Below are 113,062 nucleotides of genomic sequence, written 5' to 3' on the forward strand. Positions count from 1 at the left end.
ATATCAGCCAAAAGTTGGTTGAGGGTTGCCCCTCAACCATAGAATCTCCCACACTTGACCGCGTTGTCATTAACAACACCGATCCCTGTGGGAGCCGGGCTTGCCCGCGATAGGGCCAGTCCAGGCGCTAGAGATCTATCAGAAGAGCACCTTCGCCACATCCGCAAACCGTTTGGCAAAGTGCACCGTCATGCCTTCCTTCAAATAATCCGGCAACTCTTCAAAGCTGCCACGGTTGGGCTCCGGCAAGATCAACTCGTGAATCTTCTGGCGCCGCGCCGCGATCACCTTCTCGCGCACCCCGCCAATCGGCAGTACATGCCCGGTCAAGGTCAGTTCGCCGGTCATCGCCACGCCTTTTTTCGGCGGTTGGTTGCGGGCCAGGGACAGCAACGCACTGGCCATGGTCACGCCGGCGCTCGGGCCGTCTTTCGGCGTGGCGCCTTCCGGCACGTGCAAGTGCACGAAGGCCTCGTCGAAGAATTTCGCATCGCCGCCAAACGACTTCAGGTTGGAACTGATGTAGCTGTAGGCGATTTCGGCGGACTCTTTCATCACTTCACCCAACTGCCCGGTGAGCTTGAAGCCGCGATTGAGCGTGTGGATGCGCGTCGCTTCGATCGGCAAGGTGGCGCCGCCCATGCTGGTCCAGGCCAGGCCGGTAATCACGCCGGTGCCGGACAGCACTTGCTCATTACGGAACACGGGCATGCCCAGGGAGCTTTCCAGGTCCTTGTTGCCGATCTTGATCACCGACTCCGGTTCATCCAGCAGCTTGACCACCGCCTTGCGCACCAGCTTGCCCAGTTGCTTCTCCAGTTGGCGCACGCCGGCTTCCCGAGCATAACCATCGATCAATGCGCGCAGGGCGCCGTCGGTGATGGTCAGGCTGTTTTTGGCCACGCCGGCTTTTTCCAACTGCTTGGGCCACAGGTGGCGCTTGGCGATGGCGACTTTTTCTTCGGTGATATAGCCCGACAGGCGAATTACTTCCATGCGGTCCAGCAACGGGCCCGGGATCGAGTCCAGGGTGTTGGCGGTGCACACAAACAGCACTTTGGACAGGTCCAGGCGCAGGTCCAGGTAATGGTCGAGGAATTCGACGTTCTGTTCCGGGTCCAGGGTTTCCAGCAACGCCGACGCCGGGTCGCCCTGGAAGCTCTGGCCCATCTTGTCGATTTCGTCGAGCATGATCACCGGGTTCATCACTTCCACGTCTTTCAACGCCTGCACCAGCTTGCCGGGCAGGGCGCCGATGTAGGTGCGCCGGTGGCCCTTGATCTCGGCCTCGTCGCGCATGCCGCCAACACTGAAGCGATAGAACGGCCGCCCCAGGGATTCGGCGATGGACTTGCCCACACTCGTCTTGCCCACGCCGGGCGGGCCCACCAGCAACACGATGGAACCGGCGACTTCGCCTTTGTAGGCGCCCACGGCGAGGAATTCGAGGATGCGGCTCTTGATGTCATCCAGGCCCGCATGGTGCTTGTCGAGCACTTTGCGCGCGTGCTTGAGGTCGAGTTTGTCTTCACCGTATACGCCCCACGGCACCGAGGTGGCCCAGTCCAGGTAGTTGCGCGTGACGGCGTATTCCGGCGAACCGGTTTCCAGGATCGACAGTTTGTTCAGTTCTTCATCAATGCGTTTTTTCGCTTGCGCCGGCAGCACCTTGCCTTGCAGGCGCTGTTCGAACTGTTCGACATCGGCGCTGCGATCGTCCTTGGTCAGGCCCAGTTCCTGCTGGATGACCTTGAGTTGTTCCTTGAGGAAGAACTCACGCTGGTGCTCGCCGATCTTGCGGTTTACCTCGGCGGAGAGCTCTTTTTGCAGACGCGCGACTTCTACCTCTTTGCGCAGCATCGGCAGCACTTTTTCCATGCGTTTGAGCATGGGCACGCAGTCCAGCACTTCCTGCAGTTCATTACCTGTCGCCGAGGTGAGGGCGGCGGCAAAGTCGGTGAGCGGCGACGGGTCGTTGGGGCTGAAGCGGTTGAGGTAGTTCTTCAACTCTTCGCTGTACAGCGGGTTGAGGGGCAGCAGTTCCTTGATCGCATTGATCAGCGCCATGCCGTAGGCCTTGACCTCATCGGTCGGCTCGCTGGGCTGGTGCGGGTATTCGACTTCCACCAGGTACGGTGGGCGGTGGTGCTTGAGCCAGGTCTTGATGCGCACGCGGGTCAGGCCCTGGGCGACGAATTGCAGCTTGCCGTTCTCGCGGCTGGCGTGGTGCACCTTCACCAGGGTGCCGTACAGCGGCAGGGCGGAGGTGTCGAAGTGCCGTGGGTCTTCGGGCGGCGTGTCCATGAAAAACAGCGCAAGGGAGTGGTGGTCGGATTTGCTCACCAACTCCAGGGTTTCGGCCCAGGGCTCTTCATTGACGATCACCGGCAACACTTGGGCCGGGAAAAACGGCCGGTTGTGGATCGGGATGATGTAAACCTTGTCCGGCAGGTTTTGCCCAGGCAGGGCCAGGCCAGTATTGGACGAGGAGGCTTCAGCGTTTTCGGGGTCGGCGTAATCGTTGAGGTCGTAATCTGGAAATTCTTGCTGGTCGCTCATGGGGCACCTGCATCAGTAAGTATGCAGGTTAGATGGGGCGGGGTTGCGGTGGTTTCAATGGGGCGGCGTCGTTAGCAACAATTTGCATGAAATAACGGGAGAGGTGGGGTCAACGTACTTTACCCCTCCGCTTCTCGAATTGATCGTCAATAATATGACAGTCAGGCCCAGCTTTTATTGGGTTTACTTATCCTCAGTCCCAGCTAACCTGCCTAAATAAAATAATCCATTAAAAAGGATGTTTTTTTGACGCCGGTTAGCAGTCGGCAGGGACGCGTATGACACAAGGAAAGCACGGCCAAGAGCGACGAGCACGGCCCGAGGGCGCGGCCATGCATTGGCGCCACACGTTTCAGACCCGCATAGCCGGGGTGCTGGCGCTGTTGTTACTGGTGGTCGTGGCCGCCACCTATTTTGCCGTGAACGCTGCCACCACTCGGGCGGTGGAGAACCAGGCCGACGTACAGCTGAACACGGGGCGGCAGGTGTTCGAGCGCCTGCTGGACCTGCGCGGGCGGCGCTTGCAGTACGGGTTGGACTGGCTCACCGCCGATGGGCCGTTCAAGCAGGCGGTGGCCGGCGGCCGGACGCTGCCGATCCTGGAGGCCCTGGGCACCCATGGCACCGGGGTCAGTTCCAGCGAAGTGATGGTGCTGGGCCTGGATGACAGGGTCATGGTCAGTACCCTGCTGATGCAGACGCGCGGCCAGCTGTTCCCGTATGCCGATGCCTTGCGCAAGGCGCGGCGCAGCGGCCAGCAAATGTTGATCGTCGCCATGGCCGGGCGCCCCTATTTGCTGGTGCAAAAAGATGTGCTCGGGCCTGTGCCGATCGCACGCGTGGTCATGGGCTTTCCCATGGACACGCAATTCGCCCATGAACTGCGCTCCATGAGCAACCTGGAGGTGTCGTTCCTCAGTGTGCAGGACGGCCATCTCGGTCAGTTGTTCACCACCCACCCTGGCAATTGGCGCCCAAGCATCATCAGCCTCTTGCATGGCACGCAGGTCGATCCTGAGGCGAAGATCCAGCTGTTCCATGGCCAGCGTGTGCTCAGCCAAGTGTTGCCCTTGGCCAACAGCGGCGAAGGCGATGAAGTGCGCGTGTTGCTGCAAAGCCCGCTGGACCATGCGCTGGAATCCTTCGCGCCGCTGGACCGGCAGTTCATGGGGATTGCCCTGGCGGTGCTGCTGGTCTCGCTGGCGGTGGCATTATTCCTGGCGCGGCGAGTGTCACGCCCGCTCAATGCGCTGGTGCAAGCCGCTGAACGGATCGGGGCCGGTGACTACCGCACCCCGGTGCGGGTGCGCAGCCACGACGAGTTCGGCCTGCTGGCGCGTGCGTTCAATGCCATGCAAAGCGGCATCGCCCTGCGCGAGCGGCAACTGGCCCACAATGCCTTGCATGACCCGCTCACCGGCCTGCCCAACCGCGCCCTGGCCATGGAGCGCCTGGGCAGCGCGATCAGCGCACGGCGGCCGGTGGTGTTGCTGTACGTGGGGATTGAAAACTACCGGGTCATCAACGAAGGGTTTGGCCCCGAAGGTGTCGAGCACATGTTGTGCGAGGCCAGCCGCTGCTTGTCCAGCAGCCTGTTGGCCAGCGACACCGCAGCACGCATCGCCGGCAGTGAGTTTCTGTTGTTGCTGGAAAACACCGAGATCGACTCAGCCGTGGCCCGCGCCGACCAGTTGCATGGGGCGTTGACCGAACCCCTGCGCATCGGCAATGACGAAGTGCGCCATGAAGTGAGCATCGGCATCGCCGCGTACCCTGCTGATGGGCAGCAGGTGGAAGAGTTGATCAACCGCGCGGCCATCGCCCGGCACGACGCGGCCAACCTGCCGGGGCATTTGCAGATCTACCAACCGGACCGCGACCTCGCCCACCAACGCCAGATCACCCTGATTCGCGACTTGCGCCGCGCCGTGATCGAAGGCGAGTTGTACCTGTGCTACCAGCCCAAGCTCGATCTGCGGCACGGCCATGTGAGCCAGGCTGAAGCCTTGCTGCGTTGGCAACACCCGACGCTGGGGCAAGTGTCCCCCGGGGAGTTCATTCCCCTGGCCGAACGCACCGGTAGCATGAGCGCGCTAACGCTATGGGTGATCGAGGAAGCCATCCGCCAGATTGCCGAATGGGCGCAGCGTGGGCTGGTTATCCAGCTGTCGGTGAATATCTCCGTGAACGACTTGGCGGATGATGACTTGGCCATTCGCGTCACTGCGCTATTGGCCCAATACCACGTGGACGCCGAGCATTTGATTTTTGAAATCACCGAGAGCGCCATCATGCACAACCCGCAGCAGGCCCTCAGCGTGCTGGAGCAGCTGCGCAATTGCGGAATCAGCCTGTCGGTGGATGATTTCGGCACCGGCTACTCGTCCCTCGCCCAATTGCAGCGCCTACCGGTGCAAGAGCTGAAGATCGACCAGTCCTTTGTGCGCAACCTCGACAGCACCAGCGGCGACGGCGTGATCGTGCGCTCCACCATCGAGATGAGTCATAGCCTGGGGCTCAAGGTGGTGGCCGAGGGCGTGGAGTTCGAGCACAGCCTCACCTTGCTCAAACGCTGGAACTGCGACACGGCCCAAGGCTACCTGATCAGCCGGCCGCTCAATGCCTTGGCGTTCGAGCGGTGGATGCGGCGTGAGCAGGTGCCAACCTAGACAGTTTGACTGTGGCGAGGGAGCTTGCTCCCGCTGGAGTGCGAAGCGCTCCCACGATTTTGGGGCCGCTGCGCAGCCCAGCGGGAGCAAGCTCCCTCGCCACAGGGGGGCTACTTTGGCAGCGTTCAAGCGACCAGGGTTTGCAATCGCACCCACAACCTCTGGACATGCTGATGCTCGGTGCCCAGCGCGCCGATGGACACCCTCACCATCCAGCGCTCATCGAGGAGGGCGGGGGTGACGTAGGCATCGCCTGACTGGTTGAGTTTTTCTGCCCAGGCTCGGGTGTGATGGTCCAGTGCCTGGCCTTGCAAACCCGGCGGCTCATGGCGAATGCACAAGGTTTGCAAGGCGGGCGTGGCCACCAGCGTCCAGTGTTCGCTGGCTTCGATCTGCTCTGCCAGCCAGCGCGCATTGGCCAGGTCTCGCCGCAACCGCGCTTGCAGGCCGCTGACGCCTTGCTCGCGTATCAGGAACCACAACTTCAAAGCGCGGAAACGGCTGCCCAGGGAGATCCGCCAGTCACGGTAGTTTCGCACTTGGCCGTCTGCGCTGGACTGCAGGTAACTCGGGTTGGTGGTCATGATGCGAATCAAATGCTCGGGGTCGCGCACGAAATACACCGAGCAATCGAAGGCCGCGCCCAGCCATTTGTGCGGGTTGAGCACTAGGGAGTCAGCCTTTTCGATGCCATCCCACAAGGCCCGGCATTCTGGCAGGATCATCGCGGCGCCAGCCATGGCCGAGTCTACATGCAGCCACAGGCCGTGGCGTTGGGTCAGGTCGCCAATGGCCGCCAGAGGGTCGATCGCCATGGCGGCCGTGGTGCCGGTGGTGGCAATCACCACGCAGGGCGTGTTGCCGGCGGCCAGGTCCTGTGCGATGGCGTGCGCCAGTGCCTGGGGCGACATTGCATTGTGTGCATCGGTGGCGATGGTGCGGATATGGTTCTGGCCGAATCCGGCCAGGATCGCCGCCTTGTTGACCGAGCTGTGGGCATGGGCTGAGGTGTAGACGATCAGGGGCGCGCCGCTGTTTTGCAGGCCGTTGTGCATCAGCGCGTAATCGGAGCTGCGTTCCCGGGCGCTGATAAGCGCCACCAGCGTGGACGTGGACGCAGAGTCCTGGATCACACCGCTCCACGTGCTGCCCAGGCCGAGCATGTCGCGCAGCCAATCGGTGGTGACTTCTTCGATTTCGGTGAGGGCCGGGCTGGATTGCCAGGACAACCCAATCACACCCAGGCCGGTGCTCAGGCAATCGCCCAGCACTGAGGACAGTTCCACATTGGAAGGGAAGAACCCGAAGAAACTGGGATGCTGCCAATGCAGCAAGCCGGGCATGATCAGTTTTTCGACATCGCCCATGATCTGTTCGAACGGTTCGGCGGTTTCAGGCGGGCTGACCGGCAGGGCGGCTTTGATCTCGCCAGGTTGGGTGGTGGGCTGCACGCCGCGTTGTTCGATGTTCTGTCGGTAGTCTGCAATCAGGTCGATCATGGCATAGCCATGTTGGCGGAATTCTTCGGGGGTCATAGATAAACGTCCATGTGCACGAGCAATAAAAGTATTAGCACCAGAAGTAAAACGGTTCGCCGGCGTTATAGCCAATAAACGACTGCATGCTGACGCGTTTTCCCGAATCGAACCCACAGATGGCGTGGGGGCGGCGGGTATTGATGAGCACCAGTTCGTTCTGGCGTGGGCGGATGCGCAGCGGTTTTTGTAAACACTGTTCGGGCAGTTGGGCACCCTCGAAGCGCTTGACCTCCTCATAGCCAAAGGCTTGGGTATCCCAGATGACCAACTCGCCCCCCAAAGGCGGTGTTTGCAGGTAGATATTGGCGCTGAATTGATGCTGCAGTTCAGCGACTGTGCGGGGCAGGCAATCCACATGGGGCACCGTTTCCGAGAGGTGCGCCGTCTCCGGGAACATGACGCGGATGATCCCGCAAAACATTGGGCGGCCCTGGAACGCAGCGGCTGTCGCACCTTGCGGCCAGAGCGCCTGGAACTGTTCCATCAGCTGTTGAATGGGCGGCGTTTGCGGCGCACAGAGGCTGTCGATATGGCCGCGCATACGGGCCGCGTCTGCATAATATTTTTCTTGGGCGTCACCGCCGGCGGCCTTGCCGTACGTGGAGTTGAACGGCGTGCCCCAGCGATGCACACCGTAGAAGTGCTGAACGACGCGCCCCTCTTCGTAGGTTTCATGGCCGTAGTGTTCCAGGGTGGCGGTATCGTCGATGGCCTGAATCAACCGTGCGCTGGTGGTTGCGTTGGCAAACTCAGGTACCCGAATGGCAAGCACTTCGCCACTGATGAGTTTTTTCAAACTGGCAGTATTGAGGTGTTCAAGCTCCAGGATTTTTGTGGGGGTGGAAAGCATCGGTTTTGTAGCGACATGGTCCGTCATGCAGTGAAGCTCCCTTTAAAGTTTTATCCGTACGCCTTTTGTATTACGCAGGGCGTGCGCACTAAATTAGTTTTAAAGGGCTGAGGGGAAACGCCGGGGCATTTTCGGCAGGCAAAAAAAAGCGGCTGCCCATTCGGGCCGCCGCTTTTTTGTACCGCCAGCGTTGCTTAATCCGGCAGTTTGAACGCCATTACATAGTCACCCTGCTTGGTCCCCAGGGAACCGTGACCGCCCGCCATGACCAGCACGTATTGCTTGCCGTCCTTGCCGGTGTAGGTCATCGGGGTGGTTTGCGCGCCTGCAGGCAGGCGGCCTTCCCACAGTTGCTTGCCGTTCTTCACGTCATAGGCACGCAGGTACTGGTCCAGGGTACCGCTGAGGAACGCGACGCCACCGGCGGTGGTGAACGTACCGCCCAGGCTAGGCACGCCCATGGTCAGTGGGATTGGAACCGGCGAGCTATCACGCACGGTGCCGTTCTTGTGCATCCAGATGGTCTGGTGGGTGGTCAGGTCGACCGCCGCCACGTAGCCCCAGGCCGGTGCCTGGCACGGCAGGCCCATCGGCGACAGCAGCGCTTCAAGGATCACACCATACGGGGCGCCTTTGTTCGGCTGCACGCCTTCGGTTTCGCTGACGCGTGGGCCTTGCTTGGCAATGTCGGCAGCCGGGATCAGCTTCGATTTGAACGCCATGTAGCTTGGGTTCACGAAGGCGATCTGGCGCACCGGGTCAACCGAGATGCCGCCCCAGTCGAACACGCCGAAGTTGCCTGGGTACACGATCGAACCTTGCAGGGACGGCGGTGTGAACGGGCCGTCGTAGCGCATGGATTTGAAGTCGATCCGGCACAGCATCTGGTCGAACGGTGTCACGCCCCACATGTCGCGTTCTTTCAACGGCGGCGGCATGAAGTTCAGGTCGGACTTGGGTTGGGTAGGGGAGGTGCGGTCGCCCGCCACTGCTCCCTGTGGCACCGGGATTTCATTGACGGGCACCACTGGCTGGCCAGTGGCGCGGTCCAGCACGTAGATGCTGCCTTGCTTGGTCGACGCCATCACTGCCTGCTTCACGCCCGCAGCGGTCTTGATGTCGATCAGCGAAGGCTGGCCGCCCACGTCCATGTCCCACAGGTCGTGGTGGGTGAACTGGAAGGTCCACTTCACGTGGCCGGTGTCGATGTCCAGGGCGGTCAAGCCAGCGGCGTACTTCTCGGACTCATCGGTACGGTCGCCGCCGTACTGGTCGGGCATCTGGTTGCCCATCGGCAGGTAGAGCATGCCGAGTTTTTCATCCACGGCGAACATGGACCACATGTTCGGCGAGTTGCGGGTGTAGGTCTTGCCCTCGGCCAACGGGGTGGTGTCGTCCGGGTTGCCGCTGTCCCAGTTCCACACCAGCTTGCCGGTGTGCACGTCGAACGCGCGGATCACGCCGCTTGGCTCGTCGATGGAAACGTTGTCGGTCACGTGACCGCCGATCACGACCAGGTTCTTGGTCACGGCCGGTGGCGACGTGGAGTAGTAACCGCCTGGGGCGAAGCTGCCGATGTTGGCACGCAGGTCGACCTGACCTTTGTCACCGAAGTCTTCGCACATCTTGCCGGTGTCGGCGTTCAGGGCGATCAGACGGGTATCGGCGGTCGGCACGAAGATGCGTTTCGGGCAGGCATTCGGAGCGGCGGCCGGGCTGGCAGTGCCAGTCGGGCTCTGCTCGGAAGCGTAGGCGGCGTCATCGTGGTACGACACGCCACGGCAGGTCATGTGCGCCCAACCTTTGAAGCTCTCAGCACCCTGGGTGGTGATCTTCGGGTCGAAACGCCAGATTTCCTTGCCGGTATCCGGGTCCAGGGCAATCACTTGGCTGTGCGGTGTGCACACGTAGAGCATGCCATTGACTTTCAGCGGGGTATTTTCCGCGGTGGTTTCACCGGGATCGCCTGGGCCAGGGATGTCGCCCGTGCGATAAGTCCACGCCGGCACCAGCTTATGGGCGTTTTCCGGGGTGATCTGTGCCAGTGGCGAGTAACGGTCACCGAAGGCCGAGCGGCCATAGGAGTTCCAGTCGCCATCGGCCTGGGTTGGCGCAGCGCTGGCCATACCCGGCACCGCGTCGCGGTCCAGTTGGCCGGTCTTGACCATTTCACCTGGGTTGGTGAATTGGCTGGCCAGGGCGGTCGCGCCCGCCAGCACCACGGCAACGCTCAGCGCGCCGGTACCCAGCGGGGCCGCTTGGCCACGCAGCAACGGACGACGAAACCACGGCAACAGCATGACGATGCCCAAGGCGAACAGCAGGGCCAGGCGCGGCACCAACTGCCACCAGTCCAGGCCGACTTCCCACAAGGCCCACACGGTGCTGGCGAACAACACCAGTGCGTACAAGCCCAGCGCGGCGCGGCGGGTGGCCAGCAGCAACACGCCGGTCAGGGTGATGCCGATACCGGCGAGCAGGTAGTACAGCGACCCGCCGAGCATGCTCAGCTTGACGCCGCCAGCCAGCAAGGCCAGCCCCATGATCAGCAGCAAGACGCCTAGCAGCCTGGGCAACAGGCGGCTTGGGCTTGAGGCACCATCAGTGCTCATAGTGTGTTTCTCCGTTACGTTGGAATTATGTAACCCCGTGCTTCACTCACTGTAGATGACGATTCGGCTCGGGCTTGGTTCATCGTTATTTTTGGTTTTTTCTGTGGGTAACCGGGTTATCCACAGGCAGGCAATAAACTCCCGAGCGCAGGTCGGATTAAGACAGCGCTGTCTTTGAGCAAAAAGAGATTCGGCAAAAGGAGTCGACCGGGAGCTGAAGCGTTTCAGATTGTTGCGAAGGATAATGCGGCGGGGCGTTTTGAGAAAGGGTGAATCGCAAGATGCATCATTTCAGTTTTGGTAACAGTGACAGATAGTCGCCCCAATACCGATCAGTCAAGCGAACGCAATGCTCAACGCAACGACGTTCAAATGTGGGAGCTGGCTTGCCTGCGAAGACGTCGGCCCAGCAAACATTGATGTTGACTGACCCAACGCTTTCGCGAGCAAGCCCGCTCCCACAGGGGATTTTCGGTGATGATTAGAAGGTAGTGCGAACGCCGAACTGCACGCTTCTACCTGGCGCCGGCGCGATATCGCGCAGGATCGAGCTGGCATAGCGCACGGTCTGGTTGGTCAGGTTTTCTCCGTTGACGAAGGCCAGCCACTGGCTGCCACCCACATTGAAGCGATACCCCGCGCTGGCGCCGAGGGTGGTGTAGCCATCGGTGCCGCTTTCGTTATCCGGCACACGCCCTTGGCCCGCGGCATGTTCCACGTCGATACGCGCTTGCCAGCGATCCAGTTCCCACAGCAAGCCGCTGTTCAAACGCAATGGCGCAATGCGCGGCAAGGCTTCGCCGGTGTCCAGGTTGGTGGCGCGGGTGTAGTCGCCCGACAGTTCCAGCGCAAACTTGCCGTAGGCGCCTTCGCCGAGCTTCCAGTGATCCTGGGCTTCGAAGCCGGCGAAGCGTGCTCGTACGCCAGAATATTCGTACTCGGGAATACCGCCCGCGTCCTCTTCACCTTCGTCGTTTAGCGTACGGCCAGTGCCGAGCAAACCGATGTAATTGGAGAAGCGGCTATAGAACACGCCAAAGCTGCCCTTGTGGGTGCCGTTGTCAAAGCGCAGCGCCAGGTCGCTGGACACGGCTTTTTCTTTCTTCAGGTTGGCATCGCCCAACTCGTAGGTGCCGGTGGCGACGTGGGCGCCGTTGGCATACAGCTCGTAGAAGGTCGGTGCGCGTTCGGTGTAGCCCAGGGTGGCGGCCAGGGACCAGACCGGCGTAAGGGTGTAGACAGCGCCAGACGACAAGCTGCCGGCGGTGAAGTTATTGCTCTTGTCGGCATTGGCAAAACGCTCGTTGCCTTTGGCGTTCGGGTCGACGCTGGTGTGTTCCACGCGTGCGCCGAGGCTGAGTTTCAGGCGTTCAGTGGCTTGCATTTCTTCGAGGATAAACAGCGCGCCGGCGTTGGTGTCGCTCTGTGGCACGAAAGCTTCTTCGCCCAGGGCCGAGAATTCGTTGCGCGTCACTTGGGCGCCGACCACGCCATCGAACGGGCCAATCGGCTGGTGTCGGGCTTCAACGCGGGCTTCATAGCCTTTGTTCTTGAAGGTGGTGCCGGTTTCGCCGCCTTCGATTTCCCGGTGTTCGTAGTCAGTGTAACCGGCGTCTATTTTCACCGAGGTAAACGGCCCTTGCAGGTTGCGGATCTCGGACGCAAAGGCGTAGTGGTCCTGTTTCATGCGGATGCGCACATCCTGCTCGGCGGGTGAGCCGTAGTTACTGTCGTAATTGCTGTATGACAGCCCGGCATAACCATCGTCCCAGGTGTAGGAACCGCCCACCGCACCGCCGTCCTGGCGCCCATTGCTGTTGCCCAGGCGCCCGTTTTTGCCGGGGCCGTCCTCGCTCTCCGGTGCATGCCGGCTGCGGGCATAGCCTGGGATTTTAAGGTCGTTGAATTCGCGCCCATTGGCATCCAGGTGCAGGGCGAAGGTACCGTTGCCGGCCTCCAACTTGCCCGCGCTGCTGCGGGTGGTGTCGGCACCGCCGTAGCGCAACTCGCCAGCGCCATGGATGCCCTCGATGGCCTCGGTGGGGATGCGATTGTCGAAGGTGTTGACCACCCCACCGATGGCGCTGCCGCCGTACAGCAGGGCGGCCGGGCCCCGCACGATTTCGATGCGGTCAACGTTGATCGGGTCCAGCGGTACCGCGTGGTCGTAGGACAGCGACGAGGCATCCAGCGCCCCCACACCGTTGCGCAGAATACGAATGCGGTCGCCGTCCTGGCCGCGAATGATCGGGCGGCTGGCCCCCGGGCCAAAGTACGAAGACGACACACCCGGCTGCTTGTTCAGGGTTTCACCGAGGCTGCCTTTTTGTTGCAGGGTCAGGTCATCGCCTGTCAGCACAGTGGTGGGCGAGGCCAGCTGTTCGCTGCCCAGCGGGTTGCCGGTGACCACTTGGGGTGGCAGTTCCAGGGCATGGGCCTGGGAGCCAATCAACAGGGCGGCGGCGAGGGGCGACAAGCGCCAGAGAGAAGGCAGCGACATCGGAGATTCCTAGGCAAAATGACTGATAATTTAAGTTACAATATAACATCTCTTTTTTGTGTAGAAGGGGAACTTTTCCTGGCGGGCTATATTCAATGCGATGCTTCCACCTGCACGCCCCGTCGGCTAAGGTGCGCGGCTGTGTTTCCTCTTTTTGCAAAAGGCCTGGCATGACCGCGACAAGCAACGACCCGCTCCACGGTGTGACCCTGCAACACGTGCTCACCACCCTGGTGGAGCATTACGAGTGGAGCGGCTTGGCCGAGCGCATTGATATCCGCTGCTTCAAGAGTGACCCGAGCATCAAGTCGAGCCTGACTTTCCTGCGCAAAACCCCGTGGGCGCGGGAAAAGGTCGAAGGTTTGTACGTCAAGCTGATGCGTACCAAGCGCCCCCTGGATTGAAAGCATGAAGCGCTTTGTCGCGACGGCAGCCTTGGCCGGTTGGGTGGGGTTGGCGATCCAGCAATACCTGATTCTCTATTCGCGCTGGACCAGTGGCGCGAGCTTGCTGGGCGGCCTGATCAGTTTCTTCAGCTTCTTCACCGTGCTGACCAATACCCTGGTGGTCGTGGTGCTCAGCTACGCGCTGGTCAAGCGCGACTCTGGCGCCAAGCGGTTTTTCCTCGCGCCTCGCATCAGTAGCGCGATTGCCGCGAGCATCGTGGTGGTAAGCCTGGCCTACAACCTGCTGCTGCGGCATCTGTGGAGCCCGCAAGGCTTTCAATTTATCGCCGATGAGTTGCTGCACGACGTCATGCCGCTGTTGTTTGTGGTGTATTGGTGGCGGTGTGTGCCCAAGGGTACGTTGCGGCTCAAACACATTGCCGGCTGGGTGATCTACCCATTGGTGTACTTCGGTTATGTGCTGCTGCGGGGGCATATGCTCGGGCAGTATCAGTACCCGTTCATGGATGTGGACAGCCTCGGTTATCCACAGGTGTTTGTGAATGCCGCAGGGATTTTGGCAGGGTTCATCGTCATCGCGTTGGCGATCATTGGCCTGGACAAGCGCCTCAAATCCCCCTCGATTTAAAGTGAGCACCATTAATGTGGGAGCTGGCTTGCCTGCGATAGCATCACCTCGGTGTACCTGATAAACCGAGGTGCTTGCATCGCAGGCAAGCCCGCTCCCACCTTAATCATTCTTCTTCGCTGCCCTCAGCACGCCAGTAACCCACGGCCTTGAGGTATTCCTCGTTGACCTTGTGCGTATCCAGCAGCACCCGCCGTACCTGGCGCGACAGCTTGGTTTCGGTGGCGACGAAGCTGTACAACGCCCCGCTGGGCAGCGTCAGGTTGCGCACTACATCGAGCAGGTCATCGTGGCCGCGCAGAACCCAGATCACCTCGACTTCGGCTGCGCTGCCGAGCACCTGTTGTTCCGCCGCATCGGCGATTTCAATCACCGCCAGCACCTTGCGCCCGGCCGGTAATTCTTCCAGGCGTCGACCGATGGCGGGCAGGGCGGTTTCATCACCGATCAGCAGGTAGCTGTCGAAGATGTCCGGCACGATCATCGAACCCCTTGGCCCACCGATATAAAGATGCTGGCCGACCTGTACCTGCTCGGCCCAGGTGGAGGCAGGGCCATCGCCGTGCAGCACGAAGTCGATGTCCAGCTCGCCGATGTCCAGGTCGTAACGCCGTGGCGTGTAGTCGCGCATGGCGGGTTGCGGGCCGTCGCCCTTGATGGCGAACGTCGGGCTTTCCAGCGCCGCTTGTTCGGCGGCGTTCTGCGGGAACAGCAGTTTGATGTGATCGTCGCTGCCCAGGCTGATGAAACCTGCCAGTTCCGGCCCACCCAAGGTGATACGGCGCATACGCGGGGTGATATCCACCACCCGCAGTACTTGCAGGCGGCGGCGTTTGATGTCGTGGGTCACGCGATGGATGGCTTGTGTGTTCATTGATCTCTCCCGTCGGCAATAGCTTGGGCGGTGCCGTTGAGCAGCGCCGCGACACGAACGATTTCTTCCGGGCTCCAGTGCCCGTGGTGTGAGTGCAAGGCATGGCGCAGGTTGTGCACCGCCTCGTGGATCTCGGGTGGGCGGTCGTGCCCGCGCAGCGAGCGCTTGCTGACATCGATACGCATGCGCACGCCGTCCAGGGCAACGGCTTGCTCGCTTAAGAAGAGACGACCGGCGTCGGTGATTGTGTAGCGCTTTTTTCCGCCATCGGCGTCGCCGCTGATCAACTCGCTCTCTTCAAGAAAGGTCAGGGTGGGGTAGATCACGCCGGGGCTGGGGCTGTAGGCGCCGTCGAACAAGCCTTCGATGCGGCGGATCAGGTCGTAGCCGTGGCAGGGCTGTTCAGCGATGAGGGCTAATAGCAGCAGCTTGAGGTCGCCTGGGGCGAACACCCGGGGGCCACGGCCACCCCGTTTTTCAAATTCGCCGCGATGATCATGCTTCATGTAGGGCTTCTCTGCTCAGGTTTAGATATAACGTAAGATATATCTTATGTCGTTGGTAGCCTATGGCGACCAACGGTCGTGGCAGCGTGAGACGCAGCCGGAAATCGGAATATGTGAATAGACGAATAGCGTCTTTAGAGTTATAACTTTAATTAGAGTTGGCGCTCCAATTCGAGCTAAGTGTCGTGAGTTTTTAATCGAGTGTATGTATGGTGTAGTCCAGTTCTTACAGTAGTTTTCAGGTTATGCTTTTACTGCCGTGTAGCCTGTTTCTTACAGCGGATTTTAAAGTTTGGTCAAAGTGCCATGTTTTTCCCGCGCGCCCTGATTACAAGGGCTACGAGCGTGTGAGAAGAAGACTGCATACCTGCTTTTAATTTTATTGAATGATTGTTTGGCGTTGTGTGGTTCAACTAACCAGCGGCGTAATTCGTTGTTGAGGTGGTACTTGGCAACGAACCAATCAATGTTAATAAATGCAGGTACTGATCATGTTCAAGAAGTTTGCTGTTGCTGTTCCCCTGGCTGTTTTGGCTTTGTCTTCCTCGGTAACAGCTATCGCTGCAGGTGAAGCCAGTCACACCGTCAACCTCAAGGCAAACATCCCGACCACCGTGTTCCACGCACAACCGCGTGACCCGAACTGGGGCCGTGACGAAACCATGAGCTACAACCTGGTCAGCGGCGAGTTGGCTCCGTTGAGCGCCATCTACGATCTCAAGAACACCAACGGTTCGGTACACGCTTACATCGAAGGTGGCCCGGCTGTGTTGTTCAATGGTGACGTGTCGCAGAACATCCCGCTCACCACCAGCCTCAATGGCGTCACGCTGACCGGCACCCCCCAGGAAGTAGTCAATGAAGCCGACTCCACCCCTGGCGTGGGGGCTGAAATGCGCATCGTCGCGGCCAAACCGTCGGCCACCCAGCGTGGTTCCTACACCGCGGTGATGCCGGTGGTGTTCGACGCGGTATTGCCAACGCCTTGAAACCCATAAGTGCCCGCGACGTACGGGCACCCCTTGTATGACTTGCAGGTCGGCTGATTTTTCCTCCTCGGTCTGCCGACCTGATTTTCATTTTTGGCCCTGGCATTCCGAGTATTCCGTTCATGTTTCCGATGACGCCTATCGCGGCAGCGCTTGCGCTGTTGGTGTGTACGAGTGCCCTGGCAGCGCCCGCCACTTCTGGCGCTGCCACCCCCGGCAGCCTGATTTCTCAGGCCCAAGGCTTGCCCGCAGGGTTTGCCGACCATTTTTTTGATGTGCCGCTGGCGGTGCGTGTGGACCTGGACCAACAACTGCTCGGCGAAGCCTTGATCGTGTTGTCTCAAGACGACCGCGTGACCCTTCTGGAATTTACCGATACCGGTGACAGTAAAGTCCCGGCGGCCACCCGCGACACCTGGCAGGCCGTGCTGGAACAAGGCGTGGCGCTGGGCGCCTGCACCCAGTCCTGCCCGCAAAAAATGATCTCGGCGTACTACAACCTCGAAAGCTCGCAGTTGTCGATCCTGACGCAAAACGTCGAATTGGCAGACGACACCCCGCGTTTCTATGACCAACCGGAAGGCGGCAGCCTGGGGTTGATCATCAATAACCAGCTCAATCTCAATGGCAGCCAGCAAGACAGCCTGGGTGGCCGCTATGGCCTGCAAGCCAGCTCCAGCGTGGGTAACTGGAGCCAGGTGTTCAACCTGCAGTTGGCCCGCCAGAGTGGCGATGAGGCGCAAATGCGTCATGCGATCCACGAGCTGTACACCCAGCGCGAACTGCAAGGGCAGTTTTTCCGCCTGGGCCACTTCACGCCGAATTCCGATGGCCTCACCCGTCAACTGCGCAGCTTCGGCGCCAGCCCCGATACGGCGCTGGGTGTGATGTATGGCAGTTCCGACACGTTGGCGATCAATGACGCCAAGCCCAGCGTGTATCCGATCTACGTCACCGCCAGTCGGCAGGCGGCGGTAGAGATTTATCGCAATGGCTTGTTGATCAACACCCAGTCGGTGACGGCCGGCCTGCAAACCCTGGACACCCGGCCACTGCCGGGCGGCATCTATGAGGTCGAAGTGCGCCTGGTGGAAGATGGTCTCACCACCAGCACCAGCCAGGAACTGGTGTACAAGCCCAGCAACTGGCGCAACGCCGACGACCCGTGGCGCTACAACCTGTTTGCCGGGCGCGAGACCAAGCTGTTCAGCAACTGGGATGAGCAGGCCTCCGGCGCGATCACCGCCGGTGCGTCACTCAACTACCTGGTGCATCCGCGCGTGATCCTCGGCCTGTCCGCTCGCCAGGTGCGCGAGCAACTGCAGTACGGCGGCTCGGTGGATTGGACCGTGGCCGGCAATACCAGCCTCTACGCCAACCTGTATCAAACCCAGGAACATGGCACTGGCATGGACCTGCAAGGGCTTTACAGTTTCGGTGCGACCAACCTGGTGTTCAGCCATAACCGCAGTTGGCTCGACACTCGCGACACTTACGAAACCCTGCCCGACGGTACACGCCTGCGGCGCAACACCTTCGTCGGCCAGGCGAGCAATTCTGCCCTGTCGGTCAACCACCGCCTCGACGCACAGAACACCTTGAACCTGCGGGTTTCCCACAGCCAGGGCAATGTGGAAGGGGCAGGCGTGGACTTGGGCTGGAGCCGCCACGACAAACTGTTCGGCAGTGATGCCAACTGGCGTTTCTCGGTATTCGACCGACCCGGCAGCAGCGGCACCAACGACCAACGCAACCGTGGCGTCGACGTGACCCTGAGCATGAACCTGGGCACAGACGGCCGGCAGATTTCCGGCAGCGTCGGCACCCGCACCGCCCGCGATGGTGGGCGTGACAACAACGCCTCGCTGACGATTCGCCAGGACCTCACCGACCACGTGCTGCAAAGCGTTTCGGCCACAGCCATAACCGACACCTACGGCGTCGGCTTGTCGAGTATGGCCAGCTTCAGTACCGATGCGCTCAGTGGTGACGGCTTTGTGCAGCGCAGCTCCTTCAACGGTGATTTCAGCGGTGGCTTGAACCTCAACAGCACGTTCGTCGCGGGCGCCGGCAAGATGTTGCTGAGCAGCCAGTACCAGGGCAATGGGGCAGGCATGATCATCGATGTGGAAACCGACCTCGACGAAATTGCCCTGCGCGCCGACGACCTGGGCGGCGGCAGCGCCGTGTTGCGGCCAGGACGCAACTATGTGCCGGTCTCGGCCTACAAGAGCAGCAGCGTGAGCTTCGACTTCGAAGGCAATCACCCGCCGGCGGCCAATATCCAGCCCACCCGTTCCAGTTACCACTTGAACAAGGGCGGTGTGGACTACCGCAAGGTCACCGTGATGAAAACCGTCACCGTACTCGGTCGCCTGCTGGACGGGCGAGGCGCGCCGCTCAAGGGGCATCACGTGATCAACCACGCCAGCCGTGGCGTCAGCGAAGTGGACGGGTTTTTCTCCATGGAGATGAGTTCCAGTTCACCGACCCTGCAAGTGCGCTACCAGAACCAGTTGCTCTGCCAGTTCCGCCTCGACCCGAGGCATACGACCAATGAAAACGATGTGTTGATGATCGGTGATCTGCGTTGCACGCCGGACACGCTGGCTGAAGCTAACCACAAGGCCGACACCGCCGGTTGACGGCGGCTTGGATGGAATTCGATGACTTTTATCACTGCAATAAAAACACTGTTGAGGCCGATGCCCCTGGCACTCGCACTCGGCTGTACGAGCTTGACGGCGCAGGCGTTCGTTGAGGACATCACGGCGGTGTTTCGGCCTGATCCGACGAACCCGATGAGTAACAAGTTCAAGAACACCACGGCTCACAGTGGCGTATGCGCCTGGCACATACCGACGCGATGTGAGGCCCTTAATATCTTCAGTATTCGCAACATGGAGTTCCGGGCTGAATCTGCCACACCGATTGCGGCCGGGCATACCGACCCGCGGCAAGGCGCCTATTTCAAAGTGCCTTCAGCGTGGCGCGACGTGCAGGTGACTCACACGGGCACAGGCGAAAGCGCCACCGTGCAGATGCGTATTGCCGGGGTGGGGACCCGCTGGGATATTGCCTACCCGCCCGGTGTCAGTGCTTGGCAGTATGAGGGCAAACCGTGGGATTTTTATTGGAAGGCCGGCGCCCCGCCGTGTGTGGGGCTGGGCTATCACGCGGCGTGGATCAATTTCGGGCTGTTTTTCTGGAGTGTTCCAGAAAATGCCGGGGCGTGCAGCCTCACGCCGGGGTACGACATTCCATGGCTCAAATACAGCTATATGGAATACGGTTACGAGCTCAGAACGCCCAACCCATTGACCATGACGGCCGGCGAGTATCGCGGGTCGTTGACTTACAGCATGGGGCCTGGCGGTGACTTTGACTTCGGTGACGTGATGATTCCCAGCGACAACATCGCCACCTTCAATTTCACCCTGCAAGTCGAGCACATCCTCAAAGTCACCCTGCCTCCGGGCGGCAACCGTGTCGAACTGCTCCCCGAAGGCGGCTGGCAAGCCTGGCTCAACCGCGGGCGGCAACCCTCGCGATTGTCCCGTGATCAGACCTTCAGCATTTTCTCCAGCGGGCGTTTCAAGATGACTCTTGAATGCGGCCTGGCGATCGGCAACACCTGCGGCCTGCGCAACGGCGCGGGGGATGAGGTGCCGTTGCAGGTCGCGGTCAGCTTGCCGTTTGGCCTGCACAACCAGCGCGACGAGCCCGTAAACCGGCAGCCGTTACGCCGGGATGGGGTAGGCACCGAGTTGATCCAGTCCGTGCACTACGTCAACAACCGTCCCGGCACGCTGCACTTTCAAGTCGACAAAGAAGACGTGGGCGACATGCTCAAGCATCCCGGGAGTACCTATTCAGGCGTAGTCACCGTGATCTGGGATTCGGAAGTCTAGGCGGGTTTTGCCCGCACATCGGCCCGCTGTCGTGGCGGGCCGCGTTCAATCAACAAGGCGTAATCAACTATGAAACATGCAGTGCTATGGGCCGGGCTTTTCCTGATGTCGTTGACGGCGCAGGCGGGGCCGGCAATCAACGTCGGCGTCGTGTACGACTACCTGGAAGGCGACCGCAGCTCCTACCTCAAGCGGGTATTCAACGGCGGCACCAGTACCGCGTTCATCAAGGTCAATGTGCTGGAGATTATCTATAACGCCGACGGTACCTCCCGGGAAGTGCCGGTCGCCTCGATGACCGACGCCAAGGGCAGCACCACCAATCGTGACGGCCTGATGGCCAGCCCGGCGCGCCTGATCGTGCCGGCCGGCGGACGCCAGGGCACTCGTCTGTTGTACATGGGCCAGCGTGACAAGGAGCGTTACTTTCGTGTGCGCTTTATCCCCGTCGTGCCGGAAAAGGAAGATGACTTTGCGGTCACCGACGCAGAGCGCAGCGAATACAAAAAAGACCTGGCAGCCGGGGTCAACGTCATGGCGGGCTATGGCACGGTGTTCTTCGTGCGCCCCAAGGATACCCGCTTCGATACGCAGATCAGCGAGACCGCCAGCCAGTACACCCTGCGCAATGCCGGCAACAGTACGGTCGTGCTCGATGAGTTCCGGGACTGTTCAGTGGCAAAGAAAACCGACTGTGAACCCACCACCAAGCACCACATCCTGCCTGGCCGCCAGCTGGTATTCGAGAAGAAAGTCGAACGCCAATTCAGCTTCCAGTTGGTTGAAGGCCGGGACAAAAAACCGATGAAGGTCACCCGATGATATTTAGACAATTGACGCGACTAGCGGCGCTGATGGTGCCGTTGACCCTGGGCGGGCAAGCGATGGCGTTTCAGGAACGCCAGAGCTTTGATGTGTCGGTGACCATCCCGATCCACGAAGCCTATGTCTTGCCTTCCGAACCCGACTGGATGGGGCAGGATCAGTTGCTGGCCTGGGACTTGACGACCTCCCGGCTTGGCCGCCTGCGCAAGCATTTCGACGTCAAGAATCTCAATGGCGGCGTTGCGGCACGCCTGGGAGACATGCCCTATCTGTTGAGCGGCAATGACCGTATCGATTTGCGCGTGCTGTTCAACCGGGTGCCCCTGACCCTGGACTCGACCCAGGTACTCAGCGCTGACGAAGCGGGCATGGGCCGGCGCGTCGAGCTGGATATTTCGGCGATCGAGCCGCAGGGGGGTTACCAGGGCGGGGCCTACTACGGCACGGTGCATCTGATGTTTGATTTTCTTGCGCCTTGAACGCCAGGGCCGCATCAAGCCCGGTTTTTACGTGCTCCGGCCCGGTTCAGCGCAACACGCGTCAGATCTCGCAGCCACTGATTGTGCCGGTACCCCAGCTCATTGAGTGCTGTGTCGTACTGTGTTGAACTCATAGGGTTGCCGGATAACACGCTGTCTTCGTCCAATCCCAGGGCTTGCGCCAGGCCGCGCAGTTTTACCCGCTGGGCTTGCCGATCAATCTCCGGCAGCGTCTGTGACTGGGCGTATTGCGCTTGCAGTGCCTGTAATTCATCGAGTTGGAGGTACTTCAAGTCGAAGGCTGTGTCATTGTTCCATTTGGCGGTGGGGTTGTGCTGCTCAAGGTAACGCTCCCAACCTTTGTCCAACAGCATCTGGTTCACCAGCCCGTCACCTTCTTCCAACCTGGCTACTGCGGCGGCCACCTTTTCGATCTGCGCGGGGGTTACATCGGCGAGTGTGCGGTAAGTCATATGGGTCGATAGCCACGGCAGGTCCAGCCGGTCTGCCAGGGTGCTGCGATAGGCTAAGTGAATGCCGGCCTCGTCGACCTCGCCATGCTCGCCGTCGATGACCTGCGACCATAGCCGTTGCCCCAGCCCGCCCTGATCTTTGGGTTTGAGGCGGTGGGCGATGTCTTCACCAATGGCTTTGCCCATGTAGGCATCGCGCGCGGCTCCGCGGGCCAGCACCACCAGCCTGGCCTCGAGTTCTGCCGGTGTGGTGCTGGTTCGATAGGCTTCGCTGGCGAGTACTTCGACGCCCAGTTTTTGGAATATCAGCGCGCCGGCGTCGGGGCACAAGCCGGGGTAGCGAGTATCCTTGAACACGCGCTCGCGCAGGTCGCTGTCGGCTTCGACCGCCCTCAGCAGGCGCCATACCCTCTGGCTCAGCTCAGGCCGGTTGTTCTGATAGGCCAGGCGGTCTTCCTCGGCCTGGAACTCGTCCGGCTCTTCGAGCGATTTGATCACCTCAAACAGACCTTGAGAGCCGGGTTCCTTTTCAATCGCGTCCCACAGCTGCCGGTGCTGCTCATGCTCCTCAGGCTTGATGTCACTCAGCCAGGGTGCGCTTTCACCTCTAGGCGCGTAGAAGCGCAGCGGGTCCAGCCCCACAGACTCGCGGTATTCAGCGAGCAAGTCCTGAAAGTCCGAGGTGAGCCTGCTCTGGTCCAGGCGGGTACGGGCAATGATGTCGGCATCATCCGAACCTGGGGCGACATGGGGTAACTGGGTGATCGGGTTCTCGCTCAGGTCCAGTTGGAACCCGCGCGCGCGTGAGCGACCGACGAGCCCGACGGGCCAGTCCTTTATTTGCGTATTGCGCAGGTTCAGCAAGGTCAAGGCCGGCATATGGCTGATATCCGGTGTTTGCCCCAGTGGGTTGCCGGCCATCTCTAGCTGTTTGAGACGCTTGAGCCGTCCAAGTGTTGCAACGGCGGCATCGTCCAGAACCAGGGCATTTGCTTCCAGATGCAAGCGTCGAAGACGTTTGAGCTTGCCCAGGGTCGCAGGTAACTGGGTGAGCTGGTTGTGACTCAGATCGAGGTCGCGCAGATGCGGGAAATTGTCTAGAAAGGCGGCGTGGTGATCGGAAAAATCACAACCACGCAGGTCCAGGTCGCTGATGTGGTTCAGTGGCACGTTAAGGGTGGGCAGTTCGTCGGGCATGGGCGTATTGAACAAGTCCAGAGCGATACCGCCGCGGTGTTCGAAGCTTTCGTCCAGATGCACCGTCAGGCCATTGCTCCAGCCATCATAGAGGCGGGTCGCGACTTGCGCCCGGCGTTTGCGGACTTCCGGCTCCAACAGCGTGCCCGCCCTGGGCGTCGGACCCTTTATGTAGGCGTCGAGCTGATTGAACAACTGCTGTTTTTGCGACTCCATCTGCATCAGCGTTTGCTCGCCTTCGGCTGTGCTCATCGTGATTGATAAGCGTCGAACGCTGTCGTTGCTCATCGCGGGCAGTAACTGTTTGATGCGTTCTTCAATGGTTTTGGGTTGCATGTCATAGCTGTCGACCCGGGACATTTTGCAGGATGCGCCTCCGCCCAGCAGCACCTCGGTTTCGGGAGCGGGCCGCATGCGCAAGGGCGGCTCAGCCAATGCCAGGCGTCGCTCGGCCGGTGCCTGGTTATGTTCGATCACCCACTGCCTGAGCTGTTCACCTTCGCCGACGGTGTAGGGCGGGGAGCGCTGCGGATCCTGCGCCAGGGTCCAGAGCAGGGACTCGTACAGCGTGGTGGCTGGGTTGAGTGGGTTGGCATCGGCGTCGAACACGGTGTAGGTCCCGTCTGCACTGCGTACCAGTGTGCGGGCCTGCGGCGCGTCGGTTTCACCGACGCTGCAGCGCAACGGGCCGGTGGGGCTGTTGTCCCGGATGTCGATGTTCAGATGGCTGAACACGTCGCTGTGCAGGCGCAGGGTATTGAGCACCAACCGTTCGCTGTGCGCCGAGGGTTGCCGGGGAGGGTAAAGCCCTTCGACAGCGCGGCTGGCCTGATGGTCGAAGTCCAACTCCCGTGCCAGGCTTTTGAGGCGCAGGGGCAGGCGCTGTGTGTCGTTCATCACCGTTGTTTCTTCAGGCCAGGCGTGCTTGAGCAACGCGTTCGCACTGCTCAGCGCCAGCTCTGGAAAGTCCTGGCGCAACAGGGCCACGTGTGGGTCGCTGCTGGCTTGGCCCAACTGGTAATGACTTTTGGCGACATGCCCGCCATAACCCTCTACGTAGTTCGCCAGTTTATTGCGCAGTGCCTGGGCCTGTTGAGCCTGGGGCAAGGTTTCACCCAACAACGTATTGACCTGAGGTTCGTCCAGAAAACCCAGCACGCGCTCGGGCAGCCTGGCAGCCATCACGTCAGCCAGGCTGATGCGCAGGGTATCGGCGGGCGCGGCGTGGGTATCGCCGTATTTGCGCGACTCGCCGCTCAGATCGCTGTTGTGAAACACCTCCAGGGCTTTGCTCGGCGGCCAGCCGGGGAGGTCGGTAACGGCTTGTTCGAACCAGTAGGAATAGGGGGCGAGTGTCTGGCCCGTACGTATTTTCTGGACAGACGCCTGGGCGAAACGGTCTGCGCTAAAGCGTTCGATGCTGTCGGCCAGCAGCGGCGGGGACGGCTGGTTGCGCACATACATGTGGCGCAAATGGTCTGGCTCGCTGCCGCTGATGATACGGATCTGTTCAAGCTGCTCGTTGGTGAGCGCCTGGGTGGCGGGGCTGATGCGGCGCATCAGCGTGTGATCGTCCCAGCTGCGCGGTTGTTCGCCTTCATGTACCCAGGCGCCGTGACCATTGAAGCGCACTTTCGGTTGATAGGCGTGTGGCCGGCGGGGGTGCACGATTCGGTGATGAGGCAACTGCGGGTCCGGTTCTACCTGGTAGTGATGGTCGGCATGGGCCAGCCAGTGTTTCTGGGCATGCTGATACAAACCCTGTGTATCAGCGGCGATGCCTTGGGGCAGGCTGATGTTCTGCTGGTAAGGCGAAAGATCGGGGTTCCACAAGCGCTTTTCACCGCCATCCAGCGTCACCGGGTGCAGGCCCTCGACGAAGGGCGACAGCTTGAGGGTGACAGCCTGGCCGACGGTGCCGGCCCCCGCCCAAATGCCTAGTTGCACCACCGTTTCCACCACGTCCATGACATGCCCGATGGCTTCCAGTCCGTTGCCTTGCGCCCAGTCAACAATACCTTCGAACACATCGCTGGCCACCTGGTAGGCGGTGTAGGCGAGCATCAACTCCCCCAGGAACGGCACGAAGGGGGTGACCACCAGGAGCGCCGCATTGAAAATATCCGAGAGGATCTTGCCCAGGTTATCCCACCAGGCCCAGCGCGCCATCAAGTCGGCGTAAGCGGTGCTGATCGCCACGTCCCGGGTATCGTTGACAATTTTATTGACGTTGACCCGGTACAGGTAGTGCCACAGCGTGTCAGGCTCCGAATGCCCGGAAGGCGCTCGGTTCTCGTGGTCGTCAAAAATGTTTTGTGCGCTGAAGTGCAACCGCGGCGTGTCCACTGCGATGGTTTGCCAACTGGGGCCACTATCGGTGCGCTTCTTTTCGTGCCACTGCACCTTGAACAGGCGGCTTTGCAGCTCGGCAAAAAAATGCCCGCGTTGTTTATGGTCGACAAATCGACTGAAAAACTGCCGGTAGGTGGTCTTTGCAGGCGCTTGGCCGTGGGCATCCAGGGTGGCGGTGCTGTCGCGCAGTTGGCGCGTCAACTCATTCATGAATTCAATCGGCGAGGGGTACTCCTTCAACGGGTGCTCCGGGTCTTCAGGAACATAGGCAATCAGGCGTTCGATGTGTTTGTCGCTGCCCTGTGGCGCGGCAATCAGCACGATACCGCTGAGCCGGGCATCCAGCAGGCTGAGGTTGTAGTACTCCACCGGTATGCCGTCCAACGCTGGGTCGGGCTTGTCCTCGACAATATCGAACAGCAGACGTCGGGCGTCCTCCTGGATATGCTGCTGCGACCAGGCGATGCAGGCGGCGTTTTTCAGCGTGGCCTTGTCGCAGGCAATCACTTTGCGCCGTAGCGTATCGGCCTGGACTTGATTGCCGAAGCCAAGGGTGCGCAATAACCGTGTCTGGTATTGGCGGCCTATATCCAGGGTGCGGCACAGATTTTTGAATACTTGCGCGGTCAGGGGCTGGCCGCTGGTATTGGAGGTGAACGTCAGGAGGGGCTGCTGGCCACGGGCGTCGGGCTTGGACAAGAACCCATAGTCGGCAAACTGCTCGCTGGCGGAAAAGTTATGCAGAGCGGCGTCCAGTAACGTTACGGTCCGGCTGGTTACGCCTTTGCGAACGCCAATGACCCACCAGCTTTTTTCGGCGGGGGCATACAGGCGAATGAACGTGTTTTTTACATCAATGTCGCCGTATTCACGCAAGGCCTTTTTGAGCAGAGGCTCTGCGAATGAGTACACGTCCTTGATGTATTTGAAGTGTTCATCCAAGGCATTCCTGGCGGTCCACTGCTCGGCCATGGCCTCTGTGGAAACCGTATCTGCGCGCGTGTCGAGCGAGTTGAGTCGGGTGTAGACAAAAGGGCTTGCGGCTTTCAGTGCGCGAGCGCGTGTCAGCGTGGTCGCGCTGAGCCAATCTGGAATGGAGCGCTGGATAACATCAAAGTGCATACCCTTCTGGGCATGGCTCGCAGCGTGTGGGGAGGGGCGTTCGAAGAACATGGTTGTGTTGCCTTGAGATGAGTAGTGGGGGGGTCAACCCGATCTACACTAATCACCCTCATGAAACGTTCAGGCATACATAAACACTACTTGGCCCCTCCCTGGAAAAATCAAACGCAGGGCTCGAGAAATGGGCGTTTTGGATCAATAAGCCAGGAGCAAGCAACAACGGATTATCACTCTGGCGCGGCGCTCATCGAGGCAGGCATGTGCTCTGACTCTCACCTTGCAGATAAGGCATCAATATCGGGGCCATGCCTTTAAGCACTTGTACCGGCAACGCCGAGGTGAACTTGAAGCCCTGCGCCGAGCTGCCCGGTACGAACGCAGTGAGTGTGCCGAAGTGGCGCTCGCCGATGTAGAACACGAAAGTGGCGGTGCGGTTGATCGCCTTGGAACTGATGATACGTCCGCCCGAACCGATCGCTTCGATGCGGTTATCGCCGGTGCCGGTCTTGCCGCCCATGGCCAGTGGTGTGCCGTCGGCCTGTTTGAAACTGCCGGCGACGCGTTTTGCAGTGCCGGCGTCCACCACTTGGGATAACGCGCCGCGCAAGGCCGTGGCAACTTCGGAGGGCATGACACGATGCGCCCGGTCGGGGTCGTTGATCACGCGGGTGTCGTACGGTGTACCGGCGGCAAAGTGCAGGCTGTCGATGCGCAGTACCGGGATGCGCACGCCGTCGTTGAGAATGATGCCCATCAACTCGGCCAGTGCGGCAGGGCGGTCGCCGGAGCTGCCGATGGCGGTCGCCAGGGACGGCACCAGATGGTCGAAGGGGTAGCCTACGTCCTTCCAGCGTTGATGAATCTCCAGGAACGCTTCGATCTCCAGCATGGTGCGGATACGGCTGTCGCGTGCGCTCTGGTGGCGGCTCTTGAACAGCCAGCTGTAGACCTCCTGGCGCTCGAACTGGCTGGCCTTGACGACTTCGCTGAACGTCGCCTCCGGGTGGTTGATCAGGTAGCCCAGCAACCACAGGTCCAGGGGATGCACCTTGGCAATATAGCCCTGGTCGGGCAGGTCGTAGGCGCCGGGGCCGTAGCTGTCATAGAGTGCATCGAGGCGCTTGTCGGTCAGCGTCTGCTCGCCCTTGGTGCCGGCCAGGCGCGCGCGCACGAAGCTGTTGAAGCTGTCGCGGCTGGCCTCCGGCAGCAGATAACGGTGGACCGCGGCCAGGCGGATCGCCGTGGGATGCAGGCTGTCGAGGAAGGTTTCCAGGCGCGCCTGGGTGTCTTTCTTCTGGTATTTCTTCCAGAACTTGAGCAGGAACGTGGTGCCTTCGCGGTCGGCGAATTGCGCCAGGTATTCCTGACGGCGCGGCTCGTTGTCGTCCTTGAGCAATTGCGCGCTGTTGTTGGCACTGGTGTAGGTGGTGTAGCGCACCAGATCGCGCATCAGGCGGATAAAGGGCAGGTTGATCGATTCACGCAGGGCGTCGCGCAGGGTCGGGTTGCGGCCATTGTCTTCGTTGCGAAAGTTATGGAAGCGGTGCAGGCCACCACCGGTGAAAAAGCTCTCGCCCGGGCTTGCCGAATAGGTGCGGTCAAGCGCAGCGTCGAGCATGTCGGCCAGGGATTTGCCGGGGTTTTGTAGCAGGTAATCGACGGCCCAACGGCTGATGCGGTCCTGCTCCGCAACCTCGATTTTTTTCAGTGCCGCAGGTGTTGCGGCGCCGTAGCGCTCATGCAGTTCGGCGACGATTTGCAGGTAAGTGGTGAGCACCCGCAGCTTGGCGGTGGAGCCCAGTTCCAGTTTGCTGCCGTTGTTGATGTCGAAGGGTTGGTCCGTGTTGTCGGTCTGTACCCGTACCCGTGCGCCATCATCGGTGCGCTCGAACAAGGTGAAGCTGTAGCGTACCTGCGGGGTACTCGCCGGGGTGAGCAAGCGCTCGCCGAGTAACCCGACTTCGGCGGCATAGTCAGGGGCGGCAAGGCGTTTGAGGTAGGCGGTGACTTGCTCTTGCAACTGGCCCTGCAAAGTACTGGTGGCCGACAGGTCCAGGCGGTCCAGGTCGTACAGTGGGCGGTCGAGCAGGGCGGCCAGGCGGCTGCGCGCGACGCTGATACCTTTGTTGGTCTCGACTTTTTGCAGGGTTGGCTGCTGCTGCCAATCACGGTAGCTGACCTTGCTTGCCAGCGCCGCCGTCACCCATTCGGCCGGCACCACACCATTTTGCGCCAGCAACCGCAAGTGGCTGTCGGTCAGTTGCACCAGGTCGTCACGGCCCTTGGTCAAGTAATAGGAGGGGCGGCGCTGGGCGATGATCAGCGAGAGCACTTGGCGCAACGCCAGGCCGCGCGCTGCGAGGCTGGCCGGGGTTTGTGCGGTGTCGTTCAAGGCCCGGTTGACCTGGGCAAAGTCGGCGCCGTACCACACCCGCAACCCCTCGGCGATGCCATGCACTTCGCCGTGCCCAGGGACCGCCGACAGGGGCACGCTGTTGAGGTAGTCGCGCACTACGTTTTGCCGTGCGGTGAGGGTGTCGGGCCCGTGCTGGTAGGCGCGTACGCTGGCGGACAGCATCTGGCGGATCTTTTCGCTGCCCGACAGGGTCAAGCCGTCCGGGGAGTGGCGGTACTTCTCCAGTTGCGTCGCCAGGGTACTGCCGCCCGCCGATTGCCCTGGCAGGTGCAACTGACGGGCGACTTGCGACCAGGCAGCCTTGGCAAAGCGCGGCCAGTCCACGGCGGGGTTCGCCTGGGGCGGGTCAGGGTCGAGCAATTGGCGGTTTTCAATGAACAGCAGGCTGTGGACCATCAGCGCTGGCACCTCGTTGAAGTGCTTATACAGCTGAGGCGGATAGTTGAATTGATAAAGCGGCGCGGCGCGGCAGTCGGTGATGGTCAATCCGGCTTGCAGCTTTTCGGCATAGGGAATGAACAGGCCATGGCGGCTGTAGCCCATCAGCGCGTCGGAAAAGCGCGCCTGGGATTCGATCAGATAGTTGCGCTTGAGCAGGCGCGGCAGGAACTCACCCAAGGCGCTGTAGCCCAGGCGCCGATCGAACGGGCCGTCGCCGGGGTACACCATGGCATCGCTGGCGCCGGGGGCCACCGTGTAGGTCAGTTGGGCCGCCCACTGGCTGAATGTGCGGGCTTGCCAGTGGGCCGTGTGCATTTCACGGGTGGCGGCAAACCCCAGGGCGATCAGGGCCATTAACAGAATCATCCAGTAGAGCCGGCGCCACGACTGGGCGGGTTTGAGTTTTTTTGCCAGCGGCGTGGCTGACGGGCTGTCAGCTTGCGCCTGGTGTGAGTCGGTTTGCCACAGTGCGCCCATAGTCGATTGACCATTCTTATAGATTGATCGGACTTGTCTGAAGCGTAGACGCTGATTGACTGCACTACGAAGTTTGTAGGGCGCTAAAGATCGAGTCGTCAGACGGGAGGGTAGATAACTACCGCGTCGCCAGGATGGCAGCGGGTAGCGTTCGTGATTTAAACCATCATAGAGCTCTGCCATGACCCTTTCCGACACCGCTTCAGGCTCGCCGCGCCAAGCCACCATTGAGCAAATCCAAACCTTGTTCGGCGAGCCGCCGAACCTGCTCACAGTCGCGAACGACAGTGTCCAGGCTTATCTGGACGAGCATTTGGGCGCGGGAAAATGGCAGGTTGGCTTGATTTACATCGCCACCCCGACCGATGACGACGACGCGCTGGCCTACCGGTCTTTGCCCGAGTGGGTGCTGCAACGCTTGGCCAGCAGCAAGCCCTTGCTGTTGGTGGCGGACTATCACGTCGTGGTGCAGCGCGTGCGGGAAGTGTTTGTGGTCGGTGGCCCGACCCTCAGCGAGCTGGAGCCGCTGCTCAATCGCTGCGGCGCGGGGTTGTTGGGGGCGTATGCACAGCGCTTGCAAGCCTGGTGGCGTGAGGCGTTGCCGGTGGAGATGACGCGTTGGGGCTACCTGTCGGATGATCTGCTGACGTTGCTGTACGATGCCGGCAAACCACCTGGTTTCAATGACGAGGGGTTTGCCCGGCTGTTCCCCAAGACCCTGTTGCACCCGACGCGGCCCGACCGCGAGTGGAGCGCCCACGGTGAGGCGTTGCGTGTACAGGCGGTGTTCCTGGCCGGCGCGACGCCGCTGATGTTGCCGTTGCTGATCCTCAGCCACGGGCAACAGACGTTGCTGTTCAGCCCGGCCAGCGGTGTTCATCCATTGGGTAGCATTGACGATGTGGCGGCGCTGTTACCGGCCTATGTGCCCGAAGACGCCGACACTGAGCAGTGGTTTGCCCAGGACGTGGAAAGCGATCCCTTCGATGCGTTGGCCGCCAGTTACCTGGCGCTGCAGCTGCGGGAAATCGATCGCATCGACCGCAACCTGCCCCTGGCGCCGGGCCAGCACCAAGCGTTGCTTGCGTACATCACCAACCCCCACCGCTGGTTTGTTGCGCACCTGAGTGCAGGCCAGCGCAAGCTGCGTGAGGCCCTGCCGTTGTGGCTGGTCCATGCCAACCGTGACGACAGCATCACCTACGCACGTCTGGTCCAGGCGCTGGTGCTGGCCCATGAGCACAGTGGCGGGCAACATTTTCTGGACGGTATTGATTCAATTCAGGTGTTTGCCGACCGGGCCTTGCGCACTTGCCTGCAAGCCGAACCCGCCACCAAAACAGTACGGCCCGCCGACGTTCAGTTGACCTTCAACCGCGTGATCGCTGCGGCGATTCCAGTCCCAGGGGGCTTTGTCGCCGGTGAAGTCGACCCGGTCACGGTGAGCCTGACCGAGCTGGCCCTGGAAAACCTGGCCGGCTTCCCGCACACCGTCACCGAGATCACCCTCAAGGGTGCCCAAGCCCCCGAGTGGTTGACCTATGGCCTGCTTCAAGGTTGTGTGGAAAAAGCCGATGTGGGCCAGGCCTACCCGGATATATTGAAGAAAAAACTGCTGGATGACCCGTTGGAACGCAGTCGTCGCTCAGGGTTGTTCACCCGCCAGTTACGGGTGCAACTGCCGATGCTGGCGCTGGAACTGAAACTCAAAGGTGAGCACGGCCTGACTCAGGAAGGTGTCGACCGCCTACAGGCCGCGTTGCAAGCCAGCCTTGCCGAGCGCAAGGTGCAAGGCCAGGCGATGACGTTGTGGCCGCTGGCATTCAAGGCTTCGCCTGAGGCTGCGCAGGATGTGGTCACTAATCACTTCATCATTGGGCCTGCTACCGGGAACGCTGGCGTTCATCTGCTGTACCGGCCCTTGCTCAAGCCGATGTTGCAAGGGTTCGAGTCGATCAAGGCTTTGTTTGACGCCATCAAGGCTAACGGCCCGCTGCAGGATGACGTGCTGACGTGGCTCGCCCCGGCACGCCAGGCGGTATATGCCAACGGCGGCTTCCTTGAACCGCATATCCGCCGCTTTTTACCCGGTGATGAATTTACGCTGTACGAGAAACCTGCCCCGGTCCAGCTCAGCAAACAATTGAACGACGAGGACGCTTGCAGCCTGGTCTTTGAGGGCACGGCCCAGGCCCTGGTGGCTCTGGCTGATCGGCAATCGGTATCGAATGCCGAGCAGCGCTGGGCCAGGCTTAAAGAGGTGGGGTGGCTGCTGTTTGGCAGCGTGCTGCCGTTTGCCAGCGGGCCCTTGCAACTGGGGGGGTGGCTGGTGCAACTGATCGACAGCCTGCAGCAAGACATTCAGGACTTGGCCAGCCAGGATGAACAGGTCAGGAACAAAGCGGTCATGGACGTGTTAAGCAATCTGATGGTTGTCCTTGCCCATCAAGCCACGCCCCATGATCCTTTACCGCCATTGCAGCTGGAGCATCCGGTGTTCGCCCCCCTGGCCCGAGCCACTGCCACCACCAGGGTGCCCACACGTGGCGCACCGCCCGCGACGTTCAGCTCGCCGACCCGTTGGAGTAACGCCCGCGATACCCTGACCGCCGCGCAACATGCACGGGCCCGTACCTTGAGCCTGGGCGCGTTCTCAGGCGGCTGGGACCACGCCGAGTCAAGCGGCCCGCGCCGTGGCTTGTTGCGTGACACCGCTTATTCGCCGCCGCAATGGCGAGCCTTGGTGCGTGGGCATCTTTATCGGGTGGTGGACGAGTCGGGCGCGTGGCGGGTGATCAGCGCCGATGGTGCCCAGAAAGGGCCGTGGCTCAAGCCGTTGGGGGACGGGCATTGGGATTTCGATGGGCGCTTGCGCTTGGTCGGCGGCAATGCCGATGCGGCGATGGAGGCTCAGTTGCAGGCGCTGGAGCTTTCACTGCCACGCCTTGAAGAACAGTACCGTGAGGCTGGACGTTCGCGTGCCAAAGCGGCTGCCGCCATGCAGGTGGCGCGCAAGCTGGTGGTTGAGTCCAAAGATAAAATCGACGCCCAACAGCTTGCCAGGCTTGAGCAGCGTTACCAGCAGGAACTGCGCAACAAGGTCGAGTTTTCCGAGAAGGAACTGCAACTGCTCATGCGTCTGCGGGCAATCAAGCCCCGTCCCCGTTACGAGGAAAATCTGTGTGAAATACTCGAGTCGCTGATTCTCACCTTGCGATTGATGGACGCTGACACCCGTGAGCGCATGATCCAGATCAATCGGCGGATCAAACCTTTGTTGGATCTGCTGCAAGACGAAACCGATGACGAAGCCGGCTCCGACCTTAACCGTCAGGCCCATGCCAACCTGAAAAAAAACATGCGCGAACAGGTGACGGCCGAGGACGCAGCTATCAGCAATCGCAAGTTGGAAAGCGCCTATATGGAGCAGTTGAACAGCGTACCGCGCCTGGGCCGTGACAAAGCCCGGGCGCTGGACGCACAGCTGCCTTCGCGCCCCTCCATTCTGGATTTGCAGGCGTTGCAGGTCACCACGCTGTGGGGCATCACCATCGACATTGAAGGGCCGCCCCTGGAAGTAGAGTTTTTCGACAGCTTGAACCGGGTGATCAATCGTGCCCGTTGGGCCAGCCGCTCCCTGGCCGAATTGGAGAACCTGACCACCACTGTTGAGGAGCGTATCGAACTGCTTAAAAGCCTCAGTCATGTCTACGCGGTGACCGACGACCATATTCAGTTCTGGCGAGCCATGGCACCGGACACCTTTGACTTGCCCAACCTGGAAAAACTGCAGGCGCTGTTGGCCGACCTGCACCAGCAAGCCAATGGGCAACTGGCTGATCTGCTGGCACCGTTGCCTGGCGGCAGACAACCCAGACAACCCAGGCCGCCCAGCGCAGCAGGGACGCGGGTCAAAAAGATCATCCGCACCCGTAACCGGGATGTTTATGTGGCACGCATCAAGACGCCAGCGGGCACTGCAGAGCTGGTGGATGACACAGGCAGTGTGCTTGCCACCTTCACCGAGGCTGAAGACGGCATATGGGAGCCGGTTGAGCCTGCGCCCCAGCGCACGGCCAACCCACAATTGGGCGCGCTGCTGAACAAGGGCCAGCGATTGTTGGAAGATGTCGATATCGCCATCCTCAAGGTGCAGGCCTTGGCCAGCCAATGCGAGCCTTCATCTCTGCAAGCCTTACTGGCGGCTCAGGCCAACAGCCGGCGGATGGTCGCTGCGGATATCGACAAGAAACTGCTGACCTTGAACCCGTCACGGCTGAAGCCTACCCAGCAAAACACGGCGAGAGTGCGTGCCACCCAGTTGCGTGCCGCCGCGCTGCGGTTGGACGCAGCGGGTGTGGAGGCGCGGGTGCGCGCGAGCAAGCTGAAGTTGAGTCGCGCCGAAGACGTGGACTTTCTGCACGGGCTCAATGAAGTTCGCATCGTTCGCCAAGACGCGCGCGTGCCCATCAAGGACAAAGCCCGGGATTTTATCCAAGTGTATGTCGTGCTGGATACGGACACTGGGCTGCCCCTGTGTTACGCGCATTTTCACTATGAAAACCGCCAGGGGCCGGACGACCACTACACCGCTGCCCACCTCAAGAGCCCTGAACAGGAACGCCTCGGGCGCCAGGCCCAGGCCCAGGCCGAAGCCCAGGCGTTCGCGCGGATTCGCACCGGCCAGACCGGCCGTGTACAGCAGACCCTGGAGATCGAACGGGCGAGCATTTCCAGGCTGTTGGCGCGGCGTTTGTTCTTCAGTGTTGACTGACTGCCAAGGTGGGCTCGCTCGCGCCTGCGGCGGATGAGCGAGCCCAACCGGTAACAGGTTATGCAATACTCTGCGCCGTTTTACCCTGGGAAGGCCGGTCTAGAGGCCTGGTACTTCCCCCGCCCAAGGACTTTTTTACGGGGCATATCGCCAAATTTGTGTGTTTATAGAGTGAAATATCCTACCGCTTGCTTTTTATACTGACGCCCCGCTGACCTGGCCGCCTACGCCCGCCAGGCGGGTTTGCCCACGAGGCAGACCCGGTCAAGCCGGTGTATCGGCCTACACGCTGCTGCACCACAGGCTCGGTGGCTTAATCCAATAACAAAATGAGGTTGTATCCCTATGCCTGTCGGCAAACCACTGCCCCCTGGCGAGACCGCTCAAGGCGGACCGCTCAAACGCGAACTCGGTGAACGGCATATTCGCCTGATGGCGCTTGGCGCCTGCATCGGTGTGGGCCTGTTCCTGGGTTCGGCCAAGGCGATTGAAATGGCCGGCCCGGCGATCATGCTCTCGTACATCATCGGTGGCCTGGCCATTCTGGTGATCATGCGCGCCCTCGGTGAAATGGCGGTACACAACCCCGTGGCCGGTTCGTTCAGCCGCTATGCCCAGGATTACCTCGGGCCGTTGGCGGGTTTTCTCACCGGCTGGAACTACTGGTTCCTGTGGCTGGTGACCTGCGTCGCGGAAATCACCGCCGTAGCGGTGTACATGGGCGTCTGGTTCCCCGACACGCCGCGTTGGATCTGGGCCCTGGCGGCACTGATCAGCATGGGCACCATCAACCTGATCGCGGTAAAGGCTTTCGGTGAGTTCGAATTCTGGTTTGCACTGATCAAGATCGTCACCATCATTGCCATGGTAATCGGCGGCGTCGGCATCATTGCCTTCGGCTTCGGCAATGACGGCGTTGCACTGGGCATTTCCAACCTGTGGGCCCATGGCGGCTTCATGCCCAATGGCGTGCAGGGCGTGCTGATGTCATTGCAGATGGTGATGTTCGCCTACCTGGGCGTCGAGATGATCGGCCTCACCGCCGGTGAGGCGCGCAACCCGCAGAAGACCATCCCCAGCGCCATTGGCTCGGTGTTCTGGCGCATCCTGTTGTTCTACGTCGGCGCGTTGTTCGTGATCCTGTCGATCTACCCGTGGAATGAAATCGGCACCCAGGGCAGTCCGTTCGTGATGACCTTCGAGCGCCTTGGCATCAAGACCGCTGCCGGCATCATCAACTTCGTGGTGATCACCGCCGCGCTGTCCTCCTGCAACGGCGGTATCTTCAGCACCGGGCGCATGCTCTATAGCCTGGCGCAGAACGGCCAGGCGCCAGCTACCTTTGGCCAGACCTCCAGCAATGGCGTGCCGCGCAAGGCGCTGCTGTTGTCAATCTTTGCCTTGCTGCTCGGCGTATTGCTCAACTATCTGGTACCGGACCAGGTGTTCGTCTGGGTGACCTCCATCGCCACCTTCGGCGCGATCTGGACCTGGCTGATGATCCTGCTGGCGCAGCTCAAGTTCCGCAAAGGTTTGAGCCCTGCCGAGCAGGCAGGCCTGAAGTACCGCATGTGGCTGTACCCGGTCAGCTCCTACCTGGCGCTGGCGTTCCTGGTACTGGTGGTGGGCCTGATGGCGTACTTCCCGGACACCCGCGTGGCCTTGTATGTGGGGCCTGCGTTCCTGGTATTGCTGACTGTGCTTTACCATGTGTTCAAATTGCAGCCAACGGCTACCCATAGCACTGCAACGCGCTCGGTTTAACCTGTTGCAACGGCCTGCCGCAGCAGGCGGGCCGTTTTCTTTCAGGGCCGGGTGATTGACGCCCGTATGGCTTGCGTCAGTTGTCGCAGCAGCGAGGCCAACTCCTCCTTTTCATCGTCGATGATTGCCTGGCGCCGGTCCAGGTAGGCGTCCGAGCGTCTGTCCAATTCCTCCCGATTAAGCCTTTCGATTTTTTGGCGCGTGGTGTCCCGAATGGCCGTGAATGGCTCCGGCAGGTGGCGCGTCATGAACTCGATCCAGAAGGGTTCGGTCATCAGCGCTTCGTACGCGGCGTCGGTGTTCTTGAGCGCTTGCAGCCGCTGGCGAGCGCGGGTGACGTCTGCGGCGCTGACCCAGCTGTCGACCGAGTACAGCATTTCCTCGCGACCTACCGGCAGGCTGAACTCCTGAGCCAGCGCTATGCGCAAGTAAAGCTTGATTTCAACGTCGTCCGGGTTTTTGTCAGCGGCACGCAGCGCCAGAATATGTTCCTCGGCGAATTGGTCCAGTTCACGCAGGAAGAATACGCTGATGCTCAGTTCCATCAGTTCGCGGCTGGCTTGCAGAGTGGCGGGTTGCACCTTGGCCTGGTGACGCCGATGCGCGATTTCCATATCAATGAAGGTCAACAGCGCACCGTCGCCGCAGGTGCCTGCCAGGTAGGTGTTGAGGAAGATTTCATTGCGCAATTCAGTGGAGTCGCCCATGGCCTCCATCAGTTTCCAGACGCGTTTGGTCAGTGCTGGGCGCAAATGCGTATTGCGATAGGCATAAGCGCTGGTCAAATCCCGGAACACCCGAAAGGCGTCATCGGGCCTGGGCTCTTCGATCTGCAGCAGTTGGTCCCAGAGGGTGCGGCGTTGTGCGTGTTCAGCCTGCGGTATGCCGCTCAACCAATCGGAACAATCTGCCGGGAGCAGTTGATGGACAATTCCGGGTAGTGGCCCACCGGCGGTGTTCCCGGTGCGCAGGCGGTATTCACCTATCAATGCCAGGGACTCGGCATTCAGCGGGTTGTCATGCAAATTGATATTGCGGCTGGAGCGGACCCTTCGATCGGATTGGAACAGCGTCGGCGGCAACGTCGTCAGTTGATTCTCCTGGAGCAGCAGTTGGGTCAGCAGAGGCCTGCTTTCAGCCCCGGCGGGCCATTGATCGAGCTGGGTGTTACGCAGGTTGAGGATTCGTAAACGCTCCATGGCGCTGACGTCCGGAGCCAGGCGCAACGGGTTGTCGTTCAGGTTCAACTCCTGCAACGCCGTCATTTGCCCCAAGCGTTGGCGAGCCTCCTCGGTCAGGGTGATGTTGTTGCCACCCAGGTTCAGAATTTGCAGCTGGCGCATCTGGGTGATTTCGACGGGCAACTCGTTGAGCAGGCAATCGATATTCAGCGTACGCAGATTGGAAAAGCGACTCAGAAAGGCGTTGCCGGTGGGCGGGAAAGCATTGCCCGAGATGTTCAGGTATTCAATGTGTTCAAAGCCCCGTGTTCCCAGGATGAAGTCGGCGTCGGGCAGGTTGTTGTCATCCAGACGCAGGATCATACAGTGGGTATCGAACTGGCCGTGGATATGGCCGCGCCAGGTTTCCCGGCGCCAGGCCCGACGAATGTGCTGGGCCAGGTGGCGCCGCCGGCCCATGTTCAGCCCCAAGGGGTCGGTGGCAGAGTCGTCAATGGGCTGCGGGGTTTCTGCCCACCGGGTCAAACCGTAATCCAGGCTGGCGTATTCGACTCTGCGCCGTTCCAGTTCCAGCAGCAGGGCGGGTTGTGACAGGCCCAGTGAGTCGATCAGATCACCGGCGTGCATCGCATTGAGGCTGGGGTAGAGCGCCTGGACTTTGCTGATCAGGTCTGGCGACCGAAGGGGGCGGGCGGGCCACAGGTTTTGCAGCCAAAGCGGGTACACCACGAACGAGCTGTTTACCTGCATGGGCGGCTGCAGCCATGGCGGAATATGGGGCAGGTCGAGCAACCGTTTGATCGACACACGCTGGTTGAGCGCCAGGTCGACGATACGCGCCTGCAGCGCCGTTGGGTCCAGCCGGTCAGCCACGCCCAAGGCCTCGCATTCGCGTGTCGACAGCAGCAGGATAATCGCGCTCAACAGGTCACAGGTACTGTCTGCCGGATCGTTGAGTGAACGGCCTTGTGCGTCGAGCGCACGGTAACGCCCACCCTCCCGAATAAGTGAGCGGCGATCGGTGCCGTTCAGATTACCGCCGCTCTCGAGCAGGCGCCCCGGGTCGCGTTCAGAGTGAACATCCAGGCGCAATTGTGCAGGCCAGCCCGGAAGGGTTTTGAGCAAGTGCAGGATGATGGAGTCGCTGTCGGGGTTCATCAGGGTGGTCAGGTACAGGCCTTCATACGCACGGTTGAGGCGCAGATCGTTGGCGGTCAGCCGGGCTTGTTCGGCCAGGCGCAGGCCGACCTGATCCTTGTCCTGGAGCTGGCGCTGTTCTTTGAGCGTGGCCTGGCCGAGGATGGCCCTGACGGCACTGACGGGCAGATGGGGATGTTGAGCTTTCAGGCGCGTCTCCAGAAGTGTGCCGGGCTGTTCGCTTTGCGTGTAAAACTGCTCGAACAACTGGGCCCGTTCCTGGTAGGCGTACTCGGCGATTTTCTTTGCCAACTTGAACTGGCGTTCTTGCACGGTGCCTGGCAGTTCCCCCAGCAGTGCCTGGACCAGGGTGTCATTGAGTGCCGCATCGTGCAGCGGCGTCGGCCCTCGGGCGTCGGCTTCTGAAATCAAGATCTTCTCTATGGGGTTTTTGACCCTGGCCGGGTATTGCGCCAGTACTTGGCGTTGTCTGCCCACCACTTGCAACACATGGGTCTCAGGCCAGCCCGGCAGCAGGCTCAGCAACATCAATTGCAGGGTCGGGCGGGCGTTGTGGCGGGCTGACGCCGTGCGCATGGCCTCGATGAAGTGCAGGATTTGCCGCTCGATAGCCACCCGCTTACGGGTATCGGCAAGCAGCGGCGGTGGCGGCAGGCCGGCGCTGTGCACTTCACGCAGGGCCCGAGCCGGGGTATCGGTGATGGCGAGGATGCGTGCCGAGGTTGGCCGGTCGATGTGGAGCTCTTGCGGGCCCAGGCGATAGAGCAATGCATGGTCATCCCAGCTAAGCGGGTCTTCGCTGGCCAAGCGCCAGGCACCGTGGCCATTGTGTTCGAGCCGTGGTGTATCGACGCCGACTTTCTGCGGATGCTTGAGCCGCCACTTGAGCACTTGTTGATCGAATGTGATCGGATACAGCGAGCCGTAGAGGGCAATCAACTGCTGGTCTCGCCATTGATAGATGCCCTCGACGTTGGCCTGCACGTGCGCCGGCAGCAGCACATTCTGTTCGTACTGCCCCAGAGAACCGTTGAGCAGGCTGACACCTTCGGGGCCGCGCCGTTCGCTCATCAGGTCGCCCAGGGTTTTGCGCAGGCCTTTGGCATCGGTGTCGGCGGTCATGCCCAGTTGGGTGCGTTCGTGAGGTTGCAGCACCGAGGCAATGGCCAGGTAAAAACTGTCGGTGGTGGGCGATACAGGAATGGTGCCGCCGTTGCGCATGTCATACGCTTCGTAGCGGCCTTCGCCGTAATGGCGCAGTTCAACCGTGGTGTCATCGGGCCCCGTCGAGACATAGGGCCGGGTGATAACGCCATCAACGACCTCGGTCACCACGAAAGCGCGGTTGAGCCGCGTGCGTAGCAGGCTGGATGCAAACTCCCGGGCCCACTGGTCGTTGTCTGGATTGAACGGGCGCGAATGGTACAGGCCGTCGATGGCGGCATCGAGACGCAACGCGATGCGGTGTTGTTCCAGCCCTTGATGGACTGTGGGTGGCAGGGTGGCGTCCTGTAAAAAGCGTGCTTGCTGCTCTGAGGTCAGTGGGTGTTGCTTAAGCAGTTGTGCCAGGTTGGCTGGCGTGAGCGGGGGATAGCGTTCGTGCAGTTTTCGCAGCAATGGCGTGATCGCTACCAGCGGTTGAGCCACCCTGGTGGGTACAAGCGAACGGGCCGGATGGTCCGCAGGCATTTCGTGGCGGGCGTAACCGGCGAAACGAGTCATGGCGTTGAACAGGTCGGCACGTCGGGCCTGGGCCAGGGCGCTGATTTGCAGGCGCAAGCGGGCGATACGCTGGGTATTGTCGAGCAGCGGGCTACCGGCCTTGCCCAATACGGAACCGGCGGGTTGCTGACGCAGGATCAGCTCAAACAGTGCCTGCCTCGTCGTTTCGCTGTCAGCAGGATCATCAAGCCCCGCGTAGCGGCCATCGTCGCGCCGCTTGATATTAATGGCCGTGGTCGTCTGCTCACTGGCGCTGTAGGTTTCGCTCAGATTGCCTTGGCCGTCATACACATTGATTGCCGCGCCCGCCGGCCACTCCGGTAATTGAGTCAGCAGGCACAGCACGGCACCGTCGGCGTGGGGCGGCATGTGGCCGCGTCGATGAAAGGTGTGGATGAGTTGTTCGATCACACGGTCGGCCTGCAGTCGACGCACCCCTTCGGTAAGGTTGACCGGCGTCGGCTGGCCTGCCCAGATAGCATCCAGGGTACTGCGGCTGGTGGCCGTGCTGCGCAGCAGGTTTTCCATGGACTCAATGGGCACGGCGGCAGCGCCATTGGGCAGCATGCGTTCGGCCAATTGCACGTTGGACAGGGTGTGTGCGTTTTGCAGGTCCAGCGTCCAGGCGTCCAGGTGCGGGGCGAACACAATCGGTGGGGCAAAGCCGCCCTGGTGGTCGTTCTTGAGCACAAAGCGCATCAGGCGGTTGTCGTAGCCCACCTCCACCACGTGTTTTTGCTCGGCCGCTTGAAGCCACACGTACTGTTTGCCCCTGAGCGAATAGATCCCCTGGGCATTGGCTATCTGGCCGTTGAGCAGGTGCTGGTCGAGGATCGCGTAGGGGCTGATGTCGAGTTTCCACAGCGCAGGGCTGCCATCGTTGCGCGTGACTTTGCGCGGGTTGCCCAGTTGCTGGAGCAACTGGTTCATGCGGCGACGATGTACTCGGCCGGCGGTAGAGATCAGCAGGCCGCTGATTGCCAGGTCGGCGACGTCACCTATCGCGGCGGCAAAGGTACTGGCCTCGCCCTTGAGCGCTTCGTTGACGCCCTGCGTGACGCTGTGGGCCAGGCTGCCGAATACCGCCACTTGCATGACCCGGTTCAAGCCGGTGACGCCGCCCGGTACAGGCGTCAGCAACAATTCCAGGACTTCGGCGGCAATCGCGGCGGCGCCATCGATGACGGCTTGCACGTCGCGGTCCGTACGGGTATTGGCCAATGTGGCCAGGTTGGACTGCAATTGTTGCACCATCGAGGCGGTCAAGGTGTCGACCACTGAAACGGGACGCGGGCTCTTGGGCACGGGTGTGAAGCGCAGGTCAGCCAGCGTGTGCTCGGGGAACAGGTAGTGCAGGCTGTCGTACAGAAAAGCGGCAGCGGCAGACAAACCCTCGGGGCGCTCTTGCGCGTACAACAGGCGTTTGAACTCGTTGAGTTCGGTGATCGGCAACTGGCGAGAAAACCAGCCCAGGTCGTGTTTGCGATGGCTTTCTTTGAGTTGCGCCAGAAATTGGGCATGGGCGCTGCGTGCATCGGGATGGAAACGCAGCGCGCCACCGGGGCGGAAAGGGAAGTAGGAGACTACTCCAAGGCTGGCGACCGGAATCAGCAGCAGCGGCAATGGAACAGCGCTGGCGGGCGGCGTGAGGGTGACCTGCGGAAACACACCTGACGGTTTGCTCAGCGCCAATTGCTCAATGTGCTGGACCGTTTCATCCTTGTCGATGGCCTCGATCAACGTGTTGTAAAGCCCAAGGGTCAGGCCAGAGCTGCGGCGATTGCGATAGGCTTCTAGGGCCTCGAAGCGCAGGCAGGCGCGTGCACTGGTGCGCAACAGGGCATGCAGGTTGCCGTCCGGGCGCAACTGCGCATTGAGGGTTGCTTGCAGCGCGCCGCCCAGGTCCAGCTCGCGGGTGATCGCGATAAACGACTCCACCGTCAGCGACTTGTCGTGGCTGCCGGACAGGTAGGAAGCGTCGACGAATGTGTGGCCGGAAGCCTGGCGCGTCTGGGTGGCGAAACTGAAGTTCAGGCATGCGGCTTCCCACAATGACATCGTCGACAGGTGCGGCCGGTATTTCCATTCGTCATACGCCCTGCGAAAGCGCTTGGGGTTCAGGCCGTTGACCGTGCTGGCACGGGGCTCCCACGGGAGGGGCGGCGAGACCGGTTCCAGATAGCGTGTGTGCAGGTAGATTTTTTCTGGATCCTGGCCGCCGACCTTCGCCCTCAGGCGTGCCAGGCCCTGCGCCTTGAAGGTGCTGATCAGGGTGTTGTTGGCGGCTTCCACCGCCATGAGTGCGCGATGTGCCTCGCGCTGCAGCTTCACATACTCACGTTGTTGGGTGGGCGTGAGGCTGGCCAGGGTTTGGGCGACGGTGTCGCGGATCATTGCCAGGGCTTGTTGCCGGTTCCAGGACTCGCTGTCTTGCAAGGTCCCGGATAAACCGTTGAGCAGTAACTGGGTGGGCATGGCGCCATTTCCTTTCACGGTGAGGTGGAAGGGCAATGGAACCATCCCGCTGATGGGCGCCGTGGCTAACTATGTAGCGATGCGGCGCGGGCGGCGGCGCGTTGGTTCAGTTGCTTGTTCACGTCCAGCCACCCCGCGAGTGCCGCCATCAGCGCCGCCCCTGCCAGGGCCGTGGTCAGCTTGATCGCCAGGGAGTCGCCGGCCATGGCATTGAGCATATCGGCCAATGGTGCCAACACCACCCCCAGGCAAAACACTTCCAGGGAATAACGCCCCATCCGCGCCAGTTGTCGGGCCAGCCACTGTTGCGTCCAGCCGACATCGGGAAGGAGTTTGGCGGTGACGTAGGCCAAGGCCAGGAAGTGCAGCAGGCGCACGGGGGACAGGTCAGTCTTGCTGATGGGGTACAGCCATTCGCCAATCGCCCTCGGCATCCAGGCGTCGTGCACCTCGGGCCAGCGCCACGACAAGGTGATCACGCAGGTCACCAACACGTAGACCGCAGCGGCCACCAATAGCGGTTGGCGCAGCAGCGGGCGTGCATCGACCGGGCCTGGCGAACGCAAGGCCGACGCACCGCCGAGGATAAACAGGCATTGCCAGGTGACAGGGTTGAAGTACCACACGCCGCCGTTGCTGGCCGGCAGGTTCCAGCCTTGCCAAGGCGCCAGCAGATACACCGCTAACGATATCGCCACCATCAGCGTGGGCGCTCGCACCAGCAGCGGCAGGGTAATGGGCAGGCTCATCATCAGCACGATATACAGCGGCAATGGGTCGGTCAGGTTGGGTTTGAAGCGCAGCAACAGCTCATCGAGCAGGGCCTGCTGGGTGTGAGTGAGGAAATACTCGAGGCCCATCTCCTGCACCAGATCGCGGGTTTCGATATGGCTGTTGGCAAAAATCACGATGCCCATCAACAACGCCAACAGGAAAATATGCACCACGTAAAGCGTCCATACCCGGCGCAGGATCTTCACGCAGGCAAACACGTAGCCGTCGCGCAGCAGGATCCTGCCGTAGGCCAGCACCGCCGCGTAGCCGGCCAGGAACACGAAGATTTCGGCGGCGTCACTGAAGCCGAAGTTCTGCACGGTGACATTGGCCAGGGGGTTGTGAGGCACGTGATCCCAGAAAATGAAGATCAACGCCAGGCCCCGAAAAAAATCGATGCGCGGGTCGCGTCCGTTCAGCATGGCAGCGGGCTCTTGAACAAGTAGTTGATTGACGATAGGTGAGCGTGGGCGTCGCCGCACGTCGGGCGGGCGCAGGTTGGCGGTATTTGTAAGCAATTGCAAAGGCTGGGTATTACTGAATGTCTCTAGAGATCAATGATCACCAGGGTGCCCTGGCTGCCTATGAGCACACCGTGGGCAGTGCCGGCTTCCACCAGGTACATCTGGCCGGCGTCCACCCTGATGGCTTGATCACCGATGCGCAGGTGCAAGTACCCGCTGATCACCAACAACCCTTCGTTGTAGTCGTGGGTCTCTTCCTCGTACGCCTGTTCATCCATGCGCAGTACTTTGATCCGCGCCGGGCCAACCCGGCCCAGACGTGTGGATGTCCAACTGTCGGGCAGTTGCGCGGCGATAGCGACGAAGTCCAATAACGGCATGTGAATCTCCTTGTTTCAACGATGCCGTCGGTGGTCCGGTTCAGCAGGCGGCGGGTCTTGTCAGAAAGCGTCCATCAACAAGACCCGGCATGGCTTGGCTTGATGCTCATTGATCTGGGGCACCAACCGGGTGAAGTGCTCGGTCTGGCAGTGCGCATCCAGCGCCGCTTGATCCGGCCATTGCTCGATAAAAATGAAGTGCCCGGGGTCTTTTTGATCGACAAACAAGTCGTAGGCAATGCACAGCGGTTCCTGGCGGGTTTTTTCCACCAGTTCGGCGTACCAGGGGCGCACGGTTTCCACATGTTCGGGCTTGATAAAGTCTTCGGCGATGACTTTCAACATGCTAGGTGTCCTTTAGGCTGCAGCAATTTCATGCGGCTCAAAACTGTCCGCCCGCGCCATCTGCCACATCCGCGAATAAAACTCGCCGTTCACTTCCCCGGTGAGCAACTCCCCAGGCTTCAGGAATACATGCAACTGCGAAAACAGTTTGATCTCGGTCGCCGACATGCGTCGCACCAAGTGCTTGGCCGACAACTGCGACGGGTGATCGAGCCCGGCGGCGGCGAGCATTTCGGCCAAAGCGTGCAGCGTGTTGCGGTGGAAGTTGAATACCCGCTGGGCCTTGTCCGGCACCACCAGAGCACGTTGACGCAGTGGGTCTTGCGTCGCCACGCCGGTCGGGCATTTGTTGGTGTGGCATGACTGCGACTGAATGCAGCCAATGGCGAACATGAAACCACGCGCCGAGTTGGCCCAGTCGGCGCCGATGGCCAGGACGCTGGCGATGTCGAACGCACTGACAATCTTGCCGCTGGCACCCAGCTTGATCTTGTCGCGCAGGTTCAGGCCCACCAGGGTGTTGTGCACGAACAGCAAGCCTTCACGCAGTGGCACGCCAATATGGTCGGTGAACTCCACGGGGGCGGCGCCGGTGCCCCCTTCCTTGCCGTCCACCACGATAAAATCCGGAAGGATGCCGGTTTCGAGCATGGCCTTGGCGATGCCCATGAATTCCCACGGATGGCCCAGGCAGAACTTGAAGCCCACCGGTTTGCCGCCGGACAGTTCGCGCAATTGGGCGATGAATTGCATCAGCTCGATGGGCGTGGAGAACGCACTGTGGCGTGACGGTGATATGCAGTCTTCGCCCATCATGATGCCGCGCGTATCGGCGATTTCCTGGGTGACCTTGTGCTTGGGCAGGATCCCGCCATGGCCGGGCTTGGCACCTTGGCTCATCTTGATTTCGATCATGCGCACTTGCGGGTTCTGGGCCTGCACGGCGAAGCGTTCGGGGTCGAAACGGCCGTCGCTGGTGCGGCAGCCGAAGTAACCGCTGCCCAGTTCCCAGGTCAGGTCGCCGCCGTTTTCTCGGTGATAGGGGCTGATGCTGCCTTCGCCGGTGTCATGGGCAAAGTTGCCGAGCTTGGCGCCGTGGTTGAGTGCCCGGATCGCGTTGGCGCTCAATGAGCCGAAACTCATGGCCGAGATATTGAACACCGACGCCGAGTATGGCTGTGCACACTGCGGGCCGCCGACCATCACGCGAAAGCTGCTGGGGTCGCTCAGTGGCGCAGGGCGCATGGAGTGGCCGATAAATTCAAAGCCTGACTGGTACACGTCAATCAGGGTGCCGAAGGGTTTGTCCGCCGTTTCGTTCTTGGCGCGCGAATACACCAGCGAGCGCTGGGCGCGGGAGAAGGGCAGGGCGTCGCTGTCGGACTCCAGCAGGTACTGGCGGATTTCCGGGCGGATGGTTTCTACCAGGTAACGGATATTGCCCAGGATCGGATAGTTACGGCGCACCGCATGGGGGCTTTGCAGCAGGTCGACAATGCCGATCAGGCTGAGTACGCCGGTGACCAGCGTGATCGGCCACAGCCATTCATGTTCGATAAAGGGGAGGCTGGCGAGGGTGAAAATGACGCACACAGCAAAGAAGGCGTAGCGGCTTAACAAGGACAGGCTCATACGGTTTCCTTGGGTTCGGACTCTTCAGGTCGATCCGCCATTCTGCGCCTGTCAGGAAACCATAGACAACCTGTGGGAATATTCAGTTTGGCAACGCGGGTGGGACAGACTGGCCTGGGATAGACATCTGTCGGCGCTTGATTCGGTTCAACCCTTGTCAGCATTGATAGTTTCGGGCGGCTCTCAGCATCGGCTTACTAGACGCAACAAGCCTAACCTTATTGCAAAAGGTTCTCGTTTGGATGCTTGATGTTGTGTTACTGTATAACAAATCAACCGCACCCAGACGCCCCGGAGGCCTCATGAAAGCTGGTATCCACCCCGACTACCGCACCGTGCTGTTCCACGACACTGCCGCCGACGTGTTCTTCCTCATCGGTTCCACCGCCGACAGTGATCGCACCCATAAGCACAGCGACGGCAACACCTATCCCTACATCCCGCTGGACGTCTCCAGCGCCTCGCACCCGGTCTACACCGGTCAGCAGCGTAAGACCCAGGCCGAAGGCCGGATTGCCGGGTTCAACAAGCGTTTTGCATCGTTTGGGTCGAGCCCGAAAAAAGCTGACGCATGAGCATGATTCGGCGGCGTGCCCTACGCCGCCGTCTGCCGAATCGGCAGTACTACCCGAAACTTCGTACCCTTGCCTACCTCACTGCTGACGCTGATATCGCCACGGTGTTTCTTGACGATCCCGTAGGACAACGACAACCCCAACCCCGTCCCTTCGCCCACCGGCTTGGTGGTGAAGAACGGGTCGAAAATCTTCTGCACGGTGTCGGGGGCAATCCCACAGCCGTTGTCTGCGACTTCCAGCCACACGTTTTCGCCTTCCACTCCGTTGCTGATGGTAATGGTGCCGCGCTCAGGGCCCATGGCTTGTGCGGCGTTGATCACCAGGTTCATCACCACCTGGTTGAGTTGGGAGGCCAGGCATTCGATTTCCGGCAGCGGCGTGTAGTGCTTGACCACATCGGCCTTGTACTTGAGTTCGCTGGCGACGATGTTCAGCGTCGAATCGATGCCTTGCTGCAGGTTGGCGAATTGCCAGGTCTGGTCGTTATCCACCCGTGAGAAGTTCTTCAGGTCCTTGACGATTTGCACCACACGGCCGATGCCGTCCTTGGATTCGCGGATCAGGATCGGAATGTCGTCCTTGAGAAAATCCAGGTCCAGCTCGTTGCGCAATGCCGTGAGCGGTTCGCGATGTTCTGGCGCCCCGATGTGCGCTTCGCTGCGCTGGTAGGCATCGAGCATCTGTTGCAGCTGCTTGAAGTAGCTGTCGAGGGTGCTGAGGTTGGAGGAAATAAAGCCCACAGGGTTGTTGATCTCATGGGCGACACCGGCTGCGAGTTGCCCCAGTGAGGCGAGTTTTTCCGACTGCACCAGTTGGCTTTCCAGGAGCTTGCGCTCTTCAATTTCCAGTTGCAGCGCTTGGGTGCGTTCTTCCACCAACCGCTCCAGCTGCGAGGTTTGCAGGGAGGCGCGGCGCGCCATGTCCCATTTGTTGGCCAGGGTGTTGGCCATTTGCTGGACTTCAATGTTGTCGAACGGCTTTTTCAGGATCAGCAGGCGGTCGTGGGCGTGCAGGCGAAACAACAGGTCATCCCAGGAATAGTCCGAGTAGGCGGTGCACACCACCACTTGCAGGTCGGGGGCGACTTTCCACAGTTCTTCAATGGTCTTGGCGCCGTCCCAGCCCTGGGGCATGCGCATGTCAACGAAGGCCAAGGCATAGGGGCGCTGTTGCGCCATGGCGCTGGTCAGCAAGCCCAGGCCTTCCTCGCCGCCATACGCGCCGTGCAGTTCGAATGCCTGGGCTTGAGGTTTGGCCGCGTCGCCAAACAGTGCCGACTCCATCTCATCCAGCGCTTCGGTTGAGGCTTCGTGGGGCATCAGGATCTTGCGAAAATCCTCATGGATGGACGGTGTGTCATCGATCAGCAGGATGCGCCGGTTGGGAGGTTGGTTCATGAGCTGCTTCCGGCAAGGGTCAAGGGGATGGTCAAGGTGAAGACGGCGCCAAGGCCCGGCCCGTCGCTGTGGGCGCTGAGCTGGCCGTTCATTTCCACGGCGGCCAGGGCGCAGCTGTGCAGGCCGAAGCCGTGGCCTTCCTTGCGGGTGGTAAAACCGTGGGTGAAGATGCGTGCCATGTTCTCGGGCGGTATGCCTTCGCCGTCGTCCTTCACACTGATCTTCAGGGTCTCATCGCCTACCGATTCCACCGCCAGGGTGATTTGCCGTGGCCGCTCAGACAGTTTGTCCATGGCGTATTTGGCATTGCTGATCAGGTTGACCATGATCAGCAGTAACCGGTGCTTGTCCGCCAAGATCTCCGGCACCGGGGCGTACGCCTTCACAACAGTGACATGGTGACGGCTCAGCGCGCCGGCGTTCATGCGCAGGGCGTCATCCATCAAGGCGCTGATATTGACCGGCTCCAGCAAGGTAGACGCACCCGCATAGGATTGCTGGGTCGAGACGATGTCCTTGATGTGGTCCACGCTTTTGCTCAACTGCGCCAGCTCATCGCTCATGCCTTGCTGTTCGATGGCAATCGCTTCGACCAACTGGTTCAGATAGCCCGGCAGCAACTTGCCCTTTTCATCCTCGGTAAGGAAGGTACCCAGGTCGCCTTGGTGAGCGTTGATCAGTTGCATGGCCTTGCCCAGGCCGAGGGCCTTGCTGCTGCGCAACTTGCGGCTGACCAGGTCGGCGGAGATGTTCACACTGTTGAGCACGTTACCGACGTTGTGCAGCACGTTGGTGGCGATCTCCGCCATGCCGGCCTGGCGGGCGCTGTCCATCAGCTCGCTCTGGGCATCCTTGAGCTGTTGCGTGCGCCGCTCCACCCGTTGCTCCAGGGTTTCGTTGGCGGCCTGCAACGCGCGGTTGACGCGGTTGATCTCGGCGAAGCTGCGCAGCAGGCGCACCGCCAGATAAAGCAGTAACACCACCAGCAAGGTCGAGAAGATCAGCAGGTAGCGATGGTACTGATGATCGATGAGGTCAGTGGCCTGCTGGTCCTGATTGAGGTGAGTGGTCAGGTCATCGAGGTGTTCGGCCACCGGTACGGCGGCAATCCGCTCGAGCAGGCTGTTGACCAGTGGCTGTTCGCGCAGGATCAGCGAAATATGATTGCTGAGAATCTCCACCGGTGCCTGGAACTCGCTGGGCAGGCTCTGTTGGTTGATGGCCAGCTTGCCCAGGCCCACCAGGATATCGGCGGCACGTTCGTCGCTGGTGACTTGGGCGAACTCCAGGCTGCTGAGCAGCAGGTCGTAAGTGTCGGTGGCCACGCTTTGCAGTTGCAGGCGGCCTTCGTCGGTCATGCTGTTGAATTGGGCCTGGATGTCGTCTTCGGCCGTCGGCAAAAAAGCCAATGAGTTACGCAGCACTGCGTTGTGGGATTTGAACTGGTCGACGAGCCGGGCTTTTTCCTCGATGGCCGTCAGGTACGCCGCATGGCTGGCTTGCCAACCGGGCAGGTCGGCAGCGCTGTGGTAGGTGTCGCGGCTCTCCAGTTCAGCGCCGATGCGGGTCATTTCGGTCAGCGGTGTGACCAGTGGGTCGTAGTTGTGGGTGATCGCGATGCGGGCCTTGAGTACTTCGCTGTCCCACTGGGCATTGAGCTGCTGGAGTTGGCGGATCAAGTCGCGCGACTGGGTATAAGTGGCTGTCTGGTCGCGTGAAGACTTGAAGTACAAAAACACCAGGGTGGAGGCCAGGAGCAGGGTGATGAGGCCTAGCAGGATCTGACTGGTGCGTCGGCGTGACAAGGGTCTCATAACGGTTTGCCCGCCCATTCACCGGTCAGGGTCTTGAGAAACTGGATAATCAGGTCCTTGTCTTCCTGGGACGGGTTGCGCCCCAACTGGTACTTGAACATTACGTCAACCGCCTCTTCAAGGGTCTTGGCCGAGGCGTCGTGGAAGTACGGCGCCGTGACGGCCACATTGCGCAGGCTGGGCACCTTGAACACATGGCGGTCCTCTTCATCCTGGGTCAGCAGGTAGCGCCCCAGGTCTGATTCCAGCGGGTTGCCGCGGGCCTTGAAGTAGTCGCCCATCACGCCGAACTTCTGGAACATATTGCCGCCAATGTTCACGCCCTGGTGACAGGCGATGCAGCCGTAATCCTTGAAGCGTTGGTAGCCGTATTTTTCCTGGCGGGTCAGGATATCGGTGTTGCCCAGCACGTATTGGTCAAACCGCGAGTTGGGTGTCAGCAGCGTGCGCTCGTAGGTGGCCAGGGCATTTTGCACATTGGAAGCGGTGACGCCATCGGGATAGGCCTGTTCGAACGCGTTCTGGTAGGCGGGCAGGGCAGACAGGTTGCGCACCACGGTTTTCCAGTCGCTGCCCATTTCCACCGGGCTGATCACCACCTGCTCGACCTGGGCCTGCAACGTGTCCACCCGACCGTTCCAGAACTGCTTGAAGTTCAGGCTGGCGTTGAACACGGACGGGGTGTTGATCTGCACCGGTTTGCCGTCAAAGCCAATGGAGAATGGCTTGTTGTCGGCGCCGCCGCTGGTCAGTTGGTGACAGCTCGCGCAGGACAAGGTGTTGTTGACTGACAAACGCGGCTCGTTGAACAGTTGGCGACCCAACTCAACCTTGGCAGGGTCCAGTACTGGAACCGCCGGCAAGGGCTTGAGTGCTTCGTCCAGCGGCGCGGCTGACAGCGATGCGGTGCCCAGGCATAACGCGAACATCAGGCCGGAACGGTGGTTTACGACATTGCTCAAGCGAGCACTCCTTGCAGGCCCAGGGCTATTGATTTTATTGATCCGGCATCAGTGTCGCGCTATCCGTTTGCAGCAACTGCACGAAATCTTTCGAAGGCAGCGCCTTGCTGAACAGAAAGCCCTGGCCCTCCTCACACTGCTGGGCTTTGAGGAAATTCAGTTGGTCGACGGTTTCCACGCCTTCGGCAATGATGTTCAGTTCCAGGCTCTTGCCCATGCCGATGATAGCGCTGATCAGTTGTTCGTCCTGGCTATTGATGCGCAGGCCGCGCACGAAGGATTGATCGATCTTCAGCACGTCGATGGGAAAGCGCCGCAGGTAGCTGAGGCTGGAGTAGCCAGTGCCGAAATCGTCCAGGGCCAGGCGGATGCCCATGGCCTTGATCTTTTGCAGGGTTTCCACGGTTTCGTCGACGTTCTGCATCAGCACGCTTTCGGTGATTTCCAGTTCCAGTTGGGTGGGCGGCAGGCCGGTGTCCTTGAGGATGGCGGCCAGGTTGTCGACGAAGTCCCGTTGGCGAAAGTCGATCGCCGAGATGTTCACCGACATGCGCAGGGGCGCCAGGCCCATCTCGCGCCAGGCTTGGGCCTGTGTACAGGCTTGGCGCAGTACCCACTGAGTCAGGCGTACGATCAGGCCGCTGTCTTCGGCGACCGGAATGAACTCCGCCGGGCTGACCCAACCCGACTGCGGTCGAAACCAGCGTGTCAGCGCTTCCGCACCGACGATGCGCCCGGTCTCCAGCGCCAGCTTGGGCTGGTAATGCAGCACAAACTCATCGCGGTCCAGCGCCTGGCGGATCGCGCTTTCCAGGTTTTGCTGGTGCTGGGCGCGCAGGTTCATGTCTTCGGTGTAAAAGCTGAGATCCCCCGGGCCGCGTTCTTTGCTGGTGCGCATCGCGGTTTCAGCGTGCTTGAGCAAACCCACGGCATTGTCGCTGTCATCGGGGTAAATACTGATGCCCAGGCTGGCGCTCACACTCAGGTCATGCCCCGCGACATGGCGAGTCGCGCTGACGGCATTGAGTACCTTTTGCGCAATGTGCTGGGTTTGCTGGGGATGCTGGATATCGTTAAGCAGCACCACGAACTCGTCGGAGCCATAACGAAACACCGAATCCGACGCCCGCACCGCCGCCACCAGGCTCAGGCTCACCTGCGCCAGCACCTCGTCGCCTGCCGGATAGCCCAGGGCGTTGTTGATGCGCTTGAAGCGGTCGAGCCCCAGAAACATCACCGCCAGTTGCGTGTCGTGCCTGCGGGCCAAGGCGATCGCCTGGGTCAGGCGGTCGCCCAGCAACGTGCTGTTGGGCAACTCCGTCAGGGCGTCGTATTGCAATAAGTGCGAGACCTTGAGCAGCTCCTGCACGCGTTCCTCGATGGTGCGCTCCAGGCTGATCACCTTGAGGGCCGCGTCCTGGGCCAGTTGCCATTTCCAGGTCAGGGCGCTGGCCATCTGGCGGATTTCCAGGTGGTCGAAGGGCTTTTTCAGGATCAGCAGTTGGTCGTTGTACTTCAGGCGCGCTTCGATGGCCTCGAAGGAATAGTCGGAATAGGCCGTGCAGAGCGCGATTTGCAGGTTGGGGTCCACCTCCCACAACTGTTCGATGGTGTGCAGGCCGTCCCAGCCAGGGGGCATGCGCATGTCGATAAACACCATGGCGTAGGGCGAGTGGGCGTCCAGGGCTTTCTTGACCAGCGCCAAGGCTTCCTGGCCCTGATAGGCCGAGTCCAGGTCAAACGCCTGGCGCACCGGCACCGTGGTGCCGAACAGGGCGGACTCCAGAGTGTCGAGGGAGGGCTCGCCGTACTCGTCGGCACAAAGGATCTTGCGGAAATCCTGGTGGATCGAAGCCGTGTCATCCACGATCAGGATGCGCCGGTTGGCCCGGCCCGATTCCGTCCTCATGGCGCACTCGGCACGTGCAAAAGGCTTGATGGCATGACAATTCCTTCCCTGGTTCTACAACTGAACGGGGCGCGAGCATGCAGTGCAGCATAGTTGAGTTCCCTTGATATCGACGGCCAGTTGGCGTCAAATCAATCGCGCTTTGTATTGCGCGGATTCAATTTAGCCTAACTTCGTTTAATTTGAAGGCAGAGTCGCCATGGATGAACAACTCGCTACGAAGTCCGTTGTTTTGCTGGTCGACGATGAAGAGTCGATCCTTAACAGCCTGCGCCGCCTGCTGCGCGGCCAGCCCTATGACGTGGTATTGGCCACCAGCGGCGCCCAGGCGCTGGAGATCATGGCGACCCGGCCTATCGATCTGGTGATGAGCGATGCGCGCATGCCCGGCATGGACGGCGCCACGCTGCTGGCCGAGGTCCACCGCCTGTATCCCGCCACCAGCCGCATCCTGCTCACCGGCTACGCCGACCTGACCACCATCATCAAGGCGATCAACGACGGGCAGATCCACCGCTACATCAGCAAACCCTGGAACGACGAGGAGTTGCAACTGGTGTTGCAGCAAACCCTCGAGCACCAACGGCTTGAACGCCTGGCCCGAGACCAGACCGAACAGCTCAAGCTGCTCAACGCCACCCTGGAAAAACGTGTGGCGGCGCGTACCGCCGAGTTGCAACAAACCGCCGACATGCTCGACCTGGCCTACGACGAGCTCAAGCGCAGCTACGTGACCGGCACCGAAGTGTTCTCGCTGCTGGCCAACCTGCGCTTGCCCAAGGACAAACAGACCAACCGTGCGTTGATCGAGTTGATCCGCGTGTATTGCGCCGCCCAGTCCATGGACGAATCCAGCACCCGTGACCTGACCATGGCCGCCGCGTTGTACAACATCGGCAAGTTGAGCTGGACCGACAGCATGATGGTTGCACCGTCGGACAAACTGCATAGCACCGACCGCGGTTTGTACCGTGAGTATCCGGGGCAGAGCGAGTCGTTGCTGATGACCCTGGAGCCGATGAAGGACGCGGCGCGGATCATTCGTCATCACCAGGAACGTTGGGACGGCACGGGGTTTCCCGACCACCTCAAGGGCGATACCATCCCGCCCGGTTCACGGCTGCTGAAGCTGGCGGTGGACTTTATCGAATTGCAGAAAGGCCTGATCCTGGAGCGACACCTCAACAGCGACGAAGCGCTGTTGTATATCCGCAAGTACGCCGGGCGCCTGTATGACCCGGCGTTGGTGGAAGATTTTGTGCAAGCCTGCGCCACCTTCCTCAGCGACGTGACCCTGGGCGACCCTACGGTCAAAGTCCTCACCACCCGTGAGCTTGAGGCCGGTATGGTGTTGGCCCGTAACCTCAACGCCGATAACGGCATGCTGCTGCTCAATGCCGGCAAAGTGCTGAACTTGCCGCTGGTGGACAAATTGATCGCGTTCGAAGCGATGGAAGGCGCCAAGTACAGCGTATTTATCAAACAGCCCGAAGAGACCTCGATTCTTTCATGAATGATTCAACCATCCGCATCGCCGCCGCCATCCTCATTGATCAAGCCGGCCAGACCCTGCTGGTGCGCAAGCGCGGCACCCAGGCGTTCATGCAACCTGGCGGCAAGATCGACGCGGGCGAACAACCCGTCCAGGCGCTGGCCCGTGAGCTTTATGAAGAGTTGAACCTGCACATCAAGGTAGAGGACGCCAGGTACCTGGGCCAATTCTCGGCGCCTGCCGCCAACGAACCGGGCTTCACCGTGCAGGCCGAGCTGTTCCAGGTGCAGATCGACGTTGCGGTGATGCCAGCGGCGGAAATTGAAGAAATCCGCTGGATCGACCCCTCGGGCGATGGCGGCCTGCAATTGGCGCCGTTGACCCGCGATACGATCCTGCCGCTCTACCGCGCGTCGCTGATCGACGCATGATCATTCGCGCGCTGGAGGCTAAAGACGCGCCTGCTTACCGGGCGTTGATGCTACAGGCGTATGGCGCTTATCCCCAGGCGTTCACCTCCAGCGTGGCCGAGCGTGCTCTGATGCCCCTGAACTGGTGGGAAAAACGCCTCGACAGCCCGCTGGACCGTCTGTTTGGCGCCTTCGACGGCGATCAGTTGGCGGGTATTGTCGGCCTTGCGTTCGAGCCACGGGAAAAGGCCCGGCACAAAGTGACCTTGTTCGGCATGTACGTGACCGAGGCTTATCAACAGCAGGGGCTGGGGCGGCAACTGGTGCAAGCGGCACTGGAAGAAGCCCGCCGCCACCCGCGCCTGAAGCTGATCCAACTGACGGTCACCGCCGGCAATGACGCCGCCTTTGCGCTCTACCAGCGCTGCGGTTTCATTCAGTACGGCCTGGAGCCACTGGCGGTGCGGGTAGGCGTCGAATACTTCGACAAGATCCACATGTGGCGTGAATTGCACGTTGACTGAAATTCACTGTGGGAGCTGGCTTGCCTGCATCGCTGGCAAGCCCTGATCCCGGTCAGTTAAGCGAACGCAATACTCAAAGCAACGAAGATCAAAATGTGGGAGCGAGCTTGCTCGCGAAAGCGCGATACCAGTCACTGGATACGTTGACTGACCCACCGCATTCGCGAGCAAGCCCGCTCCCACAGGGGGGGCTGCGTTTAACTGACCGGCATTACTCACACAAGGCCACACACTTGAAGCCCGTTCAACGCGCCGCGCTGACGCCATCCAAGGTGGAAAATGAGGTGTCCTTGGCCGTCAGCAAAAAGTCGCGCATGTAAGGCGCATCGAGCATGTCGGCACGAATGCCCGCATACAAGGTGGCGAACAAACCCTTCTCACCCAAACGCTTGGCCTTCACATACCCGCGCGAGCTGTATTCATGCAGCGCCCAGTGGGGCATGCCGCACACCCCACGGCCGCTGGCCACCAGTTGCATCATCATCACCGTCAGCTCCGAAGTCCGTACCTGGGCCGGTTCAACGTCGGCCGGTTCCAGGAAGCGGGTGAAGATGTCCAGGCGGTCACGTTCCACCGGGTAGGTGATCAGGGTTTCTGTCAGCAGGTCTTCCGGCACGATGTAGGACTTGTTCGCCAACGCGTGCTGGTTGGCCACCGCCAGCATGGCTTCGTAAGTGAACAGCGGCACGTAGGTGATGCCCGGCAGTTCCAGCGGGTCGGAGGTCACCACCAGGTCCAGGTCGCCACGGGCCAGGGCCGGCAGCGGCGCGAAGGCAAAGCCCGAGGCCAGGTCCAGCTCGACTTCCGGCCAGGCATCGCGGAACTGGTCGATGGTCGGCATCAGCCACTGGAAACAACTGTGGCATTCGATCGCCATGTGCAAACGCCCGGCGGTGCCCCCGGCCAGCCGCGCAATATCGCGCTCGGCGCCGCGCAGCAAGGGCAGGGTGGCGTCGGCCAATTGCAGCAGGCGCAGGCCGGCACTGGTGAAGCGCACAGGCTTGGTCTTGCGCGCGAACAGCTGCATGCCCAGGCGCTCTTCCAGCTCCTTGAACTGGTGGGACAGGGCGGACTGGGTCAGGTGCAGGCGTTCGGCGGCCTCGACCAGGCTGTCAGCTTCGCGCAAGGCGTGAAGCGTCTTGAGGTGGCGAATTTCGAGCATGGCGGCCTTCATGAGTGCAATTTGCGTTCAATGATAATGCATTGAGCTTTGTTCATGTTGGCCGCAGCGTAACGGCGTCAACCCAATGGCAGGAAGTGGGTTTCGGCGATCGACTTGTCGATGTTGCCGCGCCAGATCCTGGTGTCGGCAAAGGCAGCGCCAGCACCCTCTTTGGCGGCTTGCCATTTCATCCCGAGATATTGCTGATGTTGCAGCTTTAAATGTGCTTTGCGAAAACTGTCGAATGCCGAGTTCGGCGCATCGTAATGAAAATGGGCGTACCAGATCGGTTTGTCGGTTTTCGCCTGCTTGCTCGCCTCGTATATTTCATATTCTTGCAGGTAGTCGTCTTGTCCATCGGGACGCTTTTCGCGCATTTTTTGCCGTGTGCCTTTCTTGCGGATTACCACGCGACCTTTGCCCATCAGGTAATCCAGGTAGCCCTCGGTAGGCGTACTGCTTTGCAGGCTGCGCGTGATACGCAACGCTTCACCGGACTTTTCAAGCGCACTGGCTCGAGTGTTCAGTTGTTCGATGATCGGGTTGTTTGCATCCAGGCTCTGCACTTTGCTGGCGCGGGCACGCAGATCGTTGGCCTCGGTCACCAGCATATGTTCAAGATTGATCGGTTCCATGGTTTTGTAGCTTCGCACCTTATTTTCAAAGGCATCCGCCGCCGCCAAGCGTGCACGGGCGTTCGCGAGCAAGGCGTTTACGTCGGTGGGGAGCTTCGGTGGGGCGGCAACCGTTCGGCTTTGGTTGGTGTTCAAGCGAAAGGTGTTGCTGTCGCCAATCTTGTCCCACACTTCAACAGTCGCCCCATCCGCATCGTTGATGATCAATTGCCTCGGCGACTGCTGGCCGGCCGGCTTCTCGATACCAATCAATAACTGACCCTCTTCAGTTTCAAACACCGTTTGGGTGGTGTTCGATGTTGACTGGGAAGCGGGCTTTTTTATCGTGCGCTGGGCTTTTCGTATCAGGCGGGCAAGATCCTTCTGCAGCAGCCCCAGAAAGCTTTGGTCGAAATGGCTGGGCGATTTTTCGTTCCAGGTTATCAAGTCAAGCGACAAGTCTTCATAGACCTTGATGCAGTTTTGCAGGACCCGGTTGCGTTCGACACGGCTGATGTTGGCATCGGGCAACGTCATGTGGCTGGTGACGGCACGATCGAACTTGCTTCTGGCTCGATGCACTGCGGCCTCCAGAAACAGCCAGTCAATGCTCAAGGTGTCTGGCCGCAGGCTGAGCGCCTGCATGAGATTGCTGCTTCTCGTGCTCGCCATGCGCAGGTCGGTAAACCTGTTTTTCCAGGCATCCAAGTAGGTGGAGACCTCCGTGCGCGTGTGCCTGACGGTGATGCGTTTGACCCACGTGCTCATGTCTTTCATCGAGGCCTCTATCCGGTTCAGCTCATCGAGCAAGTCAAGGCGACACTGTCTGATTTCCTGGGTCAGTGCTTGAAGAGCCCCTGGTGTGTGAGATGAGCGGTTCAGTTGGTGGTTGATCTCGATGATTCGATCGATAAGCACACCGGCCCGGTCTTTTGCATTCTGGATCAGGTGGTTCAGGCGGTCCGCTACGATGTGGGCTGTCCGGTTCAGTTCCTCGGAATAGTCGAGGTCGCGAATATGCACTTGACGCTGTTTAGCCGTTTCGAACGATGCATACAGGTGCTTGGCATCGTCGACGTCTTTGGTCAGCGCGATATCCAGGATTTTGCTGTCCGTTAATTTTTGTGGTGATACGTCTGACGGGGCCGGATAGTCACTGGCAAATTTCTTTAGCTTGCTGGTGGTCTCGCTGACCTGACCGTAACAGGCACGGGCCTGGTTTTGCAGGGATTGGCCGAGTTCGAGGCGCTGCATATTGACCTCAAGCGCGTCTGCAGGCAGTTGCCGAGCGACGGTTGCTGGCACGTTGGCCCGCGCCCGCGATGCGTCACGTCCTGTGCGCCTGCTGCCGCCGCCATAACCCGTGAGGTGGCCGCCATGCAGTGCCGAGTAAGTGTCCCACTGCAACGCGTGGTCCAGGGCAACGGCCGGTGAGTAATACTTGCCCTTGGCGACCAGACGCATCTCGTGAGCCGTTGGGTCAAACTTGACGTTGTAATAGCGCCCCTCACTGAGGATGAAATGCTCGCCAGAGGTGTGGCGCAGGGTATGGCGATAAGGCCCGGTATGTACCGGTTGCAGGCTGTCGATACTGAAGATATGCGGGTGTTCGTAACCGGCAAAACGCTGGCGTGCGGTTGTGCGCTGGTGTGTTTTGACAGAGCGCCAAAAGTTTGGGCGTCGCGGATGCTTGAGCTGGTGGGCGGCGCTCAATCGCCGGGCCGAACTGCCGCGTGAGCCGGGCACGGCCGCCAGCGCCAGGGTATCCATCGCCGCGTATACCAGGCACTCGAACACCGAGGCTAATTGTTCGATGCCATGCCCGCTGTCACCGCGCCTGAAGGCAGCTACGGCTTGGTACAGGCTGGTGGTGGCGTCTGCCAGGGACACTGCAGTGCCGATGAAGGGTACGAACGACAGAGCGATTTTGATGCCGTTGAACACCTTGCCGCTTTTGAGAGAATATTTTTCGTGGGCCAGGTCATCATTGGATCGCGCATCATTACGATGCGCTTCCAGCAAACGGCCCATCTGAGCATTCAACTGATGGGCGGCCAACGAAGTGGTGACTGGCCAGGGGAGTCCGGCCTGTATCATCGCGTCGTAGCCTTTACCGGTGGCATGGTCGATACGACCCAGGTGTGCTCGCACATCACCCTTGATTGCGCGACCCGCCACGTATAGCGCCATGCTGTCGAGACGGCAGAGTTCGAACAGGGCAATGCGCGCCTGCTCAAGATTGGCATAACGGCGCAGGTAGCGTTCGTCAGGCGCGTCCGGAAGGTAAAGCAAGGTGCTGCCCGAGTTTTGTTCCTCGATGAATGTGATGCCCGACAGGGTAATCTGGCTCTCCTGCCGGGTGTCCGCACCACCAACACTCAGATGAGCCGGCAGCAGACGGATGCGCTTCGCGCTGGCGTGCCAGGCGGCCTGGGTATCGGCGTCGATGGCAGTGTTCAACACCTGTACTTCGTCGGCGCTGATGTGGTTCTGCATGTGCGCCAATATGCCCTGCGTTTTGGGCATCAGGCGCAAAGGCTCCACCAGGCATTCGCGGCGGTAGAGTTTTTGATGGATGGATTCGCCCTGGGCGCCCTTGAACGCGTCGAGGATGCGGACTTCGTACTGTTTAGCCAGGTCAAGGCCGGTAACTAGATTCTTCAGGTAGCTTTTTGTGATGCCAGCCTTGAGGGTGTCACGCTCCTCGACATCGTCGGCTGTCACCTGGACAGTCACGAACCCCAGGCGCTGGCTCAGTTCGGCGTCGATGTTGCGTAGCGCCAGGTCGTCCAACGTCATCTGGCTGCGCCTGGCACTGGGTACATCAATGATTTTGACCGGAGTACCCGGTGCGGCGCCGGCAATGATGTCGCGTTTATGCTCCACCGAGTCAGGCAGTTCCAGTTGAAGAGTAAAGCCTTTGCGGATGGAAAAATCCTTGCGTATACGCGCATCGAGCTTGTGCCTGGCGAACGCGTCACGCGGTGGCAGGGAGCGCTCCAGCAGCGTCTGGGCATTGTTCAGCGCCGGTATATAGGCGCGTAGCAGGGCCTTGAATGCCTCGCGTTTTTCAACGGGTTGAGTGATCAGCCATGACGGCAGTCGTTCGGCCAGCAGCCGCGCATTATGTTGTTCGACAAGTAGCAGAAACGCCGCCTCACGCGCCGAGTTTTCGGGCACCAACAAGCCAGGCAGCGTTTGCTCCACCCGTTGCTCCAGTTCACCGACGCGCTGTGACGCGTGTTCATCGGCTGACCACGTCTGGCGCACGCGGGCGGCCTGTTCTTCAAAGGCGGCCTGTTGACTGCTCAAGCTGTAGTCGAATGGGTCCTGGGTCAGTGTCGTGAATTGCAGCGCCAGTTGTTGATCCTCGGGCTGAATGCCAAATATCCCATCCTCCAGTGCCTGGCGCGACGAGAAACGCTGCAAACCACCGTCCCTGCCGGGCCAGTAAATGATATGCACGCCTTCACGTGTCCCGGCCGTGGATTCGTCCTGGGGTGGAAGGAAAACCAGTGGCCCGTTGAGTTCGGTGCGGGAAGGCGTTGGATTCCCGGCCTGAGTGACCGACAAGGTCAATGCGACGACATCCGGCGAGGGTGCGGCCAGGGCGTTTTCGATCAGTTGCAGTTCGTCCTCACTTAGTTGATCGAGGGTTCTCTGGATACGCGCTTCGGTCTTGACCCCCTGCAAACGTGCCTGGTACAGCGCGGTGTAGTGGGTGTTGAGCGTGTCGAAATCCAGGGGCGCTCGGTTGAGCATGGCCCGCGCCGCCGCTTCGGCAGCGTGTTGTAGCGCCTTGAGTGCGTCCAGTTGTTGCTTGAATGACTGCCAGCGCTCACTCGTTGGTGTGTCGTTGCCCAACAGGTTTTCCAGGGCGCGCCGTTGGTGCTCGATCAAAGCTTTGCGTTGGCGGGTATCGACACCGTTATGCAGCCGGCCGAATTGGGGAACGGGTGGGGTGCTAGTGGTGCCGACGGCCGATTCCGGGTGTTCAGGCTCCGAGGCAAACAGACAGCGGGTTTTACGCATGTCATCAAGCCGGTCGACGTGCTGGAGGGCCAAGTAAGCGTTGTGGATCTGTACGTTCGCAAGCGGGCTCAGCGCGTCCTGATATTGCGCCTCGGGCAATTGCTTCAGCCAAAGGGTGATGCCCGTTTCCAGCGGGTTGTGGCTGGCCTTATAGTCGATCCTTGCCAAAGGATCGACCTCGGTGATGCCGAACAGCGCTTGCTGTCGGTCGAGCAGCCAGCGTTCCAGGTCTTCGCGTCTGCTCAATACCTTCCATGTCGGAACCTGAGTGGGCAGGTACAGCAGTTGACTGGCCGGCGTTTCCGTATCGAGGCTCAATACCCAGGCACCAGGCAGGGCGATGGCTGGGGCGTCGTGGGGCTTGAGAAATAGGTGTTCGGTGTAGCGGCGAGGTGTCTGCGCTGTAGCAGACTGCGAATGGAGCAGTGAAAACACGGGATCGAGGACTTCGGCATGCACCTTCCCCGAGGCGAGTGACCGCTCAGCGCTGGCTTCAATGTGAATCCGGTACAGCTCCAGCACCCGCTTGTAGCAAGTTACCGGCGAGCGGGGCGCTCGCTCTGTACGCCAGTAGCGCAGCCAGTGGTCATCCAGGCTTTGTTCCAGGTCCAGGCCCTTGAGCTCGTCGAGCAGCATCGCCGCGGTGTAGCGCGACAACGCGTGGGACCGCGGCAGGTTGAGCACACGTGCGTCTGGCTCCTGCGCTGTATCCAGGGCCGGATGCTGTTGCATATAGAGGCAGGCATCTGTCAGGACAATGCGGCTGCGCCCACGTCGCTCGGTGGCGGGAAACTCCAGTGCCACGCGCTCGCCGTCCAATTGAAGCTGCGCTTGGAGCATCCGATTGATGGTGTCGCGCACCGTCGGGATACCCTCCATTAGCACGAGCAGCTCGGCGCGGCAGTTCTGCAAGCGTGGCGTGGCATCGGCGAGCAGGTGTTCGTCGATGGCCGGTTGCATCAGTGGGTGTGTCGCAGGAGGTAGGGCAATGGAAGAAGGCATGGGGCGGATTCGCTCTATCTAAAAGGCCAAAGCCCTATTAGAGATCGACATGCCAAGTGGGCTGCGGCACATAGCTATCGACATGACCGCTGGGCACTCTTCATCAAACTGTCATCGAACTGTGGCAGCGCGCTTGAACAAACTTCATCAGACTCGCGCTCTACTGGGGTTCTGCGTTTTGGTGTTTTTCATGCGTGCGTTGTTTTTAGTGGCCGCTCTCCTGTTCGGCCTGCCGTCTTTTGCGGCTTCTCGGTGTGATGTCAATGTCCCGACCCAAACGGTCGACCTGGCTCAGGTGAGCATCGCCTATCAAAGTATCGGCCGTGCGTCCGACCCTGCGTTGCTGCTGGTGATGGGGCTGGGCGGGCAGTTGATTCACTGGCCGGATGAAGTGGTGGTGGCCCTGTGCGAACAAGGCTTTCGGGTGATTCGCTACGACAACCGCGACGTCGGCCTGTCCACCTGGCGGCAGGCGCCGGCGAGCGCCAACCTGACCTTCGAAGTGCTGCGCTACAAGCTCGGTTTGCCGGTGGCGGCACCCTATACGTTGACCGACATGGCCGACGACGCGCTGGGCTTGATGGATGCATTGCAGGTGCAGCAATTTCATGTCCTTGGCGCAAGCATGGGCGGCATGATCGCTCAACACCTGGCGGCCATGGCGCCACAGCGTGTGGAAAGCCTGACCCTGATCATGACCAGCTCCGGTGCCGAGGGCCTGCCCGCACCGAACGCAGCCCTGGTGCAATTGCTGTCGCGGCGCAGCGCGCCCAATCGTGAGGTGGCGCTGGAGCAACAGGCAGACTTGCTCGCGGCGTTGGGCAGCCCGGATATCAAGGACGATCGCCAGGCGTTGCTGCACCAGGCGGCGCTGTCCTATGACCGCGCCTTCAACCCCGAAGGCGTGAAGCGCCAGATCATGGCGATCCTGGCCGAGCCGAGCCGTGTGCCCTTGCTCAACCAGCTGCGGGTGCCGACCCTGGTCGTACACGGCACCGCCGACCCGTTGTTGCCGGTAATGCACGGCGTGCATCTGGCCGCGCATATCCAGGGCAGCCAGTTGAAATTGATTCCCGGCCTGGCCCACCGTTTTCAGGAAGCGTTCAAGGCGCCCTTGCTGGCGGCGGTGTTGCCCTACCTGCAAGCCCATCGCCAGGATGCCGCGCACTGGGCGCAGATCGATTTGAGCGAGCCTTCGAAGGTGCTGTGAAGGTGGTGTATCGTGCAACCTTTATGTATGCGCATGACTGCCCGCGAGGTTGCCCACCATGAGTACCCCCCTGAAAATCGATTTCGTCAGCGACGTATCCTGCCCCTGGTGCATCATCGGCCTGCGCGGCCTGACCGCAGCCCTCGACCAGCTCGGCAGCGAAGTGCAGGCCGAGATTCATTTCCAGCCGTTCGAACTGAACCCGAACATGCCCGCCATCGGGCAGAACATCGTCGAGCACATCACCGAAAAGTACGGCTCCACGGCGCAAGAGTCCCAGGCTAATCGTGCGCGTATCCGCGACATGGGCGCCGCATTGGGCTTTGCGTTCCGCACCGACGGCCAGAGCCGTATCTACAACACCTTCGACGCGCACCGCCTGTTGCATTGGGCCGGGTTGGAAGGTTTGCAATACAACCTCAAGGAAGCGCTGTTCAAGGCGTATTTCAGCGATGGCCAGGACCCTTCCGACCACGCGACCCTGGCGATCATCGCCGAGAGCGTAGGGCTGGACATTGCGCGCGCCGCCGAGATTCTTGCCAGCGATGAATACGCCGCCGAAGTCCGCGAGCAGGAACAGCTTTGGGTTTCTCGTGGGGTGAGTTCGGTGCCGACCATTGTCTTCAATGACCAATATGCGGTGAGCGGTGGGCAACCGGCGGAAGCCTTCGTCGGCGCGATTCGCCAGATTATCAACGAATCGAAATCCTGAGGCCGAGCACGGAGCAAAATGTGGGAGCTGGCTTGCCTGCGATAGCGGACTGTCAGTTGCAAATGGGCTGGCTGACACACCGTTATCGCAGGCAAGCCAGCTCCCACACTTGATACTCATTGTTTGCAAAAATGGCGCTCATCCAAGCGCTGGCCCATCCCTTGCATTACCCCCCTAAAGCCCAACCGGCCTGCGGTTGGGCGCTGCCATTAGGGGTGTAACTTACCTTGAATATTCTTGACCTTGACCACAGCCTCACCGGCCAGGCACCGATTGCCCGGCGGTTGGCCAGCGGTCGGGCCACGCGCCTGGACCTGCTGGACCTGGGCCCGAAATTGCGTTTGTGGTCCACCGAAAAAACCTGGAAGCGTTTCGTCGAGCGCCTGGCCCAGCGGCCTCGGCCCCGTGACGCGCGCCCGGAAATCCTGTTTGTTGGCTCCGGCGATTATCACCACCTTACGCCGGCCTTTTTGGCCGACCTCAAAGAGCCCATCAGCCTGATCCACTTTGACAACCACCCCGACTGGGTGCGCTTTGCGCCCAAGCGGCACTGCGGTTCGTGGGTCAACCGGGCGCTGAAGATGCCGGCGATCCAACGCATCGTCACCCTCGGCCCGTGCAGCGATGACCTGCATAACCCGCAACTGCGCGGCGGCAACCTTGGCGCCCTCAAGCGCGGGCGTTTGCAGTTGTTTCCCTGGCAGCATCCGCCGTCCAAGGTCTGGGGCCGGGTGGGGGACGGCGCCGGCCACCAGCAACAGGAAAACCACCTGCATTGGCGCAACCTGGCGGACCTGGATTGGGCAGCCTTCCTCGACCAGATGATTGCCAGCCTGCCCACCGAGGCGATCTGGATCACCATCGACAAAGATGTGCTGGCCAGTGAAGGCGCCGCCACCAACTGGGACCAGGGCGGCATGCGCCTGACCCATTTGCTCCAGGCCCTGCGGGCGTTGGCGGCGGGTAAACGCATCATTGGCATCGACATCTGCGGTGAGTTCGCCACACCGGCGTTCAGCAACGCGTTCAAGCGCTGGGAAGCCAAGTCCGACCAGCCGCCACCGGAGCGCTGGAGCCCGCAAGACTTGCAGCGTAATGCTGCAACCAATGAAGCCTTGATCGACCTGTTTGAGGAGCTGTTCCCGTGACCCTGACCGTGGTGTTGTTACTGGCGTTTTCCATCGTCCTCGATGTGATTGGCCAGCTGTGTTTCAAATTGGGCGTGGACCGTTTGCCGCAACTCGATGGCGGTTTTCGCCTGCGTGCGTTCTGGGGCCAGGTGTTCAATGCGCCGCTGTTGTGGGCCGGCGTCGGCGCCTATGTGATTGAGTTTTTTGTCTGGCTCGAAGCGCTGTCCCGTGCGCCCTTGAGTCTGCTGTTTCCGCTGGCGGCGTTGGCCTATTGCCTGGTGGTGTTGGCGGGCAGGGTGGTGCTCAAGGAAACCGTCAGCCGACGTCGCTGGCTGGGCACGTTGGTGATCACGTTGGGTGTGATGTTGGTAGCAATCGCGGGGAACCAGGCATGACAACGCAAACAATCAATACCGGCTGGCTGCATGGGCGGCTTGGCACCCTGGTGCTGTGGGCACTGCTGATCGCCACCGAAAGCGCCGGGCAGTTGTTCACCAAGGTGGCCGGCGATCAATTGGGGCCGATGGACTTCAGTTGGCAATGGCTGGCGGACGTGGCGCGCAACCCGGGGATTCTGGCGGCGATTGCCAGCTATCTGGGTGCGTTTTTTGTGTGGATGCTGATCCTGCGGCGTAGCAGTTTGTCCCTGGCGTTTCCGCTGAGTTCGCTGGTGTTTGTGGCCGTATTGCTGGGTTCTTGGCTGGGGCTGGGCGAGCACATCAGCGCGTTGCATTGGGTAGGCGTGGTGGTGATTATCGGTGGTATCGCCCTTTTGGCTGAGGGCGAAGAACACTGAAAATAGTGCTATGAACGCAGGCCCAATGTGTGGAGCGGGCTTGCTCGCGAATGCGGTGGATCAGTTAAATATTAGCTGACTGACACACTGCTTTCGCGAGCAAGCCCGCTCCCACATTTTGCTCCCGGGTAATTCAGTCGAAGGTGTAGCTGATCGCCGTCTGCACCTGGCCCTGATTCACCTGGCCAGCCTCTTTGACGATGCTGCTCTTGGCCGCCGACCCCACCAGGTGTACCCAGCTGGCACTGGTCAGCAGTGACCAATGGGGCGCCAGGGGGAAGGAAAAACTTTGACTCAGCGTCACGTTCTGAAAGCCGCCGCTCGCGTTATACGGCCGTAAGCCCGAGGCGACAGCTTCGTTGTCGTCCACGCCGAAGAAGGTATTGGTCTGGCGCGCATCGGCAAAATGCGCAACCAGGCTATTGCTGCCGATAATCCCGCCACCCACGGGGTAACCCAGCTCGCCGCCGATTTTGCCCAGGGCGCCGCTCTGGGAATGCCCGCCGCCCACGGCCTGGCCCAATTGCGCATAGACCCGCCAGAAATTGGCCGGGGCGTATTGGACGAAGCCGCCCACCTCGGCCATGTCCGACACGTTGCGCAGGCCCTGCAATTCGCCGTTGGAAGTACGCCCCGGAAGGTAGTTGATATAGGGGCCAGCGGTCAGGCCGTGGGTATCCAGGGCGCTCCAGGTGAGGCCGTCATCGGTACTCAGGCTGACGTCGCCCCAATCCAGGTCCAGGTAAGGCACAGGCCGGGTTTCGTAGCGGCTGGCGCTGGGGTCGTGGGGCTGATAGCTGAGGCCCGCGCCCACGTCGCCCGTGATGCCTTCTGCCCACGCGGCACTGCAAAGGCCCCACCCTCCAAGTAAACCGGTGAATACAGCAGCAGCGAGCTTGGACATGGAGACGTTTCCTGAAGGTGGGCAGGCGCGCATGAACGCGCAAACCGACGCGCCTGCGCAAGCACTCATGTTGTTTGTAGCAAGCTACAAAAATTGTAGCTCCTGCGACATATATCGCTGCGCATTTCGCGCTCACCCCCAGCCCTGCGGGGTTTTGGCCAGTTGGCACAGTCCCTGCTCTATCCCTTGGCAAGCGCAGACAGCGCGCTCCTCCAAGGCCCTTTACCTAAAGGAAAGGCAGATGATCAACTGGCATATCGTGTGTGACTTCGACGGGACCATTACCCCCACCGATGTCATCGACAACGTCCTCCAACGCTTCGCCGGCCCCGAGTGGGAAACCATTGAGCAGGAATGGCTGGATGGGCATATCGGTTCACGCGAATGCCTGAGCCGCCAACTGGCGCTGATCAAGGCCACCCCGGCTGAACTGCTGGCGTACTTTGACAGCGTCGAGATCGACCCGGACTTCCCGGATTTTGTCGATCACGTCATGGGCCTGGGTGCTTCCATCGAAGTGGTCAGCGATGGCATCGAGCAGGGCATTGCCCGCATCCTTTCGCGCAACTACGTGACCTTGTTGCCGATCCTCGCCAACCGCCTGCGCCAGGTCGACCAGGACAGCTGGCGCATCGACTTCCCGTATGCCAGCGATGCCTGTCGCGCCGCTGCCGGCAACTGCAAGTGCAAATCCACGCCGCGCAACAAGCGCGTGCTGGTGATCGGCGACGGCAAGTCCGACATGTGCGTGGCCTCCACCGCCGACTTCGTGTTCGCCAAGGGCAGCCTCGCCGACTACTGCGTCGCCCACCAGATTCCTCATGCGCGCTTCGACAGCTTTGCGCAAGTGCCGGCGTTGCTGGCCAAGCTGCCACAAGGCCTCGCTGCCAACGCCACCACCTTCAACACCTCTTCTGACAATCAGGAACTCTTCCATCATGTCTGATATCCGTATCGCTACCGCTGAAGACCAGGTGCTTCTGGATAAAGAAGCCAAGTATTGCTCCTACGGCGACACCGTTCACTACATCGAGCCGCCGCGTATTTTCAGCCGCTGCGAAGGCTCCTATGTGTGGGACACCGAAGACCAGGCCTACCTCGATCTGCAGATGTGGTACTCGGCCGTCAACTTCGGCTATGCCAACCCGCGCCTGAACAACGCGCTGAAAAAGCAGATCGACACCCTGCCGCAAATCGCCAGCCAGTACCTGCACAAAGGCAAGATCGAGCTGTCGGAAATGATCGCGGTCGATGCCAAGAACAAGTTCGGCCTCGACGGCCGTGTGCACTTCAACGTCGGCGGTTCGCAGTCCATCGAAGATTCCCTGAAGGTGGTGCGCAACGCCAGCAACGGCAAAAGCTTGATGTTCGCCTTCGAAGGCGGCTACCACGGGCGCACCCTCGGCGCCTCGTCGATCACCTCTAGCTTCCGCTATCGTCGTCGCTACGGCCACTTTGGCGAACGCGCCAATTTCATCCCATTCCCTTACCACTTCCGTGGCCCGAAGGGCATGACCAAGGAAGAGTACGGCAGCCATTGCGTGCAGCAGTTCGCCCGCTTGTTCGAGACCGAATACAACGGCGTGTGGGACCCTAAGACCAACCAGTGCGAATACGCAGCTTTCTATGTCGAGCCGATCCAGGGCACCGGCGGCTACGTGATCCCGCCGATGAATTTCTACCGCGAGCTCAAGCACGTCCTGGACCAGCACGGCATCCTGATGGTGTCCGACGAAATCCAGATGGGCTTCTATCGCACCGGCAAACTCTGGTCGATCGAGCACTTCGATGTACAGCCGGACGTGATCGTGTTCGGCAAGGCGTTGACCAATGGTCTCAACCCATTGGGCGGTATCTGGGCCCGTGAAGAGTTGATCAACCCGAAGGTGTTCCCGCCAGGTTCGACTCACTCCACCTTCGCCTCCAACCCGTTGGGCACCGCGGTGGGCCTGGAAATGTTCAAGATGACCAGCGAAGTCGACTACGGCGCCATGGTCATGGCCAAGGGCAAATACTTCCTGGAAGGCCTGCAAGATTTGCAAAAACGCTTCCCCATCATCGGCGATGTGGACGGCCTGGGCCTGGCGCTGCGCTGCGAAATCTGCGGCCCGGATGGCTTCACCCCGGACAAGGCGACCCTGGACTACATGGTCGAAGAAGGCATGAAAGGCGACATGCTGGTAGACGGCCAGAAGCTCGGGTTGATCCTCGATGTGGGCGGTTACTACAAGAACGTGATCACCCTGGCGCCGTCCCTGGAAATCAGCTACCCGGAAATCGATCTGGGCCTGAAGTTGCTCGAGCAACTGCTGGTGCGAGCAACCACGCGGTGAATGCTCAAGGGATCGACCTCGGTGAAGGTACTGCCGGTTTCGTTCTCGGTGATGGTCCGGTCGGGATCCTGTTGATCCACGGCCTGACCGGCACACCGACCGAGTTGCGCCAGGTCGCCAAGGGCCTGGCCAAGGCGGGCAACTGCACGGTGTATGTGCCCACGCTGGCCGGGCACTGCGGCGACAACAGCGACTTGCAGGCCACCGGCTGGCAGGACTGGTACGAAGGCGTGCGCAAGACCTTCGTACAGGTCAAGCAACGCCACGGGCAGGTGTTTGTCGGTGGCTTGTCCATGGGCGCGGTGATGTCGATGTATGTGGCGTCCGAACACCCAGGGCAAGTCGCCGGGTTGCTGATGTATTCCACCACCTTGAAGTACGACGGCTGGAGCATCAACAAACTGGCGTTTCTCACGCCCTTGCTGATGAAGATTCCGTTCGGCGTGCACATTTGCAGCTTCGAAGAGAAGCCGCCCTATGGCATTAAGAACGAGCGCCTGCGGGCCATCGTCGAGCGGCAGATGAAGGAAGGCGAGAGCAGTGAGGCGGGGTTGCTGACCATGGAAGGCATCACCGTGCGCGAGCTGCACCGCATGAACGCGGTGGTCAAGAAACGCATGCCCCAGATCAAGGTGCCGGCGCTGGTGCTGCATTCCATCGAGGACGACATCACCAGCCGCTGGAACGCCGATTACGTGGAGCGCCACCTCGGCGGGCCGGTGACCAAGATCCTGCTGGACAACTGCTACCACATGATCACGGTCGATTTGCAGTACCGCCGGGTGATCGAGTTGAGTGCCAGATTTGTCGAGCAGCACGCAGTGCAACTCAATCGTGTGGCGTGATTAATTTACTTGTAGGAGCGAGCTTGCTGTGGCGAGCAAGCTTGCTTGCGCTGGGGTGCGAAGCACCCCCAAAAGCCTGCGACTGCTGCGCAGTCGAGCGGGAGCAAGCTCCCTCGCCACAGCAAGCTCGCTCCTACAGTAGAGCGGTGTTGATAAGGAAAAACTGTGATTACCACCCAAGCCTTCCCGACCATCCGGGCTATCCAGCGCGATGCCTGGAACGACTGTTTTCCCGGTGCCCTGGAGGATTGGGACTATTACCTGGCCGTGGAAAACGCCGCAATCGATGACTTTCAGTGGCGTTACCTGGCGGTCTTCGAGGATCAAACGCTGGTGGCCGTGGCTGCCGCGTTCATCACCCATTATCGCCTCGACACTACGCTGTCGGGGGCCGGCAAACGCTTGACCGAGCGCCTGGAGCGGCTGTGGCCGGGCGTTTTGCAACTGGCGTTGTACGCCATCGGTTCGCCGGTGGCTGAGCGCTGTGATGCCGGTGTCGCCAGCCATGTGGCCGAATCCCGGCGCCCGTTGCTGTTGCAGCAGTTACTGGCGGCTGCGCGCAGCGATGCCAACGCGCTCGGTATCGGCTTGCTGGCGGTCAAGGATGCGCCCACCAACGACCCGCATTGGGCCCAGGGCTGCCTTGCCGCAGGCTTTCAAAGCATGCCCAGTTTGCCCACGGGGGTGTTGCCCCTGCCTTATGGCTCGGTGGATGCCTACCTGGGGTCGCTGGGCAAATCCACGCGCAAGGACCTGCGCCGCAAACTGCGCGCACCAGGGCCGCGGGTCGAGTGGCGGCGCAATATCGATGACGTGCTGCCCGAGGTCATGCGCCTGTACGAGGCCACGCTCGCGCGCGCAGACTTGCAGTTCGAGCGCCTGCCCGCCGGTTACTTCACGGGGGTGCTCGAACACCTGCACGAGCGGGCGGTCTGTGTTCTGTATTGGGTGGACGAGCACCTGGTGGCGTTCAACCTGATCCTGCTGGATGAGCATCGGCTGGTGGACAAGTTCTTTGGCCATGACCTTGCGTTCAGCCGCGAGTACAACCTGTACTTCCGTAGCTGGTTGACCAATGTCGACTACTGTATTGAACACCGTATTGCGCTGTACGAGTGCGGCCAGGCCGGGTATGCCAGTAAACTGCGCCTGGGGTGCGAGTTCGAGGGCAACAGCCTGTTCTTCCGCCACCGTAACTGGCTGGTCAACGGCCTGCTCAAGCTTGTAAAACTGTTTATTCGACCGGATCGTTCCGACCCTGCCATGGCTGCTGCGATAAGCGAAACCTGATGATTACCAAGACCCGCCAGAAAGCCCGCCCCTTTGCCATTTCGCGTTGGAGCGTCCAGCGCAAGCTGGTGCTGGCGTTCTGGCTGGTCAGCGTGATTCCTACGATGATCGCGGCTGAGCTGGCTGCCACCACGCTGTCGCAGATTTTCGACAGCAACGTGCGTATCTGGCTGCAAGAGTCGACCAAGATCGTCAAGGACGAAATCGGCGACATCCTTCACGACAACGCGCGCATGGCCAAGCTGTTCCTGCGCTATACCAGCCCGCCGTCGTCCAAAAATGCCGAAAAGCATGACCGGCTCACCGCCGACATTGCCGATGCCACCGATATCGACGTGGTCGCACTGATTCGCACCAGCGACCGTAAAGTGATGTTCAGCACGGCCGCCGATGACATCGTCAGGCAGATCAACCTCACCAGCAACGCGGTGCTGCAAACCGTGCAAGTCGCCGGCGTGAGCACGGGCCTGGTGGTGTCGACCTTCGAAACCAGCCGTGACGGCGTTGATTACTTGTTGCTGGTCGCCACTTACCTGGACAGCAGTTTCCTCACCAGCGTGGCCGATGTGCATTCCCTCGACCTGCGTCTGTATTTGGCCAACCCTGCCGGGTTTTCCGAAATATTTTCCACCCAGCGCTTCGCCAATCATCCCTCGCGCATCCCCAAGAATGTCGAGGCCTACCTGCGCAGCACCAAGCAGCCCAGCGAGCAGTTCACTAACCAGTACAGCGGTTTGTATTGGCCGATTTTCAATGACGCCGGTGAGTTGCAAGGCGTGATCTTCAGCGGCCTGCTACGCCATACCAGCCTGGTGGGGTTGGTGAACCAGAGCAACCTGTTCGTGCTGATCTTCCTGGTCAGCTCGGCGCTGTCATTGGCGGCTGGGTTGTTGGTGTCGCGGCGCCTGACCAAGCCTCTGCGCGATTTGTCCCAGGGCGTGGATGCGGTGATCTCGGGCAGTTATGCACACCGTGTGGTGGTCAGTGGCGGTGACGAACTGGCGCAATTGAGCAGCACCTTCAACCACATGACCGAACGCCTGGGCGAGTTGCATCATCTGGAAGCCCAACTGCGCCGGCGTGACCGCTTGCATGCCCTGGGTGAAGTCGCCATGGGCCTGGCTCACGAAATTCGCAACCCATTGGGCATCATCAAGACCGCCACCCAACTGTTGCATCGGCGCGCTGACCTGGCGGAAACCGACAAGCGTCACCTGGAATATGTCATCAGCGAAGTCAGCCGCATCAACGAGCTGATTACCGAGTTCCTCGATTTCGCCAAGCCCAACCCGCCGATACGCGTGCAGCAACCGGCACGCGCCCTGGTGGAAGAAATCCTCGGTTTCTGCGGCCCGGAGCTGAGCAGCCATCGCATTGACGCGCAGATCGACGACCAGGCGCCTGGCGCGACGATCTACGCCGATGCCAAGCAGCTCAAGCAGGCCTGTCTCAACCTGATTCTCAACGCCATCGACGCGATGCCCGACGGCGGGCGCCTGACCCTGGGCATTCGCAGCGTGGGCGACAACACCGTGATCAGCATCGCCGATACCGGAGAGGGCATCCCTGCGGACATGGTGGAGCGTATCTTCACGCCATTCGTCACCACCAAGGCCTCGGGCACAGGCCTGGGCCTGGCCAAAGTCTATTCGATCATGGAAAGTCACGACGGCAGCATCGAATGCGCCAGTGAGAAAGATGCCGGCGCGACCTTCAGCCTGTACATTCCGGCTGACGGGGAAGACGACGGTGAAGATGAGGACGGGCATGACGCATAACGTATTGGTGGTCGACGACGAGCCCAAGCTCTGTGATCTGCTGACCCAGGCCTTGAGCCAGAACGGCATCCAGGTGTTCAGCGCAGGCAATGGCCTGCATGCGCTCAAGGTACTGGGAGAGGAGGACATCGACCTGGTCATCAGCGACTGGCGCATGCCGGGCATGGACGGGCCGGCGTTGCTGGCCGAAATCAAGGTGCGTTATCCGACCTTGCCGGTGATCGTGATGACGGCCTACAGCACGGTGAAAAACGCCGTGCAGTCGATGCGTAACGGTGCCTATGACTACATTGCCAAGCCGTTCGACATCGACGAGCTGGACATCACCGTGGCCAAGGCCCTGCAGTTTCGCGACATCATGCGCGACAACGCGCGCATGCGCGCCGAGCTGGACGAGCATGCGCAGTTCGACAGCCTGGTGGGCGACAGCCCGGCGTTTCGCCAGGTGCTCCAGGCGGTGGATTCGGTGCGCGACAGCAACGCTACTATCCTGCTGACCGGCGAAAGCGGCACTGGCAAGGAAATGGTCGCCCGCGCCATCCACAAGCATGGCAGCCGTGCCGACCAACCCTTCGTGGCGGTCAATTGCGCGGCCATCCCTGAAGGCTTGCTGGAAAGCGAGATGTTTGGCCATCGCAAAGGCGCGTTCACCGGCGCCGTGGCTGACCGGGTAGGGCGCTTCATGCAGGCCGACAAGGGCACGCTGTTTCTGGATGAGGTAGGTGATATGCCCTTGGCGCTGCAGGCCAAGATCCTGCGCGCCTTGCAGGAGCGGGTTATCGAGCCGGTAGGCGACCCCCGCGAGCGCAAGGTGGATGTACGAGTAATTGCCGCCACCAACAAGAACCTGCTGGATGCGGTGGCGGCCAAGGAGTTTCGCGAAGACCTGTATTACCGCCTGAATGTCTTCCCGATTCCGTTGCCGTCGTTGCGCGAACGCGTGGAAGACATCGCGCCTCTGGCGCGCCACTTTGCCCACACCCTGAGCGCCACCACCGGCAAACGCATCACCGGTTTCAGCCCCGAGGCGTTGCAGGCCATGGCGGCGTATCACTGGCCGGGCAATATTCGCGAGCTGCAAAACTGCGTGGAGCGCGCAACCATCGTCGCGGCTTCATCGGTGATCGAGGATATTGATTTGCCGGGGTATCTATTTGCTTCCAAACCGAGCGAGGGCGATGTAACCGCGCTCCTCAGCGACGGCCCAGGCGTGCCGCGGGACCTGGATGCGGCGCTGGCCGAAGTGGAGAAAGCCTACATTCTTGCGGCGTTGCAGGAGAGCAATGGGGTGCAGGCCGCGGCGGCGCAGCGGATCGGCATTTCCGAGCGCAGCTTCTGGTATCGCCTGAAGAAGCTGGGGATTCAGGTAGACAAGATCGTGCGCTGATCTGAGTGTGGGAGCTGGCTTGCCTGCGATGATCGCTCCCACGCTTCGCGTGGGAGTGCCTCTGGTGACGCTCTGCGTCACGCGCGTGGACGCGGAGCGTCGTTGGCTGCATTCCCACGCGGGAGCGTGGGAACGATCTGCCGCGTTGTGTCAGGTGTGCAGGCGTACCCACACGCTGACCAACACCGTCGCGGCCATCAACCAGGCCACGGCGGCGACTGCCAGCGATGCCTCCAACCGCAGCCGATCGACCATTACATACAGCGTCGCCAAATACACAAAGTACGGAATGATCGACCACATCCCGAACAGGATCGTGGTCTTCAAATCCGCAACTGTTCGGCCTTTGCCGACGATGTAATGGGCGATCAGCGCAAAAGTGGGAAACAGCGGCACCAAGCCTGCGATGTAATAGTTTCTGGTCTTGGCCAGCGCCGCCAGGATCAGCACCACTGCGGCGCCAAGTGCAGCCTTCAAGAACAGATCCATCAGTGACTCAACCCGTATTTCTTGACCTTGTCGAACAGGGTGGTCTTGGCCATCCCCAGTTCCTGGCTGGCCTGGGTCAGGTTCCCGCCGCTGCGTTGCAGGGCATCGTTGAGCAGGTTGCGCTCAAAGGCTTCCACCGCCTCGGTAAAGGCAACCCCTTGGTTGCCGCTGCCGGCGCCGCTTTTCTTGAAGGCGGGCAAGCCCAGGGCGAAGCGTTCGGCGACGTTGCGCAACTCACGCACGTTGCCCGGCCAGTCGTGGCTCATCAGGCTGGACAGGGTCTGGTTGTCCAGCTCCGGCACGGCGCGGTCGAAGCGTAGCGACGATTGCTGCAGGAAGTGTTCGAACAGTTGCAGGATGTCTTCGCGCCGCTCGCGCAAAGGCGGCAGTTCCAGGGTGACGACATTGAGGCGGTAGTACAGGTCGCTGCGGAACTGGCTGGCGCGGCTCAACTCGTCGAGGTCGGACTTGGTGGCAGCGATTACCCGACAATCCACTGCCACGCTCTGGTTCGAACCCAGGCGTTCCAACGTACGTTCTTGCAGCACCCGCAGCAATTTGATCTGCAGGTTGATCGGCATGCTCTCTACTTCATCGAGGAACAGCGTGCCTTGATGGGCATGCTCGATCTTGCCGATGCGACGTTTACCGGCGCCGGTGAAGGCGTTGGCCTCGTGGCCGAAAATCTCGCTTTCGAAGAGGTTCTCCGGCAGGCCACCGCAGTTGAGCGCAACGAACTGGTGGGTATGGCGTCGGCTGAAATCATGCAGGCAGCGCGCGACCAGTTCCTTGCCGGTGCCGGTTTCGCCTTCGATCAACACGTTGGCCGAGGTGTCGGCGACGTTGGCGATCAGTTCACGCAGGTTTTGCATCGCCGGCGAGCGGCCGATGATGCGGCCTTCCAGCGAGTCGCGCTCGGCCAGTTGCCGGCGTAACGACCAAACTTCCCGCGCCAGGCCGCGCTGTTCCAGGGCGCGGCGTGCCACGTCCACCAGGCGTTCGGGCGAGAAGGGTTTCTCCATGAAGTCGTAGGCGCCGTTACGCATGGCGCCCACCGCCATGGAGATATCGCCATGCCCAGTGATCAACACCACCGGCAGGCTTTTATCCATGGCCTTGAGGCGGGTCAGCAGTTCCAGGCCATCGATGCCCGGCAGGCGGATATCGCTGATGACGATGCCAGCGAAGTTCTCGCCGATGCGCTTGAGCGCTTCTTCGGCGCTGCCCACGCCGACGCTGGTGATGTCTTCGAGCGCCAGTGCTTGCTGGCAACCGAGCAGTACGTGGGGGTCGTCTTCGACGATCAGGACGGTAAGGTCTTGGGCTTGTGTATTCATGTCGACTCAGCTCGTTGAGCGCCCACCAATGGCAGGTTAAGGACAAAGGCGGTACCACCATTGGCCGGATGTTCCACGGCAAGGCTACCGCCGGTAGCGGCCGCGAGGCTTGCGGAAAGGGTCAGGCCCAGGCCCAGGCCTTGTTCGCCGGGCTTGGTGGTAAAAAAGGGTTCGAACAAATGCTTGCGCGCCTCGGGGTCGATGCCGTGGCCATTATCACGCACCAACAGGCGGTATTTGCCATCGCCGCTCTGGCCTTCCAGCCACAGTTGCGGCACCGCTTGGGCTTGCATGGCATCGAGCGCGTTACCGATCAGGTTGACCAGGATCTGCTCCAGGCGGGTCTGGTCGATCTGCAATTGGGCGTTGGCAAAGTCACGGTGCACGGTCAACGGCAGGCTGTCCAGGCGCGCGCCGAGCACCTGGAACGCGGCGTCCACGGCCTTGCCGAGGCTGGCTTCGCCCTGGTCGTCGCCGCGCCGAGCAAAGGAGCGCAGGCTGGCGGTGATGCGGCCCATGCGGTCGATCAGTTCGTTGATGGTCTTGAGGTTGGTGCTGGCGGTGTCCAGGGCGCCGCGCTCAAGGAAGCGTACGGTGTTGCCCGACAGCGTGCGCAAGGCCGCCAGCGGCTGGTTCAGTTCGTGGGCGATGCTGGTGGACATCTGGCCGATGGCCGCGAGTTTGCCGGCCTGTACCAGTTCGTCCTGGGCGCGGCGCAAGGTTTCTTCGGCCTGGCGTCGTTCGCGAATCTGGCCCTTGAGCCGTTCGTTGCTGGCGCGCAGGTCGGCGGTGCGTTCGGCAATCCGACGCTCAAGCTGGCTGTTGGCTTCCTGCAAGGCTTCCCGTGCGGCGAGGCGGGTGGCGATGACCTTGCGTCGCTCGTTCCAGGCAATCAGCAGGAAGGCGACCAGGCCGAAGGCGACGGCCACCAGGATGCCCTGGTTGATCGCGGCGCGGCGCAGGTCGTTGAGCGGGGTGAGCAGGGTGAAGTTCCACGGCGTGTCGTTCAGCGGGCGGGTCTGCGCCAGGTAGCTGACCGCGTGCTGGTCGTTGACCACTTCGGTGTTGGCCGGGAAGGTCAGTTTCTCGGTGCCTTCGTTCAGGCGCTCACGGGCCAGGGGTTGCAGTTCATTGAGCGTCGCCCAGTAATATTGCAGGCTGTGGGCCAGGCGGTCCTTGGTGTCATCGCTCAGCGGGCGTACGGCCTTGAGGCGACGCGCCGGGTCGCTGGAAAGAATAATGATGCCGTTCTCATCGCTCACGAAAGCTTCGAGGCGCGCACGTTGCCAGCGCTCTTCTAGCGCTTCGAGGCGTACCTTGACCACAGCGACGCCGATGATCTTGCCGTGCTCTTCCAGGCCATGGGCCAGGTAATAGCCGGGTTCGCCGTTGGTGCTGCCGATGCCGTAGAAACGACCGGGCTGGCCGCGTACGGCGTTCTGGAAATAGGCGCGAAAGGACAGGTCCTCACCTTGGTAACTGTCAGCATCGCGCCAGTTACTGGTGGCCAGCACGCGGCCGGTGGTGTCCATCACATAGATGGCGCGGCTGCGACTGCGGCGGTTCAGGCCTTCGAGGTAGTCGTTGACCGTCTTGCGGGTTTCCTGGTTCGGGTCGGCGAGCAGTTGGGAAACACTGGACTCCAGTTCCAGCAGGCTGGGCAGGTAGGTGTACTTGCTCAGTTCGCTTTCGACGGTGCGGGCGTGCAGCTCCAACTGGCGTTCGCCGTTGTCGCTGAGGGTGCGGATGCCGTAGTAGTCACTGACCCAGAAGCCGATATAACCCAGGCCGACCATCAGGGCGATGATCAACGGCGGCAGGAACAGTTGGCGTATCAGACGAGGCTTCACGGCAAGTGATGGCGGCGCGGCGCGATATTGATTGGGGTCGCATTTCATCACAGATGCCTTGGGTCAGCTACTTCTCGCCAGTGTAAGAGCGGGCTTGTGTGGGAGTCGGGCTTGCCCGCGATGCAGGCGCCTCGGTGTAACAGTTGCACCGAGGCGATGCCATCGCAGGCAAGCCAGCTCCCACACAAGCCCGGCTCCTACAGGACGAACGGTGTTGCTTTTAGTGCTGCAGGATTTTCTCGAGGAAGTGCTGCGCACGCTCGGAGCGTGCGCTGATGTCGCCGAAGAACTCTTCCTTCGGGCAGTCTTCGATGATCTTGCCGGCGTCCATGAAGATCACGCGGTCGGCCACTTTGCGCGCAAAGCCCATTTCGTGGGTCACACACATCATGGTCATGCCTTCGTGGGCCAGTTGCACCATCACGTCGAGCACTTCGTTGACCATTTCCGGGTCCAGCGCCGAGGTCGGTTCGTCGAACAGCATGACGATCGGGTCCATGGCCAGGGCGCGGGCAATCGCCACACGTTGTTGCTGGCCGCCGGAGAGCTGGCCAGGATGCTTGTGGGCGTGAGCCGACAAGCCCACGCGGTCGAGCAGTTGCAGGCCCTTCTTGGTGGCTTCTTCCTTGCTGCGGCCCAATACCTTGATCTGCGCGATGGTCAGGTTTTCGGTGATGGTCAGGTGCGGGAACAGCTCGAAGTGCTGAAACACCATGCCCACGCGCGAACGCAGTTTTGGCAGGTTGGTCTTCGGGTCGGCGATGGAGGTGCCGTCGACGACAATGTCGCCTTTCTGGAACGGTTCCAGCGCGTTCACGCACTTGATCAGGGTGGATTTGCCCGAGCCGGATGGCCCGCACACCACGATCACTTCGCCTTTTTTAACCTCAGTGCTGCAATCGGTCAGCACCTGGAAGTCGCCATACCACTTGTTGATGTTCTTGATAGAGATCATACGGCAAACCTTTTTTGCAGACGCTTGACCAGCAGCGAGGCGGAAAAGCTGATGATGAAGTAGACGACACCGGCAAAGATCAGGAACTCGTTGGAGCGGCCGATGATGTCGCCGTTGGAGCGGGCGGAGTTGAGGAAGTCCACCAGGCCCACGGTGTAGACCAGGGAGGTGTCCTGGAACAGGATGATCGACTGTTGCAGCAGCAACGGCGTCATCTTGCGGAACGCCTGGGGCAGGATGATCAGGCGCATGGTCTGGCCGTAGGTCATGCCCATGGCTTGTGCCGCCGCCATCTGGCCCTTGGGAATCGACTGCACGCCGGCTCGTACGATTTCGCAGAAGTACGCAGCCTCGAACATCATGAACGCCACGACGCAGGAGGTGAACGCGCCGATCGGGGTGTCTTCGCCGGTGATCCAGCGCAGCACGAACGGCACCGCCAGGTAGAACCAGGTGATCACCAGCAGCAGCGGGATCGAGCGGAAGTAGTTCACATAGGCGCCGGCCACGCGGGACAGCAGTTTATTGGACGACAAGCGCATCAGGGCCAGAATGGTCCCGATGATGATGCCGCCGACCACACCCATGACCATCAGCTTCAAGGTCATGACCATGCCGTTCCACAGGCCCGGGATGGCGGGGATGATGCCGCTGAAATCGAAGTCCATTATTTGCCCCCCACGGAGATCAGGCCGGGCACTGCGACTTTCTTCTCGACCACGCGCATCAGCAGCATCAGGCTCATGTTCAGGGTGAAGTAGATCAGCGTGGCCAGGGTGAAGGCTTCAAACAGGTTGGCCGAGAACTCGGCGGTCTGTTTGGTTTGCGCCAGCAGTTCCATCAAGCCGATCAAGGACGCCACGGAGGAGTTCTTGAACACGTTGAGGAATTCCGAGGTAAGCGGCGGAATGATGATGCGGTAAGCCTGGGGCAGCAGCACGTTCCAGTAGATCTGCGGCAGCTTGAAGCCCATGGCGCGCGCCGCGGATTCCTGGCCCCGTGGCAGCGCCTGGATACCGGTACGCACTTGCTCGCACACACGGGCGGCAGTGAACAGGCCCAGGCACACTACGACACTCAGGTAGGCCGAAGTGGTCGGGTTCAGGTCTTGTTTGTACCAGTCCTGCAGGTTCTGCGGCAGCATGTCCGGTACCAGGAAGTACCAGATGAACAGCTGAACCAGCAGCGGCACGTTACGAAACAGTTCCACGTAGCAGGTCGCGATGCCCGATACGAGGCGGTTTGGCACCGTGCGCATGACCCCCAGAATGGAGCCCAGCAGCAAGGCGATAATCCATGCCACGACAGCGATGGCGATGGTCCAGCCCAGCCCGGAGAGGTACCAGTCGAGATAAGTCTCGCTGCCCACGCCGGTGGACTTGAAGAACACGCCCCAGTCCCAGTTGTAATTCATTAGGGTCTCCCCTCGAGATCGATCGATGTACAAGCACCCGCTTGGGGAAGATCCGTTCCCGCCTGACGTTGAACGCCAGGCACACACGATCGGCTCGAAAACCGCCAGGTCGAGTGTTCCAAGTTAAAACCAGCAGGTAATTACAGACGCCTGAGGGAGGGTTGGCTCCCTCAGGACATAAGCTTAGTCAGGTATCAGATTTTTACTTCTGGCGCTGGTTTGTCGCTAGGGTTAGCGATCAGCTCCTTGACCTTGTCGCTCATCGGGAAGTTCAGGTTCAGGCCTTTCGGTGGGATCGGGCTTTCGAACCATTTGGCGTAGATCTTGTTGATCTCGCCGGACTTGTACAGGGCGACAATGGCGTCATCCACGGCTTTCTTGAAGTCCGGGTCGCCTTTGCGAACCATGCATGCATAGGCTTCGAATGACTGCGGAGTGCCGGTGATAACCCAGTCATCGGGCTTCTTGGCCTTGGCTTCTTCACCGGCCAGCAGGGCGTCGTCCATCATGAATGCAACGGCACGGCCGCTTTCGAGCATCTGGAAGGATTCGCCGTGGTCTTTGGCGGAGATAACGTTCATGCCCATCTGCTTGTCGGCGTTCATCGCCTTGATGATGCGCTCGGACGTGGTGCCGGCGGTGGTCACGACGTTTTTGCCTTTCAGGTCGGCAAAGTCAGCGTAGGACGGCTTGCCTTCCTTGTCTTTCTTGACCAGCAGGCGGGTGCCGATTTCGAAGATGTTGACGGTGAAGTCAACTTGCTGGGCGCGTTCGGCGTTATTGGTGGTGGAGCCGCACTCCAGATCCGCGGTGCCGTTCTGGATCAACGGGATACGGGTTTGCGAGGTCACCAGGTTGTACTTGGCTTTGAGGTCGGGTTTGTTCAGGTCTTTTTTCAGTTGCTCGACAACGGCCAACTGGATGTCGTGGGAGTAGCCCACGGGTTTGCCCGAACCATCCGCGATGTAGGAAAACGGAATGGAGCTGTCGCGGTGAGCGAGAGTGATGGTGCCGGAGTCGTTGATTTTCTTCAGTGTGCCGGTGAGTTCGGCGGCAAAAACTGGAGTGCTGATCAGAGCAGCAGCGATAGCTGCGCCCAGGATATGGGGAACGATGCGCATCAATACTTCCTCGACATTTGTTTTTTTTATGAAGCCAGCTGAACGGCTCTCTTGTACAGCAACTGCCCGTGACGGCTCCTAAGGCGCCTCAGGCAATCGTTGAAGAGTGTAGAGCATGAGTCGTGCCATACCGAAAATAAAAGGATAACTACATGATTTATATGGAAATTAACTTTTTGTTTCGATGATATTTTCGGTCTTTGATCCGGCAAACCGAATAGAGCAGAGGGGCACGTTCGGAAAACCGAATAGTCTGTAAGAGCGAGCTTGCTCGCTAAAAACGCAAAAACGCCGCGTTTATGCTGAATAAACGCGGCGCTCTCTAGTTTTTTGCGAGCAAGCTCGCTCCTACAGTCAGGCGGTCAGGCCGCTTCGATCTTGCTGCGGTTCTGCTCGACCTTGGACAAATAGCGTTGCAGGTTTTCCTGCTCCTGCTCGGTGGTGAACAGGCCAAGCTTGGTACGGCGCCATAGCACGTCCTGCGGTTGCGTCACCCACTCTTCGGCGCACAGATAGTCGACTTCGCGGCTATACAGGCCGCCACCCAGGTGGTCACCCAGATCGGCGAGCGTTTGCACGCCCTCCAGCAAGCGCCAGGTGCGGCTGCCGTAAGTGGTGGACCAGCGGCGGGCGATCTCGCTCGGTACCCAGTCGAACTTGGCGCGGATGGCGTCAGCCAGGGCTTCAGGGGTGGTCATGTCTTCACCGCCGGGCAGGCTGGCCGTGGCGGTCCAGCTAGGGCGCATCTGGGTGAAGTACGGCGCCAGTTGGGCCATGGCCGACTCGGCCAGTTTGCGATAGGTGGTCAGCTTGCCGCCGAATACCGACAGGATCGGCGCTTCGCCGGTGCCGCCGGACAAGGCCAGGGTGTAATCGCGCGTGATGGCCGATGGGTTGTCGGACTCGTCGTTGCACAGCGGGCGCACGCCGGAGTAAGTGTGGACGATATCGTCACGGCTCAGTTGTTTCTTGAAGTGCGCGTTGACCACTTTGAGCATGTAGTCGGTTTCGCCTTCGGTGATCGCCACTGCAGCCGGGTCGCCGGTGTATTCGCGGTCGGTGGTGCCGATGATCGTCAAGTGGTTCAGGTACGGAATAGTGAAGACGATGCGCTGGTCTTCGTTCTGCAGGATGTGCGCGTGGGCGCCTTCGTACAGGCGCGGCACGATCAGGTGGCTGCCTTGAATCAGGCGGATGCCGTAGGGCGAATCCAGCTTCAGGTCGTCCTTGATGAATTTGGCCACCCAAGGGCCGGCAGCATTCACCAGGGCGCGGGCGCGGATCGAGAACAGGCTGCCGTCGGCACGCTCCATGTTCATTTCCCACAGGCCGTTACTGCGATGGGCGCTGACGCAACGGGTCTGCGTGTGGATGTGCGCGCCTTTCTCGCGGGCCGCCATGGCGTTGAGCACGACCAAGCGGGCGTCATCGACCCAGCAGTCGGAGTATTCGAAGCCTCGGGTAATTTCACTTTTCAGCGGGCTGTCGGCACCGAACTTGAGGCTTTTGGAGCCTGCCAGTTTTTCGCGCTTGCCCAAGTGGTCATACAGGAACAAGCCAGCGCGAATCATCCACGCCGGGCGCAAGTGCGGGCGGTGCGGCAGCACGAAGCGCATTTGCTTGACGATGTGTGGGGCTTTGCCTAGCAGCACCTCACGTTCGGCCAGGGCTTCGCGCACCAGGCGGAATTCGTAGTGTTCCAGGTAACGCAGGCCGCCGTGGATCAGCTTACTGCTGGCCGAGGAGGTGTGGCTGGCCAAGTCATCCTTTTCGCAAAGGAATACCGACAAACCGCGACCGGCTGCGTCTGCCGCAATCCCGACGCCATTGATCCCGCCACCAATTACGGCAACGTCATAGACTTCGGCAAGCGGTGGAGCAGGCAAGGTGGAAGGGTTCATCGGCTGGCCTCGCGATCTTTTCGTCTTGGAATTCGAACATTAATGTTCATTTGCGAAAATGGTAGCTGATAATTGCGGGCACAGCCACCCGACTTCGATTGAAAAAACTCATCGAAGGGCGGAGAAAGGAAGAATTATGAACAAAGGTGAATGTATGGGTGTGAGTGAGGCCGTCATCGCGGGCAAGCCCGGCTCCCACATTTAATCGCATTTCAAACTGTGGGAGTCGGGCTTGCCCGCGATGACGCCTGAACAGGCGCTAAACGACTTCCAGCCGCACCTTGTGCTCATTCAGCACTTGCACCAAGGCCGGCACCGGCTGCTGGTCAGTCACCAGGCAGTCCACCAGGCTGATCGGCCCCAGGCGAATCATGGCATTGCGCCCGAATTTGCTGGAGTCTGCCGCCAGAATCACTTGCCGCGCATTGGCGATGATGGCCTGGGAAACCCGCACTTCTTGGTAATCGAAGTCCAGCAGGCTGCCGTCCTCGTCGATCCCGCTGATGCCCACCAGGGCAAAGTCGACCTTGAACTGGTTGATGAAGTCGACACTGGCTTGGCCCACCACGCCACCGTCACGGCGCACATTGCCGCCGGTGAGCAACACATCGAAGTCGTCCTTGGCGCTGAGCATGGTGGCAACGTTGAGGTTGTTGGTGATGATTTTCAGGTGGTTGTGATTGAGCAGCGCACGGGCGATGGATTCGGTGGTGGTGCCAATGTTGATGAACAGCGAGGCATGATCGGGAATCTGCGCGGCGATGGCTTCACCGATGCGTTGCTTCTCGTCGCGCATCTGGTCGGCACGCATGGCGTACGCGGTGTTCTCGACACTGGAGTCATAGGCTGCGCCGCCGTGGTAGCGGCGCAACAGGTTGGCGTCCGCCAGCTGGTTGATATCGCGGCGGATGGTTTGCGGGGTGACAACGAATAGCTGCGCCATTTCCTCGATACTGACGTAGCCGCGTTCGCGGACCAGTTCGAGGATTTGTTGTTGGCGGGGAGGCAGATTCATGGGGCGTCCTTTGGGCTGCCATACAAAAGTGGCCCATGATGACGCAGGAATCCGCTCCCTGCCAGTTACAACCTACCGTAAGCCAGCGCTTGGCTTATTCGGCGCCTTCGTGCGGCTCCCAGTCACGGGTGCGGCTCACGGCTTTTTGCCAGCCGGCATAGAGCTTTTCTTTGGCCGCTTCATCCAGCTGTGGTTCGAACTCGCGCTCGATCACTGCTTTGCCGCGCAACTCGTCCAGGCTGCCCCAGAAGCCACACGCCAGGCCGGCCAGGTAGGCTGCGCCCAAGGCAGTGGTCTCACGCATTTGCGGGCGTTCTACCTGGGTGCCGAGGATGTCGGCCTGGAATTGCATCAGGAAGTTGTTGGCAACCGCGCCGCCGTCCACGCGCAGGGCCTTGAGGCGTTCGCCCGAGTCCTGTTGCATGGCGTCGAGGACGTCGCGGGTCTGGTAGGCAATCGACTCCAGGGCTGCGCGAATAATGTGGTCTACGCGTACGCCACGGGTCAGGCCGAACAGTGCGCCACGGGCATACGGGTCCCAGTAGGGCGCGCCGAGGCCGGTGAAGGCGGGTACCAGGTACACGCCGTTGCTGTCCTTGACCTTGCCGGCAAAGTATTCGGTGTCGTGGGCATCGTTGATGATCTTCAGCTCGTCACGCAGCCATTGCACGGTGGAGCCGCCGTTGAAGACCGCGCCTTCCAGGGCATAGGCCACCTCACCGCGCGGGCCGCAGGCAATGGTGGTGAGCATGCCGTGCTTGGATTTCACCGCCTTGTCGCCGGTGTTCATCAGCAGGAAGCAGCCGGTGCCGTAGGTGTTCTTGGCCTGGCCCGCCTCCACGCACATCTGGCCAAACAGGGCCGCTTGCTGGTCACCGGCAATGCCGCCGATAGCGATGCCGCTCTTGGTACGGCCATAGATTTGCGACGATGACTTCACTTCAGGGAGCATTTCCCGTGGGATGTCGAGAATCTCCAGCATCTTCGCATCCCACTCCAGGGTGTGGATGTTGAAGAGCATGGTGCGCGACGCATTGGTGTAGTCGGTGACGTGGGTCTTGCCGCCGGTAAATTTCCAGATCAGCCAGCTGTCGACGGTGCCGAACAGCAGTTCGCCATTGCGCGCACGTTCGCGACTGCCTTCGACGTTGTCGAGGATCCACTTGAGCTTGGTGCCGGAGAAGTACGGGTCGGTCACAAGGCCCGTGGTGTCGCTGATGTATTGCTCATGGCCGTCGCGCTTGAGCTGCTGGCAGATCTCGGTGCTGCGACGGCACTGCCAGACGATGGCGTTGTAGATCGGGCGGCCGGTGATCTTGTCCCAGACCACCGTGGTTTCACGCTGGTTGGTGATACCGATGGCGGCCACCTGGTCATGGTGCAGGCCGGCCTGGGCCAGCGCCTCAACCATCACCGCGCTCTGGGTGGCGAAGATTTCCATCGGGTCATGTTCAACCCAGCCCGCCTGCGGGTAGTGCTGGACGAATTCACGCTGGGCGGTACACACCACGTTGGCGTCACGATCGAAGATGATCGCCCGGGAACTGGTGGTGCCCTGATCAAGGGCAATGATGTAGTTCTTATTCTGAAGGTCGGTCATGTCAATTGCCTTGGACGAAATAAGGAAGTCAGAAATCAGCCTGGGCCGCGAAGGGCAGGGGACCAGGCTGGCGCTTTCAGGAAATACGAGTCTTGCCGTTGACAGCCGTGTCAGGTGTTTCTTCAGCGATAGCCGGTGCTGCGCTCGGCAGATGGCGGGCAATCAGCCCGCGATAGGCCGCAGCACCCAGGCATGCGCCGACAATCGGGGCGAAAATCGGCACCAGGAAGTAAGGAATATCTCGACCGCCAGTAAAGGCCATTTCACCCCAACCGGCGAAAAAGGTCATCAGCTTGGGGCCGAAATCCCGTGCCGGGTTCATCGCAAAGCCGGTCAGGGGGCCCATGGCGCTACCAATCACCGCGATCAGCAAACCGATCAGCAGGGGCGCCAGGGGGCCGCGTGGCAGGCCGTTGTTATCGTCGGTGAGGGCCATGATCACGCCCATCAGGATGGCGGTGATGACCATTTCCACCAGGAATGCCTGGGCCGTGCTCAGCAGCGCATGAGGATAGGTGGAGAACACCGAGGCCAATTCCAGGCTGGCTTGGGAGCCGCGGACCATGTGGTGGGTTTGTTCGTAATCGAAAAACAGATTGCTGTAGAGCGTGTACACCAGGGCGGCGGAGCAAAAGGCGCCGGCGACCTGGGCAAGAATATAGAAGGGCAGTTTGCGCTTTTCAAAATCGGCAAAGATGCACAGGGCGATACTGACCGCTGGGTTGAGGTGAGCCCCGGAAATACCGGCACTCAGGTAGATCGCCATGCTCACGCCGACCCCCCAGATGATACTGATTTCCCACAAGCCAAAGCTCGCACCCGCGACCTTGAGCGCGGCGACGCATCCTGTGCCGAAGAAGATCAGCAGCGCGGTGCCCAGGAATTCGGCCATGCATTGGCTCGAAAGTGAAGGCTGTTGAAGAGCAGTTGTCATGGAAAACCTCAATTGTTGTTCTTGTCTTGCGCACGGCCTCAACGGGCAGTTGCGCGATATTCACCACGAGAAGGATCCCCATCCTGGATCGCGGCTTACTGCGGAGTACCAGAGGATTATTCCTACGGTATTCGGAAACGAAAAAATATAGACAAGAATGACCGCTGTCAAAGGTCGAAAGTGAACCATTGGTCATTTCCGAACTATTGGTGTGATGAATGATCATGGCCAAGGCGCGTTGCTTAAGCGGTAATAGGTCTGTGCTAGAGCGTTTTAGGTAGGCTTGGCCTAGAATTGGCCATCAGTTTGCCCGCCCGGAGCCGCTATGACCCCTGCATTGGACCTGTTGAAAAAAGTTCGCGCCGAACATCGTGTGCATAGTTATGAACATGATCCCAAGGCAGCCTCGTATGGGCTGGAGGCCGCGGAGAAATTGAGCCTGGACCCGGCCCAGGTGTTCAAGACGCTGCTGGCGAGCAGTGAGAAGGGTGAATTGTTGGTGGCGGTGGTGCCGGTCGTCGGAAGTCTGGACTTGAAAGCCCTGGCTCACGCTGCGGGTGTGAAGAAAGTCGAAATGGCTGACCCGGCAGCGGCGCAGCGCTCCACGGGTTATCTGTTGGGCGGCATCAGTCCGTTGGGGCAGAAAAAGCGCCTGCGCACGTTTATCGATGAAACGGCGCAACCCTTTGCAACGATTTTTGTCAGCGCGGGCAGAAGAGGCCTGGAAGTTGAATTGCCAGCGGCGGTGCTGGCAGAACACACCCAGGCCAAATTCGCACCGATCGGTCGGGCCTGATAATCATCTTTGAAGTCTATGAGGATCAAATGTGGAAGCTGGCTTGCCTGCGATAGCATCAACGCGGTGTAACAGATAACCCGAGTTGTCTGTATCGCAGGCAAGCCAGCTCCCACAGTTTGATCCGGTTTCGTCAGTGAGCGACGCTGTGGCGGCGCACGCCTGACTCAACAGCGGGAATCTGCGCCGCTGTGCTGCCGGATGCCTGGAACACCACCAAATGTTCAGCCGCCACACGGATCCCCACCTCTGCGCCCACTTGGTGATCGGCATGGCTGGGGAAAATCGACTCTAATTGCGCGCCGGTCGGCAGCTGTAACCGGTACAGCGTTGAGGCGCCGAGGAAGGTCTTGCCGACGATCCGGGCTTTCAACGCGCTGTCCGGCGCATACACGATGTCGTCCGGGCGCAGCAGCACATCCACTGCTGCACCGGTCGGCAAGGTATAGGCTCGGTTTCCGCGCAAGTCGCCCAGTTCAGTGCTGACCGATTCCGGTGAGTTCAGCAGCCCACGGATGAAATACCCCTGGCCGATGAAACTGGCAACGTAAGGCGTCTGCGGTTCGTGATAGAGGTTGTAGGGTGTGTCCCACTGCTCTAGTCGGCCTTCCTTGAAGACCCCGACGTGATCGCTGACGGCGAAGGCCTCTTCCTGATCATGGGTCACCAGGATCGCGCTAGTGCCGCGTGCCTTGAGGATGTCGCGCACTTCATGGCTGAGCTTGCGGCGCAGTTCGCCATCGAGGTTGGAAAAGGGTTCATCCAGCAACAGCAGCTGCGGCTCCGGCGCCAGGGCGCGGGCGAGGGCGACGCGTTGTTGCTGGCCACCGGAAAGCTCATGGGGGAAGCGCTTGCCCAGGTTCTTCAAGTTGACCAGTTCCAGCAACTCGGCGACCACGCGCTCTTTTTGCGGGTGTTTGCGAATGCCAAAGGCGATGTTGTCAGCCACGCTCAGGTGCGGGAACAATGCGTAGTCCTGGAACACCATGCCGATGCGACGCTTCTCCGGCGCGAGGGTGAAACCGGCGCGGGAGATGACGTCGCCCGCCAGGCTGATTTCGCCTTCATGCACCGGCTCAAAGCCTGCGATCGCGCGCAGGGTAGTGGTCTTGCCGCAGCCCGAAGAGCCGAGCAGGCAACCGATATCACCGGCGTTGAGGTGCAGGTTGAGGTTCTGCACCACCCGCTGGTCTTGATAGCCGCATGCCAGATTGCGCAGGTTCAGCAGTAATGGCTGGCTCATGCGTGGTGGTACGACGGCGGGACGAGGAATTCGAGCAAGGCTTTTTGCGCATGCAGGCGGTTCTCGGCCTGATCCCACGCGACTGAGCGCGGATCGTCGAGCAGGTCCTGGCTGATTTCTTCGCCCCGGTGGGCGGGTAGGCAGTGCATGAACAGCACCTCCGGCGCGGCCAGGTCGAGCAACGCGCGAGTCACCTGGAACGGCGCGAACCGGGCCAGGCGCTTGGCGGTTTCGTCTTCCTGGCCCATGGAGGTCCAGACGTCTGTGCTGACCAGGTGCGCGCCGACCACTGCGTCTTTTGGATCGCGCAGCAGTTGCACACGGCCATCGGCCTTGGCCATGAACTCGGCGCTGGGCTCGTAGCCTTCAGGGCAGGCGATACGCAGGTGGAAGTCGAACTGGATCGCCGCTTCTATATAGCTGTTGCACATATTGTTGCCGTCGCCGATCCAGGCCACGGTCTTGCCTTGGATCGAGCCACGGTGTTCGAGGAAGGTTTGCATGTCGGCCAGCAACTGGCAGGGATGCAGGTCATCGGACAGGCCGTTGATCACGGGCACACGGGAGTTGGCGGCAAATTCGGTCAAGGTGCTGTGGGCGAAGGTACGGATCATCACGGCATCGAGCATGCGCGACATCACGATGGCGCAATCGCTGATCGGCTCACCACGGCCCAACTGGGTGTCGCGCGGTGACAGGAAGATGGCCTGGCCACCCAGCTGGATCATGCCGGCTTCGAACGACAGGCGTGTGCGCGTCGAGGACTTTTCGAAAATCATCCCGAGCACCCGGTTTTTCAACGGCTCAAACAGTACACCGCGGTTACGCAGGTCTTTAAGCTCAATGCCGCGACGGATCACGCTGACCAGCTCTTCGGGCGTGCAATCCATCAGGGAGAGAAAGTGCCTTGCGCTCATCATTAACTACCTTTTGCAACAGACCGCAGATACTCAAAGCCTTGTTTATTGCGACAACGGGCGAGACCTGCGGCGAAAGCCGCACGGGGCGACGAAATAGGGGAAGACGCGATATTGACATTAAATGTCGCGTTTTACCAATAGGGCTACGGCTTTAGGGATGTTCAAGCAGGGCGCTGGCGCGCGTTTGAAGACGATTTCCTGACAGCAGCGAGCCATTTGTACACTGGCGTCCAGGCCTTTTGCAATGCGCGGGGGCGGGCTTGGGCCAGGCCGCGTCGGTTTCAGCGCCTGCTGGCAAGGTTTCTGAAACATTTGCTCATGCTTAGCCATGCCCTGGCCTATGCCTGTCGATTCACAACGCGAAGGTTGCTGGCGCCCCAAGTGGTCGCGGCCCATAGTTGAGCCAAAGCCCCTATAAAAGAGACTGGCCATGACCAAGACTCTCCACCACCGTGCCTGCCACCTGTGCGAAGCCATCTGCGGCCTCACCCTGGAAACCACCCAAGGCGAAGACGGTCGCCTGGCGATCACCTCGATCAAGGGCGACCCTCTGGACAGTTTCAGTCGCGGCCACATCTGCCCCAAAGCCGTGGCCCTGCAGGACATCCAGAATGACCCGGACCGCCTGCACCAACCCATGCGGCGGGTGGGCAGCGAATGGCAGCCGATTGGCTGGGATGAAGCCTTTGCCCTGGTGGCCGAGCGGCTTGCGGGTATCCAGGCGCGGCATGGGCAGAACGCGGTGGCGGTGTATCAGGGCAACCCCAGTGTGCATAACTATGGGTTGATGACCCACAGTAACTACTTTCTAGGGCTGTTGAAGACGCGCAATCGCTTTTCCGCGACCTCGGTAGACCAGCTGCCTCATCACCTCACCAGCCATCTGATGTACGGCCACGGCCTGTTGTTGCCCATCCCCGACATCGACCAGACCGACTTCATGTTGATCCTCGGCGGCAACCCGCTGGCCTCCAATGGCAGCATCATGACCGTGCCCGATGTGGAAAAACGCCTCAAGGCCATCCAGGCGCGGGGCGGAAAAGTGGTGGTGGTCGACCCGCGGCGCAGCGAGACGGCAGCCATCGCCGACCAGCACGTATTCGTACGCCCCGGCGGCGATGCGGCGTTGTTGTTTGGGGTGCTCAACACGTTGTTCACAGAAGGGCTGACACGCGACAGCCATTTGCCGGTGGAAGGCCTGGATGATGTACGCAAGGCGATTGCCGGCTTCGATGCCGAGGCCATGAGCCGCCAGTGTGCGGTGCCTGCCGAGCAGATCCGCCAGTTGGCCAGGGACTTCGCCGGCGCTGACAAGGCCGTTTGTTATGGCCGCATGGGGGTCTCGACCCAGGCGTTTGGCACGCTGTGCCATTGGCTGGTGCAACTGATCAACCTGGTGACCGGCAATCTGGACCGCGTCGGCGGCGCGCTCTGCACCAGCCCCGCGGTGGACCTGGTGGCCTCCACCAGCGGCGGCCATTTCAACCGCTGGCAGAGCCGCGTGTCCGGACGCCCGGAGTACGGTGGAGAACTGCCGGTGTCGGCGCTGGCCGAAGAAATGCTGACCGAGGGTGAAGGGCAGATCCGCGCCCTCGTGACGGTGGCCGGCAACCCGGTGCTGTCCACACCTAACGGTCGCCAATTGGAGCAAGCACTGGACGGGTTGGAATTCATGGTCAGCATCGACCTGTATATCAACGAGACCACGCGTTATGCCGACCTGATCTTGCCCTCCACCTCGGCGCTGGAAAACGATCACTACGACACCACCTTCAATCTGTTTGCGGTGCGCAATGTCACGCGTTTCAATCGTGCCATCCTGCCCAAGCCTGAGGGGGCGTTGCATGACTGGGAGATTTTTGTCGGCTTGGCCAAGGCGTTTGCGGCGCACACTGGCGCGGTGCTCAAGCCCACCCTGCCACCGGCACAGATGATCGACTTCGGCCTGCGTGCGGGTGCCTATGGTGACGCATCCAGTCATAAACTGTCGGTGGCCATGCTGGCGGATCATCCCCATGGCGTGGACCTGGGGCCGCTCAAGCCCAACCTCGGGGCACGTTTGAAAACCGCGGATGGCAAGGTGCAAGCGGCACCGGCCGTGATCCTGGCAGACCTGGCGCGTTTCACCGCGCAGCCGTTGCCGGTGGCCGACGAACTGCTATTGATTGGCAGGCGGCATGTGCGCAGCAATAATTCCTGGATGCATAACTATCACCGGCTGGTGAAGGGTAAGCCACGCCATCAACTGCTGATGCACCCCGATGATCTGGCTAGCCGTCAGTTGAGCGATGGCCAGCGGGTGCGGGTGAGTTCGCGTATCGGTATGGTCGAAGTGGAAGTAGCGGCCAGCACGGACATGATGCCGGGTGTGGTCAGCTTGCCTCACGGCTGGGGCCACGGTCGCCCGGGCGTGCAGATGAGCATCGCGAGCAACCAGCCGGGGGCGAGTGCGAATGACTTGACCGACGAGCGGCAATTGGATGAGTTGTCGGGTAATGCGGCGCTCAATGGCGTACCGGTGAAGGTGGCGGCGGCCTGAGCATCCTGCTGGATTTTTGCGTTACAATGCGCCACCGTGCCGACCCGTGAGTCGCAAAGTTCCTGCAGAGGTGTTCCATGGATATCATCGAAACGATCAAAGAGCAGATTGCCAACAACACCATTCTGCTTTACATGAAAGGCGCTCCAAACGCGCCTCAGTGCGGTTTCTCCGCGAAAGCGTCCCAGGCAGTCATGGCATGTGGCGAGAAGTTCGCTTACGTGGATATCCTGCAAAACCCCGAGATCCGCGCCAACCTGCCAAAGTACGCCAACTGGCCGACTTTCCCGCAGTTGTGGGTAGCCGGTGAGCTGGTTGGCGGTAGCGACATCATCACTGAAATGGCAGCTGATGGTTCGCTGCAAGCGCTGATCAAAGACGCAGCGCAAAAAGCAGCAGTCAAGACTGACGCCTAATTGGCGAGCAATAAAAAGCCCCGCTTCTCTGGTGAGAGCGGGGCTTTTTTGTGCCTGAACGCTACGGGTTATTCACCCATCTGCGATTGCAGGTAATTCTCCAGGCTGACCTTGTCGATCAGGCCCAACTGGGTTTCAAGCCAGTCGATATGCTCTTCCTGATCTTCCAGGATATCTTCCAACAGTTCACGGCTGCCGAAATCGCCCTTGGTTTCGCAGTGAGCGATACCAGCCTTCAGGTCGCTGTGGCTCTTGCGCTCGAAGCCCAGGTCGCTGCTGATCATTTCCTGGGTGTGCTCGCCGATGTTCAGCTTGCCCAAGTCCTGTACGTTCGGCAGGCCTTCCAGGAACAGGATGCGCTTGATCAGCGCGTCGGCGTCCTTCATGGCCTTGATCGACTCTTTGTATTCACGCTTGCCGAGCTTTTCCAGGCCCCAATCGTCGTACATGCGCGCATGCAGAAAGTACTGATTGATCGCGACCAGTTCATTGGCAAGGATTTTGTTGAGTTGCTGGATGACTGAGATGTCGCCTTTCATGACTGGGGTCCTGCCCTGTAATAGCTGTGTATAGGGCGGAGTCTGAGCGGTGAAAATCTTAGTGTCAAACCTAAGTTATTGAATAATAAATGAAAATTAATCGGAATAAGAATGTTTGTGTTCCGCGTCTTGGCGCTAACTATTTGAATTGATGGCATAAAAAAACCGGACACTAGGTCCGGTTCTTCAAAACATGCCTATTCAGGCGTGTTTAAATTCTGCTGGGTAGGGGAGCGCGGCCTGGGCTGTTTGCAGCTGCGTCAGGGTTTCCCGTACCACTTGCTTGGCCAGGCAAGCACATTTGCCACACTGGCTGGCAACGCCGGTGGTTTCACGTACTTCCTTATAGCTGCAGCAACCTTCGTAGATTGCTTCGCGGATTTGTCCGTCGGTGACGCCAGTGCAGAGGCAGACATACATAAGTGAGAACCGTCGCGGGTTTATGGCTTAAGTGCGATGGATCTTAATGTTAACGAGAATGATTGTCAAAATAGTTTCAGCAGCAATCCGGGGGGAATTGCCCGTGCGCTGACGAACGGTTTTTTCGGTGTATGATGGTCGGTCTTCACGAAGCGTGATTGCGTCATATTTCTGTCTGTTTCCACAGGCAGATTCGACCGGTCCTTTTACTTCAATCGTCACCCCTATATCAGGAGATATCCAATGAGCGTACTCGTCGGTAAACAAGCCCCGGATTTCGACGTACCAGCCGTCCTCGGCAATGGCGAAATCGTAGACAGCTTCAAGCTGTCTGAAGCCATCAAAGGCAAATACGGCCTGGTGTTCTTCTACCCGCTGGACTTCACCTTCGTCTGCCCTTCGGAGCTGATCGCCCTGGACCACCGCATGGACGATTTCAAGGCGCGCAACGTTGAAGTGGTCGCGGTTTCCATCGACTCCCATTTCACCCACAACGCCTGGCGCAACACCGCCATCAATGACGGCGGTATCGGTAAAGTCAAATACACCATGGCTGCCGACATGAAGCACGACATCGCCAAGGCCTACGACGTTGAGTCCGAAGGCGGCGTGGCGTTCCGTGGCGCGTTCCTCATCGATGACAAGGGCGTTGTGCGCTCGCAGATCATCAACGACCTGCCGCTGGGCCGTAACATGGAAGAGCTGATCCGCCTGGTCGACGCGCTGCAATTCCACGAAGAGCACGGCGAAGTCTGCCCTGCCAACTGGAAAAAAGGCGACAAAGGCATGAACGCTTCGCCAGAAGGCGTTGCGGCTTACCTGACCGAGAACGCTGGCAAGCTGTAAGCCAACGTCACGGTAAAAAAAACCGGCCTGAAAAGGCCGGTTTTTTTATGCGCGGGATTTGACTTCAGTCGTTGAAGTCTTCCCAGCCGCCCATCTGCTTCCAGCGGTTGACGATGCCGCAGAACAGCTCGGCGGTCTTCTCGGTGTCGTAGCGGGCCGAGTGGGCTTCACGCCCGTCAAAGTCGATACCGGCCGCCTGGCAGGCTTTGGCCAGAACGGTCTGACCGTAGGCCAGGCCTGCAAGCGTTGCGGTGTCGAAACTGGAGAACGGATGAAACGGGTTGCGCTTCATGTCCAACCGCGCCACGGCGGCGTTCAGGAAGCCCAGGTCGAAACTGCTGTTGTGACCGACCAGGATCGCACGTTTGCAGCCATTGGCCTTCAATGCCTTGCGCACGCCACGGAAGATGTCGGTCAGCGCCGCTTCTTCACTTACCGCCATGCGCAGTGGGTGGTCGAGCTTGATCCCGGTGAATTCCAGGGCAGCGGCTTCGATATTGGCGCCTTCAAACGGCTCGACGCGAAAGAAATGGGTGTGCTCCGGGTACACAAAGCCCTGTTCGTCCATGCCGATGGTGGTTGCGGCAATTTCCAGCAAGGCATCGGTGGCGCAGTTGAAACCACCGGTTTCTACGTCGATGACGACCGGCAGATAGCCGCGAAAACGCTCGGCCATCGGATGGCGCGAGCCACCACCGCCGTGCTCTTGTTCGTCGTCGTAATGGTCTTCACTCACTTGCTTTCCTCCAGCAGGCGCCAGCGCAGTGTTTCACCGGCGCGCAGCGGGATAACGGTCAGCTCGCCAAACGGCAGGCTGGCAGGGGCGGTCCAGTCTTCACGAACCAGGGTAATGCGGTCGGTATTCGCCGGCAGGCCGTAGAAACGCGGGCCGTTGAGGCTGGCGAAACCTTCGAGCTTGTCCAGAGCATTACGTTGTTCAAACGCTTCGGCGTACAACTCGATGGCGGCAAACGCGGTGTAGCAGCCGGCGCAGCCGCATGCGGCTTCCTTGGCGTGCTGGGCGTGGGGCGCCGAGTCGGTGCCGAGGAAGAACTTCGGGTTGCCGCTGGTGGCGGCATCCAGCAGGGCTACCTGATGGGTGTTGCGTTTGAGGATCGGCAGGCAGTAGAAGTGCGGCCGAATCCCGCCCACCAGCATGTGGTTGCGGTTGTAGAGCAGGTGATGGGCCGTGATGGTCGCGCCAACGTTGGCCGACGCCTCGCTGACGAACTGCACCGCATCGGCGGTGGTGATGTGTTCAAACACCACCTTGAGCGTGGGGAACAGCTCGACCACACGACGCATGTGTTCATCGATGAAGATTTTTTCGCGATCGAACACGTCCACATCGCCACGGGTGACTTCCCCGTGGATCAGCAATGGCATGCCGACCTCCGCCATGGCTTCGATTGCCGGCAGGATCTTATCGATGCTGGTCACGCCGGAATCGGAGTTGGTGGTCGCGCCTGCCGGGTACAGCTTGGCGGCGTGCACGTAACCGCTGGCCTTGGCTTCACGGATTTCTTCAGGCTGGGTGCGGTCGGTGAGGTAGAGCACCATCAACGGTTCGAAGCGGCTGCCGGCCGGTCGCGCAGCGAGGATGCGCTGGCGATAGGCGTCGGCTTCTGCGGCATTGCGCACCGGAGGTACGAGGTTAGGCATGATGATGGCGCGGCCAAACGTGCGCGCGACATCGGCCACGGTTTGAGGTAACGCAGCACCATCGCGAAGATGAATATGCCAGTCGTCGGGACGCAGCAGGGTCAGGCGGTCGGACATTGGGGATTCCAGGCGGGTCAATCTGGTGGGAATGCTACCGGAAAAGACTCTTGCAGGCACTCGCTATCAAGTTTTGCCGGATGCTACCGATATCTCCGGGTATGCCTTAACGATGTATGACGCTTTGAAGTGTTGTAGAAACCAGTGGAGCCTCCCGTGCGCCAGTATTATCTAGCCCTGCTCAGTGTGTTCGCCAGCCTGCCTGCGGCGGCCCTCACGTTCCAGACACGTCTGGAGAATATTGAGTGGAAGGTAGAGGGCGATCAGTTCGAGTGCCGCCTGACCCAGCCGATCAGCGATTTCGGTTCCGGTGAATTCGTACGCCGGGCCGGCGAACAGGCGACGTTTCGTCTGAAAACCTATGGCAGCAGCCTCGGCGCCGGCTCCGCAACCCTGTTGGCCGCTGCCGCGCCTTGGCAGCCGGGCCGAGGTGATATCAACCTGGGGGCCGTGCGTGTCGGCAGCGGCGACGTCCTGTTCAATAGCTCCCAGGCCCAGGCCGGTCGCCTGTTCACGGGATTGCTCGAAGGGCGCAGTCCCACCGTGCGGCATTACGGGCGTGAAGGCGGTTACTCGGAAATTCGCCTGCTGCCGGTCAAGTTCAACAAGGCTTACAGCGATTATCAGCTGTGCACCACCAAGCTGCTGCCCATGAATTACGACCAGGTCAGACAGACCGAAGTGGGCTTTCCCGGCGGCGGCATTGAGCTGGACGCGGCGGCCAAGAAGAAGTTGTCCGTGATCCTTGCCTTCATGAAGGCCGATCCTACGGTCAACCATGTCGAGTTGAACGGCCATTCGGACAACAGTGGCAACCGCCTGACCAACCGTGACGTTTCACGTCGCCGCGCCCTGGCGGTGATGGACTACTTCAAGGCCAACGGCATCCAGGAATCGCAGATCACGATGCGCTTTCATGGCGAAAGCTACCCCTTGGCGCCCAACACCAATGCCGCCAACCGCGCGCGTAACCGCCGTGTGAATATTCAGCTGGAGCGCGTGGCTGCCCCCGAGAAACCGGCGCCCCAGACCATTGCGCCAAGCAACCCGGCGGCTACCTCATAAGGGCGACCATCGGTCGCCCACTCGACATAATCTGTCGCTTTATCTTCATTTGCTGTCGCGCCCCTGTAATTTCACGGTTTTGATCGGTAGAATCGTCGCCTTTCCGTACAACCCCGTGGAGTGATGGCATGGCCGACGTAAACAAGGTCGTTCTCGCGTATTCCGGCGGCCTGGACACTTCGGTGATCCTCAAGTGGCTGCAGGATACTTATAACTGTGAAGTGGTGACCTTCACCGCTGACCTGGGTCAGGGTGAAGAGGTCGAGCCTGCACGTGCCAAGGCGCAAGCCATGGGCGTGAAAGAGATCTACATTGACGACCTGCGCGAAGAATTCGTCCGCGATTTCGTTTTCCCGATGTTTCGCGCCAACACTGTCTACGAAGGTGAGTACCTGCTGGGTACCTCCATCGCACGTCCGCTGATCGCCAAGCGCCTGATCGAGATCGCCAACGAAACCGGCGCCGACGCCATTTCCCATGGCGCCACCGGCAAGGGCAACGACCAGGTCCGTTTCGAACTGGGTGCCTACGCACTCAAGCCAGGCGTTAAAGTCATTGCGCCGTGGCGTGAATGGGATCTGCTGTCCCGTGAAAAGCTGATGGATTACGCTGAAAAGCACGCCATCCCGATCGAGCGCCACGGCAAGAAGAAGTCGCCGTACTCAATGGACGCCAACCTGTTGCACATCTCCTATGAAGGCGGCGTGCTGGAAGACACCTGGACCGAGCACGAAGAAGATATGTGGAAATGGACGGTCTCCCCGGAGAACGCTCCAGACAAGGCGCAGTACCTGGAACTGACTTACCGTAACGGCGATATCGTTGCGCTGGACGGCGTTGAAATGACCCCGGCCACCGTACTGGCGACCCTGAACCGGATCGGTGGCCAGCATGGTATCGGCCGTCTCGACATCGTCGAGAACCGTTACGTGGGCATGAAGTCCCGTGGCTGCTACGAAACCCCAGGTGGCACCATCATGCTGCGCGCCCACCGCGCCATCGAATCCATCACCCTGGACCGCGAAGTCGCTCACCTCAAAGACGAGCTGATGCCCAAGTACGCCAGCCTGATCTACACCGGTTACTGGTGGAGCCCTGAGCGTCTGATGCTGCAACAGATGATCGACGCCTCCCAGGCTCATGTGAACGGTGTTGTGCGCCTGAAGCTGTACAAGGGCAACGTGATCGTCACCGGCCGCAAGTCCGATGAGTCGCTGTTCGACTCCAACATCGCCACCTTCGAAGAAGACGGCGGGGCCTACAATCAGGCGGACGCGGCAGGCTTCATCAAGTTGAACGCACTGCGCATGCGCATTGCTGCCAACAAGGGCCGCTCGTTGTTCTGAACCGTGCGCCTGTCGTGAAAAATGGCCCCTTATGCAAGGGGCCATTTTTTTGCCTGGATTTTAGATGTCGCACTGTTTATTAGCGTTTAGCGTGTGTTTAAGGTTTTTTCGTAACTTGCGCAATTATTTACCGGTTTATCTTTTTTTAAGGCTGAATCATTTTTTACATCTGGGGAGGAACTATGTCTGACAGAAAATTCACTCATGTAGTTGCAATGGAGATGTGAGTTGTTGAATTTTCTGTAGGAATTGCGGAAGTGTTGAAATATGTTAAATGGAACTAATGCGGACGGTTTTTCCGGGTCGGTTTGCGGGCGTCATTGCGACAAGCAAGGGGCATTTCCTGAAAGTCTTGTGCGGCACGTTTACCTTCAGGGGCTCATGCCCCAGACATTTCACTCAAAATATGTGCGCGCCGGGAAAGGTCTGAAAGCAACCATAAAGCTACATGCATCTAAGTTGGCGAATTTTTGTAGGTTAATTCCTATCTTCTTGTGGGTTGGGTCTCTGCCTGCTCTTGCTCGGGGTGGAATGCTATGCCAACTAGTAATCGACTAGGCTATTGTGTTTGCTCTAAATAATTCGAACAGCGAAATTGGACTTTCTCATGAATAAAGTGCTGATCGTGGATGATCATCCCGTCATTCGTCTTGCTGTGCGCATGCTAATGGAGCGTCATGGTTATGAGGTCGTTGCCGAGACTGATAACGGTGTCGATGCGTTGCAACTTGCACGGGAACATATGCCGGATATTGTGATACTGGATATCGGAATCCCCAAGCTCGACGGCTTGGAAGTTATTTGTCGGCTGGCTTCGACCAAGCAAGCCGTCTCGTTCAAGGTGCTGGTGCTGACGTCCCAGGCGCCTGGCCATTTTTCCATGCGCTGCATGCAGGCGGGTGCCGCCGGCTATGTGTGCAAGCAGCAGGATCTGACAGAGTTGCTCAGTGCCATCAAGGCGGTGCTTTCCGGCTATAGCTATTTCCCGAACCAGGCGCTCAACTCAGTGCGGTCAACCATGGGCAATGCCAGTGAAGCCGACATGGTCGAACGCTTATCGGGGCGGGAGATGATGGTGCTGCAGCAACTGGCCCGTGGCAAAACCAACAAGGAGATTGCCGATGGCATGTTCCTCAGCAACAAAACCGTCAGTACCTACAAGACGCGCTTGCTGCTCAAGCTCAATGCCAGGTCCCTCGTGGACTTGATCGAACTGGCCCAGCGCAACGGCCTGGTCTAGGAGGATATTGCATCTCTTGAATACCCGTGTAACCGGCAGAAAAAAGCCTCCGTCAGGGAGGCTTCCGGCCGCCAACGGCTCGATCAGAGATCGAAGTCGTAATCGGCCAGCTGTTTTTGCAAGCGTCGCTCTTCCAGAAGATTGTCGATAGTGCGGCGTTTGCTTAAATTGGTCTTGGCCACCTCTGCCACAGGTGCCTCTACCACATCGTCATCCGACTCAACGAGGTCGTCTTCCACTTCCAGTTGTTCGTTGCCAGCGCTCATAAGGTCAACTCCAGGCTAAGACTGCCGTTGGGGCTCCTTATAGCGATAATCCGCGAATGGGTAAAAAAGATTTTTTCAATCGCCTGATCACAAAAAGCAATGATCGCTCAATCGTCGGAGGTCTTGTCCTTGTATTCGCACAAGTCTTCGATACGGCAGCTGCCGCAGCGCGGCTTGCGGGCCTGGCAAACGTAGCGTCCGTGCAGGATCAGCCAATGGTGGGAGTCGAGCAAATAGGGCTTGGGCACGAACTTCATCAATTGCTTTTCCACCTCAACCACATTCTTGCCCCGTGCAATGCCGGTTCGGTTGCTGACGCGGAAAATGTGCGTGTCCACCGCCATGGTCAACTGCCGAAACGCCGTATTGAGCACCACGTTCGCCGTTTTGCGGCCCACGCCTGGCAAGGCTTCGAGGGCTTCGCGGGTTTGTGGCACCTCACCCCCATGCAGCTCCAACAACAGGCGGCACGTTTCGATCACATTCTTGGCCTTGCTGTTATACAGGCCGATGGTTTTGATGTATTCGGACAAGCCTTCCACACCCAGGGCGTAAATCGCGGCGGGTGTATTGGCCACGGGGTACAACTTCGCCGTGGCCTTGTTAACGCCTACGTCTGTGGATTGAGCCGATAGGATCACCGCAATCAGTAATTCGAACGGTGAGGAGTAGGCCAGTTCGGTTTTCGGTTCCGGATTGTCTTCGTGAAACCTGCGGAAGATTTCCAGGCGTTTTGCGGCATTCATAGGGACAGGCGTTTCCTTGCAGGCGGTCGGCGTGATGTTAGCAATACACAGCGCACTGGGTCAGCCGTTGGCCTCGGCATCTTGCAGCGTTTGCTCGGCGGCATTCAATGCGGCTTTCAAGGTTGCCAATTGATGCTCGTCGGCATGGTGATCCTGAGCCTTTTTCAACGCTGCACGGCGCATGGCCAGCTGGATTTTTGCGCGCTTGAACTCGGCGCTTTTAGTGGTCGTCTTTGGTGGCTGCGGTGAGCTGTTGGCCTCCAGTGCGGCAAGCGCCTGCTCGGATGCCTCGAACTGCCGCTGCAGCATAATCAATTGCGACTGTTGCTCAAAGGTCGGCGGATGCCCAAACGCTTTCAAGGATTTGTGCAACTGAGCGCGACTCATGGCGACGCTGCTTTTGGCCTGCTTGATCGCAGCGTCCTGAGCGGCCTGAGTGTTATCAACCGGTGCCACCTCCATCGGCGCTGTGCGCTTGGCTCGTGCCAGGCGTTCGGCGAGCTTGTAGGCTTCTTCACGTTGCAGGCGGGCGTTACGTTGCTCGAAGCGCCGCCGCGCCCGGTTGCGTTTGAGGTCGCGTACACGCCGTTCATCATCGTTGCTGGCCAAGTCACCGACGATAGGCAGAACGTCAGCAAGTGGGCGCATCTCGATACAGTCGACAGGGCAAGGCGCAACGCACAGGTCGCAACCGGTGCACTCGTCGACAATCACGGTGTGCATCAACTTGGCGGCACCCACAATGGCGTCCACCGGGCAGGCCTGGATGCATTTGGTACAGCCGATGCATTCGGCCTCGCGGATATAGGCGACTTGCGCAGGCGCATCTCCACGGCTGGTGTCCAGCTCCAGTACCGGCAGGCGCAGCAGTTGCGCGAGCCCGGCAATGGTTTCCTGCCCACCGGGCGGGCACTTGTTGATGGCTTCGCCTTTAGCGATGCCTTCTGCGTAGGGCTTGCAGCCCGGGTGCCCGCACTTGCCGCATTGAGTCTGCGGCAGCAGCGCGTCGATACGTTGAATGAGGTTCATGCTGTGATCATAGCGTTGATGCCCGGTCCAGGGAGGAGGGCAAGCTGAGAAGCCCCGCTGTAGCAACAGCGGGGCATTTTGCAGAGGTTACTTGATGCGTTGACCCGGCTTGGCACCGCTGTCCGGGCTCAGCAGGTAAATTTCTTCGCCGCCAGGGCCCGCAGCCATCACCATGCCTTCGGAAATGCCAAACTTCATTTTTCGTGGCTTGAGGTTGGCGATCATCATGGTCAGGCGACCATCGAGCTTGGACGGGTCCGGGTACGCGCTCTTGATGCCGGAGAACACGTTGCGCTGTTCGTCACCGATATCCAGGGTCAGGCGCAGCAGCTTGTCGGCGCCTTCCACGGCTTCGGCCTTGATGATCAGCGCCACGCGCAGGTCCACGGCGGCAAAGGCGTCGAAATCGATTTCCGGGGAAATCGGGTCCTTGGCCAGCTCGCCATTGCCCGCCGGCGCGGATTGGCCGGTATCGGTCTGGCTGGCCACCAGGTCTTCTTTCGAAGCATCGGTCATGGCCTGGACTTTCACCGGGTCAATCCGGGTCATCAAGGGCTTGAACGCGTTCAACTGATGATTACCGAGCAAGGTGGTGTGATCGTTCCAGCTCAACGGCGCCACGTTGAGGAACGCCTCGGCATCGGCGGCCAGCAATGGCAGCACCGGCTTGAGGAAGATCACCAACTGACGGAACAGGTTGACCCCGGTGGCGCAGATCGCCTGAACCTCAGCTTCCTTGCCTTCCTGCTTGTTCAGCGACCATGGCGCCTTGTCGGCGATCCAGGCGTTGGCGCGGTCGGCCAGGCCCATGATCTCGCGCATGGCGCGGGCAAAGTCGCGGGCTTCATAAGCGTCGGCGATGCTCGGCGCGGCGGCCAGGAACGCGTCGGTCAGTTCCGGTGCGGCGTTCTCGGCTACCAGTACACCGGCGTTGCCCTTGTGGATGAACCCGGCGCAACGGCTGGCGATGTTGACGACTTTACCTACAAGGTCCGAGTTGACCTTCTGTACGAAGTCTTCCAGGTTCAGGTCCAGGTCGTCCACACCACGGCCCAGCTTGGATGCGTAGTAATAGCGCAGGTATTCCGGCGACAGATGGTCCAGGTAGGTGCGCGCCTTGATAAAGGTGCCACGGGACTTGGACATTTTCTGGCCGTTGACCGTCAGGTAGCCGTGCACGGCGATGCCGGTCGGCTTGCGGTAGCCCGAGCCTTCAAGCATTGCCGGCCAGAACAGCGCGTGGAAGTTGACGATGTCCTTGCCGATGAAGTGGTACAGCTCGGCGGTGGAGTCCTTGCCCCAGAACGCGTCGAAGTCCAACTGCGGGGTGCGGTCGCACAGGTTCTTGAAGCTGGCCATGTAGCCGATCGGCGCGTCCAGCCATACATAGAAATACTTGCCTGGCTCGCCCGGAATCTCGAAGCCGAAGTACGGCGCGTCGCGGGAGATGTCCCACTGCTGCAGGCCACTGTCGAGCCATTCGGAGAGTTTGTTGGCCACGGCGTCCTGCAAGGTGCCGCTGCGCGTCCAGGTTTGCAGCATTTGCTGGAAATCCGGGAGCTTGAAGAAGAAGTGCTGCGAGTCCTTGAGCACCGGCGTGGCGCCGGAGATCGCTGACTTGGGATCCTTCAAGTCGGTCGGTGCGTAGGTCGCACCACATTTTTCGCAGTTGTCGCCGTACTGGTCTTCGGTGCCGCATTTCGGGCAGGTGCCCTTGATGAAACGGTCGGCCAGGAACATTTTCTTTTCCGGGTCGAAATACTGGGTCACCGAACGTTGGTCGATGTGCCCGGCTTCCTTCAACCGCAGGTAGATCTGGCTCGACAGCTCGCGGTTTTCGTCGGAGTGGGTCGAGTGAAAATTGTCGAAGTCCACCAGGAACTCGGCAAAGTCGGCGCTGTGTTCAGCCTGCACATTGGCGATCAGCTGTTCCGGGGTGATGCCTTCCTTTTCGGCGCGCAACATGATGGCCGAACCGTGGGCGTCGTCCGCGCAGACATAAATGCATTGATTGCCGCGATGCTTCTGGAAGCGCACCCACATATCGGTCTGGATGTACTCAAGCATATGGCCAAGATGGATCGAACCATTGGCATAGGGCAGGGCGCTGGTGACGAGGATCTTGCGTGGCTCGGACATGGGGCTCGGCTACTTGATGAAACGGAGGTCGGCCACTATAAAGCGCCGGGAAATTTATTTCACCCCGTGACGCTGTTTCAGAATCTTCCGTACTTTCGAAAGCATGCCGTTCGGCGGCTGGAACGGTTAGGATAGCCGCCTGTTTCAGTCAGTCTTTTTTTCGGGAGTAGCCCATGAGCGCCGTCAATCGCGCAGCGGTGGAAGCCGTTCTTCGCCAGTACACCGACCCCTATTTGAACCAGGACCCGGTCAGTGCCGGCTGTGTACGTGCCATCGAGGTCCAGGGCGACCAGGTGTCGGTGCAGTTGCAACTGGGTTATGCCGCGGGCCTGTTCAAAAGCGGTTGGGCGCAGATGCTGCAAATGGCTATCGAGGGCCTCGACGGTGTGGGTTCGGCCAAGGTCGACATCCAATGCGTGATCACGCCGCACAAGGCCCAGGCGCAGATCCCGGGTCTGGCCAACGTCAAGAATGTGGTGGCGGTGGCTTCCGGCAAGGGTGGCGTGGGTAAATCCACCACCGCGGCCAACCTGGCCCTGGCCTTGGCCCGGGAAGGGGCGCGCGTGGGCATTCTCGATGCCGATATCTACGGGCCGAGCCAGGGCGTGATGTTCGGCATCGCCGAAGGCACACGGCCGAAGGTCAAGGATCAGAAATGGTTTGTACCGATCGAGTCGCTGGGTGTGGAAGTGATGTCCATGGCGTTTCTCACCGATGACAACACGCCGATGGTCTGGCGCGGGCCAATGGTCTCCGGTGCGTTGCTGCAACTGGTCACACAAACAGCTTGGGGCGACCTCGACTACCTGGTGATCGACATGCCGCCAGGCACCGGCGACATCCAGTTGACCCTTGCGCAGAAAGTCCCGGTGGCCGGTGCAGTGATTGTCACCACGCCTCAGGACCTGGCGCTGCTCGATGCCAGGAAAGGTGTGGAGATGTTCCGCAAGGTCAACATCCCGGTGCTGGGCGTTGTGGAAAACATGGCGGTGCACATCTGTTCCAACTGCGGGCATGCCGAGCATTTGTTCGGTGAAGGTGGGGGAGAGAAGCTGGCTACTCAGTATGGCGTCGAACTGCTGGCATCGCTGCCATTGGCGATGGAGATTCGCGAGCAGGCCGATGGTGGCAAACCTACCGTCGCGGCAGAGGCCGATGGGCAGATCGCGATGATCTATCAGGAATTGGCCCGTCACGTCGGTGCGCGGATTGTTTTGCAGGAAGCGACGGCGCCGGCAATGCCGACCATTACCGTGAGCGACGATTGATTAGGCTTTAACGGTTACGCGAAAAGTCTGACGATCCGTGGTGCTCTCAGGTTTTTCGCGAGCGAGCTCGCTCCTACAGGTGGGGCGCCAAAAGGACTTGTTGCTACTTTGCGCAATGCACGTGTAAGCATTCGCTTACTTTTTCGTAAGTGTTTGGTTTTTTTAGCGGTTGCGTACGTCTTGAATCGACGAAGCTATTATCTATCTTTTTGAAAAATAACGATTATTTTCATGCTGGCGAGCGGCAAAGTTTGTCAGCCCGCCGTGGGGATCGCGTTGAACTTCCCTTGGAACGCTCTAACATCAGCCCTGTGTCCACGGATTGGCACAGCCATCAAGGAACGATGGTTTGAAGGAACGTCGCAGGATGCGATTCATCAGGATGATGAAAAGGAATACAGGGACTAGGGAAAAAATGTGGGCGGGTCATACCGCCCCTTTTTTTGCCTGTAGAAAAGTGAACGCAGCCCCGAACGCAAAAAAGGCCCTCAAGGGCCTTTTTTTGTTGGGCAGTGGCGCTTTAGCGCTCTAGTTGCTCAATCTTGTTGGGCTTGCCATCCCATTCGGCGGCGTCCGGCATCGGATCTTTGCGCTCAGTGATGTTTGGCCAGATGTCTGCCAACTCGACGTTCAACTGAATGAATTGCTCCATGCCCGCAGGCACTTCGTCCTCGGAGAAAATCGCGACGGCCGGGCATTCTGGTTCACACAGGGCGCAGTCGATGCACTCATCCGGGTGGATAACCAGGAAATTCGGGCCTTCGTAGAAGCAGTCCACCGGACAGACTTCTACGCAGTCGGTGTACTTGCACTTGATGCAGTTGTCGGTGACGACGAAGGTCATTTCTAATTTTCTCCTCAGGCGGCGGCAGCGAAACCCCTTGTGGTGGGGTTCGCGAGGTTTGAGAGCGATAGTCTGCGGACCAGGCTAAAAGCCCGCAGCATCCCAAACCGCGCGAGATTCTATCAGCTTGCAAGCGTCTGCGTTATATCCGAGTCTTCAGTGCATATAACATTTCGAGCGCTTTACGCGGCGTCAAGTCATCCAGATCAAGCTTTGCCAACTCATCCAGCACCGGATGGGGCAGGCTGGCGAACATATCGCTCTGATGCGGCGCGGCGGGTTTCTTGCTGGCTTTGGCCGGGCTGGCGACCACCGTTTCATGGGGCAGGGCCGTGGTTTCCAAGCGGCTGAGGTGTTCACGGGCGCGAGTAATCACCTCGCTCGGCACACCGGCCAACTGCGCCACGGCCAGGCCGTAGCTCTGGCTCGCCGGCCCTGGCAGCACATGGTGCAGAAACACGATGCGCTCGTTGTGCTCGGTGGCATTGAGATGCACGTTGGCCACCAGCGGCTCGCTTTCCGGCAACACCGTCAGCTCGAAGTAGTGCGTGGCGAACAGCGTGTACGCACGCAAATGCGCCAAACGTTCAGCCGCCGCCCAGGCCAGGGACAGGCCGTCGAAGGTGCTGGTGCCGCGGCCCACCTCGTCCATCAGCACCAGGCTGCGTTCGGTGGCGTTGTGCAGAATGTTGGCGGTTTCGCTCATTTCCACCATAAAGGTCGAACGGCCACCGGCCAGGTCATCGCTGGAGCCGATCCGCGTGAAAATGCGGTCCACCAGCGACAATTCGCAACTGGCTGCGGGTACGAAGCTGCCGATATGCGCCAACAACACGATCAACGCGGTCTGGCGCATGTAGGTGGATTTACCGCCCATGTTCGGACCGGTGATTACCAACATGCGGGTATCGTCGTCCAGCGACAGGTCGTTGGCGACGAACGGCGTGGTCAGCACCTGCTCCACCACCGGATGACGGCCTTGCACGATGCGCATGCACGGTTCGCTGACAAACCTTGGGCAGTTGAGGTCCAGGTTCAGCGCCCGTTCGGCGAGGTTGCTCAACACATCCAGCTCCGCCAGGGCGGCGGCGGTGTCTTGCAACGGCGCCAGGCGGCTGATCAAGTCCTCGAGCAAGGCTTCGTAGAGCATCTTTTCCCGCGCCAGGGCGCGGCTTTTGGCTGACAGCGCCTTGTCTTCGAACTCTTTGAGCTCTGGGGTGATAAAACGCTCGGCGCCTTTGAGGGTCTGGCGACGTTGATAGTCGATAGGCGCAGACTCCGCCTGCTTGCTCGGCAACTCGATAAAATAGCCATGCACGCGGTTGTAGCCGACTTTCAGGTTAGCCAGGCCGGTACGGGCTTTTTCGCGGGCTTCCAGGTCGATCAGGAACTGCCCGGCGTTTTCGCTCAGGGATTGCAGCTCATCCAGCTCACTGTCGTAGCCGGTTTTCAACACACCGCCGTCACGAATGATCGCCGGCGGGTTGTCGATGATGGCCTTTTCCAGCAACGCGGCGAGGTCCGGGTACGTGCCGGCCGTCACGGCCAGCTGTTGCAGGTGCGGCGTGTCCAGTTCGGTCATCGCCACTTGCAACTGAGGCAGGGCGCTCAAGGCATCACGCAGGCGCGCCAGGTCACGGGGCCGTGCATTGCGCAAACCGATCCGTGCCAGGATACGTTCGATATCGCCGATTTCTTTCAGTTGCGGCTGCAGCTTTTCAAAGCGATAGCCGTCGAGCAGGCAAGTAATAGAAGACTGGCGTGCTTGCAGCACGGTCAAGTCCCGCAGCGGACGGTTCAGCCAACGGGTCAGCAAACGGCTGCCCATGGCGGTCTGGCAACGGTCTACCACCGATTGCAGGGTGTTATCGCGGCCACCGGCCAGGTTGGTGTCCAGTTCCAGGTTGCGACGGCTGGCGCCATCAAGCACCACGGTATCGTCCAGACGCTCATGGCGCAGGCTGCGCAAGTGCGGCAGGGCGGTACGCTGGGTTTCCTTGGCGTAGCTGAGCAGGCAGCCGGCAGCGCCGATAGCCAGGGTCAGGGTTTCGCAACCAAAGCCTTTAAGGTCCTGCACCGAGAACTGCTGGCACAGACTTTTCAGTGCCGAATCACGTTCAAAATCCCACGGTGCACGACGTTTGGTTCCCCGACGCTTCTCGGCGGGCAAGTCCTTGGGCCAATCATCCGGGATCAACAACTCCACCGGATTGATACGCTCCAGCTCCGCCAGCAGGTTTTCCCAACCCTTGATCTCCAGCACGCTGAAGTTGCCGCTGGTGATATCCAGCACCGACAGGCCGAACAGACGCTCATCGCCCAACACCGCCGCAATCAGGTTATCGCGACGCTCATCCAGCAACGCCTCATCACTCACCGTGCCTGGGGTGATGATGCGCACCACCTGGCGCTCCACCGGCCCTTTGCTGGTGGCCGGGTCACCGATCTGCTCACAGATCACCACCGACTCGCCCAGCTTGACCAGCTTGACCAAGTAGCCTTCCAACGAGTGATAAGGAATCCCACACATCGGAATCGACTGCCCCGCCGACTGCCCACGAGCGGTCAGGGTGATGTCCAGCAGCTTGGCGGCCTTCTTCGCGTCTTCGTAGAAGATCTCGTAGAAGTCGCCCATGCGATAGAACATCAACTGATCAGGGTGCTGGTTTTTCAGGCGCCAGTACTGCTGCATCATCGGGGTGTGGGAGGACAGATCGGAAATTGGCTTATTCATCAGTGACTTAGAGCTTAATGTAAAAATCTGTGGGGCAAAAATGGGGCGTTACCTGAACGGTGAAAGCGTCAGTAAGTCATTTTTCGCTCAATTGATACAAGACTACCATGCGAGCGCAGTGATCTCATGCGGCGAGTGGAAGGTGACGTCATGGATGGCATTGTGGTATCAAGCTATCCTAAGGGACTAGAGGCCGTATCATGAAAACCAAATTTTCTAACCATTTTGCGAATGATGAACAGCGACGGGCAAAGTTGTGGGATGAATGTGTTTTTGTATTTGATACAAATGTCTATACCGGTGTTTATAAACGCTCCGATGATGCGCGAGATGCTTTTTATAAAGTAGTGAGGTCTCTTGGGGAACGGCTGTGGGCTCCGTATCAGGTGGTATATGAGTATTTAGACAATCGCGCAAAAATCACCCATGATCAATCCAAGCTCTATGCTGAGGCTATCGCTGATCTTCGTAATATTCTCAGTGGATTTGAAAGCCAAACAAAGCATCCTTTTTTATCTGTCGAGCTTCATGAGGAGTTTGTTGGCGTTGCAGAAAAGGCAATTGAGGAGCTGGAAGGGAAGAGGGTTTTTCATGAGGCGAGGATAAATGTCGATGATGTAAAAAATGAAATATCGTTATTGCTGGATGGTAAGGTTGGCGACAAATACTCCGTGGCTCAGCTGAAGGATATTATCAAAGAAGGCGAAGTTCGTTATGCAAATTTGGATGCTCCTGGTTTTCAGGATGTTGGTAAATTCAAGGGGTCTTTGATATTTGATCAGGTTTGTAAGCGGTATGGAGATTTAATTATCTGGAAGCAGGTCATTGATCACGCTAAGGCTGTGGGTAAGCCAGTGATACTCATAACAGAGGAACAGAAAGAAGACTGGTGGGAGAAAGCCGGCGGGCGTACGATTGGCCCTTTACCTGAATTAATTGAAGAGTTCAATATAGAAACCGGTCAGGATTTTTATCTTTATAGTTATCATAATTTTCTTGAGTACGCTAACAACTATCTTGATCAAGATACCTCAATTGCGGTAATTGAAGAGGTGCGAGAATCTTCATCGAACGTTGCCGATCCTCATGATTTCATGGATTTGTCTGATGAAGAAGTGTCATTGGTTAAAGCGAAAGATACCTTGATGGCTTCATTTGGTGAGAACGGTGTTTCTGATTGGGTTATTGCTCATGGTGAACATCGGCTAGATCTTAAAAAGCTGTATGATCTACGCGATTTAGTAATTAGTGAGCTAACTTATTTGCAAAGTCGGCACAGGCAGGATTCAGAGAGGATTCGAAAGCTCACGAGCCAGAGGGGCGGAGGGGATCTGAATGAAATTGTAAAATACAGAATGAGAATAAAAGAAAATATGTTACGGGTTGAGGCTCTAAAGCATCGTCGTGGGCAGCTTGATTTTGATATTCTAACTTTGAGTTCTGATGGATGATTTTGGGTTGGAGAGTTTGCACTCTCCTGTGTTTATGTTTTTCTATTTTTTAAATTGCCCATATGTTATTCAGCTCTGTCGCTGATTCACTGTCCATCCACTTTGCATAAACTTCCACTAACATCGTGTAGTCTTTATGTCCCATCTGCTTTGCGATGAACGCAAGGTTACCTCGAGCAGTCAGGCACCAGCAGGCATAGGTGTGGCGAGTCTGGTACGGCCGACGCGGTCGGATGCCTGAACGCTTCTGGACCGCTGCCCATTTGGTATTCCACGCAGTGGGGACATACCAGAAGTTTATGATCTTCTTGCGCGCCTGGGTGGATGGAGAGAGAAGTGGTGTAACCCTCTCTTTCCGGCTCTCGTGCCTATTCTGGAACACCTCAATAGAGCGAGCAGGATGATCGGCGACGAGCGACAACAATACCCTGCAGGCTTCGACCGCTGGCGGCATTAATAATACTGAGCGCGGCTTCCCGGTTTTTGGAACCTTGAACGTGCCGTTGGCTGTTATGGCGCGGGTAATATTGATCTGTCCTGCGTCCAGGTCGATGTCTTCCACAGCCAGCGCACATAACTCACCTGGTCGAAGCCCGGTATACACGGCCAACGTAATCGCAGCAGAGTCCTGGGGGTGAAGGCATCCCTTATCGACCAGCAGCCGAAACTCATCACGAGTAAGCGGATCCGGCTCTTGGCCTTGCATTGCGAACCGATTGCACGCTTCTGATAATCCGGTGCGGCAGTATCCATTGGTCTCGCACCAGCCCAGGAAACCGGCGAACGTTGCCAGGTAATGATTGACGGTCGACGGCGCTCGATCTGCAATCAGCAACGTCCTCAGCAACTGAATGTCTTCGGGCAACAAAACTCCGGCGAGACGATCAATTCCAACCAAGGCAGTGCAGATGTCCAAGGCATAGCCGTACTTCTCCTCGGTCATCGGCGTGATGTCGACAGCCTTCAACGGCTTGTACCGCTCCAGCAATGCCCCCAAGCCTTTCGTCCTTGGCACTGCTGTAGTTGGTCGCGTGCTTTGAATTAGGAAAGTGCCGCCCATACTCAAAGTGACCGGTTTTGATCTCGTGAAGAATTGCCGCCCTTAAGAGGGCGGCGTGTTTGATATTGGCTTTGGTGATCGGAAGGCCGAGGGATTCGCGGCAGCGTATACGCCGCCACATGAACACGACACGCAGGTTGCCGCCGTGTATCTCAATCCCCTTGTGCTTTGCCAGTTCGGTTTCTAGGCCGCTTCCGAGGTGCGCTCTCGGCGTCGTAACCGCTGAACAGCTCTATCTGGGGGCTCAGTTCTTCAATGAAGATCGCCATCCCTTCGTACTGCACGAATCGCCCGCACATACGCATCTCTCCGCCTGTCGAAATCCCCTACAGAAAAATTGACCGCAAGCGTCCTTCAAAGTTAACTGTACATTCGTACAGTATCTGTAAAAGGCCGCATCATGAGCTTCACCATTCTAGGTCCTATCGCTGAGGCGGGCGCAAAGCTGCCTATGTGCTCGTTCCAGGTTCCAGCCGGTTTTCCATCGCCGGCAGCGGATCATATTGAGCAGCACATCTCATTGGATGAGGTTCTGAATATCCGTGCACCGCATGTGTACCTGGTAGCAATCACCGGGGAAAGCATGCAAGGGATTGGTATCTTTGAAGGTGATCTCGCGGTGGTGGATCGTGCCATTGAGCCTGCTCATGGGCATGTGGTGGTGGCGCTGCTGAACAATGAGCCCGTCTGCAAGCGCCTATGTAAGCGCGGCCGGGAGGTGATCCTCCTATCAGAGAACCCTAAATATCCGGCGCGTTACGTTCTTGAAGGGGATGAGCTGTCAATCTGGGGTGTGATCACCAGCACAGTGCGCAGCCATGTCTAAGCAGGAACCGACCTTTGCGCTGATCGACTGCAACAGCTTCTATGCCAGTTGCGAGCGAGTTTTCCGGCCGGACCTGGCGAAGGTGCCCATCGTGGTGCTGAGCAACAACGATCTGAGGGGTGGAAATCGTTAGTAACTCCTGTACAGTCCGCGCCACCT

General features: G+C 59.9%; 81 protein-coding genes and 1 pseudogene. 36 read left to right on the top strand and 46 right to left on the bottom strand.

Annotation, left to right across the window (positions count from 1 at the left end; genetic code table 11):
* Positions 1–138: 138 nt before the first annotated feature.
* On the bottom strand, positions 139–2,559 hold the full coding sequence (lon, locus tag AC4PS6_RS07030) for an endopeptidase La (RefSeq protein ID WP_014717083.1): 2,421 nt from the start codon (positions 2,557–2,559) through the stop codon (positions 139–141).
* 332 nt (positions 2,560–2,891) lie between these two features.
* On the opposite strand from lon, the gene AC4PS6_RS07035 reads away from it, so the two are divergent.
* A complete protein-coding gene (locus AC4PS6_RS07035) occupies positions 2,892–5,228 on the top strand; it encodes a putative bifunctional diguanylate cyclase/phosphodiesterase (RefSeq protein WP_336827117.1) in 2,337 nt (778 codons plus the stop codon).
* Between the two features lie 125 nt (positions 5,229–5,353).
* Here the strand turns inward: AC4PS6_RS07035 and AC4PS6_RS07040 are convergent, their stop codons facing one another.
* From AC4PS6_RS07040 to AC4PS6_RS07055, 4 genes are all read right to left on the bottom strand, one after another.
* Positions 5,354–6,763, bottom strand: coding sequence for a pyridoxal phosphate-dependent decarboxylase family protein (locus AC4PS6_RS07040; protein ID WP_069868287.1), 1,410 nt, complete (start codon positions 6,761–6,763; stop codon positions 5,354–5,356).
* Between the two features lie 34 nt (positions 6,764–6,797).
* Positions 6,798–7,643: a 2OG-Fe(II) oxygenase gene (locus AC4PS6_RS07045; protein ID WP_336827118.1), complete on the bottom strand. Its 846-nt coding sequence runs from the start codon at positions 7,641–7,643 to the stop codon at positions 6,798–6,800.
* Positions 7,644–7,810: 167 nt separating this feature from the next.
* On the bottom strand, positions 7,811–10,228 hold the full coding sequence (locus AC4PS6_RS07050; protein WP_014717088.1) for a glucose/quinate/shikimate family membrane-bound PQQ-dependent dehydrogenase: 2,418 nt from the start codon (positions 10,226–10,228) through the stop codon (positions 7,811–7,813).
* A gap of 481 nt (positions 10,229–10,709) precedes the next feature.
* Positions 10,710–12,728 carry a TonB-dependent receptor gene (locus AC4PS6_RS07055; protein ID WP_019817673.1) on the bottom strand — a complete coding sequence of 673 codons (2,019 nt, stop codon included), beginning with the start codon at positions 12,726–12,728 and terminating at the stop codon, positions 10,710–10,712.
* Positions 12,729–12,898: 170 nt separating this feature from the next.
* Here AC4PS6_RS07055 and AC4PS6_RS07060 point away from each other — a divergent pair, with 170 nt between their 5' ends.
* The gene (locus AC4PS6_RS07060) at positions 12,899–13,132 is read left to right on the top strand and encodes a VF530 family protein (RefSeq protein WP_003188882.1); all 234 of its coding nucleotides are present in this window, start codon (positions 12,899–12,901) and stop codon (positions 13,130–13,132) included.
* 4 nt (positions 13,133–13,136) lie between these two features.
* Positions 13,137–13,763 carry a Pr6Pr family membrane protein gene (locus AC4PS6_RS07065; protein ID WP_014717090.1) on the top strand — a complete coding sequence of 209 codons (627 nt, stop codon included), beginning with the start codon at positions 13,137–13,139 and terminating at the stop codon, positions 13,761–13,763.
* Positions 13,764–13,869: 106 nt separating this feature from the next.
* On the opposite strand, the gene AC4PS6_RS07070 is transcribed toward AC4PS6_RS07065, so the two are convergent.
* Entirely contained in the window at positions 13,870–14,637 is a 768-nt protein-coding gene (locus AC4PS6_RS07070) for a siderophore-interacting protein (RefSeq protein WP_020301197.1), read from the bottom strand.
* A complete protein-coding gene (locus tag AC4PS6_RS07075) occupies positions 14,634–15,143 on the bottom strand; it encodes a PadR family transcriptional regulator (protein ID WP_014717092.1) in 510 nt (169 codons plus the stop codon). The genes AC4PS6_RS07070 and AC4PS6_RS07075 overlap by 4 nt, the downstream gene beginning before the upstream one ends.
* Positions 15,144–15,634: 491 nt before the next feature.
* Here AC4PS6_RS07075 and AC4PS6_RS07080 point away from each other — a divergent pair, with 491 nt between their 5' ends.
* The 5 genes from AC4PS6_RS07080 (at position 15,635) to AC4PS6_RS07100 (ending at position 21,347) form a co-directional block, all read left to right on the top strand.
* A complete protein-coding gene (locus AC4PS6_RS07080; RefSeq protein WP_172832672.1) occupies positions 15,635–16,132 on the top strand; it encodes a CS1 type fimbrial major subunit in 498 nt (165 codons plus the stop codon).
* Positions 16,133–16,254: 122 nt separating this feature from the next.
* The gene (locus tag AC4PS6_RS07085; RefSeq protein WP_103451491.1) at positions 16,255–18,777 is read left to right on the top strand and encodes a CS1-pili formation C-terminal domain-containing protein; all 2,523 of its coding nucleotides are present in this window, start codon (positions 16,255–16,257) and stop codon (positions 18,775–18,777) included.
* 60 nt (positions 18,778–18,837) lie between these two features.
* Complete coding sequence (locus AC4PS6_RS07090; RefSeq protein ID WP_231125700.1) at positions 18,838–20,043, top strand: hypothetical protein; 1,206 nt, start codon at positions 18,838–18,840, stop codon at positions 20,041–20,043.
* 69 nt (positions 20,044–20,112) lie between these two features.
* Positions 20,113–20,865: a hypothetical protein gene (locus AC4PS6_RS07095; protein ID WP_014717096.1), complete on the top strand. Its 753-nt coding sequence runs from the start codon at positions 20,113–20,115 to the stop codon at positions 20,863–20,865.
* On the top strand, positions 20,862–21,347 hold the full coding sequence (locus AC4PS6_RS07100; RefSeq protein WP_336827119.1) for a CS1 type fimbrial major subunit: 486 nt from the start codon (positions 20,862–20,864) through the stop codon (positions 21,345–21,347). Before AC4PS6_RS07095 ends, AC4PS6_RS07100 begins: the two co-directional genes overlap by 4 nt.
* Before the next feature lie 14 nt (positions 21,348–21,361).
* On the opposite strand, the gene AC4PS6_RS07105 is transcribed toward AC4PS6_RS07100, so the two are convergent.
* Together AC4PS6_RS07105 and AC4PS6_RS07110 are read right to left on the bottom strand one after the other, a co-directional pair.
* Complete coding sequence (locus tag AC4PS6_RS07105) at positions 21,362–26,542, bottom strand: NEL-type E3 ubiquitin ligase domain-containing protein (protein WP_336827120.1); 5,181 nt, start codon at positions 26,540–26,542, stop codon at positions 21,362–21,364.
* A 193-nt stretch (positions 26,543–26,735) separates the two neighbouring features.
* Entirely contained in the window at positions 26,736–29,825 is a 3,090-nt protein-coding gene (locus AC4PS6_RS07110; protein WP_130174683.1) for a transglycosylase domain-containing protein, read from the bottom strand.
* A 181-nt stretch (positions 29,826–30,006) separates the two neighbouring features.
* Here AC4PS6_RS07110 and AC4PS6_RS07115 point away from each other — a divergent pair, with 181 nt between their 5' ends.
* Both AC4PS6_RS07115 and AC4PS6_RS07120 read left to right on the top strand, forming a co-directional pair.
* Positions 30,007–34,599 carry a hypothetical protein gene (locus AC4PS6_RS07115; RefSeq protein WP_336827121.1) on the top strand — a complete coding sequence of 1,531 codons (4,593 nt, stop codon included), beginning with the start codon at positions 30,007–30,009 and terminating at the stop codon, positions 34,597–34,599.
* 345 nt (positions 34,600–34,944) lie between these two features.
* The gene (locus AC4PS6_RS07120) at positions 34,945–36,363 is read left to right on the top strand and encodes an amino acid permease (protein WP_014717102.1); all 1,419 of its coding nucleotides are present in this window, start codon (positions 34,945–34,947) and stop codon (positions 36,361–36,363) included.
* A 41-nt stretch (positions 36,364–36,404) separates the two neighbouring features.
* On the opposite strand, the gene AC4PS6_RS07125 is transcribed toward AC4PS6_RS07120, so the two are convergent.
* From AC4PS6_RS07125 to AC4PS6_RS07145, 5 genes are all read right to left on the bottom strand, one after another.
* Positions 36,405–42,899, bottom strand: a complete 6,495-nt coding sequence (locus AC4PS6_RS07125; protein WP_336827122.1) for an NEL-type E3 ubiquitin ligase domain-containing protein — start codon at positions 42,897–42,899, stop codon at positions 36,405–36,407.
* A gap of 65 nt (positions 42,900–42,964) precedes the next feature.
* Complete coding sequence (locus AC4PS6_RS07130; protein WP_336827123.1) at positions 42,965–44,095, bottom strand: OpgC family protein; 1,131 nt, start codon at positions 44,093–44,095, stop codon at positions 42,965–42,967.
* Positions 44,096–44,220: 125 nt separating this feature from the next.
* On the bottom strand, positions 44,221–44,517 hold the full coding sequence (locus AC4PS6_RS07135; protein WP_336827124.1) for a cupin domain-containing protein: 297 nt from the start codon (positions 44,515–44,517) through the stop codon (positions 44,221–44,223).
* A 60-nt stretch (positions 44,518–44,577) separates the two neighbouring features.
* Positions 44,578–44,862: a putative quinol monooxygenase gene (locus tag AC4PS6_RS07140; protein WP_014717106.1), complete on the bottom strand. Its 285-nt coding sequence runs from the start codon at positions 44,860–44,862 to the stop codon at positions 44,578–44,580.
* 12 nt (positions 44,863–44,874) lie between these two features.
* Entirely contained in the window at positions 44,875–46,494 is a 1,620-nt protein-coding gene (locus AC4PS6_RS07145; protein WP_020301187.1) for an FMN-binding glutamate synthase family protein, read from the bottom strand.
* A gap of 302 nt (positions 46,495–46,796) precedes the next feature.
* Between AC4PS6_RS07145 and AC4PS6_RS07150 the strand changes: the two genes are divergently transcribed.
* Positions 46,797–47,069, top strand: a complete 273-nt coding sequence (locus AC4PS6_RS07150; RefSeq protein WP_014717108.1) for a type B 50S ribosomal protein L31 — start codon at positions 46,797–46,799, stop codon at positions 47,067–47,069.
* A 20-nt stretch (positions 47,070–47,089) separates the two neighbouring features.
* Here AC4PS6_RS07150 and AC4PS6_RS07155 read toward each other — a convergent pair whose 3' ends face one another.
* From AC4PS6_RS07155 to AC4PS6_RS07170, 4 genes are read right to left on the bottom strand one after another with little or no spacing between them, the layout of a single operon-like run.
* On the bottom strand, positions 47,090–48,469 hold the full coding sequence (locus AC4PS6_RS07155) for an ATP-binding protein (protein ID WP_336827125.1): 1,380 nt from the start codon (positions 48,467–48,469) through the stop codon (positions 47,090–47,092).
* Positions 48,466–50,283, bottom strand: a complete 1,818-nt coding sequence (locus AC4PS6_RS07160; RefSeq protein WP_032903297.1) for a DAHL domain-containing protein — start codon at positions 50,281–50,283, stop codon at positions 48,466–48,468. The genes AC4PS6_RS07155 and AC4PS6_RS07160 overlap by 4 nt, the downstream gene beginning before the upstream one ends.
* Positions 50,280–51,245 carry a cytochrome-c peroxidase gene (locus AC4PS6_RS07165; protein WP_058410464.1) on the bottom strand — a complete coding sequence of 322 codons (966 nt, stop codon included), beginning with the start codon at positions 51,243–51,245 and terminating at the stop codon, positions 50,280–50,282. The genes AC4PS6_RS07160 and AC4PS6_RS07165 overlap by 4 nt, the downstream gene beginning before the upstream one ends.
* Positions 51,246–51,279: 34 nt before the next feature.
* Positions 51,280–53,154, bottom strand: coding sequence for a putative bifunctional diguanylate cyclase/phosphodiesterase (locus tag AC4PS6_RS07170; protein WP_020301183.1), 1,875 nt, complete (start codon positions 53,152–53,154; stop codon positions 51,280–51,282).
* Positions 53,155–53,353: 199 nt separating this feature from the next.
* Between AC4PS6_RS07170 and nosR the strand changes: the two genes are divergently transcribed.
* The 3 genes from nosR to AC4PS6_RS07185 are packed head-to-tail and all read left to right on the top strand — an operon-like array spanning position 53,354 to position 55,580.
* Entirely contained in the window at positions 53,354–54,667 is a 1,314-nt protein-coding gene (nosR, locus tag AC4PS6_RS07175; protein WP_014717113.1) for a response regulator c-di-GMP phosphodiesterase, NosR family, read from the top strand.
* A complete protein-coding gene (locus AC4PS6_RS07180; protein WP_020301182.1) occupies positions 54,664–55,077 on the top strand; it encodes an NUDIX hydrolase in 414 nt (137 codons plus the stop codon). Before nosR ends, AC4PS6_RS07180 begins: the two co-directional genes overlap by 4 nt.
* Positions 55,074–55,580, top strand: coding sequence for a GNAT family N-acetyltransferase (locus AC4PS6_RS07185; protein WP_014717115.1), 507 nt, complete (start codon positions 55,074–55,076; stop codon positions 55,578–55,580). Before AC4PS6_RS07180 ends, AC4PS6_RS07185 begins: the two co-directional genes overlap by 4 nt.
* A gap of 244 nt (positions 55,581–55,824) precedes the next feature.
* Here the strand turns inward: AC4PS6_RS07185 and metR are convergent, their stop codons facing one another.
* A complete protein-coding gene (gene metR, locus AC4PS6_RS07190) occupies positions 55,825–56,742 on the bottom strand; it encodes a transcriptional regulator MetR (protein WP_014717116.1) in 918 nt (305 codons plus the stop codon).
* Positions 56,743–56,819: 77 nt separating this feature from the next.
* Entirely contained in the window at positions 56,820–62,390 is a 5,571-nt protein-coding gene (locus tag AC4PS6_RS07195) for a dermonecrotic toxin domain-containing protein (protein ID WP_492180765.1), read from the bottom strand.
* Between the two features lie 190 nt (positions 62,391–62,580).
* Here AC4PS6_RS07195 and AC4PS6_RS07200 point away from each other — a divergent pair, with 190 nt between their 5' ends.
* The 5 genes from AC4PS6_RS07200 to AC4PS6_RS07220 all read left to right on the top strand — a co-directional run bounded on the left by AC4PS6_RS07200 (position 62,581) and on the right by AC4PS6_RS07220 (position 66,238).
* Positions 62,581–63,600: an alpha/beta fold hydrolase gene (locus tag AC4PS6_RS07200; RefSeq protein ID WP_019817689.1), complete on the top strand. Its 1,020-nt coding sequence runs from the start codon at positions 62,581–62,583 to the stop codon at positions 63,598–63,600.
* Between the two features lie 58 nt (positions 63,601–63,658).
* Positions 63,659–64,312 carry a DsbA family oxidoreductase gene (locus AC4PS6_RS07205; protein ID WP_058410460.1) on the top strand — a complete coding sequence of 218 codons (654 nt, stop codon included), beginning with the start codon at positions 63,659–63,661 and terminating at the stop codon, positions 64,310–64,312.
* 227 nt (positions 64,313–64,539) lie between these two features.
* Positions 64,540–65,460, top strand: coding sequence for an arginase family protein (locus tag AC4PS6_RS07210; protein ID WP_492180766.1), 921 nt, complete (start codon positions 64,540–64,542; stop codon positions 65,458–65,460).
* Entirely contained in the window at positions 65,457–65,837 is a 381-nt protein-coding gene (locus tag AC4PS6_RS07215) for a DMT family transporter (protein ID WP_003188930.1), read from the top strand. Before AC4PS6_RS07210 ends, AC4PS6_RS07215 begins: the two co-directional genes overlap by 4 nt.
* Positions 65,834–66,238 (top strand): transporter, encoded by a 405-nt coding sequence (locus AC4PS6_RS07220; protein ID WP_003188932.1) that lies wholly within the window; start codon positions 65,834–65,836, stop codon positions 66,236–66,238. The genes AC4PS6_RS07215 and AC4PS6_RS07220 overlap by 4 nt, the downstream gene beginning before the upstream one ends.
* A 133-nt stretch (positions 66,239–66,371) precedes the next feature.
* Here the strand turns inward: AC4PS6_RS07220 and AC4PS6_RS07225 are convergent, their stop codons facing one another.
* Complete coding sequence (locus tag AC4PS6_RS07225) at positions 66,372–67,142, bottom strand: MipA/OmpV family protein (protein ID WP_336827128.1); 771 nt, start codon at positions 67,140–67,142, stop codon at positions 66,372–66,374.
* 241 nt (positions 67,143–67,383) lie between these two features.
* On the opposite strand from AC4PS6_RS07225, the gene AC4PS6_RS07230 reads away from it, so the two are divergent.
* From AC4PS6_RS07230 to AC4PS6_RS07255, 6 genes are all read left to right on the top strand, one after another.
* A complete protein-coding gene (locus AC4PS6_RS07230; protein WP_020301178.1) occupies positions 67,384–68,088 on the top strand; it encodes an MtnX-like HAD-IB family phosphatase in 705 nt (234 codons plus the stop codon).
* Positions 68,081–69,475 (top strand): aspartate aminotransferase family protein, encoded by a 1,395-nt coding sequence (locus AC4PS6_RS07235; RefSeq protein WP_003188936.1) that lies wholly within the window; start codon positions 68,081–68,083, stop codon positions 69,473–69,475. The genes AC4PS6_RS07230 and AC4PS6_RS07235 overlap by 8 nt, the downstream gene beginning before the upstream one ends.
* Positions 69,472–70,320 (top strand): alpha/beta hydrolase, encoded by an 849-nt coding sequence (locus tag AC4PS6_RS07240; protein ID WP_020301177.1) that lies wholly within the window; start codon positions 69,472–69,474, stop codon positions 70,318–70,320. Before AC4PS6_RS07235 ends, AC4PS6_RS07240 begins: the two co-directional genes overlap by 4 nt.
* 165 nt (positions 70,321–70,485) lie before the next feature.
* Positions 70,486–71,610 carry a GNAT family N-acetyltransferase gene (locus tag AC4PS6_RS07245; RefSeq protein ID WP_336827129.1) on the top strand — a complete coding sequence of 375 codons (1,125 nt, stop codon included), beginning with the start codon at positions 70,486–70,488 and terminating at the stop codon, positions 71,608–71,610.
* The gene (locus AC4PS6_RS07250) at positions 71,610–73,388 is read left to right on the top strand and encodes a sensor histidine kinase (protein WP_032893334.1); all 1,779 of its coding nucleotides are present in this window, start codon (positions 71,610–71,612) and stop codon (positions 73,386–73,388) included. Before AC4PS6_RS07245 ends, AC4PS6_RS07250 begins: the two co-directional genes overlap by 1 nt.
* Positions 73,378–74,775 (top strand): sigma-54-dependent transcriptional regulator, encoded by a 1,398-nt coding sequence (locus AC4PS6_RS07255; RefSeq protein ID WP_019817693.1) that lies wholly within the window; start codon positions 73,378–73,380, stop codon positions 74,773–74,775. Before AC4PS6_RS07250 ends, AC4PS6_RS07255 begins: the two co-directional genes overlap by 11 nt.
* Positions 74,776–74,925: 150 nt before the next feature.
* Here AC4PS6_RS07255 and AC4PS6_RS07260 read toward each other — a convergent pair whose 3' ends face one another.
* From AC4PS6_RS07260 to AC4PS6_RS07310, 11 genes are all read right to left on the bottom strand, one after another.
* Positions 74,926–75,264, bottom strand: a complete 339-nt coding sequence (locus AC4PS6_RS07260; protein ID WP_014717129.1) for a GlpM family protein — start codon at positions 75,262–75,264, stop codon at positions 74,926–74,928.
* Entirely contained in the window at positions 75,264–76,601 is a 1,338-nt protein-coding gene (gene aauR / locus AC4PS6_RS07265) for a two-component response regulator AauR (protein ID WP_014717130.1), read from the bottom strand. The genes AC4PS6_RS07260 and aauR overlap by 1 nt, the downstream gene beginning before the upstream one ends.
* Positions 76,598–78,499: a two-component sensor histidine kinase AauS gene (aauS, locus tag AC4PS6_RS07270; protein ID WP_014717131.1), complete on the bottom strand. Its 1,902-nt coding sequence runs from the start codon at positions 78,497–78,499 to the stop codon at positions 76,598–76,600. The genes aauR and aauS overlap by 4 nt, the downstream gene beginning before the upstream one ends.
* Before the next feature lie 172 nt (positions 78,500–78,671).
* A complete protein-coding gene (locus AC4PS6_RS07275) occupies positions 78,672–79,406 on the bottom strand; it encodes an amino acid ABC transporter ATP-binding protein (protein ID WP_003188952.1) in 735 nt (244 codons plus the stop codon).
* Entirely contained in the window at positions 79,403–80,074 is a 672-nt protein-coding gene (locus AC4PS6_RS07280; protein WP_003188954.1) for an amino acid ABC transporter permease, read from the bottom strand. The genes AC4PS6_RS07275 and AC4PS6_RS07280 overlap by 4 nt, the downstream gene beginning before the upstream one ends.
* Positions 80,074–80,820: an amino acid ABC transporter permease gene (locus tag AC4PS6_RS07285; RefSeq protein ID WP_014717132.1), complete on the bottom strand. Its 747-nt coding sequence runs from the start codon at positions 80,818–80,820 to the stop codon at positions 80,074–80,076. The genes AC4PS6_RS07280 and AC4PS6_RS07285 overlap by 1 nt, the downstream gene beginning before the upstream one ends.
* A 194-nt stretch (positions 80,821–81,014) precedes the next feature.
* Positions 81,015–81,941, bottom strand: a complete 927-nt coding sequence (locus tag AC4PS6_RS07290; protein WP_005785249.1) for a glutamate/aspartate ABC transporter substrate-binding protein — start codon at positions 81,939–81,941, stop codon at positions 81,015–81,017.
* A gap of 362 nt (positions 81,942–82,303) precedes the next feature.
* A complete protein-coding gene (glpD, locus tag AC4PS6_RS07295) occupies positions 82,304–83,842 on the bottom strand; it encodes a glycerol-3-phosphate dehydrogenase (RefSeq protein ID WP_020301173.1) in 1,539 nt (512 codons plus the stop codon).
* Positions 83,843–84,101: 259 nt separating this feature from the next.
* The gene (locus tag AC4PS6_RS07300) at positions 84,102–84,857 is read right to left on the bottom strand and encodes a DeoR/GlpR family transcriptional regulator (protein ID WP_014717134.1); all 756 of its coding nucleotides are present in this window, start codon (positions 84,855–84,857) and stop codon (positions 84,102–84,104) included.
* A 94-nt stretch (positions 84,858–84,951) separates the two neighbouring features.
* Positions 84,952–86,457: a glycerol kinase GlpK gene (glpK, locus tag AC4PS6_RS07305; protein ID WP_014717135.1), complete on the bottom strand. Its 1,506-nt coding sequence runs from the start codon at positions 86,455–86,457 to the stop codon at positions 84,952–84,954.
* A gap of 76 nt (positions 86,458–86,533) precedes the next feature.
* A complete protein-coding gene (locus AC4PS6_RS07310) occupies positions 86,534–87,391 on the bottom strand; it encodes an MIP/aquaporin family protein (protein ID WP_014717136.1) in 858 nt (285 codons plus the stop codon).
* A 325-nt stretch (positions 87,392–87,716) separates the two neighbouring features.
* Between AC4PS6_RS07310 and ybaK the strand changes: the two genes are divergently transcribed.
* Positions 87,717–88,187: a Cys-tRNA(Pro) deacylase gene (gene ybaK / locus AC4PS6_RS07315; protein ID WP_014717137.1), complete on the top strand. Its 471-nt coding sequence runs from the start codon at positions 87,717–87,719 to the stop codon at positions 88,185–88,187.
* Positions 88,188–88,320: 133 nt separating this feature from the next.
* Here ybaK and AC4PS6_RS07320 read toward each other — a convergent pair whose 3' ends face one another.
* Together AC4PS6_RS07320 and argF are read right to left on the bottom strand one after the other, a co-directional pair.
* Positions 88,321–89,430: an ABC transporter ATP-binding protein gene (locus tag AC4PS6_RS07320; protein WP_336827130.1), complete on the bottom strand. Its 1,110-nt coding sequence runs from the start codon at positions 89,428–89,430 to the stop codon at positions 88,321–88,323.
* Positions 89,427–90,347, bottom strand: a complete 921-nt coding sequence (gene argF / locus AC4PS6_RS07325; protein ID WP_102666041.1) for an ornithine carbamoyltransferase — start codon at positions 90,345–90,347, stop codon at positions 89,427–89,429. Before argF ends, AC4PS6_RS07320 begins: the two co-directional genes overlap by 4 nt.
* Before the next feature lie 433 nt (positions 90,348–90,780).
* Between argF and AC4PS6_RS07330 the strand changes: the two genes are divergently transcribed.
* Both AC4PS6_RS07330 and grxD read left to right on the top strand, forming a co-directional pair.
* Positions 90,781–92,889: a molybdopterin oxidoreductase family protein gene (locus AC4PS6_RS07330; protein ID WP_014717140.1), complete on the top strand. Its 2,109-nt coding sequence runs from the start codon at positions 90,781–90,783 to the stop codon at positions 92,887–92,889.
* Positions 92,890–92,966: 77 nt separating this feature from the next.
* Positions 92,967–93,305, top strand: a complete 339-nt coding sequence (grxD, locus tag AC4PS6_RS07335) for a Grx4 family monothiol glutaredoxin (protein WP_054898038.1) — start codon at positions 92,967–92,969, stop codon at positions 93,303–93,305.
* 68 nt (positions 93,306–93,373) lie between these two features.
* On the opposite strand, the gene bfr is transcribed toward grxD, so the two are convergent.
* Positions 93,374–93,844, bottom strand: coding sequence for a bacterioferritin (bfr, locus tag AC4PS6_RS07340; protein ID WP_054898039.1), 471 nt, complete (start codon positions 93,842–93,844; stop codon positions 93,374–93,376).
* Positions 93,845–94,045: 201 nt separating this feature from the next.
* Positions 94,046–94,264, bottom strand: coding sequence for a bacterioferritin-associated ferredoxin (locus AC4PS6_RS07345; protein WP_003188977.1), 219 nt, complete (start codon positions 94,262–94,264; stop codon positions 94,046–94,048).
* Between the two features lie 243 nt (positions 94,265–94,507).
* Here AC4PS6_RS07345 and AC4PS6_RS07350 point away from each other — a divergent pair, with 243 nt between their 5' ends.
* Positions 94,508–95,110, top strand: coding sequence for a peroxiredoxin (locus AC4PS6_RS07350; protein ID WP_003172097.1), 603 nt, complete (start codon positions 94,508–94,510; stop codon positions 95,108–95,110).
* A 64-nt stretch (positions 95,111–95,174) separates the two neighbouring features.
* Here AC4PS6_RS07350 and rnt read toward each other — a convergent pair whose 3' ends face one another.
* A complete protein-coding gene (rnt, locus tag AC4PS6_RS07355; RefSeq protein ID WP_003188980.1) occupies positions 95,175–95,846 on the bottom strand; it encodes a ribonuclease T in 672 nt (223 codons plus the stop codon).
* Positions 95,843–96,889: a dihydroorotase gene (pyrC, locus tag AC4PS6_RS07360; RefSeq protein WP_014717142.1), complete on the bottom strand. Its 1,047-nt coding sequence runs from the start codon at positions 96,887–96,889 to the stop codon at positions 95,843–95,845. The genes rnt and pyrC overlap by 4 nt, the downstream gene beginning before the upstream one ends.
* Before the next feature lie 156 nt (positions 96,890–97,045).
* On the opposite strand from pyrC, the gene AC4PS6_RS07365 reads away from it, so the two are divergent.
* From AC4PS6_RS07365 to AC4PS6_RS07375, 3 genes are all read left to right on the top strand, one after another.
* Entirely contained in the window at positions 97,046–97,954 is a 909-nt protein-coding gene (locus AC4PS6_RS07365) for a flagellar protein MotY (protein WP_020301171.1), read from the top strand.
* A gap of 128 nt (positions 97,955–98,082) precedes the next feature.
* Complete coding sequence (locus tag AC4PS6_RS07370) at positions 98,083–99,300, top strand: argininosuccinate synthase (protein WP_003188984.1); 1,218 nt, start codon at positions 98,083–98,085, stop codon at positions 99,298–99,300.
* A 607-nt stretch (positions 99,301–99,907) separates the two neighbouring features.
* The gene (locus AC4PS6_RS07375) at positions 99,908–100,540 is read left to right on the top strand and encodes a response regulator transcription factor (protein WP_003188986.1); all 633 of its coding nucleotides are present in this window, start codon (positions 99,908–99,910) and stop codon (positions 100,538–100,540) included.
* A gap of 83 nt (positions 100,541–100,623) precedes the next feature.
* Here AC4PS6_RS07375 and AC4PS6_RS07380 read toward each other — a convergent pair whose 3' ends face one another.
* The 4 genes from AC4PS6_RS07380 to metG form a co-directional block, all read right to left on the bottom strand.
* On the bottom strand, positions 100,624–100,806 hold the full coding sequence (locus tag AC4PS6_RS07380; protein WP_014717144.1) for a PA3496 family putative envelope integrity protein: 183 nt from the start codon (positions 100,804–100,806) through the stop codon (positions 100,624–100,626).
* A 107-nt stretch (positions 100,807–100,913) separates the two neighbouring features.
* Entirely contained in the window at positions 100,914–101,552 is a 639-nt protein-coding gene (gene nth / locus AC4PS6_RS07385; RefSeq protein ID WP_003188989.1) for an endonuclease III, read from the bottom strand.
* A gap of 60 nt (positions 101,553–101,612) precedes the next feature.
* Positions 101,613–102,581 carry an electron transport complex subunit RsxB gene (rsxB, locus tag AC4PS6_RS07390; RefSeq protein ID WP_019817697.1) on the bottom strand — a complete coding sequence of 323 codons (969 nt, stop codon included), beginning with the start codon at positions 102,579–102,581 and terminating at the stop codon, positions 101,613–101,615.
* Between the two features lie 87 nt (positions 102,582–102,668).
* Complete coding sequence (gene metG / locus AC4PS6_RS07395) at positions 102,669–104,720, bottom strand: methionine--tRNA ligase (RefSeq protein ID WP_014717146.1); 2,052 nt, start codon at positions 104,718–104,720, stop codon at positions 102,669–102,671.
* A gap of 173 nt (positions 104,721–104,893) precedes the next feature.
* Between metG and apbC the strand changes: the two genes are divergently transcribed.
* Complete coding sequence (apbC, locus tag AC4PS6_RS07400; RefSeq protein WP_014717147.1) at positions 104,894–105,988, top strand: iron-sulfur cluster carrier protein ApbC; 1,095 nt, start codon at positions 104,894–104,896, stop codon at positions 105,986–105,988.
* Positions 105,989–106,508: 520 nt separating this feature from the next.
* Here apbC and fdxA read toward each other — a convergent pair.
* Positions 106,509–106,832: a ferredoxin FdxA gene (gene fdxA / locus AC4PS6_RS07405; RefSeq protein WP_014717148.1), complete on the bottom strand. Its 324-nt coding sequence runs from the start codon at positions 106,830–106,832 to the stop codon at positions 106,509–106,511.
* A 142-nt stretch (positions 106,833–106,974) separates the two neighbouring features.
* A complete protein-coding gene (gene mutS, locus AC4PS6_RS07410; RefSeq protein ID WP_336827144.1) occupies positions 106,975–109,554 on the bottom strand; it encodes a DNA mismatch repair protein MutS in 2,580 nt (859 codons plus the stop codon).
* A 212-nt stretch (positions 109,555–109,766) separates the two neighbouring features.
* Here mutS and AC4PS6_RS07415 point away from each other — a divergent pair, with 212 nt between their 5' ends.
* Positions 109,767–111,017, top strand: a complete 1,251-nt coding sequence (locus tag AC4PS6_RS07415) for a PIN-like domain-containing protein (protein ID WP_336827131.1) — start codon at positions 109,767–109,769, stop codon at positions 111,015–111,017.
* 49 nt (positions 111,018–111,066) lie between these two features.
* Here the strand turns inward: AC4PS6_RS07415 and AC4PS6_RS07420 are convergent, their stop codons facing one another.
* Positions 111,067–112,014: a tyrosine-type recombinase/integrase gene (locus AC4PS6_RS07420; RefSeq protein WP_336827132.1), complete on the bottom strand. Its 948-nt coding sequence runs from the start codon at positions 112,012–112,014 to the stop codon at positions 111,067–111,069.
* Positions 111,902–112,198: an Arm DNA-binding domain-containing protein gene (locus tag AC4PS6_RS07425; RefSeq protein WP_336827133.1), complete on the bottom strand. Its 297-nt coding sequence runs from the start codon at positions 112,196–112,198 to the stop codon at positions 111,902–111,904. The genes AC4PS6_RS07420 and AC4PS6_RS07425 overlap by 113 nt, the downstream gene beginning before the upstream one ends.
* Positions 112,199–112,477: 279 nt before the next feature.
* Here AC4PS6_RS07425 and AC4PS6_RS07430 point away from each other — a divergent pair, with 279 nt between their 5' ends.
* Entirely contained in the window at positions 112,478–112,903 is a 426-nt protein-coding gene (locus AC4PS6_RS07430) for a LexA family protein (RefSeq protein ID WP_023658794.1), read from the top strand.
* A pseudogene (locus tag AC4PS6_RS07435) lies at positions 112,896–113,015 on the top strand (Y-family DNA polymerase); the annotation flags it as partial. The gene AC4PS6_RS07430 and the pseudogene AC4PS6_RS07435, both read left to right, overlap by 8 nt.
* Between the last annotated feature and the right edge of the window lie 47 nt (positions 113,016–113,062).

The sequence above is a fragment of the Pseudomonas sp. DW-iso17 genome (genome assembly GCF_058725345.1).

Coding starts and splice junctions, on each gene's coding strand:
- lon (WP_014717083.1), bottom strand. CDS start 2,559: ATGAGCGACCAGCAAGAATTTCCAGATTACGACCTCAACGATTACGCC.
- AC4PS6_RS07035 (WP_336827117.1), top strand. CDS start 2,892: ATGCATTGGCGCCACACGTTTCAGACCCGCATAGCCGGGGTGCTGGCG.
- AC4PS6_RS07040 (WP_069868287.1), bottom strand. CDS start 6,763: ATGACCCCCGAAGAATTCCGCCAACATGGCTATGCCATGATCGACCTG.
- AC4PS6_RS07045 (WP_336827118.1), bottom strand. CDS start 7,643: ATGACGGACCATGTCGCTACAAAACCGATGCTTTCCACCCCCACAAAA.
- AC4PS6_RS07050 (WP_014717088.1), bottom strand. CDS start 10,228: ATGAGCACTGATGGTGCCTCAAGCCCAAGCCGCCTGTTGCCCAGGCTG.
- AC4PS6_RS07055 (WP_019817673.1), bottom strand. CDS start 12,728: ATGTCGCTGCCTTCTCTCTGGCGCTTGTCGCCCCTCGCCGCCGCCCTG.
- AC4PS6_RS07060 (WP_003188882.1), top strand. CDS start 12,899: ATGACCGCGACAAGCAACGACCCGCTCCACGGTGTGACCCTGCAACAC.
- AC4PS6_RS07065 (WP_014717090.1), top strand. CDS start 13,137: ATGAAGCGCTTTGTCGCGACGGCAGCCTTGGCCGGTTGGGTGGGGTTG.
- AC4PS6_RS07070 (WP_020301197.1), bottom strand. CDS start 14,637: ATGAACACACAAGCCATCCATCGCGTGACCCACGACATCAAACGCCGC.
- AC4PS6_RS07075 (WP_014717092.1), bottom strand. CDS start 15,143: ATGAAGCATGATCATCGCGGCGAATTTGAAAAACGGGGTGGCCGTGGC.
- AC4PS6_RS07080 (WP_172832672.1), top strand. CDS start 15,635: ATGTTCAAGAAGTTTGCTGTTGCTGTTCCCCTGGCTGTTTTGGCTTTG.
- AC4PS6_RS07085 (WP_103451491.1), top strand. CDS start 16,255: ATGTTTCCGATGACGCCTATCGCGGCAGCGCTTGCGCTGTTGGTGTGT.
- AC4PS6_RS07090 (WP_231125700.1), top strand. CDS start 18,838: ATGCCCCTGGCACTCGCACTCGGCTGTACGAGCTTGACGGCGCAGGCG.
- AC4PS6_RS07095 (WP_014717096.1), top strand. CDS start 20,113: ATGAAACATGCAGTGCTATGGGCCGGGCTTTTCCTGATGTCGTTGACG.
- AC4PS6_RS07100 (WP_336827119.1), top strand. CDS start 20,862: ATGATATTTAGACAATTGACGCGACTAGCGGCGCTGATGGTGCCGTTG.
- AC4PS6_RS07105 (WP_336827120.1), bottom strand. CDS start 26,542: ATGTTCTTCGAACGCCCCTCCCCACACGCTGCGAGCCATGCCCAGAAG.
- AC4PS6_RS07110 (WP_130174683.1), bottom strand. CDS start 29,825: ATGGGCGCACTGTGGCAAACCGACTCACACCAGGCGCAAGCTGACAGC.
- AC4PS6_RS07115 (WP_336827121.1), top strand. CDS start 30,007: ATGACCCTTTCCGACACCGCTTCAGGCTCGCCGCGCCAAGCCACCATT.
- AC4PS6_RS07120 (WP_014717102.1), top strand. CDS start 34,945: ATGCCTGTCGGCAAACCACTGCCCCCTGGCGAGACCGCTCAAGGCGGA.
- AC4PS6_RS07125 (WP_336827122.1), bottom strand. CDS start 42,899: ATGCCCACCCAGTTACTGCTCAACGGTTTATCCGGGACCTTGCAAGAC.
- AC4PS6_RS07130 (WP_336827123.1), bottom strand. CDS start 44,095: ATGCTGAACGGACGCGACCCGCGCATCGATTTTTTTCGGGGCCTGGCG.
- AC4PS6_RS07135 (WP_336827124.1), bottom strand. CDS start 44,517: ATGCCGTTATTGGACTTCGTCGCTATCGCCGCGCAACTGCCCGACAGT.
- AC4PS6_RS07140 (WP_014717106.1), bottom strand. CDS start 44,862: ATGTTGAAAGTCATCGCCGAAGACTTTATCAAGCCCGAACATGTGGAA.
- AC4PS6_RS07145 (WP_020301187.1), bottom strand. CDS start 46,494: ATGAGCCTGTCCTTGTTAAGCCGCTACGCCTTCTTTGCTGTGTGCGTC.
- AC4PS6_RS07150 (WP_014717108.1), top strand. CDS start 46,797: ATGAAAGCTGGTATCCACCCCGACTACCGCACCGTGCTGTTCCACGAC.
- AC4PS6_RS07155 (WP_336827125.1), bottom strand. CDS start 48,469: ATGAACCAACCTCCCAACCGGCGCATCCTGCTGATCGATGACACACCG.
- AC4PS6_RS07160 (WP_032903297.1), bottom strand. CDS start 50,283: ATGAGACCCTTGTCACGCCGACGCACCAGTCAGATCCTGCTAGGCCTC.
- AC4PS6_RS07170 (WP_020301183.1), bottom strand. CDS start 53,154: ATGAGGACGGAATCGGGCCGGGCCAACCGGCGCATCCTGATCGTGGAT.
- nosR (WP_014717113.1), top strand. CDS start 53,354: ATGGATGAACAACTCGCTACGAAGTCCGTTGTTTTGCTGGTCGACGAT.
- AC4PS6_RS07180 (WP_020301182.1), top strand. CDS start 54,664: ATGAATGATTCAACCATCCGCATCGCCGCCGCCATCCTCATTGATCAA.
- AC4PS6_RS07185 (WP_014717115.1), top strand. CDS start 55,074: ATGATCATTCGCGCGCTGGAGGCTAAAGACGCGCCTGCTTACCGGGCG.
- metR (WP_014717116.1), bottom strand. CDS start 56,742: ATGCTCGAAATTCGCCACCTCAAGACGCTTCACGCCTTGCGCGAAGCT.
- AC4PS6_RS07195 (WP_492180765.1), bottom strand. CDS start 62,390: ATGCCTTCTTCCATTGCCCTACCTCCTGCGACACACCCACTGATGCAA.
- AC4PS6_RS07200 (WP_019817689.1), top strand. CDS start 62,581: ATGCGTGCGTTGTTTTTAGTGGCCGCTCTCCTGTTCGGCCTGCCGTCT.
- AC4PS6_RS07205 (WP_058410460.1), top strand. CDS start 63,659: ATGAGTACCCCCCTGAAAATCGATTTCGTCAGCGACGTATCCTGCCCC.
- AC4PS6_RS07220 (WP_003188932.1), top strand. CDS start 65,834: ATGACAACGCAAACAATCAATACCGGCTGGCTGCATGGGCGGCTTGGC.
- AC4PS6_RS07225 (WP_336827128.1), bottom strand. CDS start 67,142: ATGTCCAAGCTCGCTGCTGCTGTATTCACCGGTTTACTTGGAGGGTGG.
- AC4PS6_RS07230 (WP_020301178.1), top strand. CDS start 67,384: ATGATCAACTGGCATATCGTGTGTGACTTCGACGGGACCATTACCCCC.
- AC4PS6_RS07235 (WP_003188936.1), top strand. CDS start 68,081: ATGTCTGATATCCGTATCGCTACCGCTGAAGACCAGGTGCTTCTGGAT.
- AC4PS6_RS07250 (WP_032893334.1), top strand. CDS start 71,610: ATGATTACCAAGACCCGCCAGAAAGCCCGCCCCTTTGCCATTTCGCGT.
- AC4PS6_RS07255 (WP_019817693.1), top strand. CDS start 73,378: ATGACGCATAACGTATTGGTGGTCGACGACGAGCCCAAGCTCTGTGAT.
- AC4PS6_RS07260 (WP_014717129.1), bottom strand. CDS start 75,264: ATGGATCTGTTCTTGAAGGCTGCACTTGGCGCCGCAGTGGTGCTGATC.
- aauR (WP_014717130.1), bottom strand. CDS start 76,601: ATGAATACACAAGCCCAAGACCTTACCGTCCTGATCGTCGAAGACGAC.
- aauS (WP_014717131.1), bottom strand. CDS start 78,499: ATGAAATGCGACCCCAATCAATATCGCGCCGCGCCGCCATCACTTGCC.
- AC4PS6_RS07275 (WP_003188952.1), bottom strand. CDS start 79,406: ATGATCTCTATCAAGAACATCAACAAGTGGTATGGCGACTTCCAGGTG.
- AC4PS6_RS07280 (WP_003188954.1), bottom strand. CDS start 80,074: ATGGACTTCGATTTCAGCGGCATCATCCCCGCCATCCCGGGCCTGTGG.
- AC4PS6_RS07285 (WP_014717132.1), bottom strand. CDS start 80,820: ATGAATTACAACTGGGACTGGGGCGTGTTCTTCAAGTCCACCGGCGTG.
- AC4PS6_RS07290 (WP_005785249.1), bottom strand. CDS start 81,941: ATGCGCATCGTTCCCCATATCCTGGGCGCAGCTATCGCTGCTGCTCTG.
- glpD (WP_020301173.1), bottom strand. CDS start 83,842: ATGAACCCTTCCACCTTGCCTGCTCCACCGCTTGCCGAAGTCTATGAC.
- AC4PS6_RS07300 (WP_014717134.1), bottom strand. CDS start 84,857: ATGAATCTGCCTCCCCGCCAACAACAAATCCTCGAACTGGTCCGCGAA.
- glpK (WP_014717135.1), bottom strand. CDS start 86,457: ATGACCGACCTTCAGAATAAGAACTACATCATTGCCCTTGATCAGGGC.
- AC4PS6_RS07310 (WP_014717136.1), bottom strand. CDS start 87,391: ATGACAACTGCTCTTCAACAGCCTTCACTTTCGAGCCAATGCATGGCC.
- ybaK (WP_014717137.1), top strand. CDS start 87,717: ATGACCCCTGCATTGGACCTGTTGAAAAAAGTTCGCGCCGAACATCGT.
- AC4PS6_RS07320 (WP_336827130.1), bottom strand. CDS start 89,430: ATGAGCCAGCCATTACTGCTGAACCTGCGCAATCTGGCATGCGGCTAT.
- argF (WP_102666041.1), bottom strand. CDS start 90,347: ATGAGCGCAAGGCACTTTCTCTCCCTGATGGATTGCACGCCCGAAGAG.
- AC4PS6_RS07330 (WP_014717140.1), top strand. CDS start 90,781: ATGACCAAGACTCTCCACCACCGTGCCTGCCACCTGTGCGAAGCCATC.
- grxD (WP_054898038.1), top strand. CDS start 92,967: ATGGATATCATCGAAACGATCAAAGAGCAGATTGCCAACAACACCATT.
- bfr (WP_054898039.1), bottom strand. CDS start 93,844: ATGAAAGGCGACATCTCAGTCATCCAGCAACTCAACAAAATCCTTGCC.
- AC4PS6_RS07345 (WP_003188977.1), bottom strand. CDS start 94,264: ATGTATGTCTGCCTCTGCACTGGCGTCACCGACGGACAAATCCGCGAA.
- AC4PS6_RS07350 (WP_003172097.1), top strand. CDS start 94,508: ATGAGCGTACTCGTCGGTAAACAAGCCCCGGATTTCGACGTACCAGCC.
- pyrC (WP_014717142.1), bottom strand. CDS start 96,889: ATGTCCGACCGCCTGACCCTGCTGCGTCCCGACGACTGGCATATTCAT.
- AC4PS6_RS07370 (WP_003188984.1), top strand. CDS start 98,083: ATGGCCGACGTAAACAAGGTCGTTCTCGCGTATTCCGGCGGCCTGGAC.
- AC4PS6_RS07375 (WP_003188986.1), top strand. CDS start 99,908: ATGAATAAAGTGCTGATCGTGGATGATCATCCCGTCATTCGTCTTGCT.
- AC4PS6_RS07380 (WP_014717144.1), bottom strand. CDS start 100,806: ATGAGCGCTGGCAACGAACAACTGGAAGTGGAAGACGACCTCGTTGAG.
- nth (WP_003188989.1), bottom strand. CDS start 101,552: ATGAATGCCGCAAAACGCCTGGAAATCTTCCGCAGGTTTCACGAAGAC.
- rsxB (WP_019817697.1), bottom strand. CDS start 102,581: ATGAACCTCATTCAACGTATCGACGCGCTGCTGCCGCAGACTCAATGC.
- metG (WP_014717146.1), bottom strand. CDS start 104,720: ATGTCCGAGCCACGCAAGATCCTCGTCACCAGCGCCCTGCCCTATGCC.
- apbC (WP_014717147.1), top strand. CDS start 104,894: ATGAGCGCCGTCAATCGCGCAGCGGTGGAAGCCGTTCTTCGCCAGTAC.
- fdxA (WP_014717148.1), bottom strand. CDS start 106,832: ATGACCTTCGTCGTCACCGACAACTGCATCAAGTGCAAGTACACCGAC.
- AC4PS6_RS07415 (WP_336827131.1), top strand. CDS start 109,767: ATGAAAACCAAATTTTCTAACCATTTTGCGAATGATGAACAGCGACGG.
- AC4PS6_RS07425 (WP_336827133.1), bottom strand. CDS start 112,198: ATGTGGCGGCGTATACGCTGCCGCGAATCCCTCGGCCTTCCGATCACC.
- AC4PS6_RS07430 (WP_023658794.1), top strand. CDS start 112,478: ATGAGCTTCACCATTCTAGGTCCTATCGCTGAGGCGGGCGCAAAGCTG.